General features: G+C 72.6%; 111 protein-coding genes and 1 pseudogene (2 of these 112 cut by a window edge). 62 read left to right on the forward strand and 50 right to left on the reverse strand.

The annotated features are described in order from the left end of the window. The 6 genes from ACLJPY_RS01015 to ACLJPY_RS01040 all read right to left on the reverse strand — a co-directional run. Nucleotides 1–153, reverse strand: partial view of an ATP-binding cassette domain-containing protein gene (locus ACLJPY_RS01015; RefSeq protein WP_410586047.1) — the 5' end (the start) only. Its footprint begins 669 nt before the window's first position; the window shows 153 of its 822 coding nt (coding positions 1–153); it begins with the start codon at nt 151–153; the stop codon falls past the left edge of the window. After that, on the reverse strand, nt 150–1982 hold the full coding sequence (locus ACLJPY_RS01020; RefSeq protein ID WP_410586048.1) for a dipeptide/oligopeptide/nickel ABC transporter permease/ATP-binding protein: 1833 nt from the start codon (nt 1980–1982) through the stop codon (nt 150–152). Before ACLJPY_RS01020 ends, ACLJPY_RS01015 begins: the two co-directional genes overlap by 4 nt. Next, entirely contained in the window at nt 1979–2920 is a 942-nt protein-coding gene (locus tag ACLJPY_RS01025; RefSeq protein WP_410586049.1) for an ABC transporter permease, read from the reverse strand. Before ACLJPY_RS01025 ends, ACLJPY_RS01020 begins: the two co-directional genes overlap by 4 nt. 61 nt (nt 2921–2981) lie before the next feature. Then, nucleotides 2982–4511 (reverse strand): ABC transporter substrate-binding protein, encoded by a 1530-nt coding sequence (locus ACLJPY_RS01030; RefSeq protein WP_410586050.1) that lies wholly within the window; start codon nt 4509–4511, stop codon nt 2982–2984. Nucleotides 4512–4635: 124 nt separating this feature from the next. Next, the gene (locus ACLJPY_RS01035) at nt 4636–5613 is read right to left on the reverse strand and encodes a methyltransferase dimerization domain-containing protein (protein WP_410586051.1); all 978 of its coding nucleotides are present in this window, start codon (nt 5611–5613) and stop codon (nt 4636–4638) included. Nucleotides 5614–5673: 60 nt separating this feature from the next. Further along, nucleotides 5674–6618, reverse strand: coding sequence for an aldo/keto reductase (locus ACLJPY_RS01040; protein WP_410586052.1), 945 nt, complete (start codon nt 6616–6618; stop codon nt 5674–5676). Between the two features lie 76 nt (nt 6619–6694). On the opposite strand from ACLJPY_RS01040, the gene ACLJPY_RS01045 reads away from it, so the two are divergent. Further along, nucleotides 6695–7417 (forward strand): SDR family NAD(P)-dependent oxidoreductase, encoded by a 723-nt coding sequence (locus tag ACLJPY_RS01045; protein ID WP_410586053.1) that lies wholly within the window; start codon nt 6695–6697, stop codon nt 7415–7417. Nucleotides 7418–7527: 110 nt separating this feature from the next. Here the strand turns inward: ACLJPY_RS01045 and ACLJPY_RS01050 are convergent, their stop codons facing one another. After that, the gene (locus ACLJPY_RS01050) at nt 7528–8871 is read right to left on the reverse strand and encodes an amidohydrolase (protein ID WP_410586054.1); all 1344 of its coding nucleotides are present in this window, start codon (nt 8869–8871) and stop codon (nt 7528–7530) included. 103 nt (nt 8872–8974) lie between these two features. Between ACLJPY_RS01050 and ACLJPY_RS01055 the strand changes: the two genes are divergently transcribed. Genes ACLJPY_RS01055 through ACLJPY_RS01075 form a run of 5 tightly spaced genes read left to right on the forward strand, consistent with a single transcriptional unit; the run spans nt 8975 to nt 14163 of the window. Further along, nucleotides 8975–10087: a zinc-binding dehydrogenase gene (locus ACLJPY_RS01055; RefSeq protein ID WP_410586055.1), complete on the forward strand. Its 1113-nt coding sequence runs from the start codon at nt 8975–8977 to the stop codon at nt 10085–10087. A 17-nt stretch (nt 10088–10104) separates the two neighbouring features. Then, nucleotides 10105–11061, forward strand: a complete 957-nt coding sequence (locus ACLJPY_RS01060) for an aldo/keto reductase (protein ID WP_410586056.1) — start codon at nt 10105–10107, stop codon at nt 11059–11061. 2 nt (nt 11062–11063) lie between these two features. Further along, the gene (locus ACLJPY_RS01065; protein WP_410586057.1) at nt 11064–12041 is read left to right on the forward strand and encodes an alpha/beta hydrolase; all 978 of its coding nucleotides are present in this window, start codon (nt 11064–11066) and stop codon (nt 12039–12041) included. Further along, a complete protein-coding gene (locus tag ACLJPY_RS01070; RefSeq protein WP_410586058.1) occupies nt 12038–13000 on the forward strand; it encodes an alpha/beta hydrolase in 963 nt (320 codons plus the stop codon). Before ACLJPY_RS01065 ends, ACLJPY_RS01070 begins: the two co-directional genes overlap by 4 nt. Beyond that, complete coding sequence (locus ACLJPY_RS01075; RefSeq protein ID WP_410586059.1) at nt 12997–14163, forward strand: multidrug effflux MFS transporter; 1167 nt, start codon at nt 12997–12999, stop codon at nt 14161–14163. Before ACLJPY_RS01070 ends, ACLJPY_RS01075 begins: the two co-directional genes overlap by 4 nt. Nucleotides 14164–14301: 138 nt before the next feature. Here the strand turns inward: ACLJPY_RS01075 and ACLJPY_RS01080 are convergent, their stop codons facing one another. Both ACLJPY_RS01080 and ACLJPY_RS01085 read right to left on the reverse strand, forming a co-directional pair. Continuing rightward, on the reverse strand, nt 14302–15567 hold the full coding sequence (locus ACLJPY_RS01080; RefSeq protein WP_410586060.1) for a fatty acid desaturase family protein: 1266 nt from the start codon (nt 15565–15567) through the stop codon (nt 14302–14304). Between the two features lie 16 nt (nt 15568–15583). Continuing rightward, the gene (locus ACLJPY_RS01085; RefSeq protein WP_410586061.1) at nt 15584–16681 is read right to left on the reverse strand and encodes a ferredoxin reductase; all 1098 of its coding nucleotides are present in this window, start codon (nt 16679–16681) and stop codon (nt 15584–15586) included. 232 nt (nt 16682–16913) lie between these two features. On the opposite strand from ACLJPY_RS01085, the gene ACLJPY_RS01090 reads away from it, so the two are divergent. After that, nucleotides 16914–17651 carry an ANTAR domain-containing protein gene (locus ACLJPY_RS01090; protein ID WP_410586062.1) on the forward strand — a complete coding sequence of 246 codons (738 nt, stop codon included), beginning with the start codon at nt 16914–16916 and terminating at the stop codon, nt 17649–17651. A gap of 128 nt (nt 17652–17779) precedes the next feature. On the opposite strand, the gene ACLJPY_RS01095 is transcribed toward ACLJPY_RS01090, so the two are convergent. The 3 genes from ACLJPY_RS01095 to ACLJPY_RS01105 all read right to left on the reverse strand — a co-directional run bounded on the left by ACLJPY_RS01095 (nt 17780) and on the right by ACLJPY_RS01105 (nt 22412). Then, nucleotides 17780–19132: a PHB depolymerase family esterase gene (locus tag ACLJPY_RS01095; protein WP_410586063.1), complete on the reverse strand. Its 1353-nt coding sequence runs from the start codon at nt 19130–19132 to the stop codon at nt 17780–17782. A 316-nt stretch (nt 19133–19448) separates the two neighbouring features. Beyond that, complete coding sequence (locus ACLJPY_RS01100) at nt 19449–21344, reverse strand: ArnT family glycosyltransferase (RefSeq protein WP_410586064.1); 1896 nt, start codon at nt 21342–21344, stop codon at nt 19449–19451. Between the two features lie 102 nt (nt 21345–21446). After that, the gene (locus ACLJPY_RS01105) at nt 21447–22412 is read right to left on the reverse strand and encodes a TIGR03557 family F420-dependent LLM class oxidoreductase (protein WP_410586065.1); all 966 of its coding nucleotides are present in this window, start codon (nt 22410–22412) and stop codon (nt 21447–21449) included. A 141-nt stretch (nt 22413–22553) separates the two neighbouring features. Between ACLJPY_RS01105 and ACLJPY_RS01110 the strand changes: the two genes are divergently transcribed. From ACLJPY_RS01110 to ACLJPY_RS01140, 7 genes are all read left to right on the forward strand, one after another. Next, complete coding sequence (locus ACLJPY_RS01110) at nt 22554–24137, forward strand: FMN-binding glutamate synthase family protein (RefSeq protein ID WP_410586066.1); 1584 nt, start codon at nt 22554–22556, stop codon at nt 24135–24137. A 58-nt stretch (nt 24138–24195) separates the two neighbouring features. Continuing rightward, complete coding sequence (locus ACLJPY_RS01115) at nt 24196–26334, forward strand: FUSC family protein (protein ID WP_410586067.1); 2139 nt, start codon at nt 24196–24198, stop codon at nt 26332–26334. Nucleotides 26335–26502: 168 nt separating this feature from the next. Continuing rightward, nucleotides 26503–27405: an ABC transporter ATP-binding protein gene (locus tag ACLJPY_RS01120; protein ID WP_410586068.1), complete on the forward strand. Its 903-nt coding sequence runs from the start codon at nt 26503–26505 to the stop codon at nt 27403–27405. Next, nucleotides 27402–28166, forward strand: coding sequence for an ABC transporter permease (locus ACLJPY_RS01125; protein ID WP_410586069.1), 765 nt, complete (start codon nt 27402–27404; stop codon nt 28164–28166). Before ACLJPY_RS01120 ends, ACLJPY_RS01125 begins: the two co-directional genes overlap by 4 nt. Continuing rightward, complete coding sequence (locus tag ACLJPY_RS01130; protein WP_410586070.1) at nt 28166–29260, forward strand: streptophobe family protein; 1095 nt, start codon at nt 28166–28168, stop codon at nt 29258–29260. Before ACLJPY_RS01125 ends, ACLJPY_RS01130 begins: the two co-directional genes overlap by 1 nt. Beyond that, nucleotides 29257–29949: a response regulator transcription factor gene (locus ACLJPY_RS01135; protein WP_410586434.1), complete on the forward strand. Its 693-nt coding sequence runs from the start codon at nt 29257–29259 to the stop codon at nt 29947–29949. Before ACLJPY_RS01130 ends, ACLJPY_RS01135 begins: the two co-directional genes overlap by 4 nt. Then, nucleotides 29946–31391 (forward strand): ATP-binding protein, encoded by a 1446-nt coding sequence (locus ACLJPY_RS01140; RefSeq protein WP_410586071.1) that lies wholly within the window; start codon nt 29946–29948, stop codon nt 31389–31391. Before ACLJPY_RS01135 ends, ACLJPY_RS01140 begins: the two co-directional genes overlap by 4 nt. 22 nt (nt 31392–31413) lie before the next feature. Here ACLJPY_RS01140 and ACLJPY_RS01145 read toward each other — a convergent pair whose 3' ends face one another. Together ACLJPY_RS01145 and ACLJPY_RS01150 are read right to left on the reverse strand one after the other, a co-directional pair. Then, a complete protein-coding gene (locus ACLJPY_RS01145; protein WP_410586072.1) occupies nt 31414–32028 on the reverse strand; it encodes a TMEM175 family protein in 615 nt (204 codons plus the stop codon). Nucleotides 32029–32081: 53 nt separating this feature from the next. Then, the gene (locus ACLJPY_RS01150; RefSeq protein WP_410586073.1) at nt 32082–32855 is read right to left on the reverse strand and encodes an SDR family NAD(P)-dependent oxidoreductase; all 774 of its coding nucleotides are present in this window, start codon (nt 32853–32855) and stop codon (nt 32082–32084) included. Between ACLJPY_RS01150 and ACLJPY_RS01155 the strand changes: the two genes are divergently transcribed. Then, the gene (locus ACLJPY_RS01155; protein WP_410586074.1) at nt 32854–33270 is read left to right on the forward strand and encodes a MerR family transcriptional regulator; all 417 of its coding nucleotides are present in this window, start codon (nt 32854–32856) and stop codon (nt 33268–33270) included. The genes ACLJPY_RS01150 and ACLJPY_RS01155 overlap by 2 nt on opposite strands. Here the strand turns inward: ACLJPY_RS01155 and ACLJPY_RS01160 are convergent. After that, a complete protein-coding gene (locus ACLJPY_RS01160) occupies nt 33246–33896 on the reverse strand; it encodes a TetR/AcrR family transcriptional regulator (protein ID WP_410586075.1) in 651 nt (216 codons plus the stop codon). The genes ACLJPY_RS01155 and ACLJPY_RS01160 overlap by 25 nt on opposite strands. An 86-nt stretch (nt 33897–33982) precedes the next feature. Between ACLJPY_RS01160 and ACLJPY_RS01165 the strand changes: the two genes are divergently transcribed. The 4 genes from ACLJPY_RS01165 to ACLJPY_RS01180 all read left to right on the forward strand — a co-directional run bounded on the left by ACLJPY_RS01165 (nt 33983) and on the right by ACLJPY_RS01180 (nt 38062). Continuing rightward, the gene (locus tag ACLJPY_RS01165; RefSeq protein WP_410586076.1) at nt 33983–35209 is read left to right on the forward strand and encodes an amidohydrolase family protein; all 1227 of its coding nucleotides are present in this window, start codon (nt 33983–33985) and stop codon (nt 35207–35209) included. Beyond that, nucleotides 35206–36060 carry an alpha/beta hydrolase gene (locus tag ACLJPY_RS01170; protein WP_410586077.1) on the forward strand — a complete coding sequence of 285 codons (855 nt, stop codon included), beginning with the start codon at nt 35206–35208 and terminating at the stop codon, nt 36058–36060. Before ACLJPY_RS01165 ends, ACLJPY_RS01170 begins: the two co-directional genes overlap by 4 nt. Beyond that, nucleotides 36050–37348 (forward strand): NAD(P)/FAD-dependent oxidoreductase, encoded by a 1299-nt coding sequence (locus tag ACLJPY_RS01175; RefSeq protein WP_410586078.1) that lies wholly within the window; start codon nt 36050–36052, stop codon nt 37346–37348. The genes ACLJPY_RS01170 and ACLJPY_RS01175 overlap by 11 nt, the downstream gene beginning before the upstream one ends. Before the next feature lie 84 nt (nt 37349–37432). Further along, nucleotides 37433–38062 (forward strand): YczE/YyaS/YitT family protein, encoded by a 630-nt coding sequence (locus ACLJPY_RS01180; protein ID WP_410586079.1) that lies wholly within the window; start codon nt 37433–37435, stop codon nt 38060–38062. Here the strand turns inward: ACLJPY_RS01180 and ACLJPY_RS01185 are convergent. The 4 genes from ACLJPY_RS01185 to ACLJPY_RS01200 are packed head-to-tail and all read right to left on the reverse strand — an operon-like array spanning nt 37990 to nt 42125. Then, entirely contained in the window at nt 37990–38754 is a 765-nt protein-coding gene (locus tag ACLJPY_RS01185; protein ID WP_410586080.1) for a gamma-glutamyl-gamma-aminobutyrate hydrolase family protein, read from the reverse strand. The two genes, ACLJPY_RS01180 and ACLJPY_RS01185, sit on opposite strands and share 73 nt — an antisense overlap. After that, a complete protein-coding gene (locus tag ACLJPY_RS01190; RefSeq protein ID WP_410586081.1) occupies nt 38751–40082 on the reverse strand; it encodes an O-acetylhomoserine aminocarboxypropyltransferase/cysteine synthase family protein in 1332 nt (443 codons plus the stop codon). The genes ACLJPY_RS01185 and ACLJPY_RS01190 overlap by 4 nt, the downstream gene beginning before the upstream one ends. Continuing rightward, nucleotides 40069–41124: a fatty acid desaturase gene (locus ACLJPY_RS01195; protein WP_410586082.1), complete on the reverse strand. Its 1056-nt coding sequence runs from the start codon at nt 41122–41124 to the stop codon at nt 40069–40071. The genes ACLJPY_RS01190 and ACLJPY_RS01195 overlap by 14 nt, the downstream gene beginning before the upstream one ends. Next, nucleotides 41124–42125 carry an aldo/keto reductase family protein gene (locus tag ACLJPY_RS01200; protein WP_410586083.1) on the reverse strand — a complete coding sequence of 334 codons (1002 nt, stop codon included), beginning with the start codon at nt 42123–42125 and terminating at the stop codon, nt 41124–41126. The genes ACLJPY_RS01195 and ACLJPY_RS01200 overlap by 1 nt, the downstream gene beginning before the upstream one ends. 224 nt (nt 42126–42349) lie before the next feature. Here ACLJPY_RS01200 and ACLJPY_RS01205 point away from each other — a divergent pair, with 224 nt between their 5' ends. The 14 genes from ACLJPY_RS01205 to ACLJPY_RS01270 are packed head-to-tail and all read left to right on the forward strand — an operon-like array spanning nt 42350 to nt 56009. Continuing rightward, the gene (locus ACLJPY_RS01205) at nt 42350–43615 is read left to right on the forward strand and encodes a glutamate-5-semialdehyde dehydrogenase (protein WP_410586084.1); all 1266 of its coding nucleotides are present in this window, start codon (nt 42350–42352) and stop codon (nt 43613–43615) included. After that, the gene (locus tag ACLJPY_RS01210) at nt 43615–44367 is read left to right on the forward strand and encodes an alpha/beta fold hydrolase (protein ID WP_410586085.1); all 753 of its coding nucleotides are present in this window, start codon (nt 43615–43617) and stop codon (nt 44365–44367) included. Before ACLJPY_RS01205 ends, ACLJPY_RS01210 begins: the two co-directional genes overlap by 1 nt. After that, on the forward strand, nt 44364–44645 hold the full coding sequence (locus ACLJPY_RS01215; protein WP_410586086.1) for an acyl carrier protein: 282 nt from the start codon (nt 44364–44366) through the stop codon (nt 44643–44645). The genes ACLJPY_RS01210 and ACLJPY_RS01215 overlap by 4 nt, the downstream gene beginning before the upstream one ends. After that, on the forward strand, nt 44645–45997 hold the full coding sequence (locus ACLJPY_RS01220; protein WP_410586087.1) for a TrpB-like pyridoxal phosphate-dependent enzyme: 1353 nt from the start codon (nt 44645–44647) through the stop codon (nt 45995–45997). The genes ACLJPY_RS01215 and ACLJPY_RS01220 overlap by 1 nt, the downstream gene beginning before the upstream one ends. Next, entirely contained in the window at nt 45990–47090 is a 1101-nt protein-coding gene (locus tag ACLJPY_RS01225; RefSeq protein ID WP_410586088.1) for an acyl carrier protein, read from the forward strand. The genes ACLJPY_RS01220 and ACLJPY_RS01225 overlap by 8 nt, the downstream gene beginning before the upstream one ends. After that, complete coding sequence (locus ACLJPY_RS01230; protein WP_410586089.1) at nt 47087–48589, forward strand: class I adenylate-forming enzyme family protein; 1503 nt, start codon at nt 47087–47089, stop codon at nt 48587–48589. The genes ACLJPY_RS01225 and ACLJPY_RS01230 overlap by 4 nt, the downstream gene beginning before the upstream one ends. Next, nucleotides 48573–49838, forward strand: coding sequence for a type III PLP-dependent enzyme (locus ACLJPY_RS01235; protein WP_410586090.1), 1266 nt, complete (start codon nt 48573–48575; stop codon nt 49836–49838). Before ACLJPY_RS01230 ends, ACLJPY_RS01235 begins: the two co-directional genes overlap by 17 nt. 4 nt (nt 49839–49842) lie before the next feature. Further along, a complete protein-coding gene (locus tag ACLJPY_RS01240) occupies nt 49843–50094 on the forward strand; it encodes a phosphopantetheine-binding protein (protein ID WP_410586091.1) in 252 nt (83 codons plus the stop codon). Continuing rightward, the gene (locus ACLJPY_RS01245; protein ID WP_410586092.1) at nt 50091–51239 is read left to right on the forward strand and encodes an acyl-CoA dehydrogenase family protein; all 1149 of its coding nucleotides are present in this window, start codon (nt 50091–50093) and stop codon (nt 51237–51239) included. Before ACLJPY_RS01240 ends, ACLJPY_RS01245 begins: the two co-directional genes overlap by 4 nt. Next, nucleotides 51232–52326 carry an acyl-CoA dehydrogenase family protein gene (locus tag ACLJPY_RS01250; protein WP_410586093.1) on the forward strand — a complete coding sequence of 365 codons (1095 nt, stop codon included), beginning with the start codon at nt 51232–51234 and terminating at the stop codon, nt 52324–52326. The genes ACLJPY_RS01245 and ACLJPY_RS01250 overlap by 8 nt, the downstream gene beginning before the upstream one ends. After that, complete coding sequence (locus tag ACLJPY_RS01255) at nt 52323–53021, forward strand: 4'-phosphopantetheinyl transferase family protein (protein WP_410586094.1); 699 nt, start codon at nt 52323–52325, stop codon at nt 53019–53021. Before ACLJPY_RS01250 ends, ACLJPY_RS01255 begins: the two co-directional genes overlap by 4 nt. Continuing rightward, nucleotides 53012–53953 carry a hypothetical protein gene (locus tag ACLJPY_RS01260; RefSeq protein ID WP_410586095.1) on the forward strand — a complete coding sequence of 314 codons (942 nt, stop codon included), beginning with the start codon at nt 53012–53014 and terminating at the stop codon, nt 53951–53953. The genes ACLJPY_RS01255 and ACLJPY_RS01260 overlap by 10 nt, the downstream gene beginning before the upstream one ends. 5 nt (nt 53954–53958) lie before the next feature. Continuing rightward, a complete protein-coding gene (locus ACLJPY_RS01265; protein WP_410586435.1) occupies nt 53959–55467 on the forward strand; it encodes an amino acid adenylation domain-containing protein in 1509 nt (502 codons plus the stop codon). Next, a complete protein-coding gene (locus ACLJPY_RS01270; RefSeq protein WP_410586096.1) occupies nt 55464–56009 on the forward strand; it encodes a flavin reductase family protein in 546 nt (181 codons plus the stop codon). The genes ACLJPY_RS01265 and ACLJPY_RS01270 overlap by 4 nt, the downstream gene beginning before the upstream one ends. A 513-nt stretch (nt 56010–56522) precedes the next feature. Here ACLJPY_RS01270 and ACLJPY_RS01275 read toward each other — a convergent pair. From ACLJPY_RS01275 to ACLJPY_RS01285, 3 genes are all read right to left on the reverse strand, one after another. Then, on the reverse strand, nt 56523–57446 hold the full coding sequence (locus tag ACLJPY_RS01275) for a LysR family transcriptional regulator (protein ID WP_410586097.1): 924 nt from the start codon (nt 57444–57446) through the stop codon (nt 56523–56525). A gap of 591 nt (nt 57447–58037) precedes the next feature. Continuing rightward, a complete protein-coding gene (locus ACLJPY_RS01280; RefSeq protein WP_410586098.1) occupies nt 58038–58358 on the reverse strand; it encodes an AzlD domain-containing protein in 321 nt (106 codons plus the stop codon). Further along, complete coding sequence (locus tag ACLJPY_RS01285) at nt 58355–59029, reverse strand: AzlC family ABC transporter permease (protein ID WP_410586099.1); 675 nt, start codon at nt 59027–59029, stop codon at nt 58355–58357. The genes ACLJPY_RS01280 and ACLJPY_RS01285 overlap by 4 nt, the downstream gene beginning before the upstream one ends. A 157-nt stretch (nt 59030–59186) precedes the next feature. Between ACLJPY_RS01285 and ACLJPY_RS01290 the strand changes: the two genes are divergently transcribed. Further along, nucleotides 59187–59723, forward strand: a complete 537-nt coding sequence (locus tag ACLJPY_RS01290; protein ID WP_410586100.1) for a CGNR zinc finger domain-containing protein — start codon at nt 59187–59189, stop codon at nt 59721–59723. 241 nt (nt 59724–59964) lie between these two features. Here the strand turns inward: ACLJPY_RS01290 and ACLJPY_RS01295 are convergent, their stop codons facing one another. Next, entirely contained in the window at nt 59965–61485 is a 1521-nt protein-coding gene (locus tag ACLJPY_RS01295) for an FAD-dependent oxidoreductase (RefSeq protein ID WP_410586101.1), read from the reverse strand. A gap of 81 nt (nt 61486–61566) precedes the next feature. On the opposite strand from ACLJPY_RS01295, the gene ACLJPY_RS01300 reads away from it, so the two are divergent. Beyond that, entirely contained in the window at nt 61567–62232 is a 666-nt protein-coding gene (locus tag ACLJPY_RS01300; RefSeq protein WP_410586102.1) for a TetR/AcrR family transcriptional regulator, read from the forward strand. Nucleotides 62233–62287: 55 nt separating this feature from the next. Next, nucleotides 62288–62779, forward strand: coding sequence for a hypothetical protein (locus ACLJPY_RS01305; protein ID WP_410586103.1), 492 nt, complete (start codon nt 62288–62290; stop codon nt 62777–62779). Between the two features lie 34 nt (nt 62780–62813). Here the strand turns inward: ACLJPY_RS01305 and ACLJPY_RS01310 are convergent, their stop codons facing one another. After that, on the reverse strand, nt 62814–63464 hold the full coding sequence (locus ACLJPY_RS01310) for a phosphatase PAP2 family protein (RefSeq protein ID WP_410586104.1): 651 nt from the start codon (nt 63462–63464) through the stop codon (nt 62814–62816). Nucleotides 63465–63521: 57 nt separating this feature from the next. Here ACLJPY_RS01310 and ACLJPY_RS01315 point away from each other — a divergent pair, with 57 nt between their 5' ends. After that, nucleotides 63522–63803 carry a hypothetical protein gene (locus tag ACLJPY_RS01315; RefSeq protein ID WP_410586105.1) on the forward strand — a complete coding sequence of 94 codons (282 nt, stop codon included), beginning with the start codon at nt 63522–63524 and terminating at the stop codon, nt 63801–63803. Between the two features lie 80 nt (nt 63804–63883). Further along, complete coding sequence (locus ACLJPY_RS01320; protein ID WP_410586106.1) at nt 63884–65077, forward strand: AI-2E family transporter; 1194 nt, start codon at nt 63884–63886, stop codon at nt 65075–65077. On the opposite strand, the gene ACLJPY_RS01325 is transcribed toward ACLJPY_RS01320, so the two are convergent. After that, nucleotides 65067–66014 carry a trypsin-like peptidase domain-containing protein gene (locus ACLJPY_RS01325; RefSeq protein WP_410586107.1) on the reverse strand — a complete coding sequence of 316 codons (948 nt, stop codon included), beginning with the start codon at nt 66012–66014 and terminating at the stop codon, nt 65067–65069. The genes ACLJPY_RS01320 and ACLJPY_RS01325 overlap by 11 nt on opposite strands. Before the next feature lie 225 nt (nt 66015–66239). Between ACLJPY_RS01325 and ACLJPY_RS01330 the strand changes: the two genes are divergently transcribed. Next, nucleotides 66240–66968 carry a class I SAM-dependent methyltransferase gene (locus tag ACLJPY_RS01330; RefSeq protein ID WP_410586108.1) on the forward strand — a complete coding sequence of 243 codons (729 nt, stop codon included), beginning with the start codon at nt 66240–66242 and terminating at the stop codon, nt 66966–66968. Between the two features lie 21 nt (nt 66969–66989). On the opposite strand, the gene ACLJPY_RS01335 is transcribed toward ACLJPY_RS01330, so the two are convergent. The 8 genes and pseudogenes from ACLJPY_RS01335 to ACLJPY_RS01370 form a co-directional block, all read right to left on the reverse strand. Further along, nucleotides 66990–67202: a KUP/HAK/KT family potassium transporter gene (locus ACLJPY_RS01335; protein WP_410586436.1), complete on the reverse strand. Its 213-nt coding sequence runs from the start codon at nt 67200–67202 to the stop codon at nt 66990–66992. Nucleotides 67203–67260: 58 nt separating this feature from the next. Next, nucleotides 67261–68856: pseudogene (locus ACLJPY_RS01340) on the reverse strand (potassium transporter Kup); the annotation flags it as partial. A gap of 113 nt (nt 68857–68969) precedes the next feature. After that, nucleotides 68970–70526: a Na+/H+ antiporter gene (locus ACLJPY_RS01345; RefSeq protein WP_410586109.1), complete on the reverse strand. Its 1557-nt coding sequence runs from the start codon at nt 70524–70526 to the stop codon at nt 68970–68972. Nucleotides 70527–70772: 246 nt separating this feature from the next. Next, the gene (locus ACLJPY_RS01350; protein ID WP_410586110.1) at nt 70773–71318 is read right to left on the reverse strand and encodes a hypothetical protein; all 546 of its coding nucleotides are present in this window, start codon (nt 71316–71318) and stop codon (nt 70773–70775) included. A 171-nt stretch (nt 71319–71489) separates the two neighbouring features. Further along, on the reverse strand, nt 71490–72140 hold the full coding sequence (locus ACLJPY_RS01355) for a response regulator (protein ID WP_410586111.1): 651 nt from the start codon (nt 72138–72140) through the stop codon (nt 71490–71492). Then, on the reverse strand, nt 72125–73207 hold the full coding sequence (locus ACLJPY_RS01360; protein WP_410586112.1) for a hypothetical protein: 1083 nt from the start codon (nt 73205–73207) through the stop codon (nt 72125–72127). The genes ACLJPY_RS01355 and ACLJPY_RS01360 overlap by 16 nt, the downstream gene beginning before the upstream one ends. After that, the gene (locus ACLJPY_RS01365) at nt 73126–74412 is read right to left on the reverse strand and encodes a sensor histidine kinase (protein ID WP_410586113.1); all 1287 of its coding nucleotides are present in this window, start codon (nt 74410–74412) and stop codon (nt 73126–73128) included. The genes ACLJPY_RS01360 and ACLJPY_RS01365 overlap by 82 nt, the downstream gene beginning before the upstream one ends. Nucleotides 74413–74651: 239 nt before the next feature. After that, the gene (locus ACLJPY_RS01370; protein WP_410586114.1) at nt 74652–75134 is read right to left on the reverse strand and encodes an SRPBCC family protein; all 483 of its coding nucleotides are present in this window, start codon (nt 75132–75134) and stop codon (nt 74652–74654) included. 129 nt (nt 75135–75263) lie between these two features. On the opposite strand from ACLJPY_RS01370, the gene ACLJPY_RS01375 reads away from it, so the two are divergent. Both ACLJPY_RS01375 and ACLJPY_RS01380 read left to right on the forward strand, forming a co-directional pair. Beyond that, on the forward strand, nt 75264–75959 hold the full coding sequence (locus ACLJPY_RS01375) for a TetR/AcrR family transcriptional regulator (RefSeq protein ID WP_410586115.1): 696 nt from the start codon (nt 75264–75266) through the stop codon (nt 75957–75959). A gap of 80 nt (nt 75960–76039) precedes the next feature. After that, on the forward strand, nt 76040–77059 hold the full coding sequence (locus ACLJPY_RS01380) for an ArsR/SmtB family transcription factor (protein ID WP_410586116.1): 1020 nt from the start codon (nt 76040–76042) through the stop codon (nt 77057–77059). Nucleotides 77060–77064: 5 nt separating this feature from the next. Here the strand turns inward: ACLJPY_RS01380 and ACLJPY_RS01385 are convergent, their stop codons facing one another. After that, nucleotides 77065–77532: a peptidase inhibitor family I36 protein gene (locus tag ACLJPY_RS01385; RefSeq protein WP_410586117.1), complete on the reverse strand. Its 468-nt coding sequence runs from the start codon at nt 77530–77532 to the stop codon at nt 77065–77067. Between the two features lie 143 nt (nt 77533–77675). Beyond that, a complete protein-coding gene (locus tag ACLJPY_RS01390; protein ID WP_410586118.1) occupies nt 77676–78383 on the reverse strand; it encodes a hypothetical protein in 708 nt (235 codons plus the stop codon). Nucleotides 78384–78492: 109 nt separating this feature from the next. On the opposite strand from ACLJPY_RS01390, the gene ACLJPY_RS01395 reads away from it, so the two are divergent. The 3 genes from ACLJPY_RS01395 (at nt 78493) to ddaH (ending at nt 80946) form a co-directional block, all read left to right on the forward strand. Beyond that, a complete protein-coding gene (locus tag ACLJPY_RS01395) occupies nt 78493–79161 on the forward strand; it encodes a TetR/AcrR family transcriptional regulator C-terminal domain-containing protein (RefSeq protein WP_410586119.1) in 669 nt (222 codons plus the stop codon). 178 nt (nt 79162–79339) lie between these two features. Further along, nucleotides 79340–80092, forward strand: a complete 753-nt coding sequence (locus ACLJPY_RS01400; RefSeq protein ID WP_410586437.1) for a cyclase family protein — start codon at nt 79340–79342, stop codon at nt 80090–80092. Continuing rightward, nucleotides 80089–80946: a dimethylargininase gene (gene ddaH, locus ACLJPY_RS01405; RefSeq protein ID WP_410586120.1), complete on the forward strand. Its 858-nt coding sequence runs from the start codon at nt 80089–80091 to the stop codon at nt 80944–80946. Before ACLJPY_RS01400 ends, ddaH begins: the two co-directional genes overlap by 4 nt. A gap of 16 nt (nt 80947–80962) precedes the next feature. On the opposite strand, the gene ACLJPY_RS01410 is transcribed toward ddaH, so the two are convergent. Then, on the reverse strand, nt 80963–81478 hold the full coding sequence (locus tag ACLJPY_RS01410) for a cupin domain-containing protein (RefSeq protein WP_410586121.1): 516 nt from the start codon (nt 81476–81478) through the stop codon (nt 80963–80965). Nucleotides 81479–81589: 111 nt separating this feature from the next. On the opposite strand from ACLJPY_RS01410, the gene ACLJPY_RS01415 reads away from it, so the two are divergent. Then, complete coding sequence (locus ACLJPY_RS01415) at nt 81590–82189, forward strand: TetR/AcrR family transcriptional regulator (protein ID WP_410586122.1); 600 nt, start codon at nt 81590–81592, stop codon at nt 82187–82189. 339 nt (nt 82190–82528) lie between these two features. Here ACLJPY_RS01415 and ACLJPY_RS01420 read toward each other — a convergent pair whose 3' ends face one another. Further along, a complete protein-coding gene (locus tag ACLJPY_RS01420; RefSeq protein ID WP_410586123.1) occupies nt 82529–83614 on the reverse strand; it encodes a DUF5937 family protein in 1086 nt (361 codons plus the stop codon). A 99-nt stretch (nt 83615–83713) separates the two neighbouring features. On the opposite strand from ACLJPY_RS01420, the gene ACLJPY_RS01425 reads away from it, so the two are divergent. Further along, nucleotides 83714–84964, forward strand: coding sequence for an MFS transporter (locus ACLJPY_RS01425; protein ID WP_410586124.1), 1251 nt, complete (start codon nt 83714–83716; stop codon nt 84962–84964). On the opposite strand, the gene ACLJPY_RS01430 is transcribed toward ACLJPY_RS01425, so the two are convergent. From ACLJPY_RS01430 to ACLJPY_RS01440, 3 genes are read right to left on the reverse strand one after another with little or no spacing between them, the layout of a single operon-like run. Continuing rightward, on the reverse strand, nt 84957–85820 hold the full coding sequence (locus ACLJPY_RS01430; protein ID WP_410586125.1) for an NAD(P)H-binding protein: 864 nt from the start codon (nt 85818–85820) through the stop codon (nt 84957–84959). The genes ACLJPY_RS01425 and ACLJPY_RS01430 overlap by 8 nt on opposite strands. 32 nt (nt 85821–85852) lie before the next feature. Then, nucleotides 85853–86794: an RNA polymerase subunit sigma-70 gene (locus tag ACLJPY_RS01435; RefSeq protein ID WP_410586126.1), complete on the reverse strand. Its 942-nt coding sequence runs from the start codon at nt 86792–86794 to the stop codon at nt 85853–85855. 5 nt (nt 86795–86799) lie between these two features. Next, on the reverse strand, nt 86800–87351 hold the full coding sequence (locus ACLJPY_RS01440; RefSeq protein ID WP_410586127.1) for a dihydrofolate reductase family protein: 552 nt from the start codon (nt 87349–87351) through the stop codon (nt 86800–86802). 87 nt (nt 87352–87438) lie between these two features. Between ACLJPY_RS01440 and ACLJPY_RS01445 the strand changes: the two genes are divergently transcribed. Continuing rightward, the gene (locus ACLJPY_RS01445) at nt 87439–88383 is read left to right on the forward strand and encodes a TIGR03560 family F420-dependent LLM class oxidoreductase (protein ID WP_410586128.1); all 945 of its coding nucleotides are present in this window, start codon (nt 87439–87441) and stop codon (nt 88381–88383) included. A 126-nt stretch (nt 88384–88509) separates the two neighbouring features. On the opposite strand, the gene ACLJPY_RS01450 is transcribed toward ACLJPY_RS01445, so the two are convergent. The 3 genes from ACLJPY_RS01450 to ACLJPY_RS01460 all read right to left on the reverse strand — a co-directional run bounded on the left by ACLJPY_RS01450 (nt 88510) and on the right by ACLJPY_RS01460 (nt 90807). Beyond that, nucleotides 88510–89394 (reverse strand): NmrA family NAD(P)-binding protein, encoded by an 885-nt coding sequence (locus tag ACLJPY_RS01450; protein ID WP_410586129.1) that lies wholly within the window; start codon nt 89392–89394, stop codon nt 88510–88512. Continuing rightward, a complete protein-coding gene (locus ACLJPY_RS01455; RefSeq protein WP_410586130.1) occupies nt 89391–90122 on the reverse strand; it encodes a DUF899 domain-containing protein in 732 nt (243 codons plus the stop codon). The genes ACLJPY_RS01450 and ACLJPY_RS01455 overlap by 4 nt, the downstream gene beginning before the upstream one ends. A gap of 91 nt (nt 90123–90213) precedes the next feature. Beyond that, nucleotides 90214–90807, reverse strand: coding sequence for a DUF5134 domain-containing protein (locus ACLJPY_RS01460; protein ID WP_410586131.1), 594 nt, complete (start codon nt 90805–90807; stop codon nt 90214–90216). Nucleotides 90808–90925: 118 nt separating this feature from the next. Here ACLJPY_RS01460 and ACLJPY_RS01465 point away from each other — a divergent pair, with 118 nt between their 5' ends. Next, nucleotides 90926–91864, forward strand: coding sequence for an RNA polymerase subunit sigma-70 (locus tag ACLJPY_RS01465; protein ID WP_410586132.1), 939 nt, complete (start codon nt 90926–90928; stop codon nt 91862–91864). A gap of 143 nt (nt 91865–92007) precedes the next feature. Next, nucleotides 92008–93576, forward strand: coding sequence for a PLP-dependent transferase (locus tag ACLJPY_RS01470; protein WP_410586133.1), 1569 nt, complete (start codon nt 92008–92010; stop codon nt 93574–93576). A gap of 98 nt (nt 93577–93674) precedes the next feature. Here ACLJPY_RS01470 and ACLJPY_RS01475 read toward each other — a convergent pair whose 3' ends face one another. Together ACLJPY_RS01475 and ACLJPY_RS01480 are read right to left on the reverse strand one after the other, a co-directional pair. Next, complete coding sequence (locus ACLJPY_RS01475) at nt 93675–94877, reverse strand: MFS transporter (protein WP_410586134.1); 1203 nt, start codon at nt 94875–94877, stop codon at nt 93675–93677. Continuing rightward, on the reverse strand, nt 94874–95905 hold the full coding sequence (locus ACLJPY_RS01480; RefSeq protein WP_410586135.1) for a GNAT family N-acetyltransferase: 1032 nt from the start codon (nt 95903–95905) through the stop codon (nt 94874–94876). The genes ACLJPY_RS01475 and ACLJPY_RS01480 overlap by 4 nt, the downstream gene beginning before the upstream one ends. Nucleotides 95906–96063: 158 nt before the next feature. Between ACLJPY_RS01480 and mtnA the strand changes: the two genes are divergently transcribed. The 7 genes from mtnA to ACLJPY_RS01515 are packed head-to-tail and all read left to right on the forward strand — an operon-like array spanning nt 96064 to nt 101462. Continuing rightward, nucleotides 96064–97080, forward strand: a complete 1017-nt coding sequence (gene mtnA / locus ACLJPY_RS01485) for an S-methyl-5-thioribose-1-phosphate isomerase (protein ID WP_410586136.1) — start codon at nt 96064–96066, stop codon at nt 97078–97080. Then, nucleotides 97077–97682 (forward strand): methylthioribulose 1-phosphate dehydratase, encoded by a 606-nt coding sequence (gene mtnB / locus ACLJPY_RS01490; protein WP_410586137.1) that lies wholly within the window; start codon nt 97077–97079, stop codon nt 97680–97682. The genes mtnA and mtnB overlap by 4 nt, the downstream gene beginning before the upstream one ends. A gap of 13 nt (nt 97683–97695) precedes the next feature. Continuing rightward, nucleotides 97696–98280 carry a 1,2-dihydroxy-3-keto-5-methylthiopentene dioxygenase gene (locus ACLJPY_RS01495; RefSeq protein WP_410586138.1) on the forward strand — a complete coding sequence of 195 codons (585 nt, stop codon included), beginning with the start codon at nt 97696–97698 and terminating at the stop codon, nt 98278–98280. Then, on the forward strand, nt 98277–98966 hold the full coding sequence (mtnC, locus tag ACLJPY_RS01500) for an acireductone synthase (protein WP_410586139.1): 690 nt from the start codon (nt 98277–98279) through the stop codon (nt 98964–98966). The genes ACLJPY_RS01495 and mtnC overlap by 4 nt, the downstream gene beginning before the upstream one ends. After that, nucleotides 98963–100159: a pyridoxal phosphate-dependent aminotransferase gene (locus ACLJPY_RS01505; protein WP_410586140.1), complete on the forward strand. Its 1197-nt coding sequence runs from the start codon at nt 98963–98965 to the stop codon at nt 100157–100159. The genes mtnC and ACLJPY_RS01505 overlap by 4 nt, the downstream gene beginning before the upstream one ends. Then, entirely contained in the window at nt 100159–100959 is an 801-nt protein-coding gene (locus ACLJPY_RS01510) for an S-methyl-5'-thioadenosine phosphorylase (RefSeq protein ID WP_410586141.1), read from the forward strand. The genes ACLJPY_RS01505 and ACLJPY_RS01510 overlap by 1 nt, the downstream gene beginning before the upstream one ends. A gap of 11 nt (nt 100960–100970) precedes the next feature. Beyond that, a complete protein-coding gene (locus ACLJPY_RS01515; protein WP_410586142.1) occupies nt 100971–101462 on the forward strand; it encodes a GNAT family N-acetyltransferase in 492 nt (163 codons plus the stop codon). A 6-nt stretch (nt 101463–101468) separates the two neighbouring features. Here the strand turns inward: ACLJPY_RS01515 and ACLJPY_RS01520 are convergent, their stop codons facing one another. Further along, entirely contained in the window at nt 101469–101942 is a 474-nt protein-coding gene (locus ACLJPY_RS01520) for a nitroreductase/quinone reductase family protein (RefSeq protein ID WP_410586143.1), read from the reverse strand. Next, on the reverse strand, nt 101939–102718 hold the full coding sequence (locus tag ACLJPY_RS01525; protein WP_410586144.1) for a glucose 1-dehydrogenase: 780 nt from the start codon (nt 102716–102718) through the stop codon (nt 101939–101941). The genes ACLJPY_RS01520 and ACLJPY_RS01525 overlap by 4 nt, the downstream gene beginning before the upstream one ends. Before the next feature lie 109 nt (nt 102719–102827). Between ACLJPY_RS01525 and ACLJPY_RS01530 the strand changes: the two genes are divergently transcribed. Beyond that, nucleotides 102828–103451 carry a TetR/AcrR family transcriptional regulator gene (locus ACLJPY_RS01530; protein WP_410586145.1) on the forward strand — a complete coding sequence of 208 codons (624 nt, stop codon included), beginning with the start codon at nt 102828–102830 and terminating at the stop codon, nt 103449–103451. 17 nt (nt 103452–103468) lie between these two features. Here the strand turns inward: ACLJPY_RS01530 and ACLJPY_RS01535 are convergent, their stop codons facing one another. Next, a complete protein-coding gene (locus tag ACLJPY_RS01535) occupies nt 103469–104281 on the reverse strand; it encodes a hypothetical protein (RefSeq protein WP_410586146.1) in 813 nt (270 codons plus the stop codon). Nucleotides 104282–104516: 235 nt separating this feature from the next. On the opposite strand from ACLJPY_RS01535, the gene ACLJPY_RS01540 reads away from it, so the two are divergent. Next, a complete protein-coding gene (locus ACLJPY_RS01540; protein WP_410586147.1) occupies nt 104517–105404 on the forward strand; it encodes an SDR family NAD(P)-dependent oxidoreductase in 888 nt (295 codons plus the stop codon). A 65-nt stretch (nt 105405–105469) separates the two neighbouring features. After that, entirely contained in the window at nt 105470–106051 is a 582-nt protein-coding gene (locus ACLJPY_RS01545; protein WP_410586148.1) for a TetR/AcrR family transcriptional regulator, read from the forward strand. A gap of 16 nt (nt 106052–106067) precedes the next feature. On the opposite strand, the gene ACLJPY_RS01550 is transcribed toward ACLJPY_RS01545, so the two are convergent. After that, nucleotides 106068–107333 carry an FAD-dependent monooxygenase gene (locus tag ACLJPY_RS01550; protein ID WP_410586149.1) on the reverse strand — a complete coding sequence of 422 codons (1266 nt, stop codon included), beginning with the start codon at nt 107331–107333 and terminating at the stop codon, nt 106068–106070. Between the two features lie 88 nt (nt 107334–107421). Between ACLJPY_RS01550 and ACLJPY_RS01555 the strand changes: the two genes are divergently transcribed. Beyond that, nucleotides 107422–108039 carry a TetR/AcrR family transcriptional regulator gene (locus tag ACLJPY_RS01555; protein ID WP_410586150.1) on the forward strand — a complete coding sequence of 206 codons (618 nt, stop codon included), beginning with the start codon at nt 107422–107424 and terminating at the stop codon, nt 108037–108039. Nucleotides 108040–108066: 27 nt separating this feature from the next. On the opposite strand, the gene ACLJPY_RS01560 is transcribed toward ACLJPY_RS01555, so the two are convergent. After that, nucleotides 108067–108417 (reverse strand): DoxX family protein, encoded by a 351-nt coding sequence (locus ACLJPY_RS01560; protein WP_410586151.1) that lies wholly within the window; start codon nt 108415–108417, stop codon nt 108067–108069. A gap of 152 nt (nt 108418–108569) precedes the next feature. Between ACLJPY_RS01560 and ACLJPY_RS01565 the strand changes: the two genes are divergently transcribed. Both ACLJPY_RS01565 and ACLJPY_RS01570 read left to right on the forward strand, forming a co-directional pair. Further along, nucleotides 108570–108995, forward strand: coding sequence for a MerR family transcriptional regulator (locus tag ACLJPY_RS01565; RefSeq protein ID WP_410586152.1), 426 nt, complete (start codon nt 108570–108572; stop codon nt 108993–108995). 134 nt (nt 108996–109129) lie between these two features. Continuing rightward, nucleotides 109130–109904, forward strand: the 5' portion of a protein-coding gene (locus ACLJPY_RS01570) for an alpha/beta hydrolase (protein WP_410586153.1). Its footprint extends 134 nt past the window's final position; the window shows 775 of its 909 coding nt (coding positions 1–775); the start codon lies at nt 109130–109132; its stop codon lies off the right edge, out of view.

Raw genomic sequence — 109904 nt, forward strand, 5'->3', positions numbered from 1 at the left:
GAGCGTCGACTTGCCCGAGCCGCTTTCGCCGACCAGGCCGACGCACTCCCCCGGCCCGACCGACAGCGAGATGCCGTCCAGCGCGCGGAAGGCGACCCCGCGGCGCAGCCGGTAGTCCACCACGAGGTCGTCGACCTCCAGCAGGGCGTTCATCGAGCGGCTTCCTCTCCGCGCACCCCGGCCGGGGAACACGCTTCGTCGAGTTCGTCGCGGCAGGCGGCGTCGTCCAGCGAAGCACCGATCAGCTCCGCGGTGTACGGGTCCTCCGGCCGCTGGAAGATCCGCTCGACCGGGCCCGTTTCCACGACCCGGCCGTCCTTCATGACGACGACGCGGTCGCAGATGTCGGCCACGACCCCGAAGTCGTGGGTCACGATGACCAGCGCCATCCCGTACTCGCGCTGCAGCTCGCGCAGCAGCTCGAGGACTTCCGCCTGGACCGTGACGTCGAGCGCGGTCGTCGGCTCGTCGGCGACCAGCAGCGACGGCCGCCCGGCGACGGCACCGGCGATGAGCACGCGCTGGGCCATGCCGCCGGAGATCTGGTGCGGGTAGGCCTTCAGGACCCGGTCGGGGTCCTGGATCCCGACCCGCACGAGGACGTCACGCGCCCGCTGCCGAGCCTCCGCCTTCGCCAGCCCGTGCACGCGCCGCAGCGGCTCGACGAGCTGGTGGCCGATCGGGTAGCTCGGGTCGAGGTTGGTCATCGGCTCCTGCGGCACGTACCCGATCGCCCGGCCGAGCAGGGCGGCCCGCTCCTTCGGCGACCGGTGCCCGACCTCCTCGCCGCCGACCCAGATGCCGCCGGCGACCGCGGTGCCGCCGGCCGGGAGCAGGTCGAGCACGGAGAAGATGGTCTGCGTCTTGCCCGACCCCGACTCGCCGACGATGCCCAGCACCTCGCCGGGTGCGGCGTCGAACGACACCCCGCGGACGACCTCGTTGACGCCCTCGCGGGTCGCGTAACCCACCCGCAGGTTCTCGACGCGCAGGGCACTGCCCCCGACCTCGTGCACGTGCGCCCCACTCGGCCCGCCCGGGGCACTTTCCCGTGAAAGTGCCCCGGGGGCGGCGGCCAGCTCACGGCGGACGCGGGCGCGACGGCGGGCGGTGGGCAGCTCGACCCGGACGCTGACCAGGTCCGCGAGGGTCGAGCCGATGAACGCCAGCGCGGCGATCGTGAGCCCGAGGGCGATCGAGGGCCAGAGCAGGATCAGCGGGTAGCTGAGCATGGTCTGGAAGCCGTCGTTCATCATCTGGCCCCAGCTGGGCGTGGACGCCGACCCGACGCCGAGGAACTGCAGCCCGGCCTGCAGGCCGATGGCGATCCCGGCGGTCAGCGCCGTCTGCACGATGACCGGGGCGTAGACCGCGCGCAGCATGTGCGTGCGCAGGATCCGCAAGGTCGTCACGCCGGACACGCGCGCAGCGTCGATGTAGGGCTCCCGGCAGACCGTCAGGGCCCGCGCCCGCGCGATCCGGTAGTGGCCGGGGGCCAGCAGCACACCCAGGGTGACCATCAGGACCGCGAAGTTCTGGCCGGTGCCGGCGGCGACCACCAGCAGCACGATCATCACCGGCACCGACTGCAGCGCGTCGCTGATCCAGGACGCGACCCGGTCGGTCACCCCGCCGAAGTACCCCGCGGCGACCCCGGCCGGGACGCCGAGCACCACGCAGGTCAGGCAGGTGATCAGCGCGCCGTAGAGCGTGGTCCGGGCGCCGTAGAGCAGCCGGCTGAGGACGTCGCGGCCGGCTGAGTCGCCGCCCAGCGGGTGCCCGTTGCCGGGTGTGGCGTGGGACAGCGCGAAGTCGAGGTGGTCGGGGTCGAACGGCGCCAGCCAGGGGGCGAGCACCGCGACCGCCACCACGATGGCGAACACGGCGAGGGCGGCCACCCCGAGCGGGCGGCGGAGGTAGCGCCGGCCCAGCGACACCCGCTTGACGGGCGCCGGGCCGACGGGAAGCGGGACGGCGGTCATCGCTGGCGCACCTTCGGGTTGACCCACCCGAGCACGAGGTCGAGCAGGAAGTTGACGATGACGACGAACACCACGGTCACGGCGGTCAGGCCGAGCAGCACCGGGATGTCGCCGATCTGGGACGCCGACTGCGTCAGGCTGCCGATGCCGGGCAGGTTGAACACGATCTCCACGACGATCGCGCCGCCGAGCAGCCCGACGAACAGCAACGCCAGCACGGTCAGCGCGGCCGGGGAGGCGTTGCGCAGCACGTGGGCGGTCACCCGGCGCTTCGACAGGCCGCGCGCCCGCAGCGTCCGGACGAAGTCCTGGCCCGCGACCTGCAGGAAGCTGTTGCGCAGCTGCTCGGCGATCATCACGATCGCGCCGAGGGCCAGTGCGATCGCCGGCAGCGTGATCGACTGCAGCCAGCCGCCCACCGACTCCTCCGGCGAGACGTACCCGACCGCCGGGAACCACTTGAGCCGCAGCGCGAACCAGGTCACCAGCACCAGGCTGAGCCAGAACCCGGGCAGCGCGAACAGCACCACCGACGCCAGCTTGAGCACGCGGTCGCCGAGGCCGCCCGGGCGCAGCCCGCACGCCACGCCCGCGGCGACGCCGACCACCGCGGCCAGCACGGTGGCGGCCACGACCACCGACAGCGTCACCGGCACGCGCAGCGCGATCTGGTCGCCGACCGGCTGGAAACTGCGCCACGACGTGCCGAAGTCCCCGGTGACGGCGTGGGAGGCCCAGGTCCAGAACTGGGTCAGCAGCGGCTGGTCGTAGCCGATCTTGGCGCGCAACGCCGCCTGCTGGGCGGGGGTCGCGCTGTTGCCGAGCAACCCGGCGGTCGGGTCGCCCACGGCGAGGTGCGCGAGGAAGAAGGTCCCGCTCGTGACGAGCACGAGCAGCAGGACCCCCGACGCCAGGCGCTTGAAGACGAAAGTCAGCATATCCGGCTCCCTCGGCGGCGGGCCCGTCCGCTGTGGACGGACCCGCCGCGGGACGGGCGCGTCAGCCGCGCTGGATGAACCGCAGGGTCGGGAACATCATGCCGGTGACCGGGGTGACCGTGATGCCCTTGACGCTGTAGTAGAGGTTGTCGGCCTGGTACCAGACGTCCCACCAGGCGAGGTCCACGAGCTTCGTGTTCAGCTGCTTGAGCAGGGCGGTCTGCGCCGGCCCCGGCTCGGCCTGCTCGGCCTGGTCGACGAGCGCCTTGACGTCGGGGAAGGCGTCGACCGAAGGCTTGGGGTTGTACCACTGGGCCGAGGTGACCTGGTCGGTGAGCGTGGCCATGTCGTTGCCGTCCATCGCGATGACCGCCAGGAACATCGGGTAGGTCGGCGCGTTCTTCTGGTAGTCGGCCATCGCCATGTCCTGCCACTCGACCTTGATGCCGAGCTGGCCGAACGTCTGGTTGGCGGCGGGCTGCCACGCCTGGAAGATCGGCGACATCGGCATCTTCACCGAGAAGCCGCCCGCGTACCCCGCGTCGGCCAGCAGCTGCTTGGCCTGGGCGAGGTCGGTCTTGTACTTGCCGTTCAGACCCTCGTCGTAGGTCGCGCTGCCGACCGGGAACAGCTGGTCGGTGACCGTCCCGGCGTCGTTGCCGACCGCCTTGAGGATGCCCGCGGCGTCGAAGGCGTGGCTGATCGCCTGCCGGACGCGCGGGTCGCCGAGCGCCTTGACCTGCTCGCCGGTCCGGTCGGCGAACTGCACGCCGACCCACGAGGCCGCCTTCTTGGCGACGTTCCAGCCGTTCTGCTGGGCCTTGGGCAGGTTGGCCGCGTTCGCGAACTGGACGTTGAGCTGGCCCGAGAGCATCGCGTTGAACGCCGCGGTCTGGTCGGTGATCGGGAACAGCCGCACGGTCGGGAACGGGTAGGTCGCGCTGTCCCAGTGGTTCGGCTTCTTGGTGAACACGTACTGCGACTGCGGGGTCGACTGCGCCTTGTCGTAGGTGTAGGGCCCCGAACCGGCCGGGCCGCTGGTCAGCGTGTTCGCCTGGATCGCCGCGGGCGAGGCCATCCAGCTGCGGCCGAGCCCCATGAAGTACAGCAGCGCGTCGTCGCGTTTGGACAGGTGCAGCTCGACCGCGTCGGTGCCCTTGGCGTCGATGCTCGCGACGTTGAGGTAGGCCTGCCCGGACCGGACGCCGGTCTTGAGGTGCTTCAGGTTGGCGACCGCGGCGGCGGCGTCGAACTTCTGCCCGTCGTCGAAGGTGATGCCCGGGCGCAGGTGCAGGGTCAGCGTCTTGCGGTCGGGCGTCCAGTCCCAGGAGGTGGCCAGCGCGGGCACCGGCTTGGCGTCCTTGTCCAGCGCGACCAGCGGGTCGTACACGGCCGAGAGGTACGGCCCGTCGAAGCCGATGTCGGCGTTGGCCGGGTCCCAGGACGTGACGTCCAGGAACACCCCCGCCTTCAGCTCGTCGGTGCCGCCTGCCCCGGACGCGGTGGCCCCACCGGATCCGGTGCACCCGGCCACCGCGGCGGCCACCAGCGCCACCGCCGCGGCCAACGCCGCTCTCCGTGTCCTCGTCATTGAGTCCTTCTTTCGGGTACTCCCGGGGTGCGGGTGAGACCGGGCTCACCCTCGACCGGGGTTAGTCTACGACTGTCGGCTATAAAATCAACGGGCCGCCGCCACGGCGTGGCACACTTTCGGGTCAGACCGCTTCGGCGACGAGCACGCGCGGGCTTCCCGGCAGGGCCAGGACTTCCCGCACCCGCCAGCCGGCGTCCGCCAGCCAGCCGTACACATCGGCCTCGGGGTAGACCACCGTGCCGTCGATGACGAAGTACTCCCCCGCGTGCAGCGCGTCGATGGGCCGCTGCCGCTCGTCGTCGTCGAGGAAGAAGTCGAGCAGCAGCAACGTCGCCCCGGGCGCGGCGGCGGCGCGGGCGTTCGCCACGATCGCCCGGTTCTGCTCGGCGGTGAACCGGTGGACCACGTGGTTGAGCAGGACGAGGTCGTGGTCGCCGCCGGGGGCGGCCGTTTCGGTTTCGGCCGGCTCGACGCGCACGCGGTCCTCGAACCCGGCGGACTTCACCGCACTGGTGACGCCTTCGGTGAAGTCCGGCGCGAAGACGAACCGCACCGCCAGGGCGTCGTTGGCGCGCAACGCACCGAGCGAGAACTCGGGGGAAAGGCCACCGAGGTCGAGCAGCGAGCGGTAGGGCGTGAAGTCGAACGCCCGGGCCAGCATGGCGGCGTGCAGCGCGTTGTACCGCATCACCCCGCCCATGAACGTGGCCCAGCGCCCGCCGTCCATCTGCAGGTCGCCGGGCTCACCCGAGTCCACCGCGGTGTCGAACTGCAGCCAGTGCCCGTAGCTGATTTCGTTGAGGAACTGGACGAACGGCGTCAGATCCGTGGCTCCCCGGCCGCTGAGGTACGCCTCGGCGTCGGCGGCGAGGCGGTACCGGCCGTGTTCGCGGTCGAGCAGCCCGAGCGCGTTCATCGCGTCGGCGAGGATCCGGGCCAGGCGGGGGCTGACGCCGGTGACGCCGGCGAGCTCGCCGGCCGTCCGGGGACCGTCGGCCAGCGCCGGGAACAACCCGATCCGCGACGCGGCGAACAACTGCTTGGCTCCCATGTAGCCGATCGCGATGTCGACGATGCGGTCCGGGACGGGGGCGGTCATCGGGGAACTCCTCTCGGGAGGGCGGGAAGTTTCTACGACTGTAGACATAAACCGGCGCTGTCACCAGGTCCCGTCGGCCGCAACTTCGCCGTCGAGGGAGAATTCTTCGGTGAGCGCCCGGATCCGCTCCGCACCGAGGGCGTCCGCCAGCTCGACGGCGGCGGCGTTCTCCTCGAGCTGCGCCAGCCGGGACGCCCCGACGAGCACGTTCGCCGTCGCCGGATTCGCCAGGCAGAAGGCGATGCCGAGCTGCGCCGGGGAGACGCCGAGCTCGCCGGCCGCCCGCCGCACCGCGGGCCACGCGGCGGCGATCCGCTCCCGGATCCCGCCGACATCCGCCCCGATCTTGCGGTCCGGCCGCAAATTACCGACCAGCAGGCCACCTTCGAAGATGTCCGACGCCTGCAGGGCGAGTTCCCCGGAGGCGAACAGCGGCGCGTAGTACTCGCCTTCGGCCATCGCCCGGCGCACCAGGCTGTACTTCAGCTGGGCGAAGGACGGCGGCACCAGACCACGGCGGCGCGCGACGTCGATCGCCGCGCGCACGTCGGCGAACCGCCAGTTGTTGACGCCCCAGGCGGTGAACCGGCCGGCGTCGAGCTGCTCGGCGACGTCGGCGACCACGCGTTCGACGTCGAGCTCGCCGAAGTAGTCGCCGACCACGACGAAGTCCGCGTACTCGGTCCCGACCCGCTCCAGCGCGGTGCGCAGCTGCGGCCCGAACCCGGTGCGCGGGTAGTCCCAGAGCCAGAGTTTCCCGCAGTAGAGCCACTCTTCGCGGGCCAGCCCCGCCTCGCGCACCGCCTCGCCGAAGATCAGGTCGGTGCGCGCGTTCTCGGCGTGCGGACCCATGTCGTAGTGGGCGACGTCGAAGAACGCGCAGCCGAGCTCGGCCGCACGGGCGATCATGGTCACCGCCTCGCCGAACTCCACCCGGTCCCAGGTGTTCCACGAGCCCAGCGACAGGACCGGGACCGCACGGTCACCGAGTTGTCGTCGTCGCACTGTTTCCTCCTGCGTGCCGATGGCTTATTTTCTACGGTTGTATACTATAAAGTCCGCTGCGCGAAAGGAATCGCTGATGAGCACTCCCCGTACCGTGCTGGTGACCGGAGGGGCGGGCGGGATCGGCCGCGCCATCGCCGCGGCGTTCCGCGACGAGGGCGACGACGTCGTGCTGGCCGACGTCCGCGGCGCGGGCGAGGCGGCCGCGGAACTGGGCGTGCGGGGCGTCGACGCCGACATCACCGACGAGGACTCCATCGCCCGGGCGCTGGAGTCGGCCGGTCCCGTCGACGTCCTGGTGAACAACGCCGGCCTGCTCAGCGTGCACGGCACGCTGCTGGACCTGCCCGGCGACGCCATGCTCGGCATCCTCCGCACGAACGTCCACGGCACCTTCCTGGTGACCCAGCAGGTGGCGCGGCAGATGGTCGCCGGCGGACGGCCCGGGGCGATCGTCAACCTGTCCTCGATCGGCGGCCGCCAGCCGACCCCGGGCATGGGCGGCTACGAAAGCAGCAAGGCGGCCGTGGACGCCCTGACCCGCTGGGCGGCGATCGAGCTGGCCGGGCACGGCATCCGCGTCAACGCGGTCGCCCCGGGGCCGGTGCTGACGCCGATGCTGGCGGCGGGCCTGCCGGAGGGCTCACCGGCCCGCGAAGCCTGGCTGAGCCGGATCCCGTTGCGGCGCATGGCTTCGGTCGAAGACGTGGCCGGGCTGGTGGTGTTCCTGGCGAGCGAGCGAGCAGCTCACATGACGGGCACGAGCGTCCCGGTCGACGGCGGCCAGCTGCTCACCTGACGGCCGACCCCGAGCGCCCCAATGTGGCCTTGGTTGCGTCAGACGCACCCAATGTGGCCTTCGGTGCGTCTGACGCACCGAAGGCCGCATTGGGGTGCATTGGCCGGGGCCTACCGCTCGTGGACCACCCGGCCGCCGAGGATCGTCAGGTCCACTTCGACGTCGGGCAGCTCCGCCGGGGTCAGGGTCAGCGGGTCCGCGGCCAGCACGCAGAGGTCGGCCACCATGCCCTCGGCCAGCGTCCCCTTCCACGCCTCGGCGCCGTCCTGACGCGCCGGGTGCACGGTGTAGCAGCGCAGCAGTTCCGCCATCCGCTCGCGCGGGTCGGCCGCCGGGCCCATCCAGGTGTCGGCCGCCGCGATCTCGCGCCGCCAGTCGGGCGCCAGGACCGGGGCGTCCGATGTCAGGCACAGCGGCACACCGGTCGCCAGCGCCGTCCGCAGGGGCCAGGCGCGCTCGGCGTGGCCCGCCCCGAGCGCCGCGTCCACCGCACCCACGGTCCGGACGGCGATGCCCGCCTGAGCGGACAGCCCGACCCCCAGCCGGGCCATCCGCGTCAGCTGCGCCGGGCTCACCAGGTCGCCGTGGATGACGTAGTGGCGCAGGTCGACGTCGTGTTCGGCGCGGGCCTGCGCCACCGCGTCCAGGACCAGGTCGACCGCGCGGTCGCCGGTCGCGTGCACGCCGACCTGCAGGCCGGCGCGGTGGGCGGCGAGGACCATGGCGGTCAGGTTGGCTTCGCGGTCGGCGTCGCTCTCGCCGTGCACCAGCAGCTGCGCCCGGCTGCCGTCGGCGTAGCAACGGTGGGTGTAGGCCGAGCGCATCGGCGGGATGCCGTCGGCGAAGATCTTCACCCCGGCGAACCGCAGCACCCGCTCGTCGGGGCTGTGCGCGTCCAGTGCGGCCAGGCCCGCGCGGTAGTCCTCGACCGTGCTCGGGCCGTCCAGCTCGCCGTAGAGCCACAACGCCGTGACGCGCGCCCGCAGCAGGCCCTCCGCCGCCAGCCCCCGGTACTCCTGCACGACCGACGTCCCGAACGCCCCGGTGCTGCCCGCGTCCTCGCCCGGGCCGAGCCCGGGCTCGGTGTAGCTGGTGATGCCGAGCCGGGCGAGCAGGTCGCCGGCCTTCAGGATCGCGGCCCGGCGTTCGGCGCCGGTGCGCAGCGGGCGCTCCGGGCCCGGGCCGGGCGCGCCGTGGTCGCCGAAGAGGGTGTCCGGCCACAGCGCGCCGAGCCAGGTGGCGTGCAGGTGGGCGTCGTTGATGCCGGGCAGCACCGCCCGGCCGCCCAGGTCCACCACCTCGGTGCGCGGGCCGGTCAGCGCGCGGACGTCGGCGTCGGTGCCCGCGCGCAGGACCCGGCCCGCCCGGACGGCCAGCGCGGTCGCGCCGCCGGGGCCGGCGAAGGTGTGGACGGCACCGCCCCGCAGGACCAGATCAGCGACAGGTGTCGGCACAGGCGCTCCCCGAAGTTCGTGTGAGGTCTCGACATTTTCGTCAACGGCCGTAGACTAACCCATCACGCGGCCGATCTCCTACGGCGGCGCCGGAAGGAGCGCGATGAGCATCCCCACCTCCACCCGCGCGGCGGTGCTGACCGGGCACGGCGAACCGCTGCGCCTGACCGAACTCCCGCTGCCGGCCGAGCTCGAGCCCGGCGCCGCGCTCGTGCGCCTCTCGTGCGCCACGCTCTGCGGCACCGACGTGGAGATCTGGTCGGGCAAGATGTCCTTCCCGGGCATGCTGCCGATGGTGCTGGGCCACGAAATGGCCGGCGAAGTCGTCGCCGTCGGCGAGTCCACCCGGGACGCGCTCGGCCGCGAAATCCCGGTAGGCGCCCGGATCGGCTGGTCGGAGTCGACGTGCGGCGAGTGCTACGGCTGCACTGTGCTGCGCCAGCCGGTCGCGTGTTCCCGGCGGGGCTACGGGTTCCTGCAGCGTTCCGACGTCCCGCCGTACGCCACGGCCGGGTTGAGCGAGTACGCCTACGTCGTCCCGAACGCGGCGAAACTGCTGCTGCCGGAAGAAGTGCCGGACACGTGGGCGGCCATGGCGGGCTGCGCGGCCAAGACGGTGCTGCGGGCCTACGGGCGCGCGGGCGGCGTGCGGCCGGGGTCGAACGTCGTCGTCCAGGGCTCCGGCGCGCTCGGCCTCTTCGCCACCGCCGTCGCGCGGATCTCCGGCGCCGGCACGGTCACCACGGTCGGCGCGCCCGCGTCCCGGCTCGCCCTCGCGGCGGAGTTCGGCGCGGACGCCACAGTGGACGTCGGCGACACCGGCTCCGAGGAGATCACCGAGCAGGTCCGGGACCTCACCGGCGGCCACGGCGGCGACCTCGTCCTCGACTTCGCCGGTGCCCCTTCGGTGGGCCGCGAAGCCGTGGCGATGGCCGCGCAGCGGGGCACGGTCGTGGTCGTCGGCAGCACCGGGCCCGCCGAAGTCCCGGTGCCGCTGGGTGCGGTGATGGGCAAGGAACTCACCGTCGTCGGTTCGCTCAACGGCGACATCGCCGACTACCACGAGGCGATCACGTTCTTCCGCACCTTCGCCGGCCGGATGCCGTGGGACAAGCTCTTCGGGACGCCGTCGGGGCTGTCCTCGGCGTCCGAGCGGATCGCCGCCATGCACCGGCTCGACGAAGTCAAAGCCGTCATCGACCCCCGTCTTCCCTGACCACTGGAGGAGGTTTCGTGTCCACCCTGCCCCGCCGCCGCGTCGGTTCGTCCGATGTGGAGGTTTCCGCGCTCTCCCTCGGTTCGTGGCACATCTACGACCGGATCCACTTCCACGACGCCGTCGCCATGGTCCGCGCCGCGGTGTCCGCGGGCGTGAACCTGTTCGACGTCGGCGTCTACGGCGGCCCCGGCATGCCGCCGACGTACACCGACGTGCTCTGGGGCGCGGTCATGCGCGCGTCCGGGATCCCGCGCGCGGAGTACCTCGTCTCGGCCAAGCTGTGGATCGAGGCGTTCGGCGACCACGGTTTCCGGCCGCAGCTGGAGAACGCCTTCCTCCGCGGCGGGTTCGACCAGGCCGACCTGGTGATCCTCGGCGACCTGCGCCGCGACGACGTCGCGCTCGAAGACCTGGTCGACGACCTCGCCGGGCTGACCCGCGCCGGGCTCATCCGGGCGTGGGGCGTCAACAACTGGTCGGCGGGCAACATCCGGCGGCTGCGTGAGATCGCCGCGGCGCGCGGGGTCGACGGGCCGCAGATCGCGCAGCTGAAGTACAGCGTCGCCCGGCGGTCCATCCCGGACGGCGAGCCGTTCGCCCGGCTGTTCGCCGACGGCTTCACCATGCAGGCGTCCGACGTGCTCGAAGGCGGCATCCTCGCCGGGCGCACCGAGCTGACCCGCGAGATCGGCCGCGACCCCGGCGGCGTCCGGGAAGCCATCAGCCGCACGGCCGCCGACTTCGTCGCGATCGCCGAGAAGCTCGGCACCAGCGCCGCGCGGCTCGCCGTCGCCTTCACCCTGACCCACCCCGCGAACGTCACCACGCTGGTCGGCACGAGCACGACGGCCCAGGTCGAGGACAACCTGGCCGCGTCGGAGCTGGTCGAGCGGATCGGCGCGGACGAGCTGCGCGCCCTGGTCGAGCCCTTCTGGGCCGACCGCGGGATCGTCGACCCGGAAGGACCGTGACCATGTCCGAGCAGATCCCCGTCCCCTTCGATCCGGCGCTGCTCCCGGTGCTGGCCCAGGTGACCCGGCCGGACGCCCCGCCCTTCACCCCGGAGACCATCCCGGAGCTGCGCCGGGCCATGGCCGCGCAGTTCCCGCCGGCCGCCGAGGTCGTCGGCGACGCGCCCGTCGACGTCGAAGAGCGGACCATCCCGGGTCCCGACGGCGCCCCCGACCTCACCGTCACCATCCTCTCGCCGCGGGAGCGGACGGGCCCGGTCCCGGCGCTCTACAACATCCACGGCGGCGGGATGATGGTCGGCTGCCGGGCCATGGACACGCCCCGGCTGCTCGCGCTGGTGCTGGAGCTGGGCGTGGTGGCGGTCAACGTCGAGTACCGGCTCGCGCCCGAGCACCCGCACCCGGCGCCGGTCGAAGACTGCTACGCCGGTCTCGTGTGGACGGTCGAGCACGCGGCCGAACTGGGCGTCGACCCCGAGCGGGTCGTGGTCATGGGCGGCAGCGCCGGGGGCGGGCTGTCCGCGGGCGTCGCGCTGCTGGCCCGCGACCGCGGCGGCCCGCACCTGGCCGGGCAGCTGCTGCTGTGCCCGATGATCGACGACACGAACACCACCGTCGCGAGCCGCCAGTACCGCGGGCTCGGCACGTGGACGACGGAGGCGAACGAGGCCGGCTGGCGCTCGCTGCTCGGCGAGGCCGCCGGCACGGACGCGGTGTCCCCGTACGCGGCCCCGGCCCGGGCCACCGACCTGTCCGGGCTGCCGCCCGCGTTCGTCGAGGTCGGCAGCGCCGAGCCGTTCCGCGACGAAGACGTCCGGTACGCGCTGCGGATCTGGGCCACCGGCGGGCCGGCCGAGCTGCACGTCTGGAGCGGCGCGTGCCACGGGTTCGACATCTATGCGCCCGCCTGGCCGGTCACCGCGGACGCGCTGGCCACGCGCAGCTCGTGGCTGCGCCGGATCCTCGGGATCGCGCGGTGAAGCCGGTCCCCTACGACCCGGAACTCGAGCCGGGCCTGGCCGCGTTCCTCGAGCTGGTCGAGCGGATCCCGCTGCGTGCGGACACGATCCTGGCGAACCGGGCCCACTTCGCCACCATCGTCCCCTCGCTGGAGCAGCAGGTCGGCGACCGGCCCGTCGACGTCGAGGAGCGCACGGTCCCCGGACCGCCGGGCGCGCCGGACATCACGCTGACGATCGTCCGGCCGCGCGGCGGCGTCACCGGAGCGCCCGCGTTCTATTCGATCCACGGTGGCGGGATGATCCTCGGCAATCGGTTCTTCGGCATCGACGGCCTGGTGGACGACGTGCTGCGGTTCGGCGCGGTCGGCGTCTCGGTGGAGTACCGGCTGGCGCCGGAGCACCCCGCACCGGCCGCGGTCGAGGACTGCTACGCCGGCCTGGTGTGGCTGGCGGAGCACGCGGCCGAGCTGGGCGTGGACCCGGCGAGGATCGTCGTGACCGGGGCCAGCGCGGGTGGCGGCCTGTCCGCCGGTGTCGCGCTCATGGCCCGCGACCGCGGCGGCCCGCACCTGCTCGGGCAGGTGCTGCTGTGCCCGATGATCGACGACCGGAACGCGACGGCGTCGGCCCGCCAGTACGACGGGATCGGCGCGTGGGACCGCCACAACAACGACACCGGCTGGGACGCCCTGCTCGGCCCGGTGCGCGGCACCGAGGAGGCGTCGCCGTACGCGGTCCCAGCCCGCGCCGCGGACGTCTCGAACCTGCCGCCGGCCTTCATCGACGTCGGCGCGGCGGAGGTGTTCCGCGACGAGGCGACCGAGTACGCGCTGCGGATCTGGGCCACCGGCGGCCAGGCCGAGCTGCACGTCTGGCACGGCGGCTACCACGCGTTCGCCGGCTTCTCCCCCGGCGCGGAGGTGTCGCGCGCCGCCGTCGCGGCCCGGCTTTCCTGGCTGCGGCGACTCCTCTCGTGAACCGGCGCCGGCTGGCGGTGGTCCTCGGGCTGCTGGAGATCTTCGGGCCGATCTCGATGGACCTCTACCTGCCCGCCCTCCCCCGCCTGGCGGCCGACCTGCACACGTCGACGAGCCTCGCCCAGGCGACGATGTCGATCTGCATGCTTGGCCTGGCGTTCGGCCAGCTGGCGGTGGGCCCGCTCAGCGACCGCTTCGGCCGCCGGCGCCCGCTGCTGGCCGGGACGGCGTTGTTCGCCGTGCTGTCGCTGGTCTGCGCGGTGGCGCCGTCGATCGAAGTGCTGCTGGTGGCCCGGCTGCTGCAGGGCCTGTGCGGCTCGGCGGGGATCGTGCTGTCCCTGGCGATCGCCCGCGACGTCGCGTCCGGGATCGAGCTGGTCCAGCTGCTGGCGCTGCTCACCACGGTCGGCGCGCTGGCCCCGATCGTCGCGCCGCTGGCGGGCGGCCAGCTGGAGGCGTGGATCGGCTGGCGGGGCATCTTCGTCGTCCTGGCCGGCATCGGGGTGACGTTGTTCCTGCTGACGCTGGTGTCCTTGCCGGAGACGCTGGCCCCGGGCGCCCGGGGCCGCCCGGCCGAGTTCGGCGTGCTGCTGCGCGACCGGCTGTTCGTCCGCTACCTGCTGGTCGGCACCTGCGGCGGCGCCGGTTTCTTCACGTACCTGACGTCGGTCAGCTTCGTCCTGCAGGACGGCTTTTCGCTGTCCGCACGGACGTTCAGCCTGTGCTTCGCGGCGAACGCGGCGATGTCGATCCTCGGCGCGCAGGTCAACCGCGCGGTGGTGCGCCGGCTGGGACCGGCCCGGATGTACCTGATCGCCACCACGGTCACGGCACTGGCCGCGGCGGCCATGCTGGCCGCGGCGCTCCTCGGCGCGGGCCTGGCGGGGGTGCTGATCCCGCTGGCGGTCATCTTGTTCACCGGCGGCGCAACCCAGCCCAACGGCTCGGCCCTGGCGATGGCCGACCACGGCACCCGCGCCGGCGCGGCCGCGGCGCTGCTGGGGATGTCGGCCTTCGCGGTCGGCCCCCTGGTCGGCCCGCTGGCGTCGCTGAGCGGCCCGAGCCCGGTATCGATGAGCATCACGATGACGGCGGCGTACGGCGCCGCGGCGCTGCTGGTGTGGACGACGATCCGCCCCCGCCGCGACGCCTTGGCCCGGTGACGACGCCATCGTCCCGCCGGAGGGTGTCCCGCAGCAGGGCACGGCGTCCGTCGTGCCCTTGCCGGGACTCGTCCGCCGTCGCCGCGTAGACGTTGCCGACCGGTCATCCCGAGCCGCGGCCGCCCGCCGAGGCCGTGGTCAGGCGGCCCGGCGCGCCACCTCGTCGCCGCGGTACGGGCCGGGCTTCGGGCGTGGCTTCCCGCCGGGGAAGGCCAGGCGCAGGATCGTGCGGTGGACCGAACCGAGCTGGCGGGACAACGGGCCGGTGTTGTACGGCAGGCCGTAGCGCCGGCAGATGTCCCGCACCTGCGGGGCGATCTCGGCGTAGCGGCTGCTGGGCATGTCCGGGTACAGGTGGTGCTCGACCTGGTAGCCGAGGTTGCCGCTGAGCAGGTGGAACAGCGGGGAGCCGGTGATGTTCGCCGCGCCGACGAGCTGGCGGACGTACCAGCCGCCGCGAGTCTCGTCGCGGACCTCCTCCTGGCTGAACGTGTAGGTCTGGTCGGGGAAGTGGCCGCAGAAGATGATCGAGTGCGCCCACACGTTGCGGATGATGTTCGCGGTGAAGTCGGCCCAGAACGTCGCGGCGAACGTACCGCCGCCTTCCTCCCGGACGGCGGCGAGCTGCGCCCGGAGCGCGCCCCGGAACCCCCGCCCGCGGACGCGGTCGGCCAGGACCCGGCGCCGCGAACGGGGTTCGGGTTGCCTCAGCCGGCCGACGGCGGTCGCGGCCAGCGCGCTCACCAGCGGCCAGCCGACGTAGTCCTTCAGGATCTGGTCGCGGGCCTTGCCCGAGATGCCCTTGATGTCGTGCCAGACGTCCTTCAGCGGCTTCTCCCCGGCGCGGATGGCCTCGATGTCCAAGTCGTGGACCGCGACGCCCCATTCGAAGAAGGCCATCAGCAGGAGGTTGTACAGCGGCTGCGCCAGGTACGCCGGGTGCCACCGCTGGTGCGGGTCGATCCGCATGATCTCGTAGCCGAGGTCTTTGTCCTTGCCGCGGATGTTGGTGTAGGTGTGGTGGACGAAGTTGTGCGAATGCTTCCACGCCGCCGCCGTCGAGGCGGTGTCCCAGTCCCAAGTGGACGAATGGATGTACGGGTCGTTCATCCAATCCCACTGGCCGTGCAGGACGTTGTGCCCGATCTCCATGTTCTCCAGGATCTTCGCGACCGCCAGGCAGCCGGTGCCGGCCGCCCAGGCCGCTTTGGACCGGGAGCCGAGCAGCAGGGCCCGGCCCGCGACCGCGATCTGCCGGTGCAGCCGGATGACGCCCTTGATGTACCGGCGGTCGCGCTCGCCGAGGTCGGCGCGGACCTGGTCGTGGATGGCGTCGAACTCGCGGGCGAGCTCGGCGAGCTGGGCCTCGCTCAGGTGGGCGAACGGGTGCGTTGTCGGGGACATGGGTTCCTTTCCGCGCTCAGAGGTCGACCGTGACCCGGCCTTCGGCGCCGTGCACGCAGGTGCGCACGATCTCGTTGTGCATCTCGCTGACGACGTTCGTGCGCAGGTCGCGGATCCGCCCTTCCCGGATCGGCAGCACGCACGTGTGGCAGACGCCCACCCGGCAGCCGAACGGCATGTCCACGCCCGCCTCCTCGCCGGCGACGAGGATCGGGGTGCCGGGCGGGCAGTCCGCGTCGACGTTGCGGTGGGTGAAGCGCACCGTCCCGCCGGCCCCTTCGGCGCCTTCTCCACCGACGATGGGCTGGAACCGTTCGTGGTGCAGCCTGCTGACGGCGCCGTGTTCCTTCCAGTGCGCCTGCAAGGCGTCGAGGAGCTCGCCGGGGCCGCAGGCGTAGGTCTCCCGCTCCTGCCAGTCCGGGCACCGGGTGTCCAGTTCAGCCGGGGTGAACCGGCCGTCCCGCCCGGTGATGCGCAGCTCCAGCCGGAAGCCTTCGTGCTGTTTCTCCAGCGCGGCCAGTTCGTCACCGAAGATGACGCCGTCCGCCTCCCGCGCGGAGTGGACGTGCACGACGTCGCGCAGTCCCGGCCCGTCCGCCAGGTGCCGGAGCATGCTCATGACCGGGGTGATGCCGCTGCCCGCCGTGACGAACAGCAGGCCGCGGCCGAGCCGGTCCGGCAGCGTGAACGACCCTTCGACCTCGCCGAGCCGGACCAGCTCCCCCGGCCGCGCGCGCTCGACGAGGTACGGCGAGACGACCCCGCCGTCGACCTTCTTCGGCGTGACCGAGATGAGCCCGTCCGCGCGGTCCGGGCTCGACGTCAGCGAGTACGCCCGCCAGTGGTGGACGCCGTCGATGACCACCCCCAGCCGCACGTACTGCCCAGGCCGGTGCCCGACCCAGTCGTAGCCCGGCCGGATCAGCACGGTGGCGGCCCCGCCGCGCTCGGGCTCGACCCGTTCGACCCGCCCGCGCAGCTCGCGGGTCGACCACAAGGGGTTGATCAGTTCGAGGTAGTCGTCCGGCTGCAGCGGGGTGAACAGCCAGCGCAGCGCGCGCAGCGCCCGGCGCCGCAGCGGCGACGCCGGGGGCCGCATCCCGGTTTCGGCCATCACCCACCACCCCGCACGAGGCGGGCGGCTGCGCCGGGCCAGTCGAGAGCGAACATGCCAATTGAGTGTACAGGCGTGCACTCAAGACGCAGCGCGAGCCGGCTTCGCGGGGTGACTCGACCGGCAGCCCGGCTCGCGCACCATACTGTGGTGCCCACGGAAAGGGGCCACGACCTGGTCCACACCGGGCGCGAACGCTCGATCGCCGAGCGCTACCTCGAGGGAGCACCACATGGAAGACAACCTGCTCCGGGAGCGGGACGCCGTACGAAGAGTGGACGACGTCACCGACGCGCTGGACCGGCTGGCCGGCACCTTCGTGGAGGAAGAGGAGCTGCTGACGGCCCTGCAGCGGGTCTGCCGGCAGGTCATCCACGCGGTGCCGGACGCGGAAATCGCGAGCATCACGCTGCTGCGCGACGGGACCCCCTACACGGCGACAGCGACCGATGACAGCGCGCACCAGGTTGACCACGCACAGTACGAGGCCGGCCGGGGGCCCTGCCTGGAGGCCGCCCGGACCGGCGAACTCCAGCGCGTCAGGGCGACCGAGGTGGCACACCGGTGGCCCGAGTTCGCCGCGGCCGCGGCTGAGTGCTCGGTCGTCGCCTACCTGTCCGCCCCGCTGGTCGTCGACCACCAGTACCACGGCTCGCTCAACCTCTACGACACCGGCGGCAACAGCTTCGGCGCCCTCGACGCGGCCCTGCTGGACCTGTACACCGCCGCCGCCGAAGGGGCGCTCCGCAGCACGCTGCGGCACCAGGTCGCCCGCGAAACCATGAGCCAGCTCCGCGCCGCGCTGACCTCCCGCGCGGTGATCGACCAGGCGAAGGGCATCCTCATGGCCCTGCACTGCATCGAGCCGGAAGAGGCTTTCGGCCTGCTCGTCAAGGCGTCGCAGGAGCAGAACCTCAAACTGAAGGAAGTCGCCCAGAACTTCGTGACCGCGGCCACGCAACAGCGGTGATGCCCACCCGGTGACCGGTTTGGTGTGACAGCATCCGAAGTCGGCTCAGGTTCGCCGGTGCACGGCGCCGCGTTACCGGAACCGTCGCCACGTCCCGGTGTGTTCCTCCCGCGGACCGGCGGCCGTGGTCACCCCGCCGCCGAGGCCGGGCCGGTCCACTGCTGGTTCTGGCCGCCACCGCACGTGCCCAGCCGCACCGCCGTCCCGTTGGCGGTCGAACCGGCCGCGGCCTCCAGGCAGAGGCCGGACTGGACGCCGGTGATCGTGCCGTCGGCGTTGCTCCGCCACTTCTGGTTGGCTCCGCCGTGGCAGGCCCAGATGATCACCGCCGTGCCCGCGGTGGTTCCGCCCCCTTCGGCGTCGAGGCAGCGCAGCGTGTCTCCGGAGTAGACGGTCAGTTCGGAAGCGGCCGTCGCGGTCCACGTCTGGTTCGTCCCGCCGTTGCAGTCCCACAGCTGCAACCGGGTGCCCTGCGTCGTCGACCGGGCCGGCACGTCGAGGCACCGCCCCGCGGCGACCGAGCGCACCGGACCGCTGCGGGTTCCGGTACCGCCGCTGTTGTCGAGGCCGAGGAAGGTGATCGCGTACGCGAGCATCCCGTTCTGCGGCAGGGTGTGCCCGGTGCCCGCGACGACGATCCCTTCCACCGGGGCGTGGGTACCGGTGTCGCCGTAGCGGTTGCGCGTCCAGGACGACTGCGGGTGGTCGGTGGCCGACGGCGTCTGGCTCAGCCCGTGCAGGGCCGTCCACTGCTTGATCTCTTCGCCGTAGTTGGGGTAGGCCAGCGTCGTGTCCTGGTCGCCGTGCCACAGCTGCATCCGCGGGTACGCGCCGGTGTAACCGGGGTACATGGCGTGCGCCTGGTCGGCCCACTGCTGTGCGGACTTGATGACGTTCCCGCCGGCGCACTGGCTGTTCCACAACGAGCCGTCCGTGGTGGCGAAACACCCCGCGGGCACGCCGGAGAACGCGGCGCCGGCGGAGAACACGTCGGGGTATTCGGCGGCCAGGACGTTGGTCATCATGGCCCCCGAAGAGAAGCCGCTGACCACGATGCGGCCCGGGTCCACGTTGTAGCGCTGGCGGGCCCAGGCCACCATCGACATGATCCCGGTGGAGTCGCTGCCGCCGTTGCGCGTCAGGCCCGCCTTCGTCGACACGTCGAAGCAGTGCCCGTCACGGGTGGCTTCCGGCACGACGATGACGTAGCCGTACCGGTCGGCCGCCGTCACGTAGTCGTGGCCGTTGCCGTTGAAGATCGCGCCCGCCGAACCGCTGCAGTAGTGGACCAGCACGAGCAGCGCCGGCTTCGCCGCCACCGTGTCGGGTGCGTACACGTACATGCCGAGGTTGGTGGGGTTCGCGCCGAAGTCGGTGACCCTGGTCAAGGTGGCGGCCGCGGCGGAACCCGCGGTCAGGAACGTGACGGTCAGCGGCAGCATCAGGACCAGCGCCAGCAGGCCGCGGATCACCCGTTTCATCGATTCCTCCGCCTTCGTCGCCGGATCCACCGCTCGGCCGATCGCCTTCTCGGGTCAGGTCCGGCTCGCGATCCCGCACGGCAAGGGGAGTCCTCCCCCTCCGCCGAATGCGGTTGCTGTGCTTCGTGAATTCGTCCGGTTGCCGAACCGAAGAGACCGGACTCACGATAAGTTCGGCCGGCGGCGAGGTCAATGATCATTCGTTCTGCCGGTGAAACTTACTTTCCGGCCCGGTTCCGCGTCCGTCCTAAGTGGTCCGGAACCAGAGCCGCCGAGAGCCGCCCGAACTCCCGGTTATGTGTGCTCCGGACAGAGGTCACAGCTCGACGCCGCAGTCGAGCAGCACTCCCGCCGTGGCCGCGTCCGGGCCGATCCGCGCCGGCGGCACCGGGCGGCAGTGCTTCGCCTCCCACCGGACCCGCCGGGTCAGTTCCCCCGCGTCGCCCGCCGCCGCGGTGGGCCGCCCCGCCCCGGCGCGGGCGATGTCGACGAACACCTGCGGCAGCAGCACGAACCGCAGCTTCCCGGCCGCGACCCACTGCGGGAGCTGGGCGGCCGACGGCGCCGGGTCGAAGCCGAGGTAACCACCGAGCGGCGCGACGCGCGCTTCGGTGTTCAGCAGGAACGGCTCCGCACCGTACGAACCGCCCTCGACGGCCAGGGTGACGTCGGCCGGCGACGTCTGCGCGAACGCGAGCACCTGGCGCTGGCCGGGGCTGAGCCGGTACGCGCTGTCGATGAACCGGACGTACCCGGCCGCGGCGCTCCCACCGATGTTGTCGCTGAAGACGGTGTGCAGCACGGCCGTCGACGGTGGCCCGGCGGCCGGGTCGGCGCTCTGCAGCACGCTCCCCGGCCGCACCGCGGTGTCGGCGACGAAGGCGGCGGGCCCGGCCACGACGGCGGCCAAGCCGACCACGGCCGCGACGCGGGGCGCCCGCACGAGCGCCGCGACGACGGCGAGCAGCGCCAGGACCAGCACGGTGTACCGCAGCCACGGCAGCCAGTCCGGCGTCCGGTCGAGCAGGACGAAAGCGAGCACCGCCGTCCCCGCCACCGCGGCCGGCAGGACGAACCGGGCCCGGCCGCGGGACCAGCTCGACGCCGTGACCAGCCCGGCGGCGGCGAGCGCCGCGATGGCCGGGGCCAGCTCGGCGGTGTAGTACGCGTGGAAGATGCCGCCGGTGAACGAGAAGACCGCGGCTCCGACGATCAGCCAGCCACCCCACAGCACCCAGCCCGCCTTCGTCCGCGGCGCGGCTCCGCGAGCGCGGCACGCGGCGACGACCAGGGACACCACGGCGAGCGGCAGCAGCCAGGCGATCTGCCCGCCGACTTCCGCGTCGAACAGCCGCAGCGGACCCGCGTCGCCGCCGAGCGCCGCGCCGACGGTGGCGCTGTAGCCGCCGCCGACGCCGGTCGTGCCGCCGACCAGCCGCGAAACGCCGTTGTAGCCGAAGGCCAGCTGCCACACCGAGCCGTCCGTGGTGCTGCCGACGAACGGCTTGGCCCCGGGCCAGACGGTGACGACCACGGGCCACGCCAGCGACACGAGCAGCGTCACCGCGCCGGCCAGGCCGAGCCACGCCAGCCGCCGGCCACGTGAGCCGGGCGCCGCGACGAAGTACGCCGCCGCGAGTCCCGGCAGCACGATCCACGCGGCGAGCATCTTCGTGAGGAAGCCCAGCCCGACGAAGACCCCCGCCCACGCGAGCCACCGGGCGTCGTCGATCGCCCGGGTGACGCCGTAGGCGGCGAGCAGCAGCAGGAGCACCAGGAGGGTGTCCGGCAGGTTGTCGCGGTTGATCGCCGCGGTGATCGGCGTCAGCGCGAAGAGCGCGGCGGCGAGCAGCGCGGTCCGCGGGCCGGCCCAGCGGCGGACCACCCGGTGCAGCACCAGCACCGCGGCCACGCCCTCGACCACCTGGACCAGGGCGATCGCCCACGGGTGGAACCCGAAGACGGCCACGCCGAGCGCCTGCGTCCAGAAGGCGAGCGGCGGCTTGTCGACCGTGACGACGCCCGCCGGGTCGAAGCCCGCGAAGAGGAACGCCGTGCCGTCGTGCGACATCGAATGCACGGCCGCCGCGTAGTACGGCTGCAGCGGCCGGCTCCACAAGGCCCAGCCCCACGCCACCGCGGCGACGGCCGAGATCACCCCCACCGCGGTCCACTCGCGCCGCCCGGTCCGCACCTCGGCTACCACCACCACGTCCCCCTCCCGGTCACCACCAGGAAGGCTAGGACGGCACGCCGCCGGAATCCTCAAGCTCCGGATGGAAACAGGCGTCCACCCGTGGGTTGAGCGCGGCCGTCAGTGGAACTCGGGCAGGACGTGCTCCTGCCAGCCGCGGAAGAAACCCTCGTGGTCGTCGCCGACCTGCTGCACGTAGACCTCGTCGACGCCGGCGTCGACGTACTGGCGGACGCGTTCGGCGTGGGCCTTCGGGTCGTCGCCGCACACGATCGCCTCGCCGACGGCCTCGCGCGGGACGAACGACGTCGCGGCTTCGAAGTCCTCCGGCCGCGGCAGGATCTGGGCCAGCTGTCCGGGCAGGACGTCGTTGGGCCACAGCCGGTGCGCCCGGTCCAGCGCCGCAGTCGCGTCGGCGTCCCAGCACACCTTCATCCCGGCCTGCACCGGCTTGTCCCCGCCACCGGCTTCGCGGAAGGCGCGGACCAGGTCGGCGTCCGGGACGACCGTGCAGTACCCGTCGCCGATCCGTCCGGCGAGCTTCGTGGCCTGCGGCCCGAACCCGGACACGTAGATCGGCACCGGGCGCTCCGGCACGGTGTAGATCCGTGCGTCCTGCACCTCGTAGTGCGTTCCGTGGTGGCTCACCGCTTCGCCGCGCAGCCCCGCCTCGTGGAGCTTGCGGATGACCTCGACGGCCTCCTCCAGCATCTCCAGCCGCTGCCCGGCCGAGGGCCAGGGGTCGCCGAGGATGTGCTCGTTGAGCGCCTCCCCCGAGCCCACGCCCAGCACGAACCGGCCGTCCAGCTGGACCGCGGCGGTGGCGGCGGCCTGGGCGAGCACGGCCGGGTGGAGCCGGACGGTCGGGCAGGTGACTGCCGTCGTGATCGGCAGCGAAACGGCCTCCGACAGGGCGCCGATCACCGACCAGACGAACGGGCTCTGGCCCTGCGCGTCGTTCCAGGGGTGGAAGTGGTCCGAAATCCAGAGCCGCTGGAACCCGGCGCGCTCGGCCGCCCGGGCCTGGGCGACGAGCTCGCGGGGGCCGTACTGCTCGCACGAAAGGAAGTAGCCGATCGACGTCATACCGGCTGGATACCCCGGCCACCCGCGCCGCACACCACCGCGGGCGGTGATCGCGGCGGCACACGGGACGAATGCCCCATCCGTGGCGTGAACGCCCTGCTCACCCTGCACTCCTCAGGTGCCGCCGTTAGCTTCGGTCCCGTGCTCAGATTCGGTGTGGTGGCGGTGCTGTCGCTGCTCTCCCTCGGCGCCGCCGCGCTGGCCCTGTTCGACGGCCCGTGGTGGTGGCTGCTCGCCGTGCCGCTGCTCCTGCTCGCCGGCGTGGGGTGCTGGGACCTCGCGCAACGCAGGCACTCGGTCCTGCGGAACTACCCGATCCTCGGGCACCTGCGGTTCCTCCTCGAAGCGGTGCGGCCGGAGCTGCAGCAGTACTTCGTCGAGCGCAACTTCGACGGCCGCCCGTACGACCGGGACGTCCGCAGCATCGTCTACGAACGGGCCAAGGGCACCGACGCCGAAGAGCCGTTCGGGACCGAACGGGACGTCTACGCCGACGGGTACGAGTCCCTGGTGCACTCGATGGCGCCGGTGGCGCCGCCCGACGATCCGCCGAAGATCCGGATCGGCGACCCCGACTGCACGAAGCCCTACGACATGGCGCTGCTGAACGTGTCGGCGATGAGCTTCGGCTCCCTGTCGGCGAACGCGATCCTGGCCCTCAACAAGGGCGCGGCGCTCGGCGGGTTCGCCCACGACACCGGCGAAGGCGGGCTGTCGGAGTACCACCTGCGCCACGGCGGCGACCTCGTCTGGGAAATCGGCACCGGCTACTTCGGCTGCCGGACCTCCGACGGCGACTTCGACAAGGCGGAGTTCGCCGACAAAGCCGCGCACGACGCCGTGAAGTGCGTGTCGCTGAAGCTGTCCCAGGGCGCGAAACCCGGCATCGGCGGGGTGCTGCCCGGCGGCAAGGTGAACGCGGAGATCGCGCGCGTCCGCGATGTCCCCCAGGGCAAGAGCGTCATCTCCCCGCCCTACCACCGGGTGTTCTCCACCCCGCGGGAGCTCGTGCGGTTCGTCGCCTCGATGCGCGAACTGGCCGGCGGCAAGCCGGCCGGGTTCAAGCTCTGCCTCGGGTCCCGGCGCCAGTTCCTCGCCGTCTGCAAGGCCATGCTCGCCGAGGGCGTCACGCCGGACTTCATCATCGTCGACGGCGCCGAAGGCGGGACCGGCGCCGCGCCGCTGGAGTTCGCCGACCACGTCGGGACCCCGCTGACCGAAGGCCTCATCACCGTCCACAACGCACTCGTCGGGACCGGCCTGCGCGACCGGATCAAGCTCGGCGCCAGCGGGAAGATCGCCACCGGCGCGGACATCGTCAAGCGCCTCGTGCAGGGCGCCGACTACACCAACGCGGCGCGGGCGATGATGTTCGCCGTCGGCTGCATCCAGGCCCAGCGCTGCCACACCAACCGCTGCCCGACCGGCGTCACCACGCAGGACCCGCGCCGCGCCCGCGCACTGGACGTCGAAGACAAGTCCGTGCGGGTGGAACGCTTCCAGCGTTCCACGGTGGCCGGCGCGCAGCAGATCATGGCGTCGATGGGCGTCCGGTTCCCCGCCGAGCTGCGCCCGCACCTGCTCCGCCGCCGCGTCGACCCGCACCAGGTGCTGTCCTATGCGGAGCTCTACGACTGGCTCGCGCCCGGGCAGCTGCTGTCCGAACCGCCGCGGGACTGGGCGGAAGACTGGGCCGCGGCCGATCCCGACCGCTTCACCGTTTGACCGGCCGCGGACTCGTCGGCAGGAGGTTCGCGACGCCGTCGCCGTCTATGCTCGGCGCGTGGCGATCGACTCCCCCGCTCTGAAGACCCGCCGGGCCGCGCCCCGGGACTGGATCCCGCGGTGGTCGGAGAGCGCCGCTCTGCGCGCCCTCCGCGCCACCCTGGTGGTCCCGGTCCTCTTCGCGTTCAGCACCACGGTGATCGGCGACCTGCAGGTGGCGACGTTCGCCGCCTTCGGCGGGTTCGCCACGTTGGTCATGGCCTCGTTCGGCGGCGGCCGGCGGGACAAGCTGCGCGCCCACTTCGGACTCGCCGTCACGGGCAGCGTCCTGCTGGTCATCGGCACCGCCGCCAGTGCGTCGCTGCCGCTGGCGGCGGTCGTCACGCTCGTCGTCACCTTCCTGGTGCTCTTCGGCGGGGTCGCCGGACCCGACGCGGCCGCCGGCGGCGTCGCCGCGCTCCTCGCCTACGTCCTCCCGGCCGCCTCCCCCGGCACGATGAGCATGGTGCCCGCCCGCCTCGGCGGCTGGTGGCTGGCCTCGGTGGTCGGCACCGCGGCCGTCCTCCTGCTTTCGCCGCGGTCCCCCGCCACGGCCCTGCGGGACGCGGCGGCGCGGGCGGCCGGCGCGCTGGCCGACCACCTGGACGCGGCTCTGCGCGGCGGCGCGGACGTGGCAGCGGCGCACGAGGCGGCGGTCGAAGCCAAGCACCACCTGATCGACGAGTTCACCGCGACGCCCTACCGCCCCACCGGGCTGGCCGCCGAAGACCAGGCCCTCGACACCCTGGTGGGCCTGCTCGAATGGTGCGCTTCGGTCATCGCCGACACCACGAGCGAGTACCCGGACCTGAGCGGCGCCCCCGAGGTCGAACGGGAGCTCCTCGCCGAGACCAGCGCCGGCCTGCGCGAGGTTTCCCGGCTGCTGGCCGGTCAGCCCGGCTCGTTAGACGCCGGCGAGCTGGACCGCCGGATCGAGGCGAGCGTGGAACGGCTGCGCGCGCTGGGGTCCGGTGATCCCGGCTACGTCGACGCGGTGCACCTTTCCTTCCACGCCCGCACCGGCGCTTTCGCCGTCCGGGAGGCGGTGACCGAAGCCCGTGCCGCGGTGCCCGGCGGACGCCCGGCGCGCCGGCTCTCCATGGCCTCGCTGGCCCGGGTCGCTTCGCCGCACACGAGCCTGCGCTCGGTGTGGTTCGTCAACAGCCTCCGCGGCGCGGCGGCCCTGACCGCGGCGGTCGTCGTCGCCGGGGCCAGCGGCGTCGAACACGGGTTCTGGGTGGTGCTGGGCACGCTGTCCGTGCTGCGCGGCAACGCGGCGGCGACCGGGTCGACCGCGCTGCGCGCGCTGATCGGCACCGCGCTCGGCGTCGTCGTCGGTGCGGTGCTGCTGCTGGTCATCGGCACCAGCGCCCCCGCGCTGTGGATCGCCCTCCCGATCGCGGTGCTGGTCGCCGGCTACGCGCCGGGCGCGCTGCCCTTCACCGCCGGCCAGGCGGCCTTCACGGTGACGGTCTCGGTGCTGTTCAACCTGCTCGCCCCGGCGGGCTGGCAGATCGGGGTCGTGCGGATCGAGGACGTCGCGATCGGCTGCGCGGTGTGCCTGGTGGCCGGCGCGCTGTTCTGGCCCCGCGGGGCCAGGGCCGTGGTCGCCGACGACCTCGCCGACGCGTTCCGCGCCGGCGGCGCGTACCTGGCGGCGGCCGCGCAGTGGGCGCTCGGCCTCCGCCACGACCCGCCCTCCCCCGCCGCGGCGACCGCGGCCGGAGCCCGCCTCGACGACGCGCTCCGGGGGTTCCTCAGCGAGCAGGGCACCAAGCACGTCCCCAAGCCCGACCTGTGGCGGCTGGTCATGGGCACCGTCCGCGCGCGGCTCACCGCGCACTCCCTGGCCGGGCTCCCGAACCCGCACGTCGAGCCGGACCCGTTCCGCCGGCTCCTCGGCGATCAGGCGGGCCAGCTCGCCGCCTGGTACGACCACCTGGCCTCCCGCCTGGACCGCACCGACCACGGCGACGTCCCCATGCTCGCCCCGCCCGCCTTCCCGGAGCTCCTCGAGCAGCCGGGCGCCTCGGTGCGCGACCTCGCCTGCGCGCTGTGGGTCCACGAGCACCTCAAGCACATCTCCGCCCGCCTCGCCGAACTCGTCGAGCCGGCCGGCGTGGTGGCCACCCAGCGCCACCGCCCTTGGTGGCGCTGAGCGGCCGCCCGCCGACCCCTCACCGCGCCGTTCGCTGACGTCGAGGCGGCCCTCGCGGTTGCGATTTCCGGGGAACACCCGCGTCCGCGCCGCCCCGGGCGGCGGAGCTCTCAGAGTTCTCCCAGAAGCTCGCAGGAACCGGACAGGCGGGCGCGCCACGCTCGCCGCATGACGATCGAAATCCGGGGCCTGACCAAGCGGTACGGGCCCGACACCGTGGTGGACGACCTGTCGTTCACCGTCGCACCCGGGCAGGTCACCGGGTTCCTCGGGCCGAACGGGGCCGGCAAGTCCACGACCATGCGGATGATCGTGGGCCTGGCCGCGCCGACCCGCGGCTCGGTCACCATCGGCGGCCGCCGCTACCGGGACCTGCCCGTACCCCTCACGGAGGTCGGCGCGCTGCTGGACGCCGGGGCCGTCCACGGTGGCCGGACGGCCCGCGACCACCTGCTGGCCCTCGCCGTGAGCAACGGCCTCCCCCGCCGCCGGGTCGGCGAAGTCCTCGACCGGACCGGGCTGGACGGCGTGGCCGGCAAGCGGGCGGGCGGGTTCTCGCTCGGCATGCGCCAGCGGCTCGGCCTCGCGGCGGCGCTGCTCGGCGACCCGGGGGTGCTGATCTTCGACGAGCCGGTGAACGGCCTCGACCCCGAAGGGATCCGCTGGATCCGTGACTTCATGCGGTCCCTCGCCCGTGCGGGCCGGGCTGTGCTGGTGTCCAGCCACCTCATGGGCGAGATGGCGCAGACGGCCGACCACCTGGTCGTCATCGGCCGGGGGAAGCTGGTCGCCGACACCGCCGTGAGCGAGCTCGTGCGCGGCGAGGGCACGGTGCTCGTCCGCACGCCCGACCCGGACTTCGCGCGCCTGCTGGCCACCGCCGGGGCCGCGGTGCGGGAAGGGGTCGAGGCTTCGCTCGTCGTCTCCGGCATGACCAGTGCGGAGATCGGGAAGCTCGCGGCCTACCACGGCGTCGCGCTCGCCGAGCTGACGCCGCAGCGCGTCTCACTGGAGGACGCGTTCATGGAACTGACCAAGGACAGCGTCGACTACCAGGGGGCCTCCGCATGAGCGTGTCGTTCACGCACTCCGTCCGCGCGGAGTGGATCAAGCTGCGCAGCCTGCGCTCGACCTGGTACACGCTGGCGTGCCTGTTCGCGGTCGGGTTCGGCGTCACGGCCCTCGCCATGAACGCCGCCGCGAAGACCTACCCGGGCGACGGGCCGTGGGACCCCACCAACCGCAGCCTGGCGTCGTACGTCGTCGCGCAGCTGGTGATCGGCGTGCTCGGCATCCTCGTCGTCACCTCGGAGCACGCGACCGGCCTGATCCGGACCTCGCTGACCGCGACACCCCGGCGGCACCGGCTGCTGGCGGCCAAGGTGGTCGTGGCCGTCGCCGTCGCGGTGGTCGCCGGCCAGGTGCTGGTGTTCGGCGCCTTCTTCCTCGGCCAGGCCGTCCTCGCCGCCCACGGCGTGCCGCACGCGCGGCTCGGCGATCCCGGCGTGCTCTCCGCCGTGACCGGCGGCGGCCTCTACCTCGCGGCGATCGCGCTGCTCGCGGTCGGGCTCGGCACGATCATGCGCGCCACCGCCGGTGCGCTCGCCACGCTGGTCGGGATCGTCTTCCTGGTCCCCGCCCTCGCCGGTCTCTTCCCGTCGTGGCTGCAGAAGCTGTTCTTCTACTGGCCGACGCTCGGCGCGTCCGCGGTCCTGAAGACCGTGCCCGACCCGGACTTCCCCCACCCGTGGCTGAACCTGGCCGGGATGTGCGCCGGGGTCGCCGTCGTGCTGGCCGCCGCGTTCGCCACCTTCCGGCGCCGGGACGTCTGATGCGGGAAGCGGCCCGGGGGCTGGCCGCGGCCGTCGCCGCGGTGCTGGTCATGGCGGGGGTCGCGGCGGCCGGCCTGGCGCTCCTGGGCGCCGGCCGCGTCGGCGGGCTGGGCGCGATGACCGCGGCGGCCGTCGCGCTGGCCGCCGGTGGCTCGGCGGACGTCGGCGCGGCCCCGGCGGGCGCTCTCCCGCTGGCCGTGCGGGGCAGCCTCCACCTGCTGCCGCTCGGGGTTTCCCTGGCGGGTGCGGTGGTCGTGGGCCGGATCCTGCTGCGCCGGCGCGAGGAGGGACTGCTGGTCCGCGGCGCCGTGGCGGCGGTCGCCTTTCCGGTCGCGCTGGGCGCGTTCGCCTCGGCTGCTCGCGGGAGGCTGTCGGTGCCCGCCGGCGTCACGACCGGAACCTGCGTCCGGACCGGCGGTTCACCACGCCTGCCCGTCTCGGGTGACTTCTCCGTGGCGGCCGGGCCGACGGTGCTGGGCGCGGTGGTCTGGGTGCTCGTGGTGGTCGGTGTCTGCTTCATCATCACGCGGTTTCCCTTGAGCAAAAGCAACTCACGGGCGTTGTGGTGGCTGGCGGGCGGAAGCGCGGTGGCGTGCTTCGCCGTCGCTTGGGCGTTCGGCGGCGCTGCCGCGGCCGGCGCCGTCCTGCTCGTGCTGCCCCAGCTGGTGTCCGGCGTCCTGGTGCTGGGGCTCGGCGTGCCGTGGACGGCCGGCACGACGGGCCTGCTCTCCTGCGCGCCGCACCTCTCCCCGGGCGGCCCGGCGTCCTGGGTGGCGGTGGCGGTGCTGCTCGCCTGCGGCGTCGCCGTCCGGAGCCGACGGCCCGGCGACCCGCTGCGGCGGGCGGTGGCGAGCGCGGTCCGGCTCGGCTCGGCGATCGGGGTCGCGCTCGCCGTCGTGACGCTGCTGTCCCGGGTTTCCGTCGACTTCACCGTCTCGGCGTTCGGTCTGTCCCTGCCCGTCTTCAGCGCGGGGCTGACCGCGAACCCGCTGCTCGCGCTCGTGGCCGGGCTTGCGGGTGGCGCCCTCGCGGGCTTCGCGGGCAGCCTGCTCGCCGACGGGATCTCCGTATCCTCGCGGGCATGGAAGCGATGACGTCCCGGCTGCTGGTGGTGGACGACGAGGCCACCGTCCGCGAGCTGCTCTCCGCCGCGCTGCGGTTCGCCGGCTTCCGCGTGACGTCCGCGGCGACGGCGGGGGAAGCCGTCGCCGCGGCCACCGCGGAACCGCCCGACCTCGTGCTGCTGGACGTCATGCTCCCGGACCTGGACGGCTTCGAGGTGGTCCGGCGGCTGCGCGAACGGCGCTCCGGCCACGGCGCGCCGGTGCCCGTCCTGTTCCTCACGGCGCGGGACCGCCAGTCCGACAAGGTCACCGGGCTGTCCCTCGGCGCCGACGACTACGTGACCAAGCCCTTCGACCTGGCGGAGCTGATCGCCCGGATCCGCGCGATCCTCCGCCGGACCGCGGGACACGCGGCCGGCGTGCTCGCGGTCGGCGCCCTCACGCTCGACGCCGAAGGCCACCAGGTGACCCTCGCGGGGACGCCGATCCGCTTGTCCGCCACCGAATTCCGGTTGCTGCGCTACCTGGTGGAGAACGCCGGGCGCGTGGTGTCCAAGGCGCAGATCCTCGACCGGGTCTGGCGCGACGACTTCGGCGGCGACGCCGGCATCGTCGACACCTACATCTCCTACCTGCGGCGCAAGGTCGACACCGGGGAGCCGAAGCTCATCCACACCGTCCACGGCGTCGGCTACGTGCTGCGGGAGCCCCGCCGGTGAGGCGGCTGTCCCTGCGAGCCCGGCTGCTGCTGCTCACCGCGGGCCTGCTGCTCACCGGCCTGACGCTCATCGGCACGCTGGTTTCGGACCAGCTGGAGCGCTTCCAGCTCGAGCGTCTCGACAGCCAGCTGCACTCGATGACCGAGCTGATCTCGCTCGCGGCGGGGCCGCCGCCGGCCGCGAGCCCCACGGTGCGGCCCGACCTCGTCGACCCCGCGCTCGAGCTGTTCGGCACTCCGTACGTGGTGTATCTCGACGCCGGCGGCGCGGTGGCGGGCGGCCTGCACTCCTCCCGGGTCGACGGCGCGGCGCTACCGCCGCTCGACGCCCTGCGCACGGTGCCCGCCGACGGGACGGCCGTCGACCTCGACGCCGCCGACGGGTCGCAGCGCTGGCGGGCCGTCGCCCGGCCGGCTGTCCGCTGGGGCGGGCGGGTGGTCACGGCCGCGCCGCTCGCCGAAGCCGACGCCACGATCGCCCAGCTGCGGACGAGCAGCGTCGTCACCGGCGCCGCGCTGCTCGTCGTGCTGACCGCGGCGGGCTGGTTCGCCCTCGGCCGGGGACTGCGGCCGCTGCGCCGGATCGAGCACACGGCCGCGGCGATCGCCGGCGGCGATCTCACCCGGCGGGTCCCCGTCCTCGCCGGACCCGGCACGGAGCTCGGGCACCTGGCGGCGTCGCTCAACACCATGCTCGGCCAGCTGGAAGGCGCCTTCGCCGGCCGGGCCGCGTCCGAGGCGCGGATGCGCGCGTTCGTCTCCGACGTCAGCCACGAACTGCGCACGCCGCTGTTCGGCATCAAGGGTTCGGCGGAGCTGTACCGGATGGGCGCGCTGACCCGACCGTCCGATGTGGACGAAACCATGCGGCGCATCGACCGGGAAGCCACCCGCCTCACCGCGCTCACCGAAGACCTGCTGCTGCTGGCCCAGCTCGACGAGGCACCCGAGGAGCAGCTCGACCGGGCCCCGATGGACCTGCGCACCCTCGCCGTCGACGCCCGGCACGACCTGCGCGCGCTCGACCCGGCGCGCGTGGTTTCCCTGACCGGGCCCGGTGGTTCCGGCCCGCCCGGCCCGGCCCCGGTGGACGCCGACGAAGCCCGGCTGCGGCAGGTCGTCACCAACCTCGTCGGCAACGCCGCCGCCCACACACCGCCGGGCACGCCCGTGCGCATCGGCGTCGGCACGGCGGACGGCCGCGCGGTGCTCGAAGTGGCCGACGAAGGCCCGGGAATGACGAGCGGGCAGGCGAGCCGCGCCTTCAACCGCTTCTACCGGGCCGACCGCTCCCGGACGCGCAGAGCCGGCGCCGACGCCGGGCTGGGGCTCGCGATCGCGCGGTCGCTGGCCCGTGCGCACGGCGGCGACGTCGAACTGGAGACCGCGGTCGGGGCAGGCGCCTGCTTCCGGCTCGCGCTGCCGCTGTCCGATCAGGACTGAACGGCTTCCGAACCGGACCGGTTCACCGATCGGCGCGGCGCGCCCGCAGCCAGAAGGCGATCCGCCCCGGGAACAACAGCAGCAGCAGCAGGACGTAGTAGCCGAACGGTGGTTCGGCGAACCCCACCACGACCGCGAGCGCGAAGACGACCGAACTCAGCGCGTGGTTCCAGAACACCTCGTCCGACACCGGTTCGGCGTCCCCGCGGATGTCCGGGTCGCTGCGGATGAGGAACACCATCGTCGTGTGGCACAGGCTGCTGGCCAGCAGCGTCCCCAGGTAGAACAGCACGGTGAAGCGCTCGGACCGGTACGCGCCGATCAGCTCGGTCGGGAAGGGCAGCAGCGCGATCGTCAGCAGCCAGCAGAAGTTGACGCGGATCAGCCAGGGGCTGTAGGACCGCACGTGCTCGAAGATCCGGTGGTGGACGCCCCAGAAGCGGCCGATCACGACGAAGCTCAGCAGGAAGCTGACGATCTTCGACCAGTTGTGCGTCACCGCCTCGACCGCCGGCTTGTGCTCCGCGACCAGCTCGGGCACCAGGTCGGTGAGCGGCAGGACCAGCAACGTCAGGGCGATCGCGACCACGGCGTCGGTGAAGAACACCAGCCGCTCGGACGACTTCTTCTGCTCCACGCGGACATCAAACACCACCTGGCGCGCCGCGGTGCCGGCACGTGCCGGCCCGCTCAGACCGCGTTTCGGGCCATGATCCGGCGCGCGATGGCCAGGCCCAGGCGCGTCGGCAGCAGCCGGGAGAACAGCAGAGCGGTCAGGGCGTTGGTGCGGCCGTCGATGACCGCCGGGCCGGTGCCGGACAGGGCCCGCACGACCGTGGCGGCGACCGCCTCGGCGCTGCGCGAGCCGCGGGTGTTCATCGGCGTCTTCGTGGGACCGGGGCTGACCGCCACCACCCGGACCCCGGTACCGCGCATTTCCGCCCACAGGGCCTGGGTGAACGAGACGACGTACGCCTTCGTCGCCGCGTACACCGCCAGGTAGGGAGCAGAGATGTATCCCCCGGTGCTGGCGATGTTGACGACGGCCCCGTGGCCGCGGGCGGCCATCGCGGGCACCAGGAGCGTGGTGAGCTCGGTCAAGGCGGTGACGTTGACGTCGATCAGGGACCGGAACCGGGCCGGATCGCCGTCGAGCACCGGCCCCTGCGTGCTGACGCCGGCGTTGTTGACCAGGAGCTCCACCTCGATCCCCTCGTCGGCCAGCGTCTTCGCCAGCTGCGTCGGTGCGTCGGCGGCGGCCAGGTCGAGCGGGAGGGCGCGCACGGTCACCCCGTGGCGACGGCTCAGCCGCGCGGCCGCCTCGTCGAGCTTGTCCGCGCTGCGGGCGACCAGGACGAGGTGCACGCCGCCGGCGGCCAGCCGCTCGGCGATGGCCGCCCCGATCCCGGTGGAGGCGCCGGTGACGACGGCGAATTTGTCGCGCAAGTGCGCTGCTGTGGTCATGATCTCGACGCTAAACCTTGACGTCGGTGTCAAGGTCAAGCTGAACTGGGGCATGCGCATCGGCGAGTTGAGCAAGGCGACCGGCGTCAGCACCCGGGCCCTGCGCTATTACGAGCAGCAGGGCCTGTTGCGCAGCGAGCGCCGGACCAACGGGTACCGCGAGTACGCCCCCGAGTCGGTCGAGGTCGTCGCGTTCGTCCAGGACATGTTCCACGCCGGCCTGTCCTCCGACGTCGTCCGCGACATCCTGCCCTGCGCCCGGGACGAGCACCCGCGTGGCGACTGCACCGAACTCCTCGCGCGCGTCCGGCGGGTCCGTGACGACCTCGTGCGGCAGGAACGGCAGATCGCCGAGCGTCGACGGCGGCTGGACACCTACCTCGCCGAGGGCTACGAGGCGCTCCCGGTCTGCTGACCCTCGATCCGCGAACGTCCGGCGCCCGCTCGACGCCCCGGGCGGGCCCGTGGACCGGATCGGTCCTCGCCCATGCGCAGGATCAACGCGATCGCGTCCTCCGAATGCGCTGCCGGCGTCAGGACTTCCTGCAGGAGCAGGCCCCGGATCGCGGCGACGGTCACCGTGGCCAGAGTCAGCGCTTCCCCGGCCTCGAGCCCTTCGCGTTCGGCGAGCGAGGCCAGCACCCCGGTCAGGTCGCCGAGCGAGTCGATGAACTCACGGAAGTCCTCCGGGCTGTGCGCGGCCAGTCCGACGACGTGGAAGAAGCCGCGGACCCGCGACAGCTGCCCCGGGCGCGTGTAGGCCCGCCAGATCGCCACGACGAGGTCGTCGAAGGTGCCTTGCCGCGCGGTCTCGAGCAGTGCCTCGTTGTCGCGGGACCGCTGCGCCTGGAGCATCGCCGCCAGGACGCCCGGCAGCGACCCGAAGTGGTACCGCAGGAGTGCGTGGCTGGTCTCGGCCCTGGCGGCGATCTCCCGCAGCGAGACCTCCGGCGAAGGAAGGGCCTCGCCGAAGGCGTCGAGAAGCCGGGCCAGTAGCCGCTCGCGGGCGTCGCCGGTGCGTTCGCTGCTTGACAGGATCACTCCCACAGTTTATCCATTGGAAAAGAGACTGGCTACGCCGTGTTGCCCACATGGTCCCAGTCGGCGACCAGTGGAGGGAATGACCCGTGGAACGCTGCCAGGTGGTCGGCGCGACGGTCGTCGACGGATCGGGTCGCGACCCCGTCGACGTCGACGTCAGCATCGAAGGCGGGCAGATCACCCAGGTCGGCGCGACCGGCGGACGCGGTGAGCGCCTCGACGCCACCGGCCTGACGATGACGCCCGGCCTGATCGACGCCCACGTCCACCTGGGCCTGTCGAGCCCGATCCAGCCGCAGTTCTCGTTCCGGATCAGCACCGCCGAGCTCGCGGCGGACATCTTCGCCGCCGCCGGCGCGACGCTCGACGCCGGCTTCACCACCGTCCGGGACACCGGCGGGGTCGACGGCGGCCTCGTCACCACGATCGCGAAGGGCAAGGTCAGGGGGCCGCGCGTCCTCTCGTGCGGACCGGTCCAGTGCCAGATCGGCGGGCACGGCTACTACGGAGCCGACTGGGAGCCGACCGAACTGTGGACCAGCCACCACCTCCCCGGCCTGTGCGCCCTGTCCATGTTGTCCGGCAACGCGGACGAACTGCGGCACAACGTGCGCGAGGCCTTCCGCCGCGGAGCCTCCTTCCTGAAGCTCTGCGTGACCGGCGGCGTGGTCGGCGCGCACGACCGGCTCGCCGACACCCAGTTCACCGTCGAAGAAATCGCCGTCGCCGTCCAGGAAGCCGAGGCGCGCGGCACCTACGTGACGGTCCACGCCCACAACAACGACGGCATCCGGAACGCGGTCGAGGCCGGAGTGCGGTGCGTCGAGCACGGCACCGGCATCGACGAGCCCACGGCCGCGCTGATGGCCGCTCGCGGGGTCGCGCTCGTGCCCACGTTCGCCGTCGTCGAGCAGCTGCTGCACGACACCGCCGGAGCGGGCCTCGACCCCTCGACCCGCGATCGGGTGCTGGGTGTGCGCGAGCGGATGGCCGAGGGGCTCGCCGCGGCCAAGGAGGCCGGGGTGCGGATCGGGCTGGGTTCCGATCTCATCGGCCCGGCTCAGGACCGCCGGGGCGAAGAGCTCAGGCTGCGCGCGGAGCTCGAAACCCCGATGGCCGCCCTCGTGGCGGCCACCAAGACCAACGCCGAGATCCTCGGCCTGTCCGGGCGGGCCGGCGTCGTCGCTCCCGGCGCGCAGGCGGACCTCGTGTTGTGGAACGGCAACCCGGTCGAAAACCCGGAGCTGTTCGCCGATCCCGCCAACGCCGTCCTGGTGCTCCAGGCCGGCCGAATCGTGAAGGACCTCCGATGAGCACCATGTGGCAGGGCTGCCTCGCCGACACCGACTACTTCGAGCTGAGGTCCGGCCGAGGCTACGACTACGGCGTCTGGGTCACCACGCCACCGGGTTACGACCCGGCCACGACGCGAGCGCCCGCCGTGTACGTGCTCGACGGCAACTGGGCCGTCGGCATGACGGCTCCGCTCATCGTCACCCAGAACGACCCCATGCACCCGATCCGGCCCTACATCCAGGTCAGCGTCGGCTACGCGGGCGAGGACGCGCAGCACTGGGCCCGGCTGCGCAACCGGGACCTCGTGCCACCCGGCGAGCCCATCGCCCCGGAGTTCGTCGACGCCGTGGAGACGGGCATCCGGACCGGCGCGATGACCCGCGAGGACGCCGACGCCTACCTCGCCGAACTACGGGACACCCACGCGGATGCGTTCCTGGGCTTCCTCACCGGGGAACTGCACCCGCGGATCGAGCGCGACTACGGCACCGCCGCGAGCGGGCACGGTCTCTTCGGCTACTCCTACGGCGGGCTCTTCAGCCTCTACACCTGGCTCACCGGCAGCACGCTCTTCGAGAGCATCGGCGCGGGCAGCCCCGGTGTCGTCGGTGCGGACAGCCGGGTCTTCGCGCGGCTCGACGAACTGGGCGACCGCCTGCCCGCCGCCGCGCTGCACCTGACCATCAACGACCAAGAGCTGCTCGGAAGCCTGCCCGTGTACCAGAACCTGACGAAGAACGCCGCCACCGTCCTGCACCGCTTGACCGCCCGCGGCGGAGCCGTCACCAGCGCGGTCCTGCGCGAGACGCACGTGACCGGTCTGCAGGCCTCGTTCCTCAGCTACCTCAGGACCTGCCGTGCCCGGTGAGCGCGCGAGTGCCGATGTGGTGGTGATCGGGGCCGGGGTGATCGGGGCGTCGATCGCCCTCGAGCTGGCCCGGGCGGGGCGGCGGGTGGTCGTGCTCGACCGGGCCGCGGGACCGGGCCAGGGGTCGACCTCGGCATCGAGTGCGATCGTCCGGTTCAACTTCTCCACCACCGCCGGGGTGGCGTTGGCGTGGGAGGCGCAGTCCGCCTGGCTCGACTGGGCCGGTCACCTCGGGCACGCCGTGGGCGACCTCGCGGTGTTCCGCAGGAGCGGCCTGGTCATGCTGGACGTCGAGGCGGCCCCGCGCACGTCGTGGCTCCCGCTGTTCGACGAGATCGGCGTTCCCTACGAGGAATGGGACAGCGCGACCTTGGCCGAGCGCGTCCCGGGTATCGACGTCGGCCGCTACTGGCCGCCGAAACGGCTCGACACCGAGGAATTCTGGCAAGACGCGAAGCACTCGCTCGGTGGCGTGTACACCCCGGATGCCGGTTACGTCTCCGACCCCGGTCTCGCCGCCGTGAACCTCGCCGCCGCCGCCTCGGCGCGCGGGGCGGAGTTCCGCTTCCGCAGCACGGTGATCGCGGTGGAAACGGCCGACGGGCGCGTGACGGCGGTGCGGCTGTCGGACGGCACGCGGATTGCCGGTGCCGTCGTGGTCAACGCGGCCGGTCCGTGGTCGGGCGCGGTGAACCGGTTGGCCGGCGTGGGTGCCGGCTTCACGGTCGGGGTGCGCCCGATGCGGCAGGAAGTGGCGCACGTGCCGGTCCACGAGGGTTACGGCGGGCCGGTGGTGGCGGACATGGACCTGGGCACCTACTTCCGCGGCGAAACCGGCGGGAACCTGCTCGTCGGCGGAACGGAACCGGAGTGCGATCCGCTGCCGTGGCTCGACGACCCGGACACCGCCGGCCTCCACCCGACGGCCGCGGTCTTCGAGGCCCAGGTGACGAGAGCCGCGCGCCGGTGGCCCGCTCTGGCGGTGCCCAACCGCGCGCGAGGCGTGGTGGGCGTCTACGACGTCGCCGACGACTGGACGCCGATCTACGACCGCACCGAGCTCGCGGGTTTTTACGTCGCAATCGGCACGAGCGGCAACCAGTTCAAGAACGCACCGGTCGTCGGGCAGCTCATGGCGGAGCTGATCACGCGGGTGGAAGGCGGCGCCGACCACGACACCGTGCCCGTCCGGTTCCGGGCCCCGCGCACCGGGCTGGAGATCGACCTGGGTGCGTTTTCCCGCAAGCGCAAGCGCAACACCGCGAACACGGGCACGGTGCTGGGCTGAGCCGCAACGGCGGTCCCCGGGTGCCGGACACGCTCGAGGGCGTCGAAGGAAACCCCGTAGACTCGCGGAAAACGGGGGGTGCGCGTGCGGGTTGCCGATCTGCTGCAATCGCCGCTCATCCCACCCGGGAAACCCGTCCGGCGGACCGCCCAGCTCCTCTCCGGGCTGGTCCTCTACGGCCTCAGCGACGCCCTCGTGGTCGCGGCGGGGCTGGGCGTCGAGCCGTGGGACGCGCTCGCCCAGGGGCTCACCCGCAGTGCCGGGCTCAGCATCGGCGTCTGGACCAACCTCATCGGCGCCGCCGTGCTGCTGCTGTGGATTCCGCTGCGGCAGAAACCCGGACTGGGCACGCTTTGCAACGTCCTGCTCGTCGGTACCTCGATGGACCTCACCCTGGCCGTGCTCCCGCCGTTCGGGCAGCTGTGGCTGCGGTGGGCCGTGCTCGTCGGCGGGGTCGTGCTCAACGGGTTCGCCACCGGCTGCTACCTCGGCGCCCAGGCCGGACCGGGGCCGCGGGACGGCCTGATGACCGGGCTCGCCGCGCGCGGGCACCCGATCTGGGCCGTGCGGTGGGGCATCGAGCTCGCCGTGCTGCTGATCGGGTTCCTGCTCGGCGCCACCGTGGGGATCGGGACCGTCCTCTACGCCTGCGCCATCGGGCCGCTCGCCCAGCTGTTCATGCCCGTGCTCGACGTGGACCGGGCGAAGGCCTGACGGCCGAACTCGCGGAACAGCGCCGTCGAGACCGGGTCGCGGCCGGCGTACCACTCCGGGTGCCACTGCACGGCGAGACCGAACGTGTCCGAGTCCGCCGAAACCGCTTCGATGACGCCGTCGGCCGACACCGCCTCCACCCGCAGGCCCGGCGCCAGCCGGTCGATCGCCTGGTGGTGCAGGGAGTTGACCGACACCGCCGTCGTGCCCAGCAGCCGCCGCAGCAGGCCGCCTTCGCCGAGGCGGATCTCGTGCGCCGGCAGGTACTGGCGGTCTCGCGGCTGCGAGAGGTCTTCGCGGTGCTCGTCGCCGGGCAGGTCGCGCAGGGTGCCGCCGAGGGCGACGTTCAGCTCCTGCAGGCCCCGGCAGATCCCGAACACCGGCACCCGCGCCCGCAGCGCCGCCGGCAGGACCCGGAGCGCGAGTTCGTCGCGGGCCGGGTCCGCCGGCGCGAGCCGGGGCCGTCCGCCGTAGCAGGCGGGCTGCACGTCGATCTGGTGCCCGCCGAACACGACGCCGTCGAACCGGCCGATCACGTCCGCCAGGTACGGCGCCGGGCCGCCGACGATCGCCACCGCACAGCCGGAAACCCGTTCCAGGGCCCGGACGTAGACCTCGCGCACGGCGATGTGCGCCACGTCGTCGACCGGTTCGGCCGACGCCGCCAGCGCGACCAGCGGCCGGGCGCTCACCGGGCGCCCTCCAGCGCCCGGCCGAGGTCTTCGAGCAGGTCGCCGGGGTGCTCCAGGCCCAGTGACAACCGGATCGAGCCCGGCGTCACGCCCGCGGCGAGCTGGTCGGCCTCGGGCAGCTGGGCGTGCGTGGTCGACGCCGGGTGCGTGGCCATGGACCGGACGTCGCCGATGTTCGTCACGTGCGCGAACAGGCGGAGGCCCTCGATGAACCGGCGACCCGCCGCCTGGCCGCCGGTGAGCTCGAACTGCACCAGCGGCCCGCCGTTGCCGCCGAGGTAGCGCCGCAGCAGCTCCTCCTGCTCGCCGCCGGCCAGGCTCGGGTGGCGCACTGAGGCCACCGCCGGGTGCGCGGCGAGGAACCGCGCCACCGCGGCCGCGTTTTCCCCGTGCGCGCGCATCCGCAGCGGCAGCGTCTCGATGCCCTGGATGAGCAGGAACGCGTTGAACGGGCTCAGGCACGACCCGAGGTCGCGCAGCAGCGTTTCCCGCGCCTTCAGCAGGTACGGGCTGCGGCCCAGCGCGCTTTCGAGCCCGGCGCCGGCTTCGGTCCACACGACGCCGCCGTGCGCGGGGTCGGGTTCGGTCAGCAGCGGGTGCCGGTCGGCGTGCCGGGTCCAGTCGAACGTGCCGCCGTCCACGATGAGCCCGCCCAGTGCGCTGCCGTGGCCGCCGATGTACTTCGTCGCCGAATACACCAGGATGTGCGCGCCGAACTCGAGCGGGCGGCAGACCATCGGCAGCAGCGTGTTGTCCAGCACCAGCGGCACCCCGTTCTGCTCCGCGAGCCCGGCGACGTCCTCGACCGGGAAGATGCGCAGCTTGGGGTTCGGCAGGGTCTCGCCGAAGTAGGCGCGGGTGCGTTCGTCGGTGGCGGCGGCGAAGTTCTTCGGGTCCTCCGGGCTGACGAACCGGGTCTCGACGCCGAACCGGGCGAAGGTGTTGGCCAGCAGGTTCCACGTGCCGCCGTAGAGCTCGTCGGAGCTGACGATGTTGTCCCCGGCCTGGCACAGGTTGAGCAGCGCGACGGTGGTCGCGGCCTGACCGGACGCGACGGCCAGCGCCGCCGGGGCGCCGTCCGCCGCGGCGATCCGCGCTTCGAGGACGTCGCAGGTCGGGTTGTTCAGCCGGGTGTAGGCGTGGCCGTCCTCGGTGAGGTCGAAGATGGCCGCCGCGGCGCCGGTGTCGGGCAGTTCGTAGGCCGCGGTCTGGAAGATCGGCGTGATGACCGGGGTGGTCGGGCCGGTGCGCAGTTCGGCGCCGGCGTGCAGCACCGCGGATTCTACGCGCCGGAAGGTTTTCGGTGCGGGTCGGTCAGTGACCGGCATGAGCGTGCTCCCTCGCTTCCGACATGGAGGTGACGATCGCGGTGACGGCGCTGGGCTGGCCCTCCGGCCCGCGCGTGAACAGCCCGCCGAGGGCGGCGTCGACCGCGGCGTACTCCGGGTCGGCCAGCCGCACCCGCCGCGCCTTGCCGAGGTTCCAGAACGGCGTCCGCGGATCGAGGTGGTGTTCCAGGTGGTAGTTGTCGTTGTGGATGCCGGTCAGGAACTTCTCCCAGCCGCGGCTCTTGCGGTTGCGCGTCATGTGCAGGTCCACCCGGGCGTCCCGGACCAGCGGCGTGTGCTCGGAGAGCTCGATGTACCAGCCGAGGATCTGGAAGCTGGTCAGGTAGGGCACGAACCAGAACAGCAGCAGTTCCACCGTCCAGCTCTGCCACCAGGAGACGCCGAAGACGGCGGCCCAGAACACCCAGAACCCCACGCGGTCGAGCAGCCGCTTGCCGCCGCGGTCCCGCGGCGCCGCCCGGTCCCGGCCGCCGCGCAGCACCCGGTACCGGTTGCGGACCAGGTACCGCAGGTAGGCCCAGGTCTGGCTGCCCAGCAGCGGGACCAGCACCACCCGGCGGACGTAGGCCCGCGGCGAGGCGGCCCGGTAGGCGCCCTGCTCGATGAAGAACCGCAGGTCCGGGTCGCGGTCCGGATCGCCCAGCCGCGGGTGGTGGGTGAACACGTGCGACACCTGGTAGGCGTAGAACTGCTGGAAGATCGGGTACGCGGTCAGCACGGTGCCCAGCAGCGCCCGCAGCCGGTGGTCGGCCGCTCCGACGCCGTGGGCGCAGTCGTGCAGGATCGTGGACAGCCCCCGCTGGCGGGCGCCGATGACCAGCACCGCCAGCGGGTAGCACCACCACGAAACCGTGACGCAGAGGGCGACGCACCCCGCGATCCAGGCGACGTCCTCGAGCCAGGCCAGCCCGGCGTGCCAGTTGTCGCTGCGGTTGAGGGGTTTCATCCGGGCCCGCACTCCGGCGGGGAAGCGGTGCGTCCGGTACCGCTTCCCGTCGTAGGCCCACTCGGTGCCCGGCATCAGACGAGGGCGGTCAGCGGCACGCCGATGAGGGTGGGGTCGAAGCGGCTGACCCCGTCGAGCAGCTCGTCGATCTTCTGCATGACGGCGGGGTCGAGCACGACTTCGGCCGCCTTGACGTTGTCGGTGACCTGCTCGGGGCGCGAGGCGCCGGTGATCGCGGTGGCGACGTTGGGGTTCTGCAGCACCCACGCGATGGCCAGCTGCGCCATCGTCAGGCCGAGCTGGTCGGCGATCGGACGCAGTTCCTGCACCCGGCGGAGAACGTCGTCCTGCAGCCAGCGGACCATGTAGCCGCTGCCCTCGCCGTCGGTGGCGCGGGAGCCGGCCGGCGGCTGCTCGCCGGGCCGGTACTTGCCGGTCAGCACGCCCTGGGCCATCGGCGACCAGACGAGCTGGCCCATGCCCTCGCGCTCGCAGGCCGGGACGACCTGGGCTTCGATGACCCGCCACAGCATCGAGTACTGCGTCTGGCTGCCGATCAGCGGGATCCGCAGCTCGCGGGCCAGCGCGGCGGCGCGGGTGATCTGCTCGGCGGTCCACTCCGAGACCCCGAAGTAGAGCACCTTGCCCTGGCGCACCAGGTCGGCGAAGGCCAGCATGGTCTCCTCCAGCTCGACCGTCGGGTCGAACTGGTGGGCCTGGTAGAGGTCGAGGTAGTCGGTTCCGAGCCGGCGCAGGGAACCGTGCGCCGACTCCATGATGTGCTTGCGGCCCAGGCCCTGGTCGTTGGGGCCGCCGGGGCCGGTCGGCCAGTACACCTTGGTGCAGATTTCCAGGCTTTCCCGGCGGAGGCCCGCCAGCGCGCGGCCCAGCACCTCTTCGGCGCGGGTGTTCGCGTACATGTCGGCGGTGTCGAACGTGGTGATCCCGGCGTCGAGCGCCGCGCCGACGCATTTCTTCGCCTGTTCCTCGGCCACCTGGGATCCGTGGGTGATCCAGTTCCCGTAGGAAATCTTGCTCACTGAGAGGCCGCTGCGGCCCAATCGACGATGCTCCATGCCTCCCGACACTCCAAGGAAATTTCCGCACAGTCAACGTTTGAAATCGCGAAACAAGGGGGCGCCGATGCGGTCATAGAAAGTGTTGATGAGCCCATCAGCACGGCCATGATCACGATTGCCATTACCAATTCCCGGTGGCAGCGTGATCCCTCGACGGGGGAAATCACCGGAATCGCCGCGGCGCCGCCGTGGCCGAAAAACCGGTTCGGGACGGGGAAAAAATGACGGACAAGATCATCGACGCCGCCCGTGCGGCGACCGTGGCGGCACCGCCGCTCGGCACCGAGGCGTACGGCCGGTTCTGCACCGCGCTGGCCCGCCGGCTGGGCGCGGCGTGGCCGCGGATCCGCGTGGCGAACGACGCCGATGTCGAACGGGCGCGGGAACAAGGCCTGCCCGACGTGCTCGTCGACCGGCTCCGGCTGACCCCGGACCACCTGGCCGACCTGACCGCCCTGACCTCGACGGTCGCCGGCGAACTGCGCGAACTCACCCGCCGCCCGCCGGGCACGCCGATCGGCGACTGGGGCGTGCGGCACCGCGTACCGCGGCCGCTGGGCGTGGTGCTGATGATCTTCGAAGCCCGCCCGACGGTCACCGTCGAGGGCGCCCTGCTCAACGTCGCGGCCGGCAACGCCGTGATCCTGCGCGGTGGCAAGGAGATCGCGCGGACCAACGCCGAACTCGGCACCGTCGTCACCGCCGCGCTGGCCGACGCCGGGCTACCCACCGGGCTGGTCACCGTGCTGGACGACCCCGGCCGCGCGCTGCTGCGGGAGCTGCTGCGCCGTCCGGACGCGATCGACGTGCTCATCCCCCGCGGCAGCCCGTCCCTCGTCGACTACTGCCACCGGGCGAGCACCATCCCGGTGCTGGCCAGCGGCGGCGGGGTCAACCACCTCTACGTGCACTCGAGCGCCGACCCGGCCCAGGCGGTCGCGATCGCGCTGGACAGCAAGCTGCCCGCTCCGGCGGGGTGCACTTCGCTGGAGATCGCGCTGGTCGACCGGCCGGTGGCCGACGAGTTCGTGGCCGCGCTGCTCGAGGGCGCCCGCCGCGACGGCCGTCCGTTGACCGTCCGCGTCGGCGAAGGCATCCGGCGGCCCGAAAGCGCCGGGCAGTGGCGGGTGGAACCGTTGGGAGAGCACGACTTCGGCCGGGAGTTCCTCGACAGCACCATCGGTGTCGTGGCCGTCGACTCGCCCGACGAGGCGGTCGAGTTCATCCAGCGGTACGGCTCCGGGCACAGCGAGGCGATCGCCGCCACCGACCCCGCGGTCACCGGGGCGTTCACCGACCGGGTGGACGCGGCCACCATCGTGGTCAACGGTTCTCTGCGCCTCAACGACGGTCCCACCCTGGAACTGGGCTCGGAGATCGCGATCAGCACCAGCAGGCTGCACGCCCGCGGGCCGATCACGCTGGCCGCGCTGGTGAACCACTGCTGGGTGGTCGAGGCGCACGGCCGGCTGCGCGAGGCGAGCTGATGACCGCGCCCGCGTCCGCGCCGCCGCTGCTGCTGCCGCTCAGCCGGCGGCCGCAGGCCCCGCACGCCCCGCACGCGGTGCTCGTGCACCCCGGCGGTGGCGGCCTGAGCCCGTACACCCCGCTGGCCGTCCGGCTGGCCCGCCGCGGCGGGGTGAGCGGCATCCGCGCCCGCGGCCTCTTCACCGGCGAGCGGCCCGACACCGCGATCGACGCGATGACCGAGCGGTACCTGCCGCTGCTGGCCGGCCTGCCGCGCCGCCCGGACCTGCTGGTGGGCTGGTCCATGGGCGGGGTACTCGCCTGGGAGCTCGGCGCGCGGCTCGCCGCGACCGGACCGGCTCCCGCGGTCGTGATGATCGACAGCTTCACCCGCCGGGACGAGTTCCGCACCGCGGCCCAGCGCGACGACGTCGTCGGCCGGATCATGCGGTCGGTGCACGCCCGGGTCGCCCACCGCGACCAGCCGTGGGCCGAAGCCACCGCGCACGCCCACGTCACCGCGTCGGGCCGGCACCGGGTGACCAGCGCGCACCCCGGGCCCGCGCTGCTGATGGCGTGCGCGAGCCCGCACCGCAGGACCCAGGTCGAGCGCTGGACCCGGTTGTCCGCGCGGCTGCGGACCCGCGAACTGGACTGCGGCCACTTCGACGTGTTCGGCCGGAAAGCGCTTCCGGCCGTGCTGGCCCACCTCGACGAATTCCTGACCGGACAACGCAACCGAACCGCTGAACCCCTTGGAGGGCAACGATGACCGGACCCGACCGCACGACCGTCACCGACTCGGTGAAACGCGTGGTGATCGCCGAATCCCGGCTTTCGCTGGCACCGGAGGAGATCCCCGGCGACGAACCGCTCAACGGCGACCTGCTGCGCATCAACTCGCTCGGGTTCGTCGGGATGCTGGTGCACCTCGAGGACACCCTCGACGTGACCCTGCCCGACGACCTCTTCGTCGGCCGCACCTTCCGGACCGTCGACGACCTCGTCGACGTCGTCGCCGAAGGCGCCCGCGAAACGGAGGAGCTGTGATGACCGCCGTCAACCTGCCCACGAGCTGGCGCAGCGTGCTGCCGCACCTGGACGAGCCGCTGCCGCCCGACCGCAGCCCGGAGGCGCCCGCGGGCGGCTCGGACACCGGTGTGTCGGTCAACCTGCCGTTCGCGCTGGTGCGCCAGTCGTCCCAGAACCGGGAGTTCTGGGACATCCCCGCCGAGGTGCTCGACACCTACCGCAGCTTCCGGCCCACGCCGCTGTGGCGGGCCCGCCGGTTCGAAGAGGCCGTCGGCGCCCGGGTGCCGATCTACGTCAAGTACGAGGGCGGCAACATCTCCGGCAGCCACAAGCTGAACACCGCGCTGGCGCAGGCGTACTACTACGCCAAGGCCGGGGTGAAGGAGCTGGTCACCGGGACCGGGGCCGGGCAGTGGGGCACCGCGCTCGCCGCCGCCTGCGCGATGTTCGGGCTGCGCTGCCGGGTCTTCATGGTCGGCACGAGCCTGCAGAAGAAGCCCTACCGGGGCACGCTGATGCGCAGCCTCGGCGCCACCGTGCACGCCAGCCCGAGCGAGCTGACCGAGGTGGCCGCCCGCACCGGCGGCGGGGTGAACAGCCTCGCACTGGCCATCGGCGAAGCCGTCGAGTACGCCGGGCGCACCGAAGGGGCCGCGTTCTGCATCGGCAGCGGCGAGACCTACAGCATCCTGCACCAGTCCGTGATCGGCCTGGAGACCATCGAGCAGCTCGCCGGGCTGGAGGCCACTGTGGACTCCGTCGTCGGCTGCGTCGGGGCGGGCTCGAACTTCGGCGGGATCGCCCTGCCGTTCTTCGCCGAGGCCGCCGCGACGGGCACGGAGTGCCCGCGGCTGGTCGCCGCGGAGTCGGCCTCCACACCGAAGCTCACCCGGGGCGTCTACGCCTACGACAAGACCGACGCCACCGGGGTCAGCCCGATGGAGGCGATGTACACGATCGGCAGCTCCTACCCGATCCCCGACTCGCACTCGGCCGGCCTGCGCTTCCACGGCGCCGCGAAGGTCATTTCCGCCATGCGGCACCGCGACCAGGTCACGGCCCAGGCCGTCGGGCAGGTCGAGGCGCTGGAAGCCGGGCAGGCGTTCACCCGCGCCGAGATGGTGCTGCCCGCGCCGGAGTCCGGGCACGCGCTGGCCGTGGCCGCGCGGCTGGCCGCCGGGGGCGGGTCGTCCCGCGGTGTCGTCGCCTGCGTGAGCGGGCACGGCTACCTGGACCTGGCCGCCTACCAGCAGCTGCTCGACGGCGAGCTCAGCAGCGAGCCGCCGGTCGAACAGGCGCTGGTGACGGCGATGGACCGGCTGCAGCCGGTTCCCGGGCTGGCGGTCGCGGGGAGTGGTCGTCATGTCTGACGCACTGGACCACCGCCTGCTCGACTGCGTCCAGGTGAACCTGGCCGAGCTCGCCGACCGCCTGCACGGCGACGGCACCCACCTGGCGATGGGCCGCGTCCTGCGCTTCTGGCCGCGGCCGGGCGCGGACGGCCTGCCCACCGTCGAGCCGCAGGTCGACTCGCAGGTGGCCGAAGCCGCCGACCTGCTGGGCCTGCGCGTCACCCGCCGGGCACGGGTCGCCTCCGTGGCCGAGCTCCAAGCCGGTCCCGGCTGCTACGCGGTGGCGGACGCCTACCACCTGCCCTGGGTCCCCTACCACGGCAAGGAGCACCTGCAGCACAGCTTCCTGGTCGAGCCGGACGGCGACGGCTTCACCGTCGTCGACGGCTACCACAACGACACGCAGTGGGGTGCGGCCCGCCCGGGCCGGTGGCCGCTCGGCCACGCGGAACTCGCCGAAGCCCTGCCCGACGGCGCGCTGACGTTCGGCCTCGCCGCCGCGGACCGCCCGGCCGAGCGCACGCCGCTCGTGCAGCTGGCCGATGCCGGTACGTACGTCTCGGCGTACGCCGACTTCCCGGACCGGGTGCGGGCACTGCGGGGACTGACGCTGCAGACCTGGCTGCTCACCCGCAGCCGACGGCTGCACGCCGCCGCGATGGGCGCGGACACCGAGGCGGTCCGCGCGCACCTGGCCGAGTGGGACGCGCTCGCCAAGCAGGTCTACGTGGCCGCCCGCCGGGTGGCCGCGGGCCGGGACGAACCCCGCTCGGTGTTCGGCAGGCTCGCCGACTGCCTCGCCGCCGACCACACGGCGTTCGACGCACCCACCCCGGTCACGAAGTCCGAAGTGGACCGCGGCGAGGTCCCGGCGCAAGTGCGCGAGTCCGTCTCCGCGGTGATCAAGACCGTGCTGGGCGCCGGGCCCGCCGCGGGCGACCGCACGCTCGGCGACATCCCGGGGTTCAGCTCCTTCCGCATGATGGAGATCGTCGAGCGGATCGAACACGACCTGGGTGTCGAATTCGCCGCCGAGGACCTGGTCCCGGAAAAGCTCACCCACGTCGACGGCCTCTGCCGCGCCGTCCTGGACGCAGGAGGATCACGATGACCCACTCCCCACGGGTGCTCCACGAACTGCTCGACCACGCCGCCCGGCTGTGGCCGAACCGGACCGCGCTGACCTGCCGGGACGCGTCGGTGACCTACGGCGAACTGGCTGCCGCCGCGCAGCGGGTGGCCGCGTCGCTGGCCGCCCGCGGTGCCCGCCGCGGGGACCGGCTGCTGATCAACGCGCCGGCGAGCACGCTGCTGCCCGCCGTGGTCTTCGGCGCCGCCCGCGCCGGGGTCGCGTTTTCCCTGCTGCACGAACAAGTCCGCGGCAGCAGCCTCGACCACGTGCTGGCCGATTCCGAGCCGGTGCTGGTGGTGACCGGCGACGAAGACGTGCGGCGCTCGGCCGACGCGGCCGGCGTCCCGTCGGCCTCGGTGGAGGACCTCGCCGCCGGGCCGGGCGAAGACGTCGCCCTGCCCGCTCCCCCGCTGCCGGTCGACCCGGTGTGCCTGATCTACACCTCGGGCACGACGTCGCTGCCCAAGGCCGTGGTCAGCACCCACCAGCAACTGCTGTTCGCCACCGCGGCGATCGCGTCGGTGCTGGTGTACCGCACCGACGACGTCGTCTACAGCCCGCTGCCGCTGTCCTTCGACTACGGGCTCTACCAGGTGTTCCTGTCGGTCACGGCGGGGTCGAACCTGGTGCTGGGCGCACCCACCGAGGTCGGCCCGTCGCTGGTGCGCAACCTGGTGCGGGCGAACGCGACCGTGCTGCCCGCCGTCCCGGCCGTCGCCGAGGCGCTCAGCGCGCTGCTGCGGCGGCGCCCGAAGCCCGCCCCGGCCCTGCGGCTGCTCACCAACACCGGGGCGGCGATGCCCACCGGCACGCTGGAATCGCTGCGCGCGGCCATCCCGGGCCTGCGGGTGCAGCTGATGTTCGGGCTCACCGAATGCAAGCGCGCCACCATCATGCCGGTGGACGGCGACCTGGACCGGCCCGGCTCCAGCGGCCGGGCGCTGCCGGGCACCGAGGTGTTCGTCATCGACGAGTCCGGCGCGCGGCTGCCGGCCGGCGAAGTCGGCGAGATCGTCGTGCGCGGCCCGAACGTGATGGCCGGGTACTGGCGTCGGCCGGAGCTGACCGCGCAGAAGTTCCCGCGGGTGGACGGGCTGTTCCCGGAGCTGCGCACCGGCGACTACGGCCGGCTCGACGAGGAGGGCTACCTCTACTTCGACGGCCGCCGCGACGACATCTACAAGGAGCGCGGGTTCCGCGTCAGCGCCACGGAAGTCGAGACCGCCGCACGCGGCGTGCCCGGCGTGCGCGAAGCCGCCGTGCTGGTCCCGAAGGACACCCGCCCGGCCTGGCTGTTCGTCACCGGCGAGCTGGCCGCCGAAGGCGTGCTCGACGGGATGCGCACCCGGATCGAGGAGTTCAAGATCCCGGGCAGCTGCCTGCGCGTGGAGGCGCTTCCGCTGACGGGCAACGGAAAGGTCGACCGCAAGGCGCTGGCCTCGATCGTGGAGGAGGCGTCGAGTGGAAGCGCTCGCTGACCGCCCGGCGGTGACCGCGGACCTCGCCGGCGTCCCGACCCCCGCCTACGTCTACGACCTCGCCGAGGTCCGCCGCAACCACCGGCGGCTCGACGGCGCCCTGCCCGAGGGCACCGGGCTGCTGTACTCGCTCAAGGCCAACCCGCACCCGGACGTGCTGGCCACCCTGCGCGAAGCCGGGGCCCGGCCGGAGGTCTGCTCCTCCGGCGAGCTGCGGGCCGCGCTCGACGCCGGCTGGTCCGGCGGCCAGGTGCTCTACACCGGGCCGGCGAAGCGGGACGCCGAGATCGCCGCCGCGCTGCGGGCCGGGGTGCGGGAGTTCTCCGTGGACTCCCCGTACGCGATCGGCCAGCTCGACCGGCTCGCCGGCGAGGCCGGCGTCCGGGCCCGCTACCTGCTGCGCGTCAACGACGACCAGCCGGTGCCGGGCCAGGGCCTGGCGATGACCGGGGTGCCGTCGCAGTTCGGCGCCGACACCGGCTGGATCCTCGCCGAGCCCGCCCGGTTCGCCGGGGGTGCGCACGCCGAGGCGTCCGGGCTGCACCTGTACATGGGCACCAACCTGACCGAGGTCGACGACCTGATCGGGCAGTTCCGCCGGGCGCTGGACACCGCCGCCCGGCTGCGGGAGGCCCTGGCCCCGCACGGCGTCCGCTTCCGGACGTTGGACCTCGGCGGCGGCTTCGGTGCTCCCTTCGCGAAGGAAGGCACCGCGAGCGAGCTGCCCGGCCTGCGCGAAGGGCTCGACGACCTGCTCGCCGAAAAGCTGCCGGGCTGGCGCGAGCAGGGCCCGGAGGTCGTGTTCGAGTCCGGCCGGTACCTGGTCGGCACGGCGGGGATCCTCGTCACCGCGGTGCTGGACGTCAAGCGGTCGCAGGGCAAGGACATCGTCGTGCTCGAGTCCGGCATCAACCACCTCGGTGGCATGTCGGGCATGCGGCGGCTGCCCCCGCTGTCACCGCACGTGCTCGGCCCGGCCGGGCCGCCGGTGCTCGACGCGCTGGTCGCCGGCCCGCTGTGCACGCCGCTGGACACCTGGACCCGCAACGCGGCCCTGCCCGAACTGAGTCCCGGCGACCGGGTGACGGTGCCGAACGTCGGCGCCTACGGGCTGTGCGCCAGCCTCGTCGCCTTCCTGGGACACCCCCTGCCGGCTGAGGTCGTCGTCGACGGCGACCGCCCCGGCACCCCCGCGCGGACCTCCCGCGTGGAACTGGTCAGGACCACTGACCACAACGAAGAGGAGTGAACCGATGGACCCCCGCATGACCGAACTGCTCACCCCGTTCCTCAAGTTCCTCAACGGCCGCGAGCTCGGCCCCGACGACTCGCTGCGCGAGCGCGGGCTCGACTCGATGCAGTCGATCAACGTGCTGTTCGAGATCGAGGACGTCTTCGGCATTTCGCTGCCGGACGAGGACATCACCGACGCCACCTTCGCCACCGGCGCGACCCTGTGGACCGCCGTGCGCACCCAGCTGGAGCGCCAGGGGGTGTCGTCGTGACCGCCACGCTCGCCGAACTCGCCGGGCGCGTCACCAAGGTCGCCGAGGAGCAGGTCCGCGAGGCCGACGCCACGGCCGCGTTCCCGGTGGCGGCGCTCGACGAACTGCGCGCCACCGGCCTGCTGGGCCTGCTGGTGCCCGCCGAGGACGGCGGCCTCGGCGGCTCGCTGGCCGACGTGCTCGAGATCAGCACCGAGCTGGGCCGGACCGACATGTCCCTGGCGATGATCTTCGCCATGCACTGCCAGCAGGTCGCCGCCGTGCTCGCGCACGCCGACGGCAGGCTGCGTGCGGAACTGCTGCCCGAGATCGCCGCGGGCCGGCTCTACCTCGGCTCGGTCACCACCGAGGCGGGCAAGGGCGGGCACCTGCTGACCGCGGAGTCCGCCGCGGCCTGGCGCGACGGCGAGCTGCTCGTCGACCGCTTCGCCCCGATCGTCACCGGGGGCAAGCACGCCGACGGGTTCCTGATCACGATGCGCTCCCCGGACGCCGAGGCGGACAACCAGGTGTCGCTGGTCTACGCCGCCCGCGACCAGGTGGAGATCGAGGAGGCGGGCGGGTGGGACCCGCTGGGCATGCGCGCCAGCGACAGCGGCGCCCTGCGGCTGCGCGGGCGGCTGCCCGCCCACCAGGTCGTCGGGCGCCACGGGGACTTCCACACCATCGTCACCACGGTGTTCGGGCCGCTGGCCCACCTCGGCTGGGCGTCCTGCTGGCTGGGCACCGCGGCCGGGGCGCTGTCCCGGGTGATCCGCGCGCTGCGCGGCAGCCGCGGCCGGACGGACCTGAGCTCGGAGCTGCTGCTCACCCGGCTGTCGCGGTCGCGCCAGCGGCTGGACACCGTGCACGCGCTGATCGGCCACGCCCGCGAGGTCGTCGAAACCACCGCGGACCTCAGTGCGCCCAAGGTGCAGCTGCTGATCAACGCCGTGAAGATCACCGCGGCCGAGGAGTGCTACCGCGCGGTCGACGAGCTCGTCGACGCCGTCGGGATGCGCCACGGCTACCTGCGGGATTCCCCGACGCGGCTGGAGCAGTCGCTGCGGGACCTGCGCTCGGCGGTGCTGAACTACAGCAACGACCGGCTGCACCTCGCCGACGGCCGGCTCACCCTGCTCGACCAGGAGGTGCGCTTTGCCTGAGGCAGCCGTCCTGGACGGCGACCTGCTGTCCACTGTGGACTCCGACGCCGGTGGTGCGCGGGTGTGGCAGCGGCTCGGTGCCGCCGGGGTGCTGCGGGAGCAGTACCGCCGGCGCACCGCGACCGGCCTGGTCGCCGACCCCGGGCGGCTCGGCGCCACCCTGCGCGCGGTCGATGCCCGCGGCGACAACGGCGTCACGTTGAGCGTGCTGGTGCAGTCGGCGAGCGCGCTGCCGATCCTGGCCACCGCGACCGGGCCGGAGTTCGACCGGGTCGCCGACGGCGAGTGCGAGGTCGCGCTGGCGGCCACCGACGCCGCGGCGGCCGGCTCCGACCTCACCGGGCTGGGCACCGAGGTCGAGATCGGCGAGGACGTCGTCCGGGTCGAAGGCGCGAAGCGCTGGGTGACCACGGCGACCCGCGCGGCGTACTTCCTGGTGCTGGCCCGGCACCGGCCCGGCCGCCACTTCACGGCGTTCACCTGGGTCCTGGTCCCGGCGGACACCCCCGGGGTCCGGGTCACGCCCGCGGCGACGACCCTGCTCCCGGGCGCCGGTATCGGCCACGTCGAGTTCTCCGGCGTGCGGCTGCCGCCGTCGGCGGTGCTGGGCCGGCCGGGCCGCGGGCTGGCGCTGTTCGCCCGGCACATGGGCACCGAACGGCTCGCGGGCGCCCAGTGGGCGACCGCGCTGACCAGCCGCGTCCTGGCGCAGACCCGGGCGGCGCTGACCCGGCGCGAGATCGACGGGCGCTCGCTGTGGGACCACGAATCCGTCCGCCAGGAGTTCGCGGCCTGCCTGGTCAGGGTGCGCGCCCTGCGCGCACTGTACGAGGCACTGGGCGAGCGGGTGGTGGAGGACCACGACCTGACCAGCGGGGCGGTGCTGAAGGCGGCGGTCGGCCTCACGGCCGACGACGTGCTGTCGCGCTGCGCGCGCTGGCGGGGCGCGGACGGCTTCGCCGACGACGGTCTCCAGCTGCTGCGCGCGGAAGCGGCGGTGTTCGGCATCGGCGGCGGGGTGACCGAGCTGATGCTCGGCGCGGTCGCGGACGACGCCGAGGCACTCCTGACGGAACTGCGCGCATGACCACCGAGGCGGCACTTCCCCGGGAGAGTGCCGGGTTCGCGGACGTGACCATCGACGGCACCGAGATCGCGCCCGGTGTCTGGGTCGCCTCCGCCCACCGCGCCGAGCTCGGCGATCCGCCCGCCCTCGGCCGGGACGCCGCCGACGCCCGGACCCGGCCGGGGTGGTGCCGCGGGGAGTTCCTCGCCGGGCGGCACCTCCTGCGGCGGCTGCTGCGGCGCGTCCGGCCCGAGCTGGCCGCGCTGCCGATCCGCACCGACCCCGCCGGGAAGCCGCGCCTCGGCCTCGACCCTGCGCTGCCCGGGATCACGATCTCCCACGACGGCGACCGGATCGCGGCGGCCGTCTGCGCGCACGGGGACGTCGGCGTCGACGTCCAGCTGCCCCCGGCCGACCTGGCCGACTCGACCCTGCGCCGGTGTCTCGGCCCGCACGCCCCAGCCGTCGCCACCCTGCCACGGGCCCGGCGGGCGAACGAGTTCGCCTGGGTGTGGACCGTGCAGGAGGCCTGCGTCAAGGCCGCCGGCACCGGGCTCGCCGGGCGGCCGTGGGCGATCGACGTCCCCCCGGGCGCGCTGTCCGGGCACTGGGGCGGCTTCACCTGGCTCAGCCTGCGCCACCTCTCCCCGGTGCCGCTCAGCTGCGCCTTCCACCCACCGGACCTTCCCCGACCACGGAGGCCAACGTGCACCTGATCGACGCTCCGGACGTAGTCCCGGAACTCAGTTGCTACACCACCAACCTGGTGGCCTACCTCGAACCCGACGACCCGGGTGTGAAGACCCGGCTGGCGCACGCCGTGCGGCTGGCCGTCCGGTCCGACGACTGCGGCCTCGTGTTCTCGCAGCACACCCGCGTCGACGACACCGGGCCGCCCGGACCGCTGGGCTACCGCGGCGCCGAGGACTGGCCGGCGGCCGCCGGCCACCTCGAGGCCGAACTCGCCCGCTCGGGCCGGGTGCTGGCCGTCGCCGACACCTTCCACCTGCCCTGGTCGCCCGCGTCCGAGACCGCGCACTCGCCGCACTGGCTGCTGCTGCTCGGCCGGCGCGACGACCGGTGGCTGGTGGCCGACCACTTCCACGCGCTGACCCCGCTCGGCGCGCAGGAACCCTTCCTCGGCTGGCTGGACGACACCACGCTGGAGCGCGCGCTGGCCCCGCACACGCCGTGGCCGGCGGAGATCGCCAACCGCGACCGCCACGCGCTCGGGGCCGCCGTCGAACCGGTGCACGCCGACCGGTTCCGCTGGCTGGCGCGCACCACCGGCGACGCTCCCGCCGCGCCCGATCCCGGCGGCTGGGCGTGCGTCCTGCCCGAGGTGCTCGAGCGCGTCAGCAAGGTGCTGGCCGAGGACGAGACCGCCGCCGCCCGCTACGGCGACGACCTGTGGGCGGCGAGCCGGCACTACACCTACCGGCTCGACGTGCTCGCCGCCAACGGCGAGATCGGCGCCGACGAAGCCGCCGCGGCCGCGGTCAGCTGGGGCGAGCTGCCCAAGGTCGTCCGGTTCGCCGCGGCGTCCGCCGCCCGGGGCAGGCCCCGGCGCGGACTGCTGGAGCGGACGTTCGAAGACCTGTTGCACACCAACGACAAGACCACCGCCGGCCGTGACCGGGAGGCATGAGAACGATGGAAACCCTGTACCAGTGGTTCGCGGCGTCGGCCGCCAAGCACGCCGACGCCCCCGCGCTCGAAGTCGGGACGCGGACCCTCACCTACACCGAACTGCAGGACCTCGCCGGGCACATCGCCGCCGAGGCCGCCGACGCCGCCGGGGCGGTGCCCGCCCGGATCGGCGTGCTGGCCGAGCGCAGTGTGCTCACCTACGCCGGCTACCTGGCCGCGCAACGGCTCGGCAGCACCGTCGTGCCGCTGAACCCGGCCTTCCCCGACGACCGCAACCGGATGATCGCCGAGGCGGCCGAGCTCGACCTGGTGCTCACCGAAGCACCCGCCGGCCTCGGCGTGCCGGAACTCGTCATGACCGAGGACGGCGCCCGGCGCCCGCCGCCGGCGGCGCAGCCCGGGGAGCTGGCCTACATCCTGTTCACCTCCGGCTCGACCGGGCGGCCCAAGGGCGTCCCGATCCGGCACCGCAACGTCTGCGCCTACCTCGGCCACGTCGTGCCGCGGTACGGCATGGCGCCGGGCAGCCGCGTCTCCCAGACCTTCGACCTGACCTTCGACCTGTCGGTGTTCGACATGTTCACGGCCTGGAGCGGTGGCGCGACGCTCGTGGTCCCCAGCCGCGAGGACCTGCTGGCACCGGTCCGGTTCGTCGCGGAGAAGGAACTCACCCACTGGTTCGCGGTGCCGTCGATGGTGTCCTACGCCCAGCGGCTGCGCAGCCTGCGGCCGGGCAGCATGCCGTCGCTGCGCTGGAGCCTGTTCTGCGGGGAACCGCTGACCACGCAGCAGGCGCGGGCGTGGCAGCGGGCGGCGCCCGGCGGTGTCATGGAGAACCTGTACGGCCCCACGGAACTGACCATCAGCTGCGCGCAGTTCCGGCTGCCGGCCGACCCGGCGGACTGGCCGGACACCGCCAACGGGACCGTGCCGATCGGGCAGCCGCACCCCAGCGTCAGCCACCTCGTGCTCAACGACCAGGGCCGCCCGGCCGTGGAAGGCGAACTCTGCGCGCGCGGACCGCAGCGGTTCCCCGGCTACCTCGACCCGGCCGCGAACGAAGGCCGGTTCTACCACTTCGGCCCGGGCGACGAGAGCGCGCGGCCGCACCGCGCGGGTGACGAGCTCGACGACTCCGCCTGGTACCGCACCGGGGACCGCGTCTGCTGGCAGGACGGCGCGCTCGTCCACTTGGGACGGTCGGACCAGCAGGTCAAGGTGCAGGGTTACCGCGTCGAGCTCGGCGAGATCGAAGCCGTGCTGCGCGAGCAGGACGGGGTGCGTGACGCGATCGTGCTCGCGCTGCCCGGCAGCGGCGGCACCACCGAACTGGAAGCCGTGTGCACGGGCCGGGGCCTCGAGAGCGACCCGCTGCTCACCGCCGTCGCGGACCGGCTGCCCGGGTACATGGTGCCCCGGCGGCTCAGCGTGCTGGACACGCTGCCGCTGAACGTCAACGGCAAGATCGACCGCTCGGCACTCACCGCGGACGCGATCGGGCAGCGCGGATGACCACCACCGCCCCGGAAGGGAAGATCATGACAACCACGAACGTGACCGCACCGCCGACGGCGGTGGACGGGCTCGTGTCCTGTGACGGCTTCCGCCAAGCCATCGCGAAGCTGCCGACCGGGGTCACCGTCCTCACCACGATCGACGGCGACGACCCCGTCGGGTGCACGGCCAACGCCGTCATGTCGCTGTCGGCGGACACGCCGAGCGTCCTGGTGTCGCTGGCCACCCGCAGCCGCACGCTGGCGGCGATCCTCGACACCGGCCGGTTCGCCGTCAACACGCTGTCCTGGGCGCAGCGCGAGCTGACCCGCAAGTTCGCCGTCGGCAGCCCGGCCGAGCGCTTCGCCGGCGTGCCGTGGCGGCCCGAGCGCCGCATCCCGGTGCTGTCCGCCTCGGGAGTGGCACTGGTCTGCGAGGTGGGCGACACCGCAACCCTGCTGGACCACACGGTCGTCGTCGGCCGGGTCGTGTGGCTGCACGACACGAACGAGGCTCCGACGGTGCTCTACGGACGGGAGCAGTACCCGCTCGGAGCTTGAGGAACACCGGCGCCCGGCCCCTCGACCCGTTCCGCGGGTGGAGGGGCCGGGCGCCTTCGCGCTCACCGGTAGCCGCGACGCAACGCGGCCCGGGCGGATGCACCGGCCCGGGCCACGCACGTTCTGCCGACTCGCGGGAACTGCGTCCCGGCAAACATCAGGTCATCCGCGAACCGACCCTCTGGGCACGCAAGCCGACCCTCTGGGCACGCAAGCCGACCCTCTGGGCACGCAAGCCGACCCTCTGGGAACGCAAGCCGACCCTCCAGCAACGCGAGCCGACCCTTCAGAAACGCGAATCGACCCTTCACGAGCGCGAGACGCCCCGCCAGGGAAGTGAACCGACCCTCCAGGGACGCAAACCGACCCTCTGGGGACGCGAGCCGACCCTTCAGGAACGCGAATCGACCCTCTCGCTACGGCGACCACGCTGACTCGGGCGCCACAACCGTGGGCGCAGGTAGGCCGGGCACCTGAGAGCCACTCTGGCGGCCGGACCGGCCGGAACAGCCCTCAGAGGGCGGTCCGGCGGGCCCGATGCGGCCCCGCGTCGGCGACCTGCTCGGCGGTGGCGCGGGCCGCCGCGTCGAGCAGGACCGAAAAGCGCGGGTCGGTGCGCATCTCGCGGTGCCAGGCGAGCTGGGTGAAGACCTGGAACGGCGCCGTCCACGGCACCTCGACCAGCCGGCCCTCGGCCAGCTCCGTCGCGACGCTGAGCCGGGGCAGCAGGGCGATGCCCAGACCCGCGGTCAGCGCGCGCTTCACCGCGTCGATCGACCCGAACGACAGCGCGCGGATCCGGGTGTCGGTCGCGTTTTCCAGCGTCTGCTCGAACAGGCGCTGGTACCCGCTGCCGCGGTGGGCGCACAGCAACGGCTGTTTCGCCAGCCGCGGCGTCGGCACGGGCTCGGGGCCGAGCGGGCCGTCCTGGCCGGTCACCACCACGAGCGGCTCCGGGCACAGCAACGTCGATTCCGCTTTCGGCGACGATTCGCAGACGTCGATGAAGAACGCGCAGTCGACGTCGGAATCCCCGATCCGGCTCCACGGATCTTCCTCCAGCGGCCGGATTTCCAGCGCGAGGTCCGGGTGCCGCCGGTACAGGTACTCGATGATCGGCACGAGCCGGTAGGACGTCAGCCCGCTGTCGGCGCCGACGGTCAGCGCGTCACCGGGCGTGGTCCCGGCGAGCACGGTTTCCTCCGCCAGCCGGCTCAGTTTCACGATCTTGTGCGCGTACCGGCGGAACCGGTGGCCGGCGTGGGTCAGCCGGATCAGCGCGCCGGTGCGGTTGAAGAGGTCGCAGTCGAGGTCGCGTTCCAGTTTCTTGATCCGGGCGGTGACCGTCGGCTGGGCGACGCTCAGGTCGTTCGCGGCCTTGGTGAAGCTCGACTGCTCGGCCACGCTCAGGAAAGTGGTGAGAGACGCGGTGTCCACGGCGCGGATCACCGCCGGGCCAGGCGAGTGGCGCGGGGGCGGGCCCCCGCACCGGGGCGGGTGTTCCCTTCCCCGCGCGGGCGGCACTTCCGGGGGACGGCCGCCGCACGCCAACCGTGGTTCCGCTGCGGGACGGCGGCTCTCCGAACGACCGCGGTTCCGTGGTGCGGCTCCGATTCGTTCCCGGGCACGTGGCCTCCCAGCGGCCGGCTGCTCGCGGCCGGCACGGCACCTTTCACGACGACGTCCCCCAATCTGCACCCGCGGCTCGTTCCCGACCGCGGGTGGATCTGTATTACTGGCTTTCCGACCGGGTTCAATCAGGGAGCACGCCGACCGGTTTTTCCCCCGCCAGGGTGATCCCACTGGCGAATTACCACCCACCCGCGGCAGGCAAACTACGCCCATCGGGCGGGTGGTAAACGTTTTCCTCTTCACCGGCCGTGGCCGGTACGACAAGGCGGGTCACTCCAAAAGAGCATCGCCGCCGTTGCCGCCCGATTCAGCTTCTCCGCCGGAGGAGCTTCATTTCCGCATCAGCGCGGTTTCACCCCGCGATTTTCGTTCGACGGCAGGCCCGCCGCGGCGAAATCAGCCGAAAACCAGCCGAAGCAGCGCGGTCACGACCGCGGCGCCGACCATTGCGGTGAGGATCGACCGCTTGCCGGCGAGCAGGACGATCCCGACGCCGACACCCGCCAGCGCGGTGGCCGTGCGCACCGAAACCACGTCACCCGAAGACGGCCACAGCAGGGTGACGACCAGCCCGGCGATGAGGGCCGGCGTGGCGCAGGTGAGCGCGTTGCGCAGCCAGGTGGGCAGCTCCCGGCCGCCCGCGGCGAGCGGCACCACGACCCGCAGGATGAGCGCGGTGACGCCGAGGGCCAGCACGATCGTCCACTGGTACGTCATCGCCGTGCCCCCAGGATCGCCCCGGTGACGCCGCCGGCGGCCCCGGCCACCAGCACCGGGATCCCCGGAGGCGCCCAGAAGACCAGCGCGGCCGCGGTGACGACACCCAGCACCGCCAGGCCCCAGGCGCGCGCGTCCTTCAGGTGCGAACGCAGCAGGCCGAGGAAGAACACCGGGTAGGCGGCGTCGAGCCCCAGCCGTCCGGGGTCGCCGATGGCGTCGCCGAGGACGGCACCCAGCGCGGTTCCCGCGGTCCAGCCGCACAGGCACAGGGCGCCCGCCAGCCGCAGGGTCCGCAGGTCGTACCGCCCGTCGCCGCGGTGGGCGACCGCCCACGAGCCGTCGGTGATCAGCATCGCCGTTCCCGCCCGCGACCAGGGCGACCCGGTCAGCGCGGGGGCGATCGTGGTGCCCATCAGCAGGTAGCGGGCGTTGAGCGCGGCCGCCGCGCCCACCACGGCCCAGACCGACCCGTGCTGCGCGATGACGGCGACCGCGCCGTACTGGGCGCTGCCGGAGAAGACCAGCAGCGACATGGCCACGGGGGCCAGCACACCCATCCCGACCGAGGCCGCGAGCGCACCGAACGCCATGCCGTCCGCCAGATCGGCGGCGGCCACCGGCAGCACGGGACGCAGCGTCCGGGCCGGCTCAGCGGTGGTTTCGGTCACGATGTTCACCTCCTTGGCGTCAACGTTACCAACAGACGGCTGTGTTGGTAACCCACCTCGGCGGCAGTACCCGCGATTTCTTTTTCCAAACCGGTAAACCCACCTCGTTCCCGCGCTCGGGTAACCAGCAAGCGGTGTCACTGGTAACCTGACCGGCATGACTCCACGTCCGGCCGCACCACCCCCGCTCAGCGTGGTCCAGAGCTTGGTGAACACCAGCGAGCTCCTGGAGAACCGCGACGACCTGACCACCCCGGCGGGCCTGCTGGCGTGGGCGGCGGCCGAGGAACTGCCGTGCCCGGCCCGGCCGACACCGGCGGACCTGACCCGCGTACGCCGGTTCCGCGAGGCCCTGCGCCGGCTGCTGGCCGGCACGGAGGACGCGGCGAGCACGCTCAACGCCGAACTGGCCCGCACCGGCACCCGCCCCCTGCTCCAGCCGGACGGCTCGGTGCAGTTCACCGGCGACAACGCGACCGCACTGGACACGGCGATCACCCGCGTGCTCGCGGCGGTGGTGACGGCCGGCCTCGACGGATCACTGCGCCGCCTGAAGGCCTGCGCGGCCGAGGACTGCCGGTGGGCGTTCTACGACCGCTCCCCCAACGTGGTGAGCCGCTGGTGCGAGACGTCCGTTTGCGGCGCCCGCCACAAGATGCGGGCCTACCGAGCCCGCCAAGCCGCCACGACGTGATCCCACCCCTCCGGGAACCGCTCGATCAGGACCTGCCGATCAGTGGCTGGGCATGTCCTTCCTGCCCTTTCGTGCGGGCCGTTGGCCAGGAGCATGACCAAGTGGACTGAAACGACCTCCCGGATCTGACCGGCCGCACCGCGGTGATCACCGGCGCCGGCCGTGAGCTCGGCTTCAGCCGGTCCGGGGATCGCTCACCGCACGAAGTCGACGGGGCGCAGCGGTTTCCGAGTGAGAGGCATCAGCCGAACGCGGCGAGATAGTCCGTGACGGCCCGGAAATTGCCAGCGTCGGAGATCAGCCCGATGTAGCCGTCGGGACGGATCAAGACGAGCGTTCTGCCGGACGGACCGTAGGCGGCCGCGAGGTGGCCGGCGGGGTCCGCGATCTCCCCTTCGGCGGCCGGCTGCGCGACGACGTGGAGCACCCGGGCTGCGGTTCGGGGAAGCGTCGTCGTGGAGCCGAAGTCGAGCAGGGTGAACTGGCCCCGGCCGATCAGGTCGAACAGGCGGTGGACTCCGTCGACGGTGGCCAGGCCGGTCGCGTCCGGGGCGCGGTCTCCGGCGCGGAGGGTTGCCCGCTCGTCGCGGTCGTCGCGGGCCAGGGCGGATCCGCGGTATCCGACGTCGAGCTGGATCGTGCTCGCGTCGCGGTCGATCGGGACCGCGTTGGTTTCGATGGTCCTGGCCAGGCGCGTGTTCGAGAGCGCGAGGACGTGCGCGGCGACCGGGCGGCGCTCGGCCTCGTAGGAGTCGAGCAGCGCCAGTGGGGCACCGTCGTTCACGACGGCGGCGAATTTCCAGGCGAGGTTGTGGGCGTCCTGGATTCCGGTGTTCATGCCCTGCCCGCCGGCCGGCGAGTGGATGTGCGCCGCGTCGCCGGCCAGGAACGCGTTCCCGGTGCGGTAGTGCTCGGCCAGGCGGATGTTGGCGCGCCACACCGAAGTCCACTCGGGTTCGCGGAGGCGGATGTCGGTCCGGCCCGTTCTGTCCTCCAGGGTCGCCTGGAGGTCCGCGAGGCCGAGCCGGGCCTTCGCGCCGGGCGCGAGGGTGGCGGCGTACTGGAACAGCCCGGTCGAGGGAAGCGGGCAGAGGCTCAGGATGCCGGCCGGGTGACGCCAGGTTTCCCACGCGTCCCGGCCGAGGCCGGAAACCGGAAGATCCGCCAGGACCATCCGGACGTCCTCGCGGGTCTCGCCGTCGAACGCGACGCCGGTCTGCTTGCGGACGACGCTGTGTCCTCCGTCGGCACCGACGAGCCACCGCGCGGCGACGGTCGTGGCCGTGCCGTCCGTGACGACCTCGGCCGTGACGCCGTCGCCCGTTTGCGTGAAGCCGACCAGCGTGGTGCCGAACTCGACAAAGCCACCGAGCTCCTCGAGCCGGAGCCGGAGCGCCTCCTCGACCCGCCACTGCGGCGTGATCAGGCTCGCCGCGTACGGGATGTCCGGCCGGTTCGCCAGCGACTCCGGGATCGCACCGCCGCGCGTCACCCGGCCGTCGGGGGCCGTCGAGTTCATCGGCATGGCCTGCCGGCCGTTCGCCAGCACGCGCCCGGCGATGCCGAGGTCCTCGAAGATCTCCAGGGTGCGCGGCTGCACGCCCTTGCCGCGCGAGCCCGGACGCGGCCCGGGCTCCGCGTCGATCAGCCGGAACGGAACGCCGCTGCGTGCGAGCTCGACAGCCAGCGTGAGGCCGGTCGGACCGGCACCGACGACCAACACGGTGGTGGCACCCGCTCCGGCATTGCGTGGCTCGCTCATCACATCTCCCGCAAGAAAGGAATCTCTTTCTTAGACTGTAGCGGGAGTTGCGAGAAAGGCAAACCTTTCTAAGATGACGGGGTGGCCGCACCAGAGCTCGATCCCGCCCCGCCGACCCGGCGGCGTGGCGCGGCGCTCGAAGCCGCCATCCTCGACGCCGGGTGGGACGAGCTGGCCGAGATCGGCTACGCGCGCCTGACCATGGGATCCATCGCCAAGCGCGCCCGCACCAGCGAGCCGGTCCTCTACCGCCGCTGGGCGAACAAGGACGAACTCGTGCTCGCCGTCCTCGACCGGTACCGGAAGACGCACCCGGTGGCCGTGCCCGACACCGGCAACCTGCGCGACGACCTGATCCACTACTTGACCGCACTCGGCGACTCCCTCGCCGGGTTCTTCGCCATCGCGGCGGCCACGGCGTTCTCGGGGCTGCTCGCCGCCACCGGCCTGTCGCCCGCGGACATCCGCGCGCAGGCCATGGGAGACCAGCTGCTCCCGCAGACGCGAACCATCTACCGGCAGGCCGCAGCCCGCGGCGAGCTCGACCCGGAACGCATTCCGCCTGCCGTGCTCGCCTTGCCGTTCGACCTCGTGCGCCACGACCTGCTCATGGACCTCCAACCCCCCGGCGCCGAACGCGTCCGCTCGATCGTCGACGACGTGTTCCTGCCCCTCGTGCGGGCCCACTGCACGAGCCAAGGCCCGGTACCGTCCACCGAACCGGGGCCGGAAGTCGCTGAGCCATGACGACATCGTCAGTTACAAGCAGGTCATCAGTCAGACGTTTCTGGGGAAGACCGCGGTGCCGATCCTGGAGATCACCCAGGCGGCGGTCGAGGACGCCCTCGACGTCCACGGCGCCCTGCTGGACGAGCTGACCACCGGCCTGGACGACCCGGCGCAGGTCTTCGCGCAGAGCTTCCGGCTGACCGGGCGCCTGCACCGGATGCACCCCGGACTCAGCAAGGTGCTCCTACACCACGGTTTCGAACTCGCCTCCGCGGAGAGCGGCCTGGCTCCCCGCGTCCGCCGCGACATCGAGGCCGCCGTACGAGCGGGCCGCTTCACCGTGGCCGACACCGAACTCGCCATGGTCACGGTCGCAGGGACCGCGCTCGGCCTCGGCCACCTGCTGCACCGGCAGCCCGAGCGCGACGACGCCGCCACGACCGACCAGATGACCGAGGACCTGCTGCGCATGCTCGGCCTCACCGCCGCCGAAGCCCAGGAAATCTGCGGCCGGCCGCTGCCCGACCTCGGCGCCACCGCGATCGGGCCGGAGACCGCCGCCTGAACACGGCGCCCGCCGGTCGGCGAACAGCAGCGGATCACCGGGCGGGCAGAACCCGATCAGCAGACCGGTCCCCGCGAACAGCACCAGGAACTCGTTCCACCGTTCCGACCAGCCGGGACATCCGACCGGCGCGCCCCCGGACGACGAGCGCGGTCAGCGGCCGCCGCAGCAGGAGACCGCAGCAGGCCACCGCCGCCCCGAGGAGCACTCCGGCGAGGACGTCGTGCGGGTAGTGCGCACCCAGGTAAACCCGCGAAAACGCAACGAGCACGGCCAAGGCGAGCGCGAGCAGGCCGACGCGCCAGGCGACCAGCAGCAGCCCGACCGCCGCCGAGACGGCGAACACGACGTGGTTGCTCGGGAACGAGTAGTCCGTGGCGAAGTCGCACGGCGCGACGGTCGGCACCCGGGGATAACGCAGACACGGACGCGGCTCCCGGACCAGGACTTTCACCAGGTTGCTCAGCCCGTAGGCCAGCAGGACCCCCAGCGGCACCCACAGGACCGCGGCCATGACCTCGGCCGGCTCGCCGCGCGCTCGCCACCAGACGACCGCCACGAGAACCGCGAGCAGCACCAAGCCGGCATCGGTGTAGACCTCGAAGAAACCGTGCAACCACGGCGTCGACCGGGCGAACCCGGCCACGTCGAGGTACCAGCCACCGTCGATGACGCCCCCGTCCATCCGAACGCCCCCTTCCTGCCAACCGGCGTTCACCCTCCACTTCTACACGAGTGTAGATTGTCGGAGGCGGCGGGGCCGGAGACGACCAGCCGCACCTCGCGGTCGTCGGGCGCGACGCGGCCGTGTCCGGTGATCTTCTTCGTGCCGCCGGTGTACACGACACCGGGTCGAATGATCCCGATCGCGCAGATCGACGAGCTGGTCGGCCAAGTGCGCACGGCCGGGCTGCTGGAGATCACCGACGACGACGTCGACCTCCTGTCCATTGTGGACAAGGCTGCGGCGCACGGGCTGAGCGGCATGCGCGAGCCGGATCTACGCCACCGCGACCCGTCGTAGGTCTCGCTGTGAGAACGCTGAGAGAAACCATGCGCTTACACCTCCACTTCGGGGTACCCCGGGCACGGCGAAGGAGGGCGATGGCCATCGAGGAAGCAACGGCGCCGGCGCGCCGTCAGAAGCGTTCGAACCACCGTGCCGAGGCGGTCGACGCCCTGCCGTGGTCCCTGCGGGTCGCGGCCGAAGCCGGCTGGCGGCTGCTCGTCGTGGTCGCGGCGGTGGGGTTCCTCGGCTGGTTGTGCGGCTACCTGGCGGCCGTCACGGTGCCGGTCGGCGTGGCCCTGCTGCTCGCCGCGTTGTTCGCTCCGCTGGTCGACCGGTTGGTCCGCTGGCACGTGCCCCGCGTCCTGGCGACGGTCATCGCCGTCGTCGTGGGCTTGCTGGTCGTCGCCGGGGTGCTCACGCTCGTGATCACCACCGTCATCGGTGCCTTGCCGCAGTTGCAGAGCCAGGTCGGCGCCGGTGTCTCGAGCCTCGACGCCTGGCTGCAGCACGGACCGCTGCACCTGTCCCAGGACCGGATCAAGCACCTGCTCGACCAGACCGTGCAGGCCGTTCAAGGTGACACTTCGCAGCTGGCCGGCCGGGCGCTGACCACGGCCGCCGCCGTCGGAAGCGTGCTGACCGAAGCGCTGCTGACGTTGTTCACGCTGATCTTCTTCCTCTACAGCGGCGCGCGGATCTGGTCCTTCTCGCTGCGGATCGTTCCGGGGAACGTCCGCGACCGCACCGACGTCGCCTGCCGGCGCGGGTTCGCGTCCTTGGTCAGCTACGTGCGCGCCACGGTCGCCGTGGCGTGCGTGGACGCGGTCTGCATCGGGATCGGCATCTGGCTGGTCGGCGTCCCCCTCGCGGTGCCGCTGGCCGCGCTCATCTTCATCGGCGCGTTCATCCCCATCATCGGAGCCGTCGCGACCGGCGCGGTCGCGGTGCTCGTCGCGCTGGTCACCAACGGCTTCGTCGGCGCGATCATCGTCCTGGCCGTCGTCATCGGCGTGATGCAGCTGGAAAGCCACGTGCTGCAACCGCTGCTGCTGGGCCGGGCCGTCCGCCTGCACCCGCTCGCCGTCGTGCTGGGCATCGCCGTCGGGCTGGAGGTCGCGGGCATCGCCGGTGCCCTGCTGGCCGTACCGATCCTCGCCGTCCTCAAGTCGGCCGTCGGCTCCCTGCTGCACGACCCCGACCGGCTCAGCCCGGACGCGGTCGACGCGCTGCAACCCGCGCAGGCCCGTCCCGAACCCGGCCCGGCCAGCGAGCGCGCACCTAGCCCGTGATGGCGGCTCGGTAAAGGGTTTCGACGTCGGAGTCGAAGGAGCTGCTGTAGGAGACGTCATCGTCGCCGCCGGACTCGAAACCGCCGATGACTCCGATGACCGTGCCGAGATCCGTCGCCGGGTCGGCGTCGAGGACCCACGGGCTGCCGCTGGTTCCCTGCGGGAATCCGGGGCAGGAGATCTGCAGCTGGTTCGCGGAGTACCGGGTCGCGGTGTCCTGGCAGGTCACCGGCAGGTCGGTCGAGTCGGGATAGCCGGTGAGCGTGACCGGGTCGGGGTCGCCGCGGTCGATGCCCAGCCGGTTGGCTCCCGTCAGGCTCTGGAGCGTCGCCGGGTTGCCGTCTTGGCGAACCGTGAGGAAGGCGAAGTCGAGATCGGGGTCGGAAGCGGATTCCCAGCCGGGAGCGACGAAGACCTGCGAGACGGTCCACGCCCCGAACGGCGCGATGCCGTCGTGGTAGCCGGGTTCGAACGTCACGTCCGAGTAGGCGCCGCCCCCGGCGCCCTCGTGGACGCAGTGTGCGGCCGTCAACACGAGGTTCCCGTGCGGACTGTCCACCACACTGGCCGAACAGTAGTGCTCGCCGCCGGAGAACAAGGCGCCGACGGCGAGCCGGGTGGCGGGATCCGCCACCTGCGCACGGGCGCTCCCGGGTCTCGCCGGTCCGGTCGGGACAGCGGAACTCCCGAGCATGGTGGTGGACGGCGACGGCTGCGACGGGGTGGTGGCCGGCGACGACGTCACGACCGCCGTGGCCGGTCGGTCCAGCGCCGGTGCCGAAGCCGCGGGGCTCGGCCGGACGGTTTCCGGGACCGGCGGCGCTGATGGCGCCGGCGCTGCCGCGCCGTCCCTGCCGACGCCGGCCACGGAAGCTGTCGCGGTGAACGCCACTGCCGCGCCCAGCACGAGCACAGCCACCAGCCGAACCAGCGTCATCCGCCACCCTTTCCCGCCACCTGGCGGACAGCGTACTGAACGGTCCCTCGAGCTGATCCTGAGAGAACGCTGAGTGGGCACCGAATTCTCGAACGCCGGATTTCGCGACACACAACGGCGAATGGTCTACGCTCGCCACCCGGCGACGAGAGGATCATTCCCGCAATGCACGCATCGTGGCGGCACCGACTGCTGCAACCGATTCGGACCCGGCTGAAGGACACGGTGACGGAGGCCGTCACGCCGCTGCTGGCACGGCAGGAACAGCAGCTCGCCGAACTCCGGGCGGAGAACCGGCGGATCTACGACCGGCTCATCGAGTTCGAAATCCGCACGCGGCGCGACGTCGTCTACGCGGCCGACCGGCAAGCCGCCCTCGAATCGGCCGGGTTCGTCCGCGCCCACATGCCCGAGGCACCGCGGTTCGACGATCCACACCGGACACTCGAACACGCGCTTTCCCTGGCCCCCACCGGCGGCATGGCGCTCGAATTCGGCGTCTACACCGGCACGACGTTGAAGATCATCGCCGCGGCACGGACCGCCGGCGGCGTCTTCGGCTTCGACTCGTTCCAGGGCCTGCCCGAAGACTGGCGCATCGACTTCCCGGCGGGCAGCTTCGGCGTCGACAGGCTCCCCGACGTGGCCGGAGCCGAGCTGATCGTCGGCTGGTTCGCCGACACCCTGCCCGGCTTCCTCGCCGCCCATCCCGAACCGGTCGACTTCGTGCACGTCGACGCGGACCTCTACAGTTCCGCCAAGACCGTGCTGGACCTCGTCGGCCCGCGCCTGCAACCGGGTTCCGTGCTCGTGTTCGACGAGTTCTTCAACTTCCCGGGCTGGCAGGACCACGAATACCGGGCGTTGCGGGAATGCGTCGAGCGCACCGGCCTGTCCGTGAGTTACGAGGGGTACTCCTACGCCAACGAGCAGGTCATCGTCCGGATCACCTGAGCGAAAGTCGCTCCCCCGGGCTCACACTTCGATGTGGGAGCCCATGATGACCGTGCGGTCGCGGGGCAGGGCGAAGTACTCCGCCGCGTCCGCGGTGATGTAGGAGGTGGCGATGAACAACCGTTTCCGCCACCCCGCCATCGTCGGTTCCGGGCCGCGCTGCAGCTCGATCTTGGACAGGAAGTACGACGCCTCGTCCAGCTGCAGCCGGCCTTCGGTCCGGGCCGGGTCGATGGCCCAGGTCGGCGACGGTCACCCGGTCCTCGACCGGCACCCGCGGGACCGGTTCGGTCTCCAGCGACAGGATGACGACCTGTTCGTGCCGCACGTGGTTGTGCTCGGCGTTGGCGCGCAGGGCCAAGGGCGCGGTTTGCCCGCCCCGGTTCAGGAAGACCGCCGTCCCCGGGACCCGCTGCACCGGGCTTTCCCGCAGCCGCTCGATGAACTCCGGCAGCGAGCCTTCGCGGCGTTCGCGCTCGGCGGTGACGATCCGGCGGCCGCGCTGCCACGTCGTCATGATCGTGAACGCCGTCAGGCCGATCAGCAGCGGCAGCCACGCCCCGTGCACCAGCTTGGTCAGGTTGGCCGCGACGAACAGCAGGTCCACCACCAGCAGCGCGCTCGCGCCGAGGCCGACCAGCCAGGCGGGCGTCCCCCACCGCGACCGGGCGATGTAGAAGAACAGCAGCGTCGTGATCGTGATCGTGCCGGTCACCGCCATGCCGAACGCGAACGCCAGCGCCGCCGAGCTGCGGAACGCGAACACGAGCGTGAGCACCGAAACCATGAGCAGCCAGTTGATCCACGGGACGTAGATCTGGCCCCGCTCGGTTTCCGACGTGTGCGCGATCCGCAGCCGCGGCAGGTACCCGAGCTGGGCGGCCTGCGCGGCGACCGAGTAGGCGCCGGTGATCACCGCCTGGGACGCGATCACCGTCGCCGCCGTGGCCAGCACCACCAGCGGCAGCCGGCCCCACGACGGCACCAGCAGGAAGAACGGGCTGCCGACGTTGGCCGGGTCCTCGAGGATCAGCGCGCCCTGGCCGAGGTAGCTGAGCACGCAGGCGGGCAGGACCAGCAGCAGCCAGCCGCGGGTGATCGCGCGCCGGCCGAAGTGGCCCATGTCGGCGTACAGGGCTTCGGCGCCGGTCACCGACAGCACGACCGCGGCCAACGCGAAGAACGCGATGTCGAAGTGCCCGGCCATGAACCCGATGGCGTAGGTCGGCGAGAGTGCCTCGAGGATGTCCGGGTGCCCCGCGATGCCGGCCACGCCGAAGCCGCCGATCGTCACGAACCAGGCGATCATGACCGGCCCGAACACCCGGCCGACCGCGGCGGTGCCCCGGCGCTGCACCAGGAACAGCCCGACGATGATCGCGGCGGTGATCGGGACGATCCAGTCGCCGAGGCCGTCCGAGACGACCTTGAGGCCCTCGACCGCGGACAGCACGGAGATCGCCGGGGTGATCATGCTGTCGCCGAAGAACAGTGCGGCGCCGAAGATGCCGAGCCCGGCCAGCACGACGGCTGCGCGCTTGCCGCGTTGCGCACCCCACCGGCGCAGCAGCGTGATCAGGGCCATGATGCCGCCCTCGCCGTCGTTGTCGGCGCGCATGGCCAGCAGCACGTAGGTGACGGTCACGATGATCATCACCGACCAGAAGATCAGCGACACCACGCCGAACACGTTCCCGCGGCTCACGGGCACCGGGTGCGGGTCGGCGGGGTCGAACACCGTCTGCAGGGTGTAGATCGGGCTCGTCCCGATGTCCCCGAAGACGACACCGAGCGCGCCGATCACCAGCCCCAGCCGCACCACGTCACGCGCGGGCGACGGCGCAATGTCCGCCTGGCTCACGTACTCCCCCTCCGCCTCGGCAGTCACGAGCGGACCCTACCGGTCCACTGTGGCCGGACGCCGGACATCGCGGCCGCTTCCAGGCGGGCTTCACGCGTATTTACGAAACCTTAGCGCCGACGGGTTCGCGGTGAGCCCGCTCAGTCCTCCAGCCCCGCGTGTTCCAGGTCCAGCAGCCGCTGGATGCGCCGCCGGGTGCCGTCGGTGATTCCGCCCGCCTCGAACAGCCGCGTCAGCTCCGCCGTTTCCACGTCGATCAGCTCCCGCCGCAGGGCTCGGTAGTCGATCGCGTGCACCCAGTCCGCCGCCTCCTCGCCGGTGTCGCCGCGGATGTGGTCCAGCCGCGCCTGCCAGGCCGCCCGCAGCTGGTCGACCACGAACGCCGGCGCGGACTCGGTTTCGGCCAGGTGCGCCAGGTGGGACAGGCCGGCTTCGGCGAGCTTCCGGCGTGCGGTGCCGTATTCGGTGCGCAGGTCGGCGGGGTCGAGCGCGATCCCCGCCCGGCGGACCAGCGGCGCCAGCGTGAAGCCCTGGACCACGAGCGTCAGCACGATCACCGCCGTCGTCAGCAGCAGGACGAGGTCCCGCGATGGGAGCCCGGAACCGTCCAAAGTGGCCACCGGGAGCGACAGCGCCGCCGCCAGCGGCACCACACCCCGCGCGCCCGCCCACGACACGACCGCGGGTACCTGCCAGGAGATCCGGCCGTCGACCCGCCGCTGCCGCAGCGCCGAAAGCAGGAACACGAGCAGCAGCCGCGCCAAGACGAGCGTCGCCGCGATGGCCAGCGCCTGCAGCAGCCACCACGCGCCGCCGCCTGCTACCCGCCGGACCAGCACCGGCAGCTGCAGGCCGATCAGGCCGAACACGACGCTCTCCAGCAGGAACACCACGGTCTGGTAGACCGCGCCGACCTGCAGCCGGATCCGCGCGGTCGTCAGCCGCTCCGCCTGGGTCCCGAGGATCACGCTCGCGACCACGACCGCCGTCACCCCCGATCCGCCGACCGACTCCGCAACGACATACCCCGCATACGGCGTGACCAGCGAAATCACCGTCTCCAGCACCGGGTCTTCGGTGCGCCGCCGGATCACGAACGCCCCCAGCGCGGTCAGCACCCCGACCGCCACCCCGCCGCCCGCGAGCACGCCGAACTCCGCGAGCGTCCGGCCCCAGGACGCGGCTCCCCCGGCGACGGCCAGGAACAGCGCCACCCGGAACAGCAGCAGGCTGGTCGCGTCGTTGAACAGGCTTTCGGCCTGTATCAGCGCCTGCACCCGCGGCGGCAGCGCCAGCCGCCGCGCCAGCGCCGTCACCGCGACCGGGTCCGTGCTCGCCAGCACCGCACCGAGCACGAACGCCATCCCGACCGGCAACGGCGTCACCGCGACGGCGATCCCGACGACCGCCGCGGCCGACAGCAGCACCAGCCCGACCGACAGCACTGCGACCGGACGTCCGACGGCCCGCAGGTCCCGCCACGGCAGCTCCTCCCCCGCCGCGAACAGCAGCGGCGGGAGCACGACGAGGCTGATCACCTCCGGCGTCACCTGCACGGCCGGGACGCCGGGCAGCAGCCCCACCACCACCCCGACGACGACCAGCAGCGACGGCGCCGGCACCCGCCACCGCCGGGCGAACGTGGCCACCACGGTCGCCACGACCACGAGGAACAGAACGGTTTCCACGCCGCGCATCAGCCGGTCCTTCCGATCCGAGATCCGGATGCCGACCAGACTTCCCGGCGCGCCGGGATCAGCCTACGCGACGCGCCCGCACGACCGGGCCCGCCGAAGGCGGACCCGCCCGTGGCCGAGCACCGCGACCCGCTCGGCAAGGTACCGAGTCTTCAGGAACACGGGGGCACCCGCGACGGATGATCCGCCACTGCGGGCCGGCCGCGCGGGTCGTGACCGAGGCGGTCGCCGAAGGACCCGTTCCGGCTAGCGCGTCCAGACGACCGGGGACTTGTAGTACCCGTCGCCCTTGTCGTAGGTCGCGGCCTCGACCGAGTTGCCTTCGCGCGCACCCTGCAGCGTGCACGTTTCGAACGTGGCACCCGCCGTCGTGAAGTCCTTGCCCGCCGAGCCCGACTCGCAGCGGTCGGTGCTGCCGGTGATGATGACGCCGGTGGAGCGGCCGCCGGGGCCCAGGGCGTGCAGGCTCAGCGACGCGTAGGCCAGGTCGGCGCCGTCGATGTTCTCGACCTTCGCGCGCAGGTAGTACGGCGTGATGCCCTTCGCCTTGTCGCCGTACTTCGCCAGGTCCGCGTTGTCGCCCTTCTCGATGGCCGTCACGGTGATCGCGATGGTGCCCGACTTGGCCGTGCCGAACTTGAACGGGACCACCGCGCGCTGGCCGAGCTTGAGTCCGGTGCCGGGCTCGGTGACCGCACCCGCCGGGGTGGCCGCGCCCGTCGAGGGTGCCGGGGCGGCCGAGCTCGGCTCCGACGCGGCGGGAGCCGGGGCGGTGGTGCGGACGTGCTTCATGGATCTCCTCGGACAGCCCGCCGGACGGGTTCCGGCGGGGCGGAGCCCGAGCGCCGCGGCCGCCCCCAGGACAGTCGCGGCGACCCGAACGGGGCGCCCTCGCGGCTCCGTCAGCGGGACGCTAACCCGCGGCCGCCGCCGGTGGTGTGGGTCGTTCGCACCACAGGACGATCACAGGTCGTCGACGCCGATCAGGCCGTCCTGGATGGCCCGGGCGACGAGCGCGGCCTTGGTCGGCGCTTCGCGGCCGATGCGGGCGTACTTGACGCGGATCCGCTCCAGGTGCGAATTCACCGTGCTCGTCGAGATGCCGAGCCGGTGCGCGACGAACTCCTTCGACTCCGACTGGAACCACTCGACGAGCACCTCGGCCTCCCGCGCCGACAGCGCGGGCCGCGTCTCCGAGCGGTCGCCGGCGAGCGCGCCGGCCAGCGACGGCGGCGTGTACGGCCGGTCGTGCGCCGCGGCCCGGGCCGCCTCCACCAGGTGACCGGCGCCCTCGGCCTTCGTCAGGTAGCTCAGCGCGCCCAGCTCGAGGCACTGCAGCGCGACCGCGTCGTCGGCGCGCATCGAGTAGACGACGACCCGGCGCCCGGCTTCGGCCAGCCGCCGCAGGTCGCCGAACGCCGGCGCGGGGCCGCCCAGGTGCAGGTCGAAGAGCACGACGTCGGCGTCCGCGCCCGGGCCCAGCCAGGCGGCCTTGACGTCCTCGCCCTCGGCGACGACGTCGATCGGCGGGTCGCCCGCCGCCAGCCAGTACGCCACGCCGGCGCGCACCGCCGGGTGGTCGTCGACGACGACGGCCGTCACTCGGGTCGCCATCGCGCCTCCAGCCAGGTCTGCCCGTCCCGGGAGTGGGACGTCACGGGGACCGCCGCGGATCCGGTCACGGCCGCGGAACCGTCCGCGACCACGGCCACGCGGACCAGCTCGGGTGTGCGGAGCACGCTGACCCGCGCCCGCGTGCGGGCGGCGGCCAGCGCGGTGAGCACCGGCCCGGTGAGCTCGCGGCGGGCTGCGGCGGGGACGTCGACGACGTCGCCGCTGACGGCCAGCGCCACCGCGACCCCGCGCCGCTCGCCGACGTCGAGGCAGGCGGCGACTTCGTGCACCAGCGGGTCGGGGACGTCGTCGTTCTCGGCGAACAACCGCCGCAACTGCGCGGCGGCGAGCGCGCACCGGGCGCGCGTGTCGGCGGTGCGCGGGTCGACGGTGCCGTCGGCGAGGCCGGCCAGCAGCGGCAGGGTGGCGCCGAGCTGCTCGGCGAAGCCGGCCTGCCGGTCCCTCCCGGCCTGCGCGGCGACGGCGGCGCGCGTGGCGAGCCGATCGCGCTCGGCGGCGGCCGCGGCGGCTTCGCCCGCCCGCCTGCCGAGCAGCCGGACCAACCCGGCGACGGCGAGCTGGAAGGTGGTCACGCCGAACAGCACGATCGCGGCGTCGCCGAGCTCGGTGCGGGCGACCGGGCCGGCGAGCAGGAACTGGGCGACGCTGGCCGTGACGTGCGCGGCCAGCGCGGTCAGCAGCACCGGCATCCGGTCGGCGAGCAGGACGAGCAGGTGCCAGCCGACCAGCCCGAAGGACCAGTGCGCCTCGCGGAAGAACGAGTCCGGCGGCAGCGCGGCGGTCACGAGCGAGGAGGCGGCGAGCACGACCAGCGTGCCGCCGAAGGCGACGGGCGCGGGCAGCGGCTTCCGGCGCAGCAGCCACCAGGCGCACCCGAGCGTGACGGCCGTCAGCACGCCATAGCCGAGGGCGGCCGCGAACGGCGGCCGGTAACCGGCCTGGTGGCGCAGCAGCGGCGCGAGGCTCAGGGCGGGCTGGATGACCGCGGTGACGCCGAGCAGCACGATCCGGGTGGTCGCGGCGATCCGGGCCGGTGGTTCAGGCACACGACCACCTCAGCATCACAGTCGTACCCGCCCCAGGACGCGAGGTGAACTCCGCGGTGCCGCCGAGCAGCACAATCCGCGTGGCCGCGACGATCCGCACCGGTCGTCCAGGCACACGACCACCTCAACGTCACCGTCGTACCCGCCCCAGGACGCGAGGTGATCTCCGCGGTGCCGCCGGCGATGCGCATCCGCTCGACGACCGAGCCGCGGACGCCCCGGCGGGCCGGCGGGACCGCCGCCGGGTCGAAGCCGGCGCCGTTGTCGGCGATCGTCACGGTGACGCCGCCGGGAGCCGGGTCCAGGTGCACCGCGACCGAGCGGGCGCCGGAGTGGCGTTCGGCGTTGCGCAGCGCTTCTTCGGCCGCGCGGAGGAGGGCGAGCGCCGCCGACGCCGGGACGAGCGGCACCGGCGTCCAGCGGGCCTCGACCGGCAGGGCGCGACCGGCGAGCACCATGCGCAGTCCGGCTTCGAGGTCGAGCGGCGTGTCCTCGGCGCCGGGATCGTGCCCGCCGGTCAGGACGGCCAGGTCGTGGGCCGCGTAGCCGGCCACCGCGGCGGGGTCGGCGACCGCGCCGGAGGCCACGGCGAGGAAGGTCGCGGACGCCGTGTCGTGCAGCAGCGCCAGGTACTCCCGCTCCCGGCGGCGCCGGTCGCGGTCGAGGGCCGCGGCTTGCACGGCGGCGGCCTTTTCGGCGCGCGCCGCGTCGGTCCGCGCGGTCGACCGCAGGAGTACGACGAAGGCGAGCCGCGCCAGCACGCTTTCCACGACCACCCGCGGGACGACGGGCAGCCACGCCCCGGAACCCGCGAAGAACCCGGTGGCCAGCAGCACGACGAGCGCGGGAACAGTCACCCGCGGCGGGTGCTCCCACTGCCAGGTGATGGCGGTGAGGGTGAGGACGTTTACCGCCCACAGGCTCGCTTCGCCGGGCACGGAGCCGAGCCACGGCTGCGCGGCGCCGACGGCTCCAGCGCGCAGGACGGAGAGGGCGAAGGAGGCCCGAGGCCCACCGGCGACGTCGACGACGCCCGCGACGAGGGTCAGCGCGAGCAGCCCGAAGGCGAGCGGAAGCGCCGTCCCGGGTGTGGCGACCACGCCGAAGATTCCGACGACGGCGGTGGCGACGGCCCGCGCGGGCCCGGCGAAGTGCGCCACGGAGGCCCGCAGCTGCCGCTCCACCGGCCCGGCCCCGCTGGTCATCGCCCTCCTCCCCCGGCGTTTCCCCGCGGAAACCGGTCGAACCGTTTCTACCAGCCCCGCCGGGACGAATCGGCGGGCGCGCCCGTCGAAGCGCTTCCGAGCTCATCGCACTGGGCGTCGGCTCCAGGTCCGCTCGACCCAGAGCGCTACGGCGATCATGGCCACCGCGACGGCCGGCCCGCGCGCCCGGCTGAGTCCCCCTTCACCGCCCAAAGTCCCGCCGTCCGAGCCGGGCGCCGTCATCCCCGCGGGCGCAGCGTGCTTCCGGGCCGGAGCCGGCCGTGCTGGTCGAGGTCGTTCAGGACCGCCGGCAGCCCTTCGTCGAGCATCTTGCGGCGCACGCGGCCGAGCAGCTTCGCCATGAACAGCCCTTCCACCCCGCGGAAACCGGTGTGCTCCCAGGTCAGCCGCGTGCCGCCGTCCGGAAGCGCTTCGAGGATGTTCGTCACCACCGTCGGTTCGTCGGTTTCCTTGTTGCGCCAGTCGTAGCGCAGCAGCCGGTGCTCCTCGACCTCGAGGACCTCGCACCGGACGATGCCGTCCCAGCCCGGGAACGGCTTGCCGATGTACTTGAACCTGGTGCCCACCTCCGTCCGGAACCCCTCCGGCCGCCCGCCTTGGCCGGTCGACGTCCACAAGGGAACCAACGCCGGGTCGGTCAGCGCGGCCCAGACGACGTTCGGCGCCTGGGCGTAGTCACGCACGACTCGCATCTCACTCATCTTCACTCCTCGACGATCTCTACAGTGACAGAAATTCTACAGTAACACGACCTTAGCCGGAGCGAGCCGCCGGACGCTGTAAATATTCGGTCACTAGAAAATTCTCGGGCGCCGTCCTACACTCACGGCATGAGCCTGAAGACGGTGGACTGGACCGGGCAGTCCGAGTCGAGCAAGTCCGAAGGGTTGCGCGAGCGCAAGAAGCGGCAGCTGCGGCAGAAGCTGACCGACACCGCGACGGCCATGTTCCTCGAGCGGGGTTTCGACGCCGTCCGCGTGGCCGAGATCGCCGAGGCGTGCGAGGTGTCCGAGAAGACCGTCTTCAACCACTTCCCGACCAAGGAGTCGTTGATCCTGGACCACCCGGCCGCGCTGGTGGACGTGCTGCGCGCCGGGCTCGCCGATCCCGCCGTCGACCCGGTCGACGCGGTCCTGCGCATCCTGGCAGACGAGCTGAAGGCCATCACGTCCTGGCTGGCCGGCCACGACGACCCGGCCGAAGCCAGTGCCCAGCACGCCCGGTTCACCGCGATGATCCAGGACACTCCCTCGCTCCGGGCGCACCAGCGGGAGTCGAGCGAGCACCTGGCGTCCGAGGCGGCTGCAGCGCTGGCCGCGCGGGCGCAGCTGCCCGCCGAGGACCCCGAACCGCAGATCGCCGCGGTCGCCCTGCTCGGGCTGTGGCAGATCCAGTTCCGCAGCCTGCGCCGGCACCTGGACGGGAAGCGCAGCCCCCAGCAGATCAAGCGAGCGGTCACCGCAGACGTCCAGCGAGCGGCCCGGCTGATCGCCGGCGGACTGGCGGCGTTTCCCCGGAGCCGGTGAGCCACCGGCCCTACCTCCGCAAAAGCGGCACTGTCCGACGGACAGGCGGTTAACCTGGTGCGGGCACGGAGGGGGACCGCATGATCATCCGTTTTTCACCCGCCGACCTGAAGCTCGTGTCCCTGGCCCGCAAGCCGGATCCGATGTGGGAGATCGCCCTCAGCCTGCACGTGTTGCACAAATCGGGCGGTTCGCCGGATTTCGGAGGGTGGCGCGGCTTCGCCAAGGAGGTGGTGAAGGCCGACGCGCGAGTGCGGGACTGCGCCCTCCAGCTCGGACGGTTGTGCCCGGAAGCCGAGTACTTCCCGGATTTCCTGACTCCCGTGACCGCGACCCATTCGCTGCGGCACGGCATCCAAGCGGTGAGCGCGACGCCGCGAGAGCTGATGTCCACGCAGTTCAGCCGGACGTCGGGACCGCGCGGCCGGCTGCGGGCGGACCTGTGCGACGGTGACGAACAGGCCCGCCGGTATCTCGCCGGCGCACTGATGACGTACTACAACGCCCTCATCCGGCCGATCGCCACCGAAGTCGTCGCCTGCGCGGAGGCGGACTGGGCGATCCGGCGCCAAGCGTTTCAGACGGATGGCCTGGCCGGATTCTTCCGGACGTTCCCGGCGGAACAGCTGCGCTGGCAGCCGCCGTTCCTGCACGTGCGGGCACCGGAATGCGAGCTGGACCTCGGCGGCCGGGGACTCACGTTCGTGCCGTCCTACTTCTGCTGGGGTCAGCCGGCCGCGCTGGTCGAGCCGGCCGACCGCCCGGTGCTGGTCTACCCGCTGGTTCCGGGGGTGCGGGCACCGATCCCGGCGGAACCCAAGGGCGACGCCCTCGCCGGGTTGCTGGGACGCGCCCGCGCACGGCTGCTGACCGCGCTCGACGTGCCGCGCTCGTCGGCGCGCTTGGCCGAACGCGCCGGGCTGGCGCCGTCATCGGTCAGCGAGCACCTCGCGATCCTGCGCGCCGCGGGCCTGGTCCGCAGCGAACGGTCGGGGCGCAGCGTGCACCACGCGCTGACCGAAGCCGGCGCGAGTCTGCTCGGCGCCCAGGACCCGCTGGGCGAGCGCCCGGGGAGCGGCCTGGCGGCCACTCCCCGGTGAACGGCTCAGTAGATCGCGAACGAACTGGCCGTGTCGCCGCCACCGTGTGCTTCGGAGGTCCCGGCGGCCATGTCGTGGTGGGTGCCGTTGTACTCGGCGTCGGTCCACCAGCGCGCCAGGCGCGAACCGCGGTTCGCCCACGACGACATCTGGTCGTTGAAGCCGTAGTCGCTCAGGTGCGGAACCCGCGTGCCCGGGTCACTCCACTTCAGCATGCGTCCGCTGTACCCGCCGTCCTTCCACAGGCACACCCAGCCACCGGGACAGTCGCCGAACACCATCGGCGTCAGGGACACGTCCACACCGTTCGGCATGCTCATCCACGCCCCATCGGCGCTCAGCCGGCCACCCTGGGCCGCGAGGCGCTGGGTCAAGCCCGCATCGGTTCCCGCGGTCGCGGACGCCGGAGCGGCCATCGCAGCCATGGCCACCGCAGCCGCCACCACGGGCAGTGCCGTACGCACCCACTTCATCTGCAGACCTCCGTATCGGTTCCTTGTGCCGCACCGATCCTGGAAGTGCGAGGGCTGCGGGGGCAAAACCTTCGGCTCAACACGAACTGGTTGACTTCGGCCGGTTCGTCGCCGAAGTGACTCGACCGGCTACGGGACGACCATCACGCGACGGCGTGTTCCACACCGGAAGGCGCCGGGTCGCCGACGACCGCGGCCGGTCGCGCCCGCCACAAGGAGATGCCCAAGCCGATCAGCGCCACTCCCGTCGGAACGGCCAACGGCCGGTTGAACGACTCCGGGAGCACCGCGAGCGCGATCGTGGCGACGGTGCCCGCGGCGAGCAGCGCCGAGGCCCACCGGGCCAGGACGCGCGCCCGGAACAACGCGATGCCGAACAGGCACCCGCCCGCGAGATAACCGACGGAGCTGACCGCGATGACGGTCTGCATGGCGCCGATGCCGTGGGTTGCGGTGCCACCGAAAGCGACGGCGAGGACGTCGGCGACGTAGCCGGGCGCCGTGTTCGCCAGCGCGGGCAGAACGGCGGCGGCGACGACCTCGATGCTCAGCATGAGCAGGTAGCCGACGGCGAACAACGCGTACCCGAGGAAGCCGAGGATGCCCGTCTGCCGGACTTGACGCAGGTACATGCCGGTGATGCCGGCGAGCGCCAGTGCGGCCATGAGCGCCTTCGCCGTGCTGCGGACGGCCCAGTCGGTGGTGGTGACCAGCGAGACGTCCATGGCCGGGTGGCCGACCTGGACCGCGATGAACAGCGCCCCCGCGATCGCGGCGGCGATTCCGGCGGCCCGCGAAAGGCCCCTTTCGCTGGGCGCCAGGGAGAACTGCTTGGTCTTGCCGGGTCTCATGCCTTGCTCCTCCGAGAGGGGTGCGACCGAGGTGTACAACGTACACCTCTACCGCGCCCAAGCTAGGCGTACGATGTACACCTGTCAAGACGCGAAGCGGAGGACCCGGATGCAGGACACCGCCGCGGCCGGCGGCCGGGAGCGGCTCAACCGCGCCAAGGTGCTGCGCGCCGCCGTCGAACTGGCGGACGAAGGCGGCTTCGAGGCACTGACCATGCGCAGGCTCGCGGACCGGCTCGGCGTCGTGCCCATGGCGCTCTACAAGCACGTGGCGGACAAGCGCGAGCTCCTCGACGGCATGGTCGACCTGGTCTTCGCCGAGGTCGAGGTACCCGTCGACGTCGATTGGCGGACCGCCATGCGCAGCCGCGCGGCGTCGATGCGGCAGGCGTTGCTCCGCCACCCGTGGGCGGTCGGCCGGATGGAGACGGGCACGCCGGGACCGGCGAACCTGCACCACCACAACGCGGTGATGCGGTGCCTCCGCCGCGACGCGGGCTTTCCCTTCCGCTTGGCCGTGCACGCGTACAACCTGATGGACGCCTACGTCTACGGGTTCGCCCTCCAGGAGAAGACCCTCGCCGGCGACATCCCGGCGGAAGCGGCGCGGCGACAGGAAGCCGTCGTGGACCGGCAGCCGTCGGGGCTCGAGGACTACCCGTACCTCGCCGAGGTGGTCACCGAACTGGCGAAGACGGGGTTCGCCTTCGCCGACGAGTTCGAGTTCGGGCTCGACCTCATCCTCGACGGCCTCGACCGGGCGACTGGGCAAGCCTGAACCACGGCGAGCAGCGCACCGATCCCTGGATGACACTGACGAGTCCCCGATGGCACGATCAGACCAAGGCATCGGCGGTCAGGTAGCGGAAAAGAACCGCACTGTCATACCAACGGGTCGACCTCGCGCGACACCATGGACACGAAATACCAGCCGACTCATCCTGAGCAGCGTGTTGATGCGGCCGAAGACGTCACGAGTTGTCGATTTGACGCACGCGTTCGGCCCCGGCGTGGCGGGCTCCGAGGAATTCGCCGGGGAGTGCCGCGAGCAGGCGCTCAGCCTCCGGCGGGACGGGTTCGACCTGCAGCGGCACAGCCTCCCGGGCGCCTGGGCGACCCATGTGGACGCCCCCGCGCACATGTGTGCGGGCGGACGCACCGTGGACCGGTTGCGGCCGGACGAACTGGTGCTGCCGCTGGTGGTCGTCGACCTGTCCGCGGAAGTGGCCCGTGATCCCGGTACCTGCCTGGACGTTCCGCACATCCTGGACTGGGAGCGGCGGTACGGGCGGGTGCCGGAAAAGGCGTTCGTGGCTTTCCGGTCGGACTGGTCGAACCGGTGGCCGAGCCAGGACGCCATGCGCGGCCGCGAACCCGATGGCCGGATCCGGTCGCCGGGATGGACCGTCGCCGCGATCGATTTCCTGGTGGGGCAACGGAACACCACGGCTTTCGGCCACGAGACGATCGACACCGATCCGGGCCACCGGGCCACCTCCGACGCCGACGGGTCGACCGCCGAGGAGGCCGCCCGCAGGCAACACCCGGCGGAGGCCCGGATCTTCGAGCACGACCGCTACCAGGTGGAGATGATGGCGGCCCTGTCCGAAGTTCCGCCGCTCGGCGCCACGGTGGTCGTCGGCGTCGGCAAGGCCCGCAGCGCCACCGCGTTCCCCGCCCGCGTGCTGGCGTTGGTACCGGACGCATGAGCCGGCACTACCTGATGTGCGCCCCGGTCCACTTCGACGTCACCGAGAAGAGCAATCCCTGGATGCGGCCGGACCACGTGGTCGACCGGGAACGCGCGCTGTCGCAGTGGCGCACCCTGGTGGACGTCTACACGCGCCTCGGGCACCGGGTGAGCTTGCTGGATCCGGTGCCGGGCCTGCCGGACATGGTGTTCAGCGCCAACGGCGCCGTCGTGGTCGGCGGCCGCGCGTTCGTGGCGCGGTTCCGCAGTGCCACCAGAAAACCCGAGTCCGCAGCGCACAAGCGCTGGCTGGAGTCGACCGGCACGTACACCGTCGCGATGTCCGAGGGGATCGGCGAGGGAGAGGGCGACTTCCTCTTCACCGGACGGCACGTCCTGGCGGGCACCGGCTTCCGCACGGAACACGCCACGCACCTGGAGGCCCAGGAGTTCCTCGGCCACCCGGTGATTTCCCTGCGGCTGGTCGACGAGTGCTTCTACCACCTGGACACCGCCCTGCTGCCCCTCGACGCCGGCACCATCGCCTACTACCCCGGCGCGTTCTCGGCGGGCAGCAGACGTCTGCTCGAGCGCCTGTACCCGGACGCTCTGCTCGCCACCGCCGAGGACGCCCGCCACTTCGGTCTCAACGCGGTGTCCGACGGCCACCACGTCGTCATCCCGTCCGGCAGCACCCACTTCGCCGACCGCCTCTGCGACCGGGGCTACGAACCGATCCCCGTCGACCTCTCCGAGTTCCGGGCGTCCGGCGGCGGCCCCAAGTGCTGCACCCTGGAACTGCGCCCGGAGTGCCCGGCCACCCGCACTCCTCCAGCCCTGGAGACAGGCACGCACAGCACACCGTCCATTTAGGACGACGTCCGCCCGCTCACTGGATCCACTTCTTGGCCCAGCCCGTTTCGGCGCTCGCCGACCAGAAGTTGTCCATCAGCTGCGCCGCGGCGCGCGGCTCGAACCCGAGATCCGCCGGCGGCAGTTCGCGGCGCTCCGCGGGAGTGCCCAGCCCCATGATGACCTGCTCGAAGCCACCAGGCGTATAGCCGTTGAACACGTGCGCGGCGCTCCGCGTGGTGAAACTGTGCACCGTTCCCCGCGGGATCCACACCGAGTCACCCGCCGTCGCCCGCATCGGCGGCTTGTCCTCGACGCGGAATTCGATGGCGCCTTCGAGGACGTTGAACCATTCGTCGATCGGGTGGACGTGCGGCGGCGGCCCGCCGTCCGACGGCATCCACTGCTCCATCACCGAGAACGCTCCCCCGGTCTGCCCGGACTCCGCCAAGACGACCCAGAGGGCGCCGAAGGCCCAGTACGCCGGGGCGGTGTCCCGCCCCGCCAGGAACGGCACACCGTGCGGCGCCACCGCGGTTTTCTCTTCGATCACGATCGTGTCCTTTCGCGGCGGAGATGAATCATCTCCACGATTTGGTACTCAGTACCATAGCACACTCAGTGCCATATGAGCCGGAGAGCCGTGAGCGCCTATGATGGGTCGGTGACACCCGAACAGACGCCCGAATCCCTCGTCCAGCGCAAGCAGTTGCGCGCGCGGCAGCGCATCATCGAAGCCGCCGACGAGCTCTTCGCACTGCACGGGTACGACGCGGTGTCGGTGAGCGACATCGCCGCGCGCGCCGAGGTGGGCCGCACGACGTTCTTCCGCTACTTCGGCGACAAGACGGAGGTCGTCTTCGCCAAGGAGCAGGCGGTGCTGGACGCGATCGCCGTGGCGGGCGCGGACGACAAGGTGGGCGCCGCGGGCGACTGCCGGGAGGCCGTCGAACAGCTGCGCCCGATCGTCCTGGGTGTCTGCGCCCAGGTGACGGAAGACCTCGACACGTACGAGCGCCACACCGACCTGGTCGAAAAGCACCTCGAGCTGCGCGCGCGTGAGGCGCTCAAGACCCAGCAGCTCGCGTCGGACCTCAGCGAGGTGCTGCGGAAGCGCGGCACCTCGCAAGCCACCGCGGTACTGGCCGCGCAGATCGCGCTCGCCTGCTACGAGACGGGCCGACGTCGTGCCCGCACCGCCGCCGACCTCGTCAGCGAGTCACGCGCGGCGTTCGACGAGGTCCTCACCCTGGGGCGCGGCTGACCGTCGCGGGCCCGATGAAGCCGATCCCTTCCGCTGGTGACAGCGCGGCCGAGCCGCCGCCCAGGTCGAGCAGCACGGTGGTGACGCAGACCGCGGCGAACTCGACGGCGGCCAGCGCCAGTATCGCGAGACCCAGGGTTCGGGTGCGGCCGGGCGCCGGGGGCGCCCCAGCGGCGGCCGCGTCCCCGTCGCCACAGCCGCCACAACACCGCTGCGGTCGCCCGTCGGCGACGACCGCCAGGAGCGCCGCGAGGCCGGCGTCGAACGGCCGCTCCGCCGTGACGGTGAAGTCTTTTCGTCCGGCACGCTTCCGGTTCTACTCCAGCGTCGGAGGCCGGCTCAACGCATCACGGCCGCCAGAACGTCGGCCCCCAGCGTCGTCAAATCACGCAGATTGACGGCGTAGCGGACGTAGCGCCCCTCCCGGCGAGCTGTGAGCAGGCCCGCCCGGCGCAGCACAGCCAGGTGGCGCGAAACCTCCGGCGGCGACAGGCCCCAGGCGTGGGCCAGCTCGCCGGTGGTGTGCGGGCCGCGGGCCAAGGTGCGCAGCAGCCGCAGCCGCACCGGGTGCGCGAGCGCGTCCAGCCGGCGGGTGACCGTCTCCAGCGAAACCTGCGCCAGGGGCCCCGCCTCGGCGACGGGGTACTGGACCACCGGCCGCCAGCCGGGCGCGTGGATCACCACCAGGTGCGGGCGGCCGAAGACGCTGGGCAGGAACGGGACCGGCGCACCGCCGGCGGCGGTCGCGTTGTCCTGCAGCTTGTCCACGACGATGCCGTCGCCCTCCGGCGCCAGGGTCACGGCGCCGGAGACCGAGGCGAGCACTGCCGCGAGGCCCTGGCGCTTCAGCAGGTCGTTCTTCAGCCGCAGGTCCGCGGCGAGTTGCCCGGCGACACGCGTCCAGGCGGCGTCGAAGAAGGCCTCGGCGCACTGCTCGAGGGTGTTCCGCACCCGCGCCCGCACGGCGGCCGGATCCTCGAGCAGCCGTTCCGCGAAGGCCTCCTGGAGCGCTCCGCGGGCTTGAGCCAGGTCCAGGGCCCGATCCCGCGCTTCCGCGTCGGCCAGCGGTGATGGCGCGCCGAAGCGGACCCGGTTGCTGCCGCACGTCGTGACGAGTGCCGCGGCCACGTAGGTTTCGTCGTCGATCCGGTCGACGTCGTCCAGCTCCTCGGCCAGCGTCGGCCGTGGCCGGGCGGGCACCAGGAAGTCGGCCCGTGACGAACGCCAGAGGAACTCCGCCTCCCGCAGGCGCTCGGCCAGCTCCGGCCGCAGGCCGGCCCGGACGTCCGCGGCCCAGCCGGCGAACTCCGGGTGGTGCCCGGGTTCGGCCAGGACGTGGAGCATCGCCGTCAGCTCGGCCAGCGGTGACGCGGTGAACCGCACCCGCTCGGCCGGCAGGCCGCTGAGGTCGATCCGCACCGTCATCCGCTCATTGTCACCGGCCGGTTCGCGGATGACCGCGCCGGTTGACGAGGTTCGTCAACCGGCGTGGCGAGCCCGGCGCCGGAACGCACGGTTGACGTCATGGCACTCCCCACCAAGATCGGCCCGCACGCCCTGGTCCGGGCCTCGGGCGGCCCCCGCTACGCCGTTGCGCTGGCCGTGGACGCGATCGGTACCGGCATGCTCCGGCCTTTCCTGCTGCTCTACGGCGTGACCGTGCTGCGGCTGTCCGCACCGGTCACCGGCATCGCCATGACCGCCGGGGTCGTCGTGGCACTGGCGTGCACGCCCGCGGTCGGCCGCTGGCTCGACCGGGGCGCACGCAGCACGGTCGTGGCGGCGGCGATGCTGGTGCGGGTGCTGGGCGTCGGGCTGCTGTTGACCGCCCCGGTCGGGAACACCTGGCTGTTCGCGGCGGCCGCGCTGTTCCTCGGCATCGGCCACCAAGCCTGGCCGGCGGCCCACGCGGCGGTGGTGGCCACCGTGGCCCGCGGCCGGGACCGCGACGCCGCGCTCGCCGGCGGCCGGGCTCTGCGCAACGCCGCGCTGGGGGTCGGTGCGCTCGTCGCCACCGCGTGCCTGGCGGGTGGCCCCACCGCACTGCGGGTGCTGGCGGGTGTCACCGGGCTCGCCTATGCGGCCGCGGCGGCCTTGGCGTGGTCGGTCCGCCTCCGCGCGCATCCGGCCGCCTCCGAAGGCGTCCGCCGGGGACCCGCGCCTCGGATGGTCGCGCTGCTGGCCGCCAACGTGACCTACGTCTTCTGCCTCAACCTCTTCGAAGTCGCGATCCCGCTGGTGCTGGTGACCCAGCTGCACGCGTCCCCGGTGTGGTCGGCGGCCATCTTCGTGGTGAACACGGCGCTGGTGGTCACCCTGCAGGTGCCGGTCACCGTCCTGCTGTCGGCCTTTCCCCGCCGGCTCGTGCTGGCGTTCGGCGGCGTGGTGCTCGCCGCGTCCTACCTCGGTTTCCTCATGGCCACCTCCCTGGGTCCCGGCTGGGGTCCTCCGGCCGTCGCCGCCGTGTCGGTGGTGTGCACCCTCGGCGAGGTCATCTACGCCGGCAGCGCCACCGCGCTCGTCACCGCCCTCGCTCCACCGGCTGTGCTCGGCCGGGCCCTCGCCCGTTTCCAGGCCTCGACGGGCTTCGGCCTCGCCGTCTCCCCGGCGGTCATCACCGCACTCGCCGCCCGCGGCTCGGCCGTCCTCTGGGGCAGCCTCACCGCGGCGACGCTCCTCTCCGCCGCCGCGGTGGCCGCCGAGAAGGATCAAGAAGCGCCGCCCGGCGGCGAGCACGACCGGCCTTCCGAGCCAGGCGATCCGGCCGTCAGATGATCGACGCCGCGGGCGTCGGCGCGAAGACCTCACCCGCGTAGTCCTCCAGCGAACGCGGAGCACGACCGGTCAGCCGCCGCACATCGCCGGTGACGCCGTCGAAGACATCGGCGCGGACGAAGGCGAACAGCTCCATCATGTGCTCGACCCACGCGTCCGGGCGGCCGGAACGGGCGAAATGCGCCCGGTGCGCCTCGGGGTCGGCGTCGATGTGGCGGATGGTTCGCCCCGACGCGGCGGACAGCACCCCGGCCACCTCCGCGAACGTCAGCGATCGAGGCCCGGTGAGGTCGTAGCCGCGATTGTGGTGGCCGTCGGTGGTCAGCACCGCGACGGCAGCGTCGGCGACGTCGCGAGTGTCGACGAAAGCCGCGCGGTGGCTGCCGCTTCCCGCGTACAGCTCGTCGTCTTCGCGGATCGCCCTGGCGTACACCGCGTCGTCCTCGTCGAAGTTCTGCATCAGCCAGTTGGGACGCAGGATCGTCCAGGTGCGGCCGGACTCCCGCACCGCCCGTTCGACCCGGGCGCGAGGAGCGGCCGCCGGCGCCTTGTCGACCCCGAAAGCGGACATCAGGACCACGTGCTCCGCCTGCGGGGCAGTGGCGATGAGCCGCGCGATCACCGCGGCCGCATCGTCGAGGACGTCGAGTCCCTTCAGGAAGAGGGCGTCCGCACCGGCGACCGAACCGGCCCAGGTGGACTCGTCGGCCCAGTCGAACGGCACCGGGGTGACGTTCGCGGTGGGCGCGCCCGGGTGCCGGCTCGCCGCCCGCACCGCAAGACCCGCCGCGGCGAGCGCGGCTGTCACCCGCTTTCCCGCCTTGCCGGTGGCTCCTTCGACCCATACCGTCTTCATCGTCGTCTCCAGTTCATGATCGGTGGATGTGGTCACCGCAGCAGGGCGGGATCCTCGGGGAAGCCCGCCGCGGTGACCAGTTCCGGGTCGGTGAAGGCCGCGATGGCGGCCAGGTGCGTGGTGTCGGTGGTCAGCACGGCCAGCCCGAACGGCCGGAACGGCGCACCGGGCCGCTCGCGGTGGTAGGCCACGGCGGACGGCTGTTCGTTCGCGACCGTCGGGAACATCCGGTAGCGCCCGGGTGCGGTGAGCACGTACTCGGCCAGGAACGGCACGCACTGGCGCTTTCCGGACAGCGACACCCCCGACGGGATCACCTCGAGGGTCGCGTCGTCGCGCAGCAACCGGGTCAGGGTCGCGATGTCCGCGGTCTCGAACGCGGTAACGTAGGAGTTCAGGATGTCGCGCGCCGCGGCGGAGTCCGGCTCGGTGACCTGCTCCGGCGACGGCGCCAGCTCGTCGAGCCGGGATCGCGCGCGCTGGAGGGCGCTCTTGACCGCAGGCACGCTCGTGCCGAGCACTTCGGCGATCTCGGTGGCCGGCATGGCCAGCACTTCGCGCAGCAGGAACGCCGCGCGCTGCCGCGGCGGCAGGTGCTGCGCGCTGGCGACGAGGGCCAGCCGCAGCATCCCGCGCTGCTCGGCCACCTGCGCCGGGTCGCCGAGCCACGGCGTGAGCCACAGGGTTTCGGCCGCGGGCAACGGGACGTCCGGGTCCTCGCCCGGGGTGCCGAGCCCGGCCGGCAGGACCCGGCGACCCCGCCCGTGCAGCGCCGTGAGGCACACGTTCACGGCGATCCGGTACAACCACGTGCGGACCGCCGAGCGCGCCTCGAACGACGCCCGGGCGCGCCACGCCCGCAGGTAGGTCTCCTGCACCAGGTCTTCGGCTTCGTGCGCCGAGCCCGTCATGCGGTAGCACAAGGCCACCAGTTCCGGCCGGTAGCTCTCGAGGTCGTCCCACGACTGCGGCATGCCCGTCATCGTCGCGGCCGGTAGCGCAGGGACACCAGCCCCGGATCGGCGCCGGGCCCCGCGTCGAGCAGTTCCCACGTGCTCGGTGCGTCGCCCGCGCGGGAGAACGCTTCGCCGTCGGGGACGATCACGGGCACGACGGTCAAGGTCAGCTCGTCGACCAGCCCGGCCGCGGTGAGCGTCCGCCCGAACCGGCCGTGCCCGTAGACGATCAGATCCCGGCCCGGCTCGCGCTTCAGCTGCGCGACCGTGTCGGCGACGTCGGTGCCGAGCACGGTGGTGTTGGTCCACCGCGGGTCCCGCAGCGTCCGGGAGAACACGTACTTCGGCATGGCGTTGAGGTGGGCGGCGTAGTCGCCGGGGGCGTCCGGCCACTGCCGGGAGAAGATGTCGTAGGTCCGCCGGCCCATCAGCATCGCCGAGCTCTGCTGCAGCGCCCTCAGCGACGCCGTCGCGCTGCCCGGGCCGAAGTAGGGCCCGGCCCAGCCCATCGGTTCGCCGATCACACCGTTGAGCGACACCAGGGTGCTGAGCACCAGGCGCCGCGAAGAGGACATCGTCATGGGAGGTTGGACCCGGCCGGGTCCGAAGAGGAATCGGTCCGGTCTCGATTCCTTCGGGCAGCGCCGGTGGTCTGACCTGCCATGAAACTCAGCTACTACCTGCCCACCGGCACGACCCACGAGTTCGCCGGCCACACCGACCCCGTCGCCGCGTTCGGCAAGCTCCTGGAGCTGGCCAAGGTCGCCGACGAGTCCGGGTTCGCCACCATCTGGGCACCGGACCACTTCATCCCCTTCGGCCCGTCCGGGTCGTACGTGTTCGAGGCCTGGACGACGCTGGCCGCGCTGGCCCGTGAAGTCGGCACGGCCCGGCTCGGGCAGCTGGTCACCGGCAACGGCTACCGCAACCCGGCCCTGCTGGCCAAGATGGCGTCGAACCTCGACGTCGTCTCCGGCGGCCGGCTGACGTTCGGCATCGGCGCCGGCTGGTACGAAGAGGAGTACAAGGCGTTCGGCTACGACTTCCCCGGCACCGGTGAGCGCCTGCGGCGCCTGGAGGAGGCGCTGCAGATCATCCAGGCCCTGTGGACGGGGAACCCGGCCACCTTCGACGGCCGCTACTTCAGCACCGCCGGCGCGGTGACGTCGCCGACCGGGGTCCAGCTGCCGCACCCGCCGGTGATGATCGCCGGCGGCGGGGAAAAGGTGACGCTGCGGCTGGTCGCGATGTACGGCGACCTGTGCAACGTGCAGGACTCCCCCGACGAGGTGCACCGCAAGTACCAGGTCCTCGCCCGGCACTGCGAGACCGCCGGCCGCGACTTCTCGCAGATCACCAAGACCTCGACGAGCTACTGCATCATCGCCGACACCGACGAAGAGGCCCGCGCTGCGGTCCCGCCGTGGGCGCCGCTGGTGTTCCCCGGTGAGCTGGCCGGCTACGGCCTGATCGGCACGGTCGACACGATCCGCAAGCGGCTGGAGGTCTACCGCGACGCGGGCGTGGACGAGCTGATCGTCGGGTTCGGGAACGCGCTGGACGCCGACACGCTGCGCACATTCGCGAACGAGTTCATCGTCGCCTGACCCACGGTCCGACGGCACACGGCCGGGTCCGGCGCGAGCAACGTCTTCGCGCCGGGCCCGGGTCGCGCTCGACCCACGTGGAAATCGCACCGGATGGCGCTCAGCGCGGTGGCCACCGCGAGCGGGTCACGGGTTCCGTCCGGCGAACTCGGCCGCATGGGCGCGGGCGAAGGCGGCGAAGCTGGTCGGTGTCACACCGAAGGTGTGATGAGCGGCCAGTCCGATCCCGGCGACCGGGGTGCGGCGCCGTTCCCTGAACTGCTCGTCGAACAGGTCCACCACATGTGGCGGCAGCCCGGCGGCGGTGTAGCGGCGTCGCTGCTCCTCGAAACCCACCTCGACGAAACGGAACGGCACACCTGTCGCGGCGGAGATGTGCCCGGCGATCTCGGTCATCGTCAGCGCTTCCGGCCCGGTGATGTCGTAGGCCAGATTCTCCTGGCCGGCACGGGTCAGCACCCCGGCGGCGATTTCGGCGACGTCGGCGACGTCGACCGGTGAGAGCCGGGCGCCCCCGATCGGCATGACCAGCTCACGCGCCGCGACGTCGACACCGGTGATCGGGCCGGGCAGGTAGTTCTGCATGAACTGGCTGGGCCGCAGGTGCGTCCAGGCCGGCCCGGCGCGCTCGAGGTACCGCTCGACCTGGCCGTGCCAGCGCGTTCCGCGGAACGCCTCCTGGTCGAAACCGATGCCGGCCTCTCGGCCCGAAAACTTCACGACGTGCGGCACTCCGGCCCGCATCGCCGCGTCGATGAAGCTGATCTGCGTGTCGACCATCTCCTCACGCGGCGACGAGATCAGCAAGTCCTTCGTGATCCCGTCCAGCGGCTCCCCCAGGGTGCGGCGGTCGCGCAGATCGCCCGCGACCACCGTCACGCCGGGAAGCTGCGCCAGCCACGGCGCTCGCGCCGGGGCACGCACCAGAGCGCGCACCGGCTCGCCGCGTCGAACCAGCGCCCGGACCACCACGGAGCCCGCCCGACCGGCCGCACCGGTCACCAGGATCATGCGGTTCCTCCGGCCTGGGCCGCGGAGCCGTAGGTGTCGTGCAGCGCGAATTCGGTGACGTGCGCCTGCCGGCCCAGCGGCGTCAGGTCCAGGTAGCGGTAAGTGGTGACGAGCGAGTCGATCCCGCGTTCGTAGGTCGAGTAGGAGTGGTACACCTCGTCGCCGTCACGCACGAACACGCTGAGGCCCTGCCACTCCCCCTCGACGTACCACGGGGTGTTCTTGGCGATCAGCGTCGCCTTGTCCTTGTAGTTGTATTCGACCGGTGCGACGGATTCGTCGGTGGTGACGTGGTAGTCGTAGTTGAAGGCGCTGCCGGACGACGAGTACCACGGGACCGTCCAACCCATCCGCTCCCGGAACGCCGAGAGCGAGGCGATCGGCGCGCGCGACACGAGCGCGATCGTGGTGTCGAGCGCGTGCAGGTGCTCTTCGTGGCTGATGTTGTCCACCAGCAGCGCACAGCTGTTGTGGCCTTCGGTGTCATCGGGTCCGAACATGAAGTGGTACACGATGAGCTGACGGCGCCCTTCGAACAGGTCCAGGAGACGGACCTTGCCGCCGGGGCCTTCGAAGACGTAGTCCTCGGCCACCTTCACCATCGGCAGGGCGCGCCGGCGCGCGGAAAGCGCGTCCTGCCGCAGCGTCAGTTCCTTCTCCTCGGTCAGGAGTTCCTTGCGGGCCGAAAGCCATTCGTCCCTGGACACGATGTCGGGCAGCTTGACCATGAGTCGTTCTCCACTTCGGGTGATCACGGCGGATTTCGCCGTCTTCCGGAACAGACAAGGTCGGCGGCGGGAATGCATCGGTCCGTGCCGGTCAGACCAAGGCGCCGGTCATCACGGCCATGCCCAGCCCCATGGCCGCGTTGGCGAGGGCCTGCGCCGCCGGCGACGGGAAGCTCCGACGGACGCGGGCCGTGTGGACGGCGCGCCACAGCCAGCCGGTTCCCGCCGCCACGAAGATCACCGTCCAGACGACCGCGACCACCGCCACGTGCGGTGCCGTTGCCGCACCGTCGGTCATCGACATTCCGGCGTGTGCCCCGCCGGCCGGCATCTCCGCGGCCATACCGGGTGATGCCACCGGCATGGTCAGGGCCATCCACAGGGCCGCGGCCGCCATCGCGACGGGGAATCCGAGCTCGAGCTTTCCGCGGCGAGCGGGCGCGTCGAACGCCGGCAACACCGCGAACCACACGGCAGAACCGCCGTACAGCAGAAGCTGCGGAACCCGCGCGACCCCCGCGGTCGCCGGCCAGACCATGGTGATCATGCCGGCGCTCAGCGCCAGGTGCAGCGTCGCGCCGACGCGATCGACGGCCGACGCCCGCCGCACACCCCGGCAGAAGGTGAACGCACCGGCCGCGGCGAACACGAGCGTGAGGATCCAGCACAGGGAGTCAGGTGTCATACCGGTCGGACAACGAAGGGGCGCCGGACGCATCGGCGCAGCAGGCGTTCCGGCGGGTGACCGATTCCTTTTGGGCCGCTCGGTTGTCGTAACAACGGACCCGAGCGGAGAGGACGCGATGTCCGAGGAGAACTTCTGGCAGCTGGCGGACCCCTACCGCCGCGAGCTGCTCGCCCACTGCTACCGGATGCTGGGCTCCCACCAGGACGCCGAGGACCTGGTGCAGGACACGATGCTGCGTGCCTGGCAGGCCTACGACGGCTTCGCCGGACGCTCATCCCTGCGGACCTGGCTGTACCGCATCGCCACCAACGCGTGCCTGAACGTCCTCAAGAGCGCTCAACGCCGGGTGCTGCCTTCCGGGCTGGGCTCCGGTACGGAGTCCGCCGACGTCCTGCCCAGGATCGAGTCGGTGCCGTGGCTGGGTCCGTTGCCGACCGGCGGCGCCGATCCCGCCGAGCTGGCGACGTTGCGGGCCAGCACCCGCCTCGCCGTGGTGGCCGCGTTCCAGCGGCTGCCCGCGCGTCAGCGGGCTGTGCTCATGCTGGTCGAGGTCGCCGGTTTCCCGATCCGGGAAGCGGCTGAGGCGTTGGACATGACCACCGCCGCGGCCCGCAGCGCCCTGCAGCGAGCCCGTGCGACTCTGGCTCACGACACGCCGGTCGAAGACGACGTCCCGCGGGACGCCGGGGTCGACGAGGAAGTGGTGAAGCGCTACTTGAAGGCGTTCGAAGACGCCGATACAGCCGGTCTGGCCAGGCTGCTGCGCGCTGATGTCGAGTACCAGATGCCGCCGATCGCGGTGTGGTTCCGCGGCCGTGACGCCGTCCTCCAGCACCACACCCGCCACGTCTTCACCTCGCCGCGCCGGGCCCTGCCGGCCAACGCCAACGGCTCGCCCGCCGTCGGCAGCTACACGAGGGCAGCCGACGGATCGTTCACCGCGCACGCCATCCACGTGCTGGAGGCCGAGGAGGGCCGTCTCACCGGCATCGTGGTGTTCCTCGACGCCACCCTGTTCCCGGCCTTCGGCCTGCCGGAAAGCTTGCCCGTGTGAGCCCGTAGGCGCCCAGCGTGCTCCGAGTCGCCCATCCGGTAGAGCACGCATTGAGATGGCCGCCACAAACGGGCAGAGCACTCTGGTGATGATGAGCGCTACGCGAACCCCGGGCCACGAAACCAGCGGCAAGACGGAGCACCATGACTGAGCCAGGTGATTTCCCGTCCGACGCGATCGACGCGCCGACATGGCGCGTCGCGTTGTCGGAGTCGATCGAAGACGTGGTCGCGACGCAGGTCGCCGATCTGCGGGAAGGGTTCGACAGCTGCCTGCGGGAGCTGCGGGCCACCAGGCGGGAGATCGAGGACTACGCCGGGTACTGCGGGCGGAACGAGCTGCACGTGGACACTCTGGTGCTCGCGCACATGACGACGTCCGCGGAGCAGGCCTGGCTGCGGGTCACCAGGGCTCGACGCATACTGGACGAGGTGTCCGTCGCGGACTCGGCGGCGGAGCTGTCGGCCGCCGAGGCGGTGCTGCGGTTCGGCCTGTCCACGCTTTCCTACGTGCGCAACGGTCTGGAGTGGACGGCCAAGTCCTACGGCCAGTCGCGGCAGGTGCAGTTCTTCGGGACCCAGCAGGAGACCTGGCCCACGATGAACTACGACCGCAACGGCTCGCACGCGTCGGTCACCCGGGTGGAGCGTCAGCTGCTGGGCGTGCTCGGCCTGTCGGGCGAGGACCACGGCCTCGGCGTCACGTCGTCCGGCATGGCGGCGTTCACGTGGGTCGAGGCGTTCCTGCTGCGCTACCGGCTGAACGCCGGCGACCGCATCCTCCTGGCGCCCTACATCTACTACGAGGTGGCCCAGCAGCTGACCGCGCTGCCGCACATCAGGTCGGAGCGCGCGGGCGGCTACCTGGTCGAGGAGATCGTCGCCGACGTCGTGCGCCACCGGCCCAAGGTAATCTTCGTCGACCCGCTGGCCAACAACGTGCGGCAGCGGATGTTCGACCTGCCGGAGCTCTACCGGCGCCTGCGCGAGGTGGTGACCGACCGCCTCACGGTCGTCGTCGACGGCACGATGATCGGCGCGTCACTGCAGACGGAGCTCTTCGCGAGCGACGACCGCCTCGAAATCATCTACTACGAGAGCTGCACCAAGTACCTCCAGCTGGGCATGGACTTCGCCCTCGGCGGGCTCGTGGTGTACCCGGCGGAGCTGACCGAGCTGTTCGACATGCTCCGCCGCAACACCGGCGCGGTCTTGGCGCGGCACAACGCCGAGCTGTTCCCCCGGTACGAGACCGCCCTGCACCGGCGCCGGATGCGCCGGATCTGGGCGAACGCCGAGCAGCTGGCGAAGCTGCTGCTGGCCGACCCGCGGGTCGCCGCGGCGGGCGAGGTGCACCACCCCGCGCTGGCGCACCACCCGGACGTGCGGCTCGCGCACAGCCTGCCCTACGGCAGCGGGATCGTGACGTTCCTGTACCACGAGCGGGACCGCAACGAGTGGACCAACCTCAACGCGGTGGTCGACCAGATCCTCGTGCACGCGCAGACGTCCGGGGTGCAGGTCACCAAGGGCGTCAGCTTCGGGTACTCCGTGCCGCGCGTCTGGGCGCAGGACGTGGGCACGACCGAGGCGGAACGCAAGTACGTGCCGGCGACGGACGACGAGCCGCTGTTCCTGCGGCTCTACATCGGCGACCGGGCCATCCAGCTCGAGGGCCTGGCCGACGCCATCGCTTCGGCCATCGCCGGCTGAGCCAGCCGATCACTCGTGGGTGCCGGGCGCACAGCGTCCGGCACCCACTGCTGTTGCGAGGAAAGATCACCGTTTCAGGAGTGCCGTTCCCAGGGCGATCAGGCGTCGACGGGCTCGCGGGTGGTGAGAAGCCTGCTCGGCAAAGTGCGCAGCAGGGCGACGCCCACGGCCGAGACAGCCGCGACCACGGCCATGATGAGGAACGCGGGCGTGCCGAGGCCGGCGTACGCGACGGCGCCCAGCAGCGGCCCGAGGATGAACCCGATGTCGGACACCAGGCCGAAGGCGCCGAACGCGCGTCCGAGCTGGTGCTTCGGCACGAGGTTCACGCCCTGCCGGGCCACCAGGTACAGCACGGGCTGGGCCGTCATGAACAGCAGCAGCCCGGCGCACATCGCCACCACGCCGTCGGACAACCCGACCGCGGTCAGCCCGATCGCCTCGGCGCCGAACGCGTACGCCGAGATCACCAGCAGCGGCCGGGATTCCACGAACCGGGCGCACGTCATGGCCACGGTCATGAACACCGCCAGCCCGGCGGTGTAGATCACCGACGTGTAAGCGACGCCGTTGCCCGTCACGACCTCGAGGTGCAGGGGAACCACCGGCTCGAGGGCCGCGAACAACGCGTTGTTGACCAGGTCGACGACCGCGAACAGGCCGACCAGCGCCACCAGCGTCCGCACGGCGCGGCCGCGGCCTGCCGGTACCGGTGGCGGCGAAGCCACGTCGGGCTCCGGGGCGACCCGCAGACCCAGCAGCAGCGCGCCACCGGTCAAGGTCACCGCCGCGCCGGCCAGGAAGACGCCCGTGAAGCCCAGGAACGGGTGCAGCAGGCCGACGACCGCGGGCCCCAGCACCATGCCGGCTGTGCAGCAGCCGCCGAACCAGCCCATGACCCGGGCCGTGCCGAACCGCGAACGGGCGCCCAGTGAGCTGGCCAGCTGGTACAGCACCGGCATCGTGATGCCCTCGGCCACGCCCCACGCGAGCCGCCAGCTCAGCACCTGCCAGCCCGCGGTGGCGAAGGCCAGGCCGACCACCGTCACGGCCGTCAGGGTCAAGCCGATGAAACCGATGAACTGCGGCCGGGACGTGCGGTCGACCAGGATGCCGCCGACGGGCTGCGCCAGCGCCTTGGCCAGCGCGAACCCGCTGAAGGCCGCGGCGACCTCCAGCGGCGACATCCCGAACCGGCCGGTCAGTTCGGGCACCAGCGGCACCAGCATCGTGTACGCGACGTTCATCATCGCCGCGGACAGCAGCAGGGCCGCGATCCCGGACTGCCGTGGGGTGGTCACGGCCGCTGCGCCAGCCCTTCGTAACCGGCCACGGTGACCAGGCCGTCGTGCACCGCCGTCAGCCGTGGGCCGTAGACCTCGACGTCGCCCGGCTCGGCCGAGTACCACAGGCCCCACAGGTGGAGGCCGCCGAAGCCGTGCTGCTTCTTGAACCGGTCGTTGCCCCGGCCGAACTCGACGATGTCCCAGCCGCGGTCGACGCCCTGCGCGAGGATCTCGTACAACATGAACGGGTACGCGCTGACCTCGCCGTACACCGACGGGTCCGTGCCGCCGGCCCACAGGTACAGCCGGCGGTCGTGCTCCAGCGCGACGAACGCGCCGATCGTCGCGCCCTCCCACTCGGCGCGGATCACGCTGGCGTAGGGCGTGGCCAGCACGGCCGCCAGCGTCGGGGCGTCGTACAGCCCCGGCCAGCCGTGCTTGACCGCCGAGCCGTTGCACAGCTCGAGCACCCGGTCGATGTGCGCGATCGCGGCGGCGCCGGTCTCCTCGACCAGCTTGACGTTCTTCTCCGTGGCCCGGCGCCAGCGGCGGCGCCAGTCGGTGCGCTTCCGGCGCGGCACCTCGCCCATCACCGGGTCCGGGCCGCTGCCCGGGTTCTTGTAGTACGCGGTGTCCAGCCGCGCGAAGACGTCCGGCGGGCGGACAGCGGCCCACTGGCGGGCCGGCTCGGGCGGCAGGTTGAACACCAGCACGCCGGCCGCGCCCAGGTCGCGTGCCTGCGCGCGGGCGTCGTCGACCAGGGTCGCCACGGCGGCGCTGTCGCCGGCCAGGTACGCGGGGCCGTAGACCGAGTAGACCGAGCCGATCGTGAGGACCGGGCGGTCGAACACCGGCCCGCTTTCGGTTTCGTCCTCGTAGCCCTGCCAGAACGGGGAGTGTTCGAGCAGGTAACGCGGCGCGCGGCCGGGGTCGAGCACGCGCTGCCGCTCGATGGTCGCCCGCGTCCACGCGTCCCGCCACTCTTCGGTGTCGAACACCGTGGGCGGATGAGGCTGGGCCTCGGGGTTGCGGGCGAGCGTCATCGAAGCTCCTCCGTGCGGCGGACATTCTTCACTGAGACGGTAGGCCCGCACGGCATCCCGGACGAGGGCCGGACACCAGGAGCGCATTCTCCGAGAAGCGAGGACGACTGGCACGAATGAAGATGCCCGGAAGATCGGCGGCCTGCGACGCTGGGCGCATGACGCGCTCCATCGCCTGGCAGGACGGCGCCATCGAGGCTGTCGACCAGTGCGCGCTGCCGCACGAGTACCGGATGCTGCGACTATCCACTGTGGACGAGGTGATCGACGCGATCCAGCGCCTGGCGATCCGGGGCGCGCCCGCCATCGGCGTCGCCGGCGCCCTCGCCGTGGCGCTCTCCGCCCGTGCGCACACCCGCGACGGCGTCTGCGACGAGCTCGCGGTCCGGTCCGAGGCGCGGCGGATCGCCGATGCCCGGCCGACCGCGGTCAACCTGAGCTGGGCGGTGCGCCGGGTCGTCGACAAGCTCGGCGGCGGCGCGGACGCCGTGCTCGCCGAGGCGAGCGCCATCCTCGTCGAGGACGAGGACCGCAACCGTGCCGCGGCGGGCGAGGCCGCGAACCTCGTGCGGCGGTTGTGCGGGCCGGAGCCGCTGCGGCTGCTGACCCACTGCAACACCGGCCGGCTGGCCACGGTCGCCTGGGGCACCGCGCTGGGCGCCATCCGCCTGCTGGCCGGCGAAGGACACGTGAGCGAGGTGCTGTTCGGCGAGACCCGGCCGCTGCTGCAGGGCGCGCGGCTCACGGCGTGGGAGCTGGCCGAGGCGGGCATCCCGCACCGGATGCTGGTCGACTCCGCCGGGCCGGCCGCGCTGGCCGCCGGCATGGTCGACTGCGTGCTGGTCGGCGCCGACCGGGTGTGCGCCAACGGCGATGTCGCCAACAAGATCGGCACCTACTCGCTGGCGCTGGCCGCGGCGCGGGCCGGGGTGCCGTTCGTGGTCGTCGCCCCGGAGTCCACTCTGGACACGACGTTGCGGAGCGGCGCGGACATCGTCATCGAGGAGCGCTCCGCGGCCGAGGTCACCGCGTTCGGCGGCGTCGAGGTCGCCCCGCCGGGCACCGGGGTGTTCAACCCCGCGTTCGACGTCACACCGGCCGAGCTGGTGACCGCCGTGGTCACCGAGTCCGGGCTGTTCCGTCCCAGCGGGACGATCGAGGAGCGGGCGTCGTGAGCGGCGCGGAGCTCGCCGAGACCGCGGCCGCACTCTACGCCCGCGGCTGGCTGGAAGGGACCGCCGGGAACCTGTCGGTCCGGCTGCCCGGTGACCGCGCGTTGATCACCGCGAGCGGCGTCAGCAAGGGCAAGATCACCGCGGCCGACGTGGTCGAGGTCGGCATCGCCGACTCGCGGCCGGTGCGCGAAGGCGCGCCGCGCCCGTCCGCCGAGACCACGATCCACACGGCGCTGTACCGGTTGTCGCCCGGCTCGCACGCCGTCGTGCACGCGCACCCGCCCTACGCCACCGCGATCGCGATCCTGGCCGCACGGCGTGGCGCCGGCACCGTGACGTTCACCGACTTCGAGATCATCAAGGGGCTCGGGCTGGCCGATCCGGCCAAGGTGGTCGTTCCGGTGTTCGAGAACCACGCGCACGTACCCGCCATCGCCGACGACGTCACCAAACGGCTCACGGCCGACGCGCCGCCCGTCATGCTCATCGGCAACCACGGTGCGACCACGTGGGGGCCGACGCTGGACACCGCCCGCAACCGCATGGAGTGCCTGGAAGCGTTGTGCCGGCTGACGTTGCTGGTCGACCGGGCCACCCCGTGAAGAGGAGAACACGATGACCCTGCTCCAGGTCATGCCGGCGGACGACGCCGCGAACGTGCTGGTGCGCACCGAGGACGTCACCGAGATCGCCGCGGAGCTCGCCCCGCACGGCATCCGGCTCGAGCGGTGGCCGACCGTGCCGCTCGCCGGCGACGCCGGGCAGGCGGAGGTGCTCGCCGCCTACGCGTCCGAAGTGGAGCGGGTGTCGGCGGAAGGTCCGTACCCGCTCGTCGACGTCGTGCGGATGGTGCCGGACGACGCCGACCCGGAGTGGCCGGCCAAGGCCGAGGCGGCCAGGACGAAGTTCCTCGACGAGCACACGCACGACGAGGACGAGGTGCGGTTCTTCGTCGAGGGCAGCGGTTGTTTCTACCTGCACCTCGCCGGCAAGGTGTACGCCGTGGTCTGCACCGCCGGCGACCTGGTGTCCGTGCCGGCCGGCACGACGCACTGGTTCGACATGGGCGCCAAGCCGTACTTCTGCGCCATCCGGTTCTTCCAGGAGGAGGACGGCTGGGTCGCGGGCTTCACCGGCACCTCGATCTCCGCCGAGATGCCGACGCTCGAAGAGCTCGTCGCACCGGAACCGCGCTCGTGACCCTGGCGGTCGTCCTCGACATCGAGGGCACGGTCAGCCCGCTGTCGGCCGTGCACGACGTGCTGTTCCCCTACGCGCGCGAGCGTCTCGAGGACTGGGTGCGCCAGGACCGGCCCGGCACGCAGGCCGTCGTCGACGGGGTGCGGGCGGTGCTCGGCGGGCAGGCCGGCCTCGACGACGTGGTGCGGACCCTGCTCGAGTGGCACGACGGCAACGCGAAGCACAGTCCGCTCAAGACACTGCACGGGCTCGTCTGGGAACGGGGTTTCCTCGCCGGCGAGCTGTGCGGCGTGGTGTACCCGGACGTGCCGCCCGCGCTGGCCGAATGGCGCCGGCGTGGGACCCGGTGCTGGATCTACTCCTCCGGCTCGGTGCTCGCCCAGCGGCTGTGGTTCTCCCGCAGCGACCACGGGGATCTCGGCGGTTACCTGGCCGGCCACTTCGACACGCTGACCGGCGGGCCGAAGCGCGATCCCCTTTCCTACGAACGGATCGGGCGGGTGCTCGGCGCACCGGCCCGCGAGGTCCTCTTCCTGTCCGACAGCCGGGCCGAGCTGGACGCCGCCGAGGCCGCGGGCTGGGAGACCACCGGCGTGCGCCGGCCGGGCTGCACCACCGACTTCGGCCCGCACCGGGCGATCGCCGACTTCACCGGGTTCGGCACCGCACGGGAGGTGGCGTCATGATCAGCGAGGACCCGCTCGTCGGGAAGTTCGCCGCGTTCCGCAGCACGATCTTCGCCGAAATGACCGCGCTCGCCGACCGCACCGGCGCGCTCAACCTCGGCCAGGGGTTCCCGGACAGCGACGGGCCGCCGGAGCTGCTCTCCGCCGCCGCGGACGCGGTGCTCTCCGGGCACAACCAGTACCCGCCGCTGCCCGGCGTGCCCGCGCTGCGCACCGCCATCGCCGAGCAGCGTGCCGCCGACTACGGCACGCCGTACGACCCCGACACCGAGATCCTCGTGACCGCGGGCGCGACCGAGGCGATCGCCGCCACCATCGCCGCGCTGGTCCCGGCCGGTGACGAGGTGCTGGTGTTCGAGCCGTACTACGACTCCTACGGCGCGGCCATCGCGCTCGCCGGCGCCGTCCGCCGGACCGTGCGGCTGCGCCCGGTCGGCGACCGGTTCACGTTCGACCCCGACGAGCTGGCGGCGGCGGTGACGCCGCGGACACGGGCGTTCCTGGTGAACACCCCGCACAACCCGACCGGAACGGTGCTGTCGGCCGCCGAGCTGGCGGTCATCGCCGGGATCTGCGAGCGGCACGACCTGTACGCCATCACCGACGAGGTCTACGAGCACCTGGTCTTCGACGGGGTCCGGCACGTGCCACTGGCCTCGCTGCCCGGGATGGCGTCACGGACACTCACGATCTCCTCCGCCGGCAAGACCTTCAACGCCACCGGCTGGAAGATCGGCTGGGTCTGCGGGCCGGCGCCCGTGATCGCGGCCGTGCGGACGGTGAAGCAGTACCTCACGTTCGCCGGTGGCACGCCGTTCCAGCACGCCGTCGCGGCCGTGCTGCCCGAGCGGCACCGGTGGCTGGCCGGCCTGCGTGCCCGGCTGACCGCCGCCCGCGACACGCTCCGGGACACCCTCACCTCGGCCGGCTGGCGGTCCTTCGCGTGCCAGGGGACGTACTTCCTGCAGGTGGACGCCCGGTCGGTCGGTTACGGCGACGGCACGGCGCTGTGCCATGACCTGGCCACCCTGGCCGGGGTGGTCGCCATCCCCAGCGGGGCGTTCTACGCCGATCCGGCGGGCGGGCGGGAACTCGTTCGCTTCGCGTTCTGCAAGAGTCCCGCGGTGATCGCCACCGCGGCCGGCCGGTTGGCCGGGTTCGCCGCCGGCACACATCGGGAAGGAGCGGCGTGATGGGCAACTCGCCAGTCGGGGTGATCGGGGGCAGCGGGCTGTACGAGCTGCTGGAGGACGCCTCCTTCGTCGACGTCTCGACGCCGTACGGGGAGCCGTCCGACTCGCTGGTGCGCGGGGCGGTCGGCGGCCGTGAGGTGGTGTTCCTGCCGCGGCACGGCCGCGGCCACCGGCATCCGGCGCACGTGATCAACTACCGGGCCAACCTGTGGGCGTTGCGCTCGCTCGGGGTGCGGCAGGTGCTCGCGCCCTGTGCCGTCGGGTCGCTCCGGGCCTCGCTCGGCCCGGGGACTTTCGTCGTGCCGGACCAGGTGGTCGACCGGACTTCCGGGCGCGTCTCGACGTACTTCGACACCGGCGCGGTGCACGTCGGGTTCGCCGACCCGTACTGCCCCGATGGACGTGCGGCCGTGGTGAAGACGGCTGCGGAGCTGGACCAGGCCGTCGTCGACGGCGGAACCATGGTGGTGATCAACGGGCCGCGGTTCTCCACCCGCGCGGAGTCGGTCCACTACGCTCGGCAGGAGTGGTCGCTGATCAACATGACCGGGCTGCCCGAGGCGGCACTGGCCCGCGAACTGGCCATGTGCTACACGTCCATCGCGCTGGTGACGGACCTGGACGCCGGGCTCGACGAGGAAAGCGCGGTGGAGCAGGAATCGGTGTTCCGGGTGTTCTCGGAGAACATCTCCCGGCTGCGGGAACTCGTGTTGCGGACCGTCGCTTCCTTGGGTGCGCAGGAGGACTGCCGGTGTGCGCACGCGCATGATGGGCTCGAGATCCCGATCGACCTGCCCTGAAGGAGCGTGTCTTGGACTACAGCCAGTTCGTCAAGGTTTTCGCCGTACCGGACGGGTCCGTGCCGGCCAAGCTGAGCTTCGAGGACGTCGAGATCCGGGCGATCACCCGCGCGGACCTGGCCGAGGACGTGCGCGGGATCAACGCCAGCCTGGATCTCATCCGCCGGACCCGGGGCGGGACGTGGCCCACCGAGGCGGTCACCGAGGAGTTCAACTACGTCGACCTCGTGTGGCACGAGTGCGAGTTCCGGGACATGGGGTCGTTCGCCTACTGCGTCTGGGATTCGGACCACCGGTACCTCGGGTGTTGTTACCTCTACCCGATGGGGCGGCGGACGAAGCTGACCGAGGAGCTGCTCGGGTACGACGTGGACGTCAGCTGGTGGGTCACCCCGGACGCTTACGAGAAGGGGTACTACGGGAAGCTGTACCGCGCGTTGCAGCAGTGGATGACCGAGTTGCCGTTCGAGCAGCCCTACTACTCCAACAAGCAGCTCCCCTGACCCGGCTCAGGGCCGGCGGAAGGTGACGCGCATCAGCCGGCTGTCCGCCCAGTCTTCGAGCCGGGTCGGCCGGATGGTGCCGGGATCGTGGGGCTGGTTGAGATCCGCGACGATCTCCGCCAGCACGGCCCGGCGTTCGGCCGGGTCGGTGACCGGCGTGGCCCGTGCGGGCAGATCCGCGCGGATCCCGTTCTTGAGGTGGAAGGTGAAGCCGGGGTGGGCGAGCAGGTTCGCGTACCACCCGGTCGCCGCACCTCCGGCACCGCTGCACAGGTAGGTGGCGCCCGCGGCCCGGTAGAAGAAGATCTCGATGCGGCGCAGCCGGCCGGTTCGGCGTCCCAGCGTCGTGATGTCGATGATCCGCTCTCGGGTGCCCGCGGCGGGGGTGATCTCGATGGCTCGCCGGATGGGATCGGGCAGGTGCGACAACGACGTGTCCCTCGCGGAGTCGTCCGGCCCGGTCGTGTCCGAAGTGCTCATGCGGTCTCGGCCCGCAGGGCGGGGCCGAGGAGGAGCCCACCGTCGACGACGTACTCCGAGCCCGTGATGAACGACGCGTCCGACGACGTCAGGAACAGGAGAAGCCGGGTGACGTCGGCCGGCTCCCCGAGCCGGGGGACGGCGAACGGCTCGGGTGAGTAGAAGTCGGCGATCGCCGCGGCCGCGCCGGCCGCCGGTTCGTGGATGAACGGCGTCGAGATCACGCCGGGGTGGATGGTGTTCACCCGGATGTGGTCGCGGCCGAGTTCGACCGCGGCCGTCCGGCTGAGTCCTCGCACGGCCCACTTGCTGGCGACGTACGGCGCGTAGTGCGCCGTGCCGCCCAGGCCCATGGTCGAGGCGATGTTGACGATGGCTCCGCCGCCGGCGCGGCGCAGAGCGGGGGCGGCGGCCTTGATGCCGAGGAAGGTCCCGGTGAGGTTGACGTCGAGGATGCGCGACCACGTGGCCGGGTCCGTGTCCTCGATCGTCGCCGGTGGATTCTGCACGCCCGCGTTGTTGACGAGCACGTTCAACCCGCCGAAAGCGCTTTCGGCGGCCCGCACCGCGGCCGGCCACGAGCTCTCGTCGGTCACGTCGAGGCGGGTGAACCGAGCGCGGGTTCCGAGCTCGTCGGCGAGCGCGGCGCCGCGTCCGGCGTCGGTGCCGCCGATCACCACGTTCGCCCCCTCCGCGTGGAAGGCGCGCACGTGACTCGAACCCTGGCCGCCGGTCCCGCCGGTCACGAGCACGGTCTGGTTGTCGAAGCGGGGCATCGGATGTTCCTCCGTGAAGTGCCAGTGGTGAGCCGGTCGACTCACCATGCCGTCGACACTAGGTCGGCGGCAGTGGCGAGTCAAGCCACTCACCTCGTATGCTCGGCTCATGAGCAAGGCCGTGCCGACGTACCACCAGCGCGTCGCCCAGGAGAAGCGCGCGCTGATCGTGGCGGCCGCGACCGCCCTGTTCCTCGAGCTGGGCTACGACCGGACGTCGCTGGCGCGGATCGCCGAGCGCTCGGGCGTTTCGCGGGCCACCTTGTTCAAGCAGTTCCCGACCAAAGCCGCCCTGTTCGACGCCATCGTCACCGAGTCGTGGTCGACCGCCGAGGAGGAGGGGCCGCCCCCGACGGGCAACGTCGTCGACGGGCTCGGCACCATCGGCCGCCGGTACGCCGAGCTGCTGGGCCGGCCCCGGATGACCGACCTGTTCCGGATCGTCATCGCCGAGCTGCCGCGGTTCCCCGAGCTGGCCCATGCGCAGTTCTCACGGGGGAAGATGCCGTACTTCGAGTCCGTGCGCCGCTACCTCCTGGCCGAGCACGAGGCGGGAACGGTGCGGATCGAGGACGTGGACCTCGCGGCGACCCAGTTCCTGGGCATGATCGCCAACTACGTCTTCTGGCCGACGCTCCTGGTGCCGGGCTGGGAAGTGAGCGCCGAACGCGTCGCGCAGGTCGTCGACGAGGCCGTCCGCACCACCGCCGCCCGGTACGCCGCGACCGGATAGCCCCGGAGATTGCCCGGTCAAGCGCGGACTTCGTCCCCGCCGGTGAGGCGGACCGGAATCGCACGGACCTCGGCGGCGCGGGTGTACCAGCTGTCGAAGAGGTCGCGGTAGTGGCCGGTGCGCGGTGAGGTGTCGTCCGGGGACAGCCGGTCGTAGAACTCGAACGGCCGGATCCGGCCGTGTTCGGTCCACTGCAGGTAGGAAGCGAACACGGTGCCGTCGCCGAACCGGAAGCCGTGCACCACCGGAACGCACGCGTACGCACGCAGTTCCACCGTGATCCCGCGACGGCGCAGGTCGTCGGCCTCCTGCTCGGTGAACGACCGGATCCGCAGCATGCTGCGCCGGGCTTCCTCGGCCCACTCGGCCGGGAGCTCGCCGGAGGCGGTGACGAAGCCGGGATCGAGGCACAGCAGCGTGACGTGCCAGCCGGCCGGCCGATCGTGCGAGGTGAGCCAGCCGGCCAGGATCGGCCACGTCGTGTTGAGGGTCAGGCCGAGCACCTCCAGCCGGCGCTGCCGCCGGCCGCCGGCGTCGTGGTGGAGCCGCGCGAGCACCTCGGTCAGCGACTGCGTGACGGCGTCCCGCTCGACCCCGGCCAGCCGGCGTCGCAGGCCCCGCACCTCACGCCCCAGCTGGTAGACGGCGATGGTGGTGACCTCGAGCATCACCCCGACCAGCGCGACCAAGCCGGAGAGGTCGAGCTTGCCCACGTAGCGTTCCAGCACCAGCCGGGTCGGTTCGATCGTGATCAGGATCAGGTAGGCGCCGGCCAGCAGCGCCACGGAGGTGGTGACGAACTCCCAGATCTGCCGGATCCGCACCGACACCGGACGTCTCGGCCGCCTCACCACGAGCCTGCCCCCGGCCGCCGACATCCCCCACCCAGCACGTCCATCCCTTCATCCTGCCGCGTGGCCGCTCGGTTACGCCAGGTGCCCGCCGCCGTCTGCGGGTCAGCGTCCGCTGCGACGCGCAAGCCCACACTAAGCGGATAGCTCATCCGGAAACGTGCTATCGTCGAATAACCGGATAGGTCATCCGGATAATGGGAAGGCGCGAGACATGAAACGCACAGCTGTGCTGACGGGCGCGACGGCGGGCATCGGCCTGGAGACGGCGCTGGGCCTCGCGACCGCGGGGTTCGCGGTCACGGTGGTGGGCCGCAACAGCGACCGGGGCGCACGCGCGGTCGAGCTGATCGACGCGACGCGACCGGCACACCCCGCCCGGTTCCTCCGCGCGGACCTGGCCTCCCTGGACGAAGTCCGCTCGCTCGCCGGCCGGATCGCCGCCGACCACGCCGGCTCGGGGGACGCGCTGGCGGTGCTGGTCAACAACGTCGGCGCGATGTTCGCCGAGCGACATGCCCACGACGGGGTCGAGGCGTCGTTCGTCGTCAACCACCTCTCGCCGTACCTGCTCACCGAACTGCTGCTGCCCACGTTGCGGGCCGGTGCGCCGAGCAGGGTCGTGAACGTGACCTCGGGCGCCGTCGGGGTCGCGAAGCGGGTGTTCGACGCCGTCGAGCCGCCCGGGGGCTACTACGGCTTCCACTGGTACGGCCGCGCCAAGCTCGCCCACCTCGCCTACACCCTCGACCTGGCCGCGCGGCTGGCCGGAACGGGTGTCACCGTGCTGGCCGCGGACCCCGGCGGCGCGGCCACCGACATGACCGGCAACATGCTCGACCCCAGGATCGTCTCCCCCGGCCTGCGTCTGCTCTGGCCGCTCGTGCGCCGCAAGTTCCGGCGCTCGACCTCGGGCCCGGCGTCGGTGGCCGCCCAGCCGTCGATCGTCGCCGCCACCGACCCCGCGCTCGCCGGCCGGACCGGCGTCGTCATCGGCCCGCGAGCACGCCCGGTCGCAGCGTTCCGCCCGGCGACCGACCCCCGGATCGCCGCCGCCGTACGCCGGCTCAGCGAACGCCACGCACCGCTCACGGCGGCCTGACCCGGCCGGCGGGGCGTTCAGCGCGACCGACGGATCCGGATGCACGATCCGGTTAGGCTGTTCCCATGACGCCCACGCCGCTGCGCAAGGACGCCGCCCGCAACCGGGAGCGGATCGTCGCGATCGCCCGCGCGTTGGTCGACGAGGGCACACCGCTGCAGCTCAACGACGTCGCCCGCCGCGCCGGCCTCGGCGTCGGCACCGTGTACCGGCACTTCCCGACCGCCGAAACGTTGCTGGAGGCCGTCGCCACGCCGTGCCTGGAGGCGCTCACCGCGCACGGCGAGCAGGCGCTGACCGAGCCCGATCCGTGGCGGGCGTTGGAGACCTTCCTCTACCGCACGGTGGAAGCGCAGGTCACCGACGCGTCCCTGTCCCCGGTCACCGTCGCCCCCACCGACGCCCTGCCGCGCACCACGGAACTCAAGGAGGCGCTGAGGTCGTTGGGCACCACGCTGCTGGACCGGGCCCGTGCAGCCGGGCTGGTCCGCCCCGAAGTGTCCGCGGCCGACCTGACTTCCCTCATGTGCGGCATCGCCTACGCCGCGCAAGTCCACAGCCGGGACCCGGGCGACCTGGTAGCGACCGCCCACCGCTACCTGAGCACGCTCCTCGAAGGGCTGAACGGCAAGGCACCGAAAGCCTGAGAGCCGACGGCGGGTGTCAGGTGCCGCTCACGACCGCAAGGACGGTTCGCCGGTCGCGGGGAGGTCCTGTCGCAGCGGACTGCGGGCCAGGCCGCTGACCCAACAGGGTGATCCGCCGCTGCAGGGGCCAGGGGAACCTCAGGACCGTGCCTGCGGCGACCCGCCGGCCGAGCCGGGCCAGCGGGTTCTCGAGCATCGCCAGCTTCGTGAGGCGATCGGTGAACGCGAGGACTTCCAGCGCGGCGGCTCGGCGCTGTCGTTCGTAGCCGTCGAGGACCGGCTCGCCGGCGTGGCCGGTGAGCACCGCGCCCAGGCGGGTCGCGATGTCGTAGGCGTCGGCGATGCCGGTGTTCATCCCCTGCCCCGCAGCCGGGCTGTGCACGTGCGCGGCGTCGCCGGCGAGGAACACGCCGTCCACGCGGAACCGGTCCGCGACCCTGTGGTGGACGCGGAACCGGGAGGACCACACCGGTTCGGCGGTCGCCCGCGCGGCGATCCCCCGCTGCGCCAGCAGCTCGTCCAGGAACCGCCGGTCGGGTGCCTCCGGAAGGGCCGCGGCCGGGTCGACCGTGGCGATGACCCGGTGGTTCGGGCCGGGGAGCCGGCCGATCACGGTCACGCCGCGCGGTGACAGGTTGATCGTCGCCTCGTCGTCGGGGCCGGCGGCCGACAGCGCGACGTCGGCGAGGACGAACTGCGCGGGGTAGGTCTCACCGGGGAACTCGACGCCACTGGCCGATCGGACGGTGCTGTGCGCCCCGTCCGCGCCGATGACGTAGCGAGCGGAGACCGCGAACCCGGCGGCCGCGCCGCCCGGCTCCACGGTGCCGGTCACCACGTGCCGGGTGCCTTCGCCGTGCACGGAGGTGACGCGGTGCCCACGGCGGACCGAGCCACCGAGCTCGGCCAGCCGGTGCAGGAGCAGCTGCTCGGTCGTGCTCTGGGGCACGCCCAGTGCGAAGGGATAACGGCTCGGCAGCCCGGTCAGCCCCACCCGCACGAGCGGCCGTCCCCGGTCGGCCATGCCGATGCGGTGCACCTGGCGACCGGCGCGCACCAGTTCCTCGCCCAGGCCGAGCGCCGCGAGGAGTTCGATCGTGGCGGCGTGCACCAGCGCGGCGTTGGACGTCCGCGTCGGCGCCAGCGCGCTGTCCAGCACCACGTGCGGCACGCCGAGCTCCGCGAGGCGCACCGCGGCGGTCAGGCCCGTCGGCCCGGCCCCCACGATCACCACCTCCGTCCGCTCGGCTGCCGAGAGGAGTTCCACCACACTGACCTCCAAGAGACACTGTGTATCTTATTTCTACAAGCTAGCACTTCAGGGCTGGTTCTGGTTGTAGAAGCTGCGCCTCTTGTGGTCGAATCACGAGATGGCCGATGTGGATCCGCCGCCGGGGCGCGCGACGCGCCGCCGCGGCCACGAACTCGAGCAGGCGATCTACGGCGCGGTGCTGGACGAGCTGCTGTCCGTCGGTTACGCGCAGCTCACGATCGACCGGGTCGCCCAGCGCGCCCGGACCGGGCGGGCGACGCTGTACCGCCGGTGGCCGAGCAAGCGTGAACTGGTCGCCGACGCGGTCGCCGACGCCCTCCCGCCGCTGGAGGAACGACCCGACACCGGCGACGTGCGCGAGGACCTGCTGGTCTGCTTCACCCGCATGCACGGCCTCATCGAGGGCGTCGGGCGCCTGGCGATGCAGGCGGTCGCCGCCGAGCTGCACAGCCGCACCGACGACACGCTGGTCGACCTCGTCCGCGAGCAGGTGCTCGGGCCCCGGCTGCAGATCGTGCTCGACGTCCTGCTCCGCGGGGCAGCCCGCGGGCAGATCCGGGCCGAGGCAGCTGTGCCGATCCTGGCGCGGACCGGGCCCGCCCTGCTGTTCCAGCACCTGCTCATGTTCGGCAAGCCCCCGCCGGCCGCCCAGGTCGAGGACATCGTGGACCGGGTGGTCCTGCCCGCGGCGGGCTTCGTCCCCGGCTCACCGTGAGGTACGGGTGCCCCCTGGACGGCGTACTCAGGCCGAGGCCACGCGCAACGCCAGCGAGCCGCCGGCCAGCACGAGGAACGACACGGGGTAGAGGAGGTGGGAGTACCAGTGCGCCCGCGTGACGGTGACGACCGCAACGAGGAAGAACAGGATCAGGCCGACGGCGGCGGCGATCCCGAGCACCGGCACGGCGAAGCCGGCCAGCAGCCCGGCGGCGCCCACCGCCTTGAGCACGCCGAGGGGCAACAACCACGACGGCGGGACGCCGTACTTCGCCATGTTGTCGAGGACCCACCCGGCGCGGAGGACGTCGACCGCGGCGGCGTAGAGGCAAGCCGCGGCCGCCACGAGGGTGATCAGGAGGTAGGTCGTGAACACGGAAGTCCTTTGTGGTCTCGGCCTCGCCGGGAGGGCGGGGGTCCGGGGTCGCGCCCGCGGGCGTGCAACGCGGCGGTCCTCCCTTCGTCGAGACGAACCGTCTTCGGCCACGGTGGCAGCTCAAGTGCGCTTGGGCGCAAGGAAAGGGAACGATGCCTGCCGAGCTGTACTCGATCCGCGAAGCCGCCGAAGCCTTCGGCGTTCCGGTGTCCACCTTGCGCTACTACGACGACATCGCCTTGGTACCCGCATCGGCCCGGCGGGCCCGCGTGCGGTGCTACGACCGCGCCGCGTTGGCGCGCCTCGCCTACGTCCTGTTGTGGCGATCGGACGCGATGCTCAGCGTGGAACGCACGATGGCCATCGTGTCCAGCGCCGATCGCGACCACCGCAACGAGCTGATCGGGCGCAGCCTCGCCGACCTCGACGACCGGATCGCCCGGCTCACCCGCGCGCGGAACACCTTGGAGCGGATGACGAACTGCCCGGACGACGACCCGGTCGGCTGCATCGTGACCGGTGCACGCATCCGGCGCGAGGTGGACGCGGCCCTGTTTTCGATCGGTGCCGAAGCGTGAACGACCGGCACTGGCGGACCGTGATCCGGCCGGACGATCGCGCACCTTTCCCGGACTTCCGGTGATCGACGGTCCGCTCCGCCGGGCCGCAGACTGGCTCACACACCCAGGACCAGATCGAGGAAGTGACCCCTGTGCGAACCGATGTCGAGTTCCCGTCCGCGGACGGCACGCGCACCCTGCGCGGTACGGCCCACGTACCCGATGACGCCGACGGCCCGGTGCCTGCCGTGGTCGTCTCGCCGGGCTTCGGAGACGTGGTGGCCCGCCTCAACCCGGTTGTCGACGCACTGCTCGCGGCCGGGCTCGGCGTCCTCGCCTACGACCACGGCACGTTCGGGCTGAGCGACGGTCTGCCCCGTCAGGAGGTGGACCCGGTCGCCCAGCACCGCGACCTGCGGATGGCCGTCACCGCCGTCCGGCACCAGGACGGGTTGGACCCGGAGCGCATCGGCCTGTGGGGCATCAGCTTCAGCGGCGCGCACGTGCTGACCGCCGCCGCCTGGGACCGGCGGGTCAAGGCGGTGGTGTCGCAGGTGCCGTGGATTTCGGGACGGGAGAACGTGCTGCGGATGGGGGGCGAGGAGGCGCTCGCCACCTTCGGCGCGCTCCTCGACCAGGAGCGGGACTCCCTTGTGGACGGTGCCGCCCCGTCCCGCGTGACGATCGCGCGGCGCACCGACGACGATTCGCCCGGCTTCGCGCTGTTCTCCGACGACGGGAGCGCCGCGTACTTCGCGCGCGGTCTCGCCGGCGTGCCGGTGCCGTGGGAGAACACGGTCACAGTCCGGTCGATCGCCCACGCGCAGGAGTACGACGTCCGCCCGCTCGCGCCGCTGGTCGGTCCCACCCCGCTGCTGATGGTGGTGGCCCGGCACGACACCGCGATGCCGGCCGATCTCGCCATCG

Source organism: Amycolatopsis sp. lyj-23 (assembly GCF_046549135.1).
Lineage (GTDB): Bacteria > Actinomycetota > Actinomycetes > Mycobacteriales > Pseudonocardiaceae > Amycolatopsis.

Excerpts from the sequence above, each read along its gene's own strand:
- ACLJPY_RS01290 (WP_410586100.1), top strand. The coding sequence starts at position 59,187 with ATGACTCCACGTCCGGCCGCACCACCCCCGCTCAGCGTGGTCCAGAGC.
- ACLJPY_RS01195 (WP_410586082.1), bottom strand. The coding sequence starts at position 41,124 with ATGCCGGGCACCGAGTGGGCCTACGACGGGAAGCGGTACCGGACGCAC.
- ACLJPY_RS01065 (WP_410586057.1), top strand. The coding sequence starts at position 11,064 with ATGTCCGAGCAGATCCCCGTCCCCTTCGATCCGGCGCTGCTCCCGGTG.
- ACLJPY_RS01090 (WP_410586062.1), top strand. The coding sequence starts at position 16,914 with ATGGAAGACAACCTGCTCCGGGAGCGGGACGCCGTACGAAGAGTGGAC.
- ACLJPY_RS01385 (WP_410586117.1), bottom strand. The coding sequence starts at position 77,532 with ATGAAGTGGGTGCGTACGGCACTGCCCGTGGTGGCGGCTGCGGTGGCC.
- ACLJPY_RS01210 (WP_410586085.1), top strand. The coding sequence starts at position 43,615 with ATGACCGCGCCCGCGTCCGCGCCGCCGCTGCTGCTGCCGCTCAGCCGG.
- ACLJPY_RS01095 (WP_410586063.1), bottom strand. The coding sequence starts at position 19,132 with ATGAAACGGGTGATCCGCGGCCTGCTGGCGCTGGTCCTGATGCTGCCG.
- ACLJPY_RS01480 (WP_410586135.1), bottom strand. The coding sequence starts at position 95,905 with ATGACGCTCGCCCGCAACCCCGAGGCCCAGCCTCATCCGCCCACGGTG.
- ACLJPY_RS01540 (WP_410586147.1), top strand. The coding sequence starts at position 104,517 with ATGAAACGCACAGCTGTGCTGACGGGCGCGACGGCGGGCATCGGCCTG.
- ACLJPY_RS01455 (WP_410586130.1), bottom strand. The coding sequence starts at position 90,122 with ATGGTCAAGCTGCCCGACATCGTGTCCAGGGACGAATGGCTTTCGGCC.
- ACLJPY_RS01350 (WP_410586110.1), bottom strand. The coding sequence starts at position 71,318 with ATGAAGCACGTCCGCACCACCGCCCCGGCTCCCGCCGCGTCGGAGCCG.
- ACLJPY_RS01030 (WP_410586050.1), bottom strand. The coding sequence starts at position 4,511 with ATGACGAGGACACGGAGAGCGGCGTTGGCCGCGGCGGTGGCGCTGGTG.
- ACLJPY_RS01020 (WP_410586048.1), bottom strand. The coding sequence starts at position 1,982 with ATGACCGCCGTCCCGCTTCCCGTCGGCCCGGCGCCCGTCAAGCGGGTG.
- ACLJPY_RS01565 (WP_410586152.1), top strand. The coding sequence starts at position 108,570 with ATGCCTGCCGAGCTGTACTCGATCCGCGAAGCCGCCGAAGCCTTCGGC.
- ACLJPY_RS01495 (WP_410586138.1), top strand. The coding sequence starts at position 97,696 with ATGACCCTGCTCCAGGTCATGCCGGCGGACGACGCCGCGAACGTGCTG.
- ACLJPY_RS01135 (WP_410586434.1), top strand. The coding sequence starts at position 29,257 with ATGACGTCCCGGCTGCTGGTGGTGGACGACGAGGCCACCGTCCGCGAG.
- ACLJPY_RS01465 (WP_410586132.1), top strand. The coding sequence starts at position 90,926 with ATGTCCGAGGAGAACTTCTGGCAGCTGGCGGACCCCTACCGCCGCGAG.
- ACLJPY_RS01125 (WP_410586069.1), top strand. The coding sequence starts at position 27,402 with ATGAGCGTGTCGTTCACGCACTCCGTCCGCGCGGAGTGGATCAAGCTG.
- ACLJPY_RS01445 (WP_410586128.1), top strand. The coding sequence starts at position 87,439 with ATGAAACTCAGCTACTACCTGCCCACCGGCACGACCCACGAGTTCGCC.
- ACLJPY_RS01220 (WP_410586087.1), top strand. The coding sequence starts at position 44,645 with ATGACCGCCGTCAACCTGCCCACGAGCTGGCGCAGCGTGCTGCCGCAC.
- ACLJPY_RS01365 (WP_410586113.1), bottom strand. The coding sequence starts at position 74,412 with ATGACCAGCGGGGCCGGGCCGGTGGAGCGGCAGCTGCGGGCCTCCGTG.
- ACLJPY_RS01170 (WP_410586077.1), top strand. The coding sequence starts at position 35,206 with ATGAGCACCATGTGGCAGGGCTGCCTCGCCGACACCGACTACTTCGAG.
- ACLJPY_RS01525 (WP_410586144.1), bottom strand. The coding sequence starts at position 102,718 with ATGCCCCGCTTCGACAACCAGACCGTGCTCGTGACCGGCGGGACCGGC.
- ddaH (WP_410586120.1), top strand. The coding sequence starts at position 80,089 with ATGAGCCGGCACTACCTGATGTGCGCCCCGGTCCACTTCGACGTCACC.
- ACLJPY_RS01545 (WP_410586148.1), top strand. The coding sequence starts at position 105,470 with ATGACGCCCACGCCGCTGCGCAAGGACGCCGCCCGCAACCGGGAGCGG.
- ACLJPY_RS01380 (WP_410586116.1), top strand. The coding sequence starts at position 76,040 with ATGATCATCCGTTTTTCACCCGCCGACCTGAAGCTCGTGTCCCTGGCC.
- ACLJPY_RS01105 (WP_410586065.1), bottom strand. The coding sequence starts at position 22,412 with ATGACGTCGATCGGCTACTTCCTTTCGTGCGAGCAGTACGGCCCCCGC.
- ACLJPY_RS01355 (WP_410586111.1), bottom strand. The coding sequence starts at position 72,140 with ATGGCGACCCGAGTGACGGCCGTCGTCGTCGACGACCACCCGGCGGTG.
- ACLJPY_RS01265 (WP_410586435.1), top strand. The coding sequence starts at position 53,959 with ATGGAAACCCTGTACCAGTGGTTCGCGGCGTCGGCCGCCAAGCACGCC.
- ACLJPY_RS01440 (WP_410586127.1), bottom strand. The coding sequence starts at position 87,351 with ATGTCCTCTTCGCGGCGCCTGGTGCTCAGCACCCTGGTGTCGCTCAAC.
- ACLJPY_RS01325 (WP_410586107.1), bottom strand. The coding sequence starts at position 66,014 with ATGACGCTGGTTCGGCTGGTGGCTGTGCTCGTGCTGGGCGCGGCAGTG.
- ACLJPY_RS01425 (WP_410586124.1), top strand. The coding sequence starts at position 83,714 with ATGGCACTCCCCACCAAGATCGGCCCGCACGCCCTGGTCCGGGCCTCG.
- ACLJPY_RS01045 (WP_410586053.1), top strand. The coding sequence starts at position 6,695 with ATGAGCACTCCCCGTACCGTGCTGGTGACCGGAGGGGCGGGCGGGATC.
- ACLJPY_RS01255 (WP_410586094.1), top strand. The coding sequence starts at position 52,323 with ATGACCACCGAGGCGGCACTTCCCCGGGAGAGTGCCGGGTTCGCGGAC.
- ACLJPY_RS01370 (WP_410586114.1), bottom strand. The coding sequence starts at position 75,134 with ATGAGTGAGATGCGAGTCGTGCGTGACTACGCCCAGGCGCCGAACGTC.
- ACLJPY_RS01555 (WP_410586150.1), top strand. The coding sequence starts at position 107,422 with ATGGCCGATGTGGATCCGCCGCCGGGGCGCGCGACGCGCCGCCGCGGC.
- ACLJPY_RS01230 (WP_410586089.1), top strand. The coding sequence starts at position 47,087 with ATGACCCACTCCCCACGGGTGCTCCACGAACTGCTCGACCACGCCGCC.
- ACLJPY_RS01400 (WP_410586437.1), top strand. The coding sequence starts at position 79,340 with ATGCGGCCGAAGACGTCACGAGTTGTCGATTTGACGCACGCGTTCGGC.
- ACLJPY_RS01120 (WP_410586068.1), top strand. The coding sequence starts at position 26,503 with ATGACGATCGAAATCCGGGGCCTGACCAAGCGGTACGGGCCCGACACC.
- ACLJPY_RS01320 (WP_410586106.1), top strand. The coding sequence starts at position 63,884 with ATGGCCATCGAGGAAGCAACGGCGCCGGCGCGCCGTCAGAAGCGTTCG.
- ACLJPY_RS01025 (WP_410586049.1), bottom strand. The coding sequence starts at position 2,920 with ATGCTGACTTTCGTCTTCAAGCGCCTGGCGTCGGGGGTCCTGCTGCTC.
- ACLJPY_RS01505 (WP_410586140.1), top strand. The coding sequence starts at position 98,963 with ATGATCAGCGAGGACCCGCTCGTCGGGAAGTTCGCCGCGTTCCGCAGC.
- ACLJPY_RS01215 (WP_410586086.1), top strand. The coding sequence starts at position 44,364 with ATGACCGGACCCGACCGCACGACCGTCACCGACTCGGTGAAACGCGTG.
- ACLJPY_RS01080 (WP_410586060.1), bottom strand. The coding sequence starts at position 15,567 with ATGTCCCCGACAACGCACCCGTTCGCCCACCTGAGCGAGGCCCAGCTC.
- ACLJPY_RS01035 (WP_410586051.1), bottom strand. The coding sequence starts at position 5,613 with ATGACCGCCCCCGTCCCGGACCGCATCGTCGACATCGCGATCGGCTAC.
- ACLJPY_RS01150 (WP_410586073.1), bottom strand. The coding sequence starts at position 32,855 with ATGACCACAGCAGCGCACTTGCGCGACAAATTCGCCGTCGTCACCGGC.
- ACLJPY_RS01430 (WP_410586125.1), bottom strand. The coding sequence starts at position 85,820 with ATGAAGACGGTATGGGTCGAAGGAGCCACCGGCAAGGCGGGAAAGCGG.
- ACLJPY_RS01310 (WP_410586104.1), bottom strand. The coding sequence starts at position 63,464 with ATGGACGGGGGCGTCATCGACGGTGGCTGGTACCTCGACGTGGCCGGG.
- ACLJPY_RS01395 (WP_410586119.1), top strand. The coding sequence starts at position 78,493 with ATGCAGGACACCGCCGCGGCCGGCGGCCGGGAGCGGCTCAACCGCGCC.
- ACLJPY_RS01205 (WP_410586084.1), top strand. The coding sequence starts at position 42,350 with ATGACGGACAAGATCATCGACGCCGCCCGTGCGGCGACCGTGGCGGCA.
- ACLJPY_RS01055 (WP_410586055.1), top strand. The coding sequence starts at position 8,975 with ATGAGCATCCCCACCTCCACCCGCGCGGCGGTGCTGACCGGGCACGGC.
- ACLJPY_RS01295 (WP_410586101.1), bottom strand. The coding sequence starts at position 61,485 with ATGAGCGAGCCACGCAATGCCGGAGCGGGTGCCACCACCGTGTTGGTC.
- ACLJPY_RS01450 (WP_410586129.1), bottom strand. The coding sequence starts at position 89,394 with ATGATCCTGGTGACCGGTGCGGCCGGTCGGGCGGGCTCCGTGGTGGTC.
- ACLJPY_RS01375 (WP_410586115.1), top strand. The coding sequence starts at position 75,264 with ATGAGCCTGAAGACGGTGGACTGGACCGGGCAGTCCGAGTCGAGCAAG.
- ACLJPY_RS01280 (WP_410586098.1), bottom strand. The coding sequence starts at position 58,358 with ATGACGTACCAGTGGACGATCGTGCTGGCCCTCGGCGTCACCGCGCTC.
- ACLJPY_RS01460 (WP_410586131.1), bottom strand. The coding sequence starts at position 90,807 with ATGACACCTGACTCCCTGTGCTGGATCCTCACGCTCGTGTTCGCCGCG.
- ACLJPY_RS01435 (WP_410586126.1), bottom strand. The coding sequence starts at position 86,794 with ATGCCGCAGTCGTGGGACGACCTCGAGAGCTACCGGCCGGAACTGGTG.
- ACLJPY_RS01240 (WP_410586091.1), top strand. The coding sequence starts at position 49,843 with ATGGACCCCCGCATGACCGAACTGCTCACCCCGTTCCTCAAGTTCCTC.
- ACLJPY_RS01200 (WP_410586083.1), bottom strand. The coding sequence starts at position 42,125 with ATGGAGCATCGTCGATTGGGCCGCAGCGGCCTCTCAGTGAGCAAGATT.
- mtnA (WP_410586136.1), top strand. The coding sequence starts at position 96,064 with ATGACGCGCTCCATCGCCTGGCAGGACGGCGCCATCGAGGCTGTCGAC.
- ACLJPY_RS01225 (WP_410586088.1), top strand. The coding sequence starts at position 45,990 with ATGTCTGACGCACTGGACCACCGCCTGCTCGACTGCGTCCAGGTGAAC.
- ACLJPY_RS01155 (WP_410586074.1), top strand. The coding sequence starts at position 32,854 with ATGATCTCGACGCTAAACCTTGACGTCGGTGTCAAGGTCAAGCTGAAC.
- ACLJPY_RS01420 (WP_410586123.1), bottom strand. The coding sequence starts at position 83,614 with ATGACGGTGCGGATCGACCTCAGCGGCCTGCCGGCCGAGCGGGTGCGG.
- ACLJPY_RS01390 (WP_410586118.1), bottom strand. The coding sequence starts at position 78,383 with ATGAGACCCGGCAAGACCAAGCAGTTCTCCCTGGCGCCCAGCGAAAGG.
- ACLJPY_RS01130 (WP_410586070.1), top strand. The coding sequence starts at position 28,166 with ATGCGGGAAGCGGCCCGGGGGCTGGCCGCGGCCGTCGCCGCGGTGCTG.
- ACLJPY_RS01470 (WP_410586133.1), top strand. The coding sequence starts at position 92,008 with ATGACTGAGCCAGGTGATTTCCCGTCCGACGCGATCGACGCGCCGACA.
- ACLJPY_RS01270 (WP_410586096.1), top strand. The coding sequence starts at position 55,464 with ATGACCACCACCGCCCCGGAAGGGAAGATCATGACAACCACGAACGTG.
- ACLJPY_RS01085 (WP_410586061.1), bottom strand. The coding sequence starts at position 16,681 with ATGGCCGAAACCGGGATGCGGCCCCCGGCGTCGCCGCTGCGGCGCCGG.
- ACLJPY_RS01345 (WP_410586109.1), bottom strand. The coding sequence starts at position 70,526 with ATGCGCGGCGTGGAAACCGTTCTGTTCCTCGTGGTCGTGGCGACCGTG.
- ACLJPY_RS01190 (WP_410586081.1), bottom strand. The coding sequence starts at position 40,082 with ATGCCGGTCACTGACCGACCCGCACCGAAAACCTTCCGGCGCGTAGAA.
- ACLJPY_RS01530 (WP_410586145.1), top strand. The coding sequence starts at position 102,828 with ATGAGCAAGGCCGTGCCGACGTACCACCAGCGCGTCGCCCAGGAGAAG.
- ACLJPY_RS01510 (WP_410586141.1), top strand. The coding sequence starts at position 100,159 with ATGGGCAACTCGCCAGTCGGGGTGATCGGGGGCAGCGGGCTGTACGAG.
- ACLJPY_RS01520 (WP_410586143.1), bottom strand. The coding sequence starts at position 101,942 with ATGAGCACTTCGGACACGACCGGGCCGGACGACTCCGCGAGGGACACG.